Genomic DNA, 113,304 nt, shown 5'->3' with positions numbered 1-113,304 from the left:
GCGGCCTGGGCCCGGGCCAGCCGCTCCTCGGCCTCGGCCACCTGCGCGCGCATCTGGGCCAGCAGCGGGTTGTCCTCCTTGGTGGTCCGCCGCCACGCCGAGTCCATCACCTCACGGACCTTGTCGTCGACGACCCGCAGCCGCCGCTCCAGCCCGGCGGCGGCCTCCCGCGGCACCCGGCCGGCCTCGTGCCACTGCGCCTGGATCTCGCGCAGCTTGGCCTGGGCGCCCTTCGGGTCGGCGTCGACGTCGAGCGCCTCCGCCTCGGCGAGCAGCGCCTGCTTGCGCTCCAGGTTGGCCCGCTGCTCGTTGTCCCGCGCCGAGAACACCTCGCTGCGCCGGGTGAAGAACGCGTCCTGGGCCGCCCGGAACCGTTCCCAGAGCTTCTGCTCGGCCTCCTTGGCGGCGCGCGGGGCGGCCTTCCACTGGGTCATCAGGTCCTTGAGCTGGTTGGCCGTGGCCGCCCAGTCGGTGGAGTCCCGCAGCTTCTCGGCCTCGGCGACCAGGTCCTCCTTGACCTGCTGCGCCTGCTTGCGCTGCGAGTCGAGGGAGGCGAAGTGGGCGCCCCGGCGGCGGGTGAAGCCGTCCCGGGCGGCGGCGAACCGCTTCCACAGCTCGCCGTCGGCCTTCTTGTCGACGCCCCGGATGGTCTTCCACTCGTCGAGGATCTCCTTGAGCCGGTCCCCGGCGGTCTTCCAGCCGGTCGACTCGGCCGCCAGTTTCTCGGCCTCCTCCACGAGGGCGGTCTTGCGCGCCAGGGCCTCGCCCCGGGCGGCCTCCCGCGCGGCGCGCGCCTCGCCCGCCTTCTCCTCGGCGACCCCGGCGAGCTTGTCCAGCCGCGCCGTCAGGGCGTCGATGTCGCCGACGACGTGCGCCTCGGCCAGCCCGGCGCGGATCCGGCGGATCGTGGTCAACGAGTGTCCGGCGTCCGCCGCGCCCGAGTTGAGCCGTGCCTCGGTCAGGTCCACCTCGGTGACCAGGTCCGCGAAGCGGCGGGCGAAGTGGGCCAGTCCCTCCTCCGGAGCGCCCGCCTGCCAGGATCCGACCACCCGCTCGCCCTCGGCGGTCTTGACGTACACGGTGCCGTCCGCGTCCACCCGTCCGAAGGCCGTCCAGTCGCTCATGTGCCCATCCTCGTTCTCCCGGCGTCGACGGGCCAGGGCCCGCGAGCGCCGCCACGGCGCAGCAAAGTTACTCCCGGCATTGTCACAGGTCCGCCCCCGTCCGCGTCGAGCGCCTGTCGTCGACCGTGACCATACGGTGTCCTAGCCCTGCGATGACCGGATCGGCGCGGGGACGCACCGGTGGGTCCCGCTACGGTGAACGGGTGCCCCTGGTCGCCGCCGCCGTCTGCCCCCACCCGCCCCTGATCGTGCCCGAGCTGGCCGGCGCCGCCGCCGCTGAGCTGGCCGAACTCCGCCGCGCCGCCGACGCCGCCGTGGCCCGGCTGCTGGCCTGCGCCCCCGACGGGCTGGTGCTGGTGGGCACCGGGCCGGCGACCGGATGGATCGCGCCGTCGGCCGTCGGGTCCTTCCGGCCCTGGGGGGTGGACCTGTCCGTCCCGCTGCCGCCCGGGCCGGGCGAAGACCGGTTGCCGCCGGGGCCGGGCGACGACCGGTTGCCGGCCGGGCCGGGGGACGCCGCCCCGTTCCCGCCGCCCGCCGCCCCGGCCGCCGGCGGCTCCCCGGCGACGACGGATGCGCCCACCCTCCCGCTGAGCCTGGCCGTGGGCGCGTGGCTGCTCGCCCGGCACCGGGTCGGGGCGCCGGTCGACGCCGTCCAGGTGGCCGCCGGGGCGAGCCCCGCCGAGCTGGCCGAGCTGGCCGGGCAGGTGCACCGGCGTCGCCCCCGGGTGGCGCTGCTGGTGCTCGGCGACGGCTCCGCGTGCCACGGCACGAAGGCCCCCGGCTACGCCGACCCGCTCGCGGGAGCGTACGACGACGGGGTCGCCCGGGCCCTGGCCGACGCGGACGCCGAGGCGCTGCTCGGCCTCGACCCGGCCCTGTCGGCGCGGCTGAAGGTCGCCGGGCGCGGGCCCTGGCAGGTGCTGGCCGGCGCGGCCCGGGCGGCGGGCGGCGACTGGCGCGGCGACCTGACCTACCATGACGCGCCCTACGGCGTCGCCTACTTCGTGGCCACCTGGGAGCCGGCGTGACCGCGACCGGGCCCGGCGCCGACGGGCCCGCCGGGTGCGACGCCGGCGCCGGCAGCGCCGGGCCCGCCGGGCGCGGCGCCGTCGTCGCCGTCGTCGGGCCCACCGCCGCCGGCAAGTCCGCGCTGAGCATCGCCCTCGCCCACGCCCTCGGCGGCGAGGTGGTCAACGCCGACTCGATGCAGCTCTACCGGGGCATGGACGTCGGCACGGCGAAGCTCACCCCCGTCGAGCGGGACGGGGTGCCGCACCACCTGCTCGACATCTGGCCGGTGACCGAGCCGGCCAGCGTCGCGGAATACCAGCGGCTGGCCCGCGCGGCGATCGACGACATCCTGGCCCGGGGCCGGGTGCCGCTGCTGGTCGGCGGCTCCGGGCTGTACGTGCGGGCGGTGCTGGAACGGTTCGAGTTCCCCGGCACCGACCCGCAGCTGCGCGCCCGGCTGGAGGCGGAGCTGGCGGCCGTCGGCCCCGCCCCCCTGCACGCCCGGCTGCGCGCGGCCGACCCGGCGGCGGCCGAGGGCATCCTGCCCGGCAACGGCCGGCGGATCGTCCGCGCCCTGGAGGTCATCGAGCTGACCGGGGCCCCGTTCACGGCGGCGCTGCCCGAACCCACCCCGTACTACCCGTCGGTGCAGCTCGGCGTCGACCTGGACACCGCGGCGCTCGACGAGCGGATCGCGCTACGGGTGGACCGGATGTGGGCCGACGGCCTGGTCGACGAGGTCCGGGGCCTGCTCGACCGGGGCCTGCCGGAGGGCCGCACGGCCAGCCGGGCGCTCGGCTACCAGCAGGTGCTGCGCTTCCTCGCCGGCGAGCTGACCGAGGCCGAGGCGCACGACGAGACGATCCGGGCCACCCGGCGGTTCGTCCGCCGGCAGCGCTCCTGGTTCCGCCGCGACCCACGGATCCACTGGCTGGACTCCGCCGACCCGGGGCTGGCCGAGGCGGCGCTGGGTCTCGTCGGCGCGGCTGCGCGATGATGGGGGCGTGGAGTTCACCAAGGGACACGGCACCGGCAACGACTTCGTCATCCTCCCCGACCCGGACGGCGCGCTCGACCTGACCCCGGGCCTGGTCGCCGCGCTGTGCGACCGGCGGCGGGGCCTCGGCGCGGACGGCGTCCTGCGGGTGGTGCGGGCCGCCAAGCACCCTGAGGGGGCGGGCCGGGCCGGCGAGGCCGAGTGGTTCATGGACTACTGGAACGCCGACGGGTCCTTCGCCGAGATGTGCGGCAACGGCGCGCGGGTCTTCGTCCGCTACCTGCTGGCGCAGGAGCTGGCCGAGCCCGTCGACGGCGCCGTGCCGGTGGTCACCCGTGCCGGCCTGGTGCGGGCCCGCGTCGAGGGCGACGGCATCGCCGTGGAGATGCGCCGCCCCCGGCTGTACGACACGTCGACCGCCGCCCTGGGCGGGCTGACCCTCGCCGGCACCGCCGTGGACGTCGGCAACCCGCACCTCGTCTGCGCCCTGCCGGCTGGGCTGGACCTGGGCGCGCTCGACCTCACCCGGGCCCCCGCCGTCGACCCGGCGCTCTTCCCGGCCGGGGTGAACGTCGAGTTCACCGTCCCCGGCGACCCGGTCGACGGCGTCGACGGCCACGTGCTGATGCGGGTCCACGAGCGGGGCTCCGCCGAGACGCTGTCCTGCGGCACGGGCGCGTGCGCGGTCGCCGCGGTCGCCCTGCGCGACGCCGGCCGGGACGCCGGCACGGTGACGGTCGACGTCCCCGGCGGCCGCCTCACGGTCACGGTGACCGACGACGCCTGCTGGCTGGCGGGCCCGGCCCTCCTGATCGCCACCGGCGCCGTTGACCCCGCCGCGCTCCGCCGCTGATCAGGGGGTGGCGCTGGCGGTGGCGGCGATCTCCGGGAGGTCCGCCGGGCCCGGGTCGGCGGCCGGCGGGGGAACCGCGGCGGCGGGGGTCTGCGCGGCGGCGCGGACGGCCGCGGCGACCGCCGGCGCCACCCGGGCGTCGAACACGCTGGGCACGATGACCGTCGGGTTGATCTTGTCCTCGCCGACGACGTCCGCGATGGCCCGGGCGGCGGCGATCGCCATCTCCTCGGTGAACTCCTCGGCGTGCGCGTCGAGCATGCCCCGGAACACGCCCGGGAAGGCGAGCACGTTGTTGATCTGGTTGGGCTGGTCGGAACGGCCCGTGGCGACCACGGCGGCGTGCTTGCGCGCCTCCCGGGGGTCGACCTCCGGGTCCGGGTTGGCCAGCGCGAAGACGATCGCGTCCTTGGCCATGGTGGCGATGTCGTCGCCGGTGAGCAGGTTGGGCGCGCTCACCCCGATGAACACGTCCGCGCCGCGCACCGCCCCGGCCAGGTCGCCGGAGTAGTTCTCCTTGTTGGTGTTCTCGGCCAGCCACTGCCAGGCCGGGTTGAGCCCGGTCAGGCCGCGGTGCAGGGCGCCCTGCCGGTCGTACGCGATGATGTCGCCGACGCCCTGGCGCAGCAGCAGCTTCATGATCGCGGTGCCGGCCGCGCCCGCGCCCGAGACGACCACCCGCACGTCCGCGAGCTGCTTGCCCACGACGCGCAGGGCGTTGGTCAGCGCGGCCAGCACGCAGATCGCGGTGCCGTGCTGGTCGTCGTGGAACACCGGGATGTCCAGCGCGTCGCGCAGCCGGGCCTCGATCTCGAAGCAGCGCGGCGCGGCGATGTCCTCCAGGTTGATCCCGCCGTACGCGGGCGCGATCGCCTTGACGATCGCCACGATCTCGTCGGTGTCCTGGGTGTCGAGCACCACCGGCCAGGCGTCCACCCCGCCGAAGCGCTTGAACAGCGCCGCCTTGCCCTCCATCACCGGCAGCGACGCCGCCGGCCCGAGGTTGCCCAGGCCGAGCACCGCCGAGCCGTCGCTGACCACCGCGACCGTGTTGCGCTTGATGGTGAGCCGCCGGGCGTCGGCCGGGTTCTCCGCGATCGCCATGCAGACCCGGGCCACGCCCGGCGTGTACGCCCGGGACAGCTCGTCGCGGTTGCGCAGCGCGACCTTCGAACTCACCTCGATCTTGCCGCCGAGGTGCAGCAGGAACGTGCGGTCGGACACCTTGCGCACGTCCACCCCGTCCAGGGCGGTGAGCGCGTCGACGACCTGGTCGGCGTGGCCGGCGTCGGCGGTGTCGCAGGTCAGGTCGACCAGCACGTGGGTGGGGTCGGAGTCGACCACGTCCAGCGCGGTGACGATCGCCCCGGCCTCGCCGACGGAGGTGGTCAGCCGGCCGATCGAGGAGGCGTCCGCCGGCACGGAGATCCGGATCGTGATCGAGAATCCCGCGCTCGGAAGTCGGGTGATGGCCACAGGATTCCCTCCGTCAACGCTGATCGGGGTCGGTCTTTCCTCGCCCCGCATTTCTACTCGCCCGCCCGGATCGCGGAGCACTCACCCCCACGTTCGGTGGTCCACGCGACGGGCATATAGCGGGTGCATCCGGCGTTGACACGTGTCAGGATTGGTCGTACGCGACAGAATCCGTCGCTACGGCACATAACGGACAGGAGGCGCGGTTTGCGCAACCAGGAGACCTACGTACCCCTCATGGACGACGAGCTCGAGGCGACCACCGGGGAGTTCGAGCTGTCGGAGCGGCAGGCGCTGCGGCGGGTCCCTGGCCTCTCCACCGAGCTCACCGACGTCACCGAGGTCGAATACCGCCAGCTCCGGCTGGAGCGGGTCGTGCTCGTCGGGGTCTGGACCGAGGGCACGCAGACCGACGCCGAGAACTCCCTCACCGAGCTGGCGCAGCTCGCCGAGACGGCCGGCTCGCAGGTCCTCGAAGGGCTGATCCAGCGCCGCAGCCGCCCCGACCCCGCCACCTACATCGGCCGGGGCAAGGTCGACGACCTCGGCGCGGCGGTGCTCGCCAGCGGCGCCGACACCGTGATCTGCGACGGTGAGCTGTCCCCGTCCCAGCTGCGCAACCTGGAGCAGCGCACCAAGGTCAAGGTGGTCGACCGCACCGCCCTGATCCTCGACATCTTCGCCCAGCACGCCAAGAGCAAGGAGGGCCGGGCGCAGGTCGAGCTGGCCCAGCTCGAATACCTGCTGCCCCGGCTGCGCGGCTGGGGCGAGACGCTGTCCCGCCAGACCGGTGGCTCCGGCCGCGGCGGCGGCGCGGGCGGCGGCGTCGGCGTCCGCGGCCCCGGTGAGACCAAGCTGGAGACCGACCGGCGGCGCATCCGGCACCGCATCGCCCGGCTGCGCCGCGAGATCAAGGCCATGCGCACCGTACGCCAGACCAAGCGCGCCCGCCGGTCCCGCAACGCGGTGCCCGCCGTGGCGATCGCCGGCTACACCAACGCCGGCAAGTCCAGCCTGCTCAACCGCCTGACCGGTGCCGGCGTGCTGGTGGAGGACGCCCTGTTCGCCACGCTGGACCCGACCACCCGCAAGGCCACCGCGCCCGACGGGCGCATCTACACCCTGTCCGACACCGTCGGCTTCGTCCGGCACCTGCCGCACCAGATCGTCGAGGCGTTCCGCTCGACGCTGGAGGAGGTCGCCGACGCCGACCTGGTGGTGCACGTCGTCGATGGCGCCCACCCGGACCCGGAGGAGCAGGTCCGGGCGGTCCGCGAGGTGCTCGCCGAGGTGGGCGCGGACCGGCTGCCCGAGCTGCTGGTGGTCAACAAGACCGACGCGGCCGACGAGGAGACGCTGCTGCGCCTCAAGCGGCTCTGGCCCGACGCCGTGTTCGCCTCGGCCCGCTCCGGGCGGGGGATCGACGAGGTGCGGGCCGCCATCGAGACGCGGCTGCCCAGCCCCGCCGTGGAGGTCCGGGCCGTGCTGCCGTACGACCGGGGGGCCCTGGTCGCCCGGGTGCACCGGCAGGGCGAGGTGCTCAGCTCCGCCCACCTGCCGGAGGGCACGATGCTGCACGTGCGGGTCGACGAGGCGCTCGCCGCCGAGCTGGCGCCGTACGCCGCCGACGAGGAGCGGGTCGCCGCCGCCCGGTGAACCCGGGCCGGCCCGGCCCGGCACGCGACAGCGAGGGACACGCCGGACCACCCGCGACGGGCGGTCCGGCGTGCCCCTCGCGTTTACACGGGCATGCGACACTGACCCCATGCGCCGCGCTGTTTCCTCGGTCACGGTTGCCCTCGGCCTGCTCGGGGCGACCGTGGCGCTCACCGGAGTCGCCCTGGCCGCGCCCGCCCCCGGGGCCGCCGCCGCCCCCGAGCCGACCCCCGGCAAGAAGCGCTGCGCCGTCACCGACGAGCGGCTGCGCGAGCTCTCCGGCCTGGTGGCGACCAGGAGCGGCTACGTCGTGATCAACGACGGCACCACCATCGAGGCGCGCAAGCGCGTCTTCTTCCTCGACACCAGGTGCCAGGTGTCGAAGGAGGTCCGGTACTCCGGCAACGGCCCGCTCGACACGGAGGACCTGGCGCTCTCGCCGGACGGCGGGAAGCTCTGGATCGGCGACATCGGCGACAACATCACCAGCACCGAGCGGCGGGAACGGGTCGCCGTGTGGAGCATGCCGGCCGACGGGTCGGCCCGGCCGGTGCTGCACCGGCTGTCGTACCCGGAGAAGAAGCCGCACGACGCCGAGGCGCTGCTGATCGGCGACGACGGCAAGCCGCTGATCATCACGAAGGTGGCCAGCGGTAAGGCCGAGATCTTCACCCCGGAGGGCAAGCTCAACAGCGGCGACACCGACCCCGTGCCGATGACCAGGGTCGGCGAGGTCTCCCTGCCGAAGACGAACACCCCCAACGTGCTCAACACCATCGGCCGCGTCGCCATCACCGGTGCCGCCCGCTCGCCCGACGGCAAGAAGGTGGTGCTGCGCACGTACGCCGACGCCTTCGAGTACGACGTCTCCGGCGGCGACATCGTCGGCGCGCTGACCGGCGGCAAACCCCGCGTGACCCCGCTGACGGACCCGTTCGGCGAGGCGATCTCCTACACCCCCGACGGCAAGTCGTTCGTCACCGTCTCCGACGGCGGCGAACTGGGGGAGGAGGAGGCCATCGAGATCCTCGCCTACACCCCCGCCACCACCGGTGCCGAGGCGCTGAACGGCGGCGACGCCGGCCCGCCGAAGCCGGCGGCGGAGAAGTCCTGGATCGAGGGGCTGAGCCTCGACGAGATCACGTACCTCATCGCGGCCGTCGGCGTGATCGGCGCGCTGATGGTCGGTGCCGGCATCTTCGGCATCCTGCGGGCCCGGCGGCGTCCCGTGCCGCCCGACGACCCGTCCGGCGACGCCGACCTGCCGGAACGCGACGAGTTCCCGCTCAACGCTGGTCCGGCCGGACCGGCCCGGGGGCGGCCGGTCGACGGCCCGCCGCCGGGCGGCGGCCGGGGCGGCGTCTACGGCGGAGTGCCGGCCGGCGGTGGCGGATACGCCGCCGCCCCGGCCCCCGCCGCCGGCCCCCGCCCGCCCTCCGGCGGCGTGTACGGCGGCGCGGCCCGCCCGGCGGGGGCCGCCCGCCCCCCGCAGGGCGGCGGCGTGTACGGGGGCGGCGGTGGCCGGCCCTCCGGTGGCGGCGGGCACGGCGGCGCGCAGCCCGGGGGTGCTCCCCCCGGCCGGGGCGGCGGCGGAGCCCCGCCGGACCGGGCGGCCCAGCCGGGCCGTGGCGGGGTCTACGGCGGGCGGGCCGAGCCGCCCCGGCGGGGGCGCGACCCCAGGGACCCGCGCGGAGGCCGGCACGGCGACGGCGGGCCCGGCGACGAGCGCGGCGGCTACGGCCAGCCGCCCGGCGGGGGCCGCGAATACCGGGGCGACCGGTACTGACCGCGGTCACGCCCCGGCGCGGCGGGCGTCCTCGCCCACCGGCCCGGGTGCGCGGGCACCCGGGCCGTCGGCGGTGGGCGCCACCGGCCCCGGGTGGCCCGTCAGGGGGCGCGACCCGTCAGATGCGGCGCAGGACCGCGACGACCCGACCCATGATGGTGGCGTCGTCGCCCGGGATCGGGTCGAAGGCCGGGTTCTGCGGCATCAGCCAGACGTGGCCGTCACGGCGGCGGTAGGTCTTCACGGTCGCCTCGCCGTCGAGCATCGCGGCGACGATGTCGCCGGCCTCGGCGGTCGGCTGCTGCCGCACCACCACCCAGTCGCCGTCGCAGATCGCCGCGTCGAGCATCGAGTCGCCCTTGACCTGGAGCATGAAGACCTCGCCCTCGCCCACCAGCTCGCGGGGGAGGGGGAAGACGTCCTCCACCGCCTGCTCGGCGAGGATGGGGCCACCGGCGGCGATCCGGCCGAGCATCGGCACGTACGCCGGTGCGGGGCGCTGCGAGCGGCTCGCCTCGTCGTCGAGGGTGTCGGCGGGAGCCCGGACGTCCACCGCGCGCGGCCGGTTCGGGTCGCGCCGCAGGAAGCCCTTCTTCTCCAGCTCCTTGAGCTGGTAGGCGACGCTGGACGGGGAGACCAGGCCGACGGCCTCGCCGATCTCCCGCACGCTCGGCGGGTAGCCGTGCCGCTCGACCCAGGTGCGGATGAACTCCAGGATGCGGCGCTGCCGGGCGGTCAGGTCGACCGTGGCCGGGTCGGGGAAGCTGCTGACCATCGGGGTGACCGGGCGCACGGCCGGCTGGGCGGCCCGGCTGCGCGCGGCGCGGGGGCGTCGGGTGGCCGGCGGACCCGCCTCGGTGCTCTGCTGCGGGTTCTTCGGCCGGCTGGCCCGGTCCTCGGTCACGTCCGTCCTCCCTGGTCGGCGCTGGTTGCCCGGCGGCTCGGGGCTTGGGGGTGAGCCGCGCGTTGCCTCGGCCGGCCCGTGTGTTCTCCGGCCCGGTTGTTCTTGACCGTATAGGTGGGATCGGTCATTTTCAAACATCTGTACGACCTTCGTCGGCGTGTCGGACTCGAAAAGCGGGAAATCCGAACGCCTGTTCTGATAAATGGTACGCGCGCTCGAACGTCAGTTCGATGCGCGCCTGCCCGATCCCCGTTCGAGGCGCGGGTCGGCCGCAGGGCGTGACCGGGGGGACGCGTGCCGCGTTGGGGCTTTCGGCGGCCCTGCGGAGGGGGTGCCGACGTGATTCTGGCGACGCGCCGGACACGCCCCGGCGAACTTGACCACGGTCCGCCGGACGCATACGGTCAACCCCTAGATGTAGTAGTCACACGGGCGTAAGTCGCCTACAGGTTGGGTTCGACTACCGACCGCACTTCCCGCTACCGCACCCGGTGGCGGTCCCCGAGTGGGGCCGGCGCCGCGGTTTCGCGTGCCCGGGGATGCCTGTCGGCCCGCCGTCGATGAAGGAGGTCAGGCGATGCGGTGCCCATATTGCCGGCACGCCGACTCCCGGGTCGTCGACTCGCGGGAGGCCGACGACGGCCAGCTGATCCGCCGGCGGCGGTCGTGCCCCGAGTGCGGCAAGCGGTTCACCACCGTCGAGGAGGCGGTGCTCGCCGTGGTCAAGCGGAGCGGGGTGACCGAGCCGTTCAGCCGCATCAAGATCGTCGGTGGGGTGCGCAAGGCGTGCCAGGGGCGACCGGTCGACGAGGACTCGATCGCCCTGCTCGCGCAGAAGGTCGAGGAGACCATCCGGGCCAAGGGGGCCGCCGAGATCCCCAGCCACGACGTCGGCCTGGCGATCCTGGGCCCGCTGCGGGACCTGGACGAGGTGGCCTACCTGCGCTTCGCCAGCGTCTACCGCTCGTTCGACTCCCTGGCGGACTTCGAGCGCGAGATCGAGACGCTGCGGGCCGCCGCCCGCGCCCGGGAGGGCGCCGTGGCCGGCGACGGGACGGCGGCGGCGGGGGCCGCCGGCCGTACCGAGTGATTTTTCTGGTTTCTGACAGTTTGGACGCGCGGTGGGTGACCGCGCAGACGAGGGGGCGGATGAGATGGCGGGGGACGGCGTGACAGCCAGCCGGACGCGGACGAAGGCCAGCACCGGCCTGAAGATCGAGCGGGTGTGGACGACCGAGGGGGTCCACCCCTACGACGAGGTGACGTGGGAGCGTCGCGACGTCGTGATGACGAACTGGCGGGACGGCTCGATCAACTTCGAGCAGCGCGGGGTGGAGTTCCCCGAGTCCTGGAGCGTCAACGCGGCCAACATCGTCACCACCAAGTACTTCCGGGGCGCCGTGGGCACCCCCGAGCGGGAGTGGTCGCTGCGGCAGCTCATCGACCGGGTGGTCAGCACCTACCGGGCCGCCGGTGAGGAGCACGGCTACTTCGCGACCCCGGCGGACGCCGAGGTGTTCGGCCACGAGCTGACCTGGATGCTGCTGCACCAGGTGTTCAGCTTCAACTCGCCGGTCTGGTTCAACGTCGGCACGCCCTCGCCCCAGCAGGTCAGCGCGTGCCTGCCCTACGACTCGCTGGTCAGCACCCCCGGCGGCCTGGTGCCGATCGGCACGCTGGTCGAGGGGAACGCCGTCGGGGCCAAGGTGTACGACGGCAACGGCCTGACCAGGATCGTCGCCGTCAAGGCCAACGGGGTGCGCGAGGTCGTCCGCCTGCACACCAAGGCGGGTTACCAGCTCGACGTCACGCCGGACCACGTGGTGTGGAAGAGCACGGGCGACGGCACGGGCCAGTGGGTCGAGGCCGGCACGCTCGCGCCCGGCGACAAGCTGGAGTGGCACCGCACCTACGCCTATGGCGAGAGCGAGATCGACCTGCGGGAGATCCGCGAGGCCGCGCTCGCCGGCTGGCTGCAGTCCGACGGGTTCGTGGGGCAGTACGACGAGGGCACGAACCGGTCGTTGACGATCGAGGCGATGACCGTCAACGACGACGAGCTGGACTGGGTCACCGGCACCCTCGACGAGGTCTTCGGCGGCGCACACCGGCACGAGCGCACGGTGACGACGCAGAGCGACGAGTTGGACTGCCGGCGCACCCGCCTCTACGGCGAGCACCTGCGCCCGTTCGTGCAGAAGTGGAACCTGCTCACCCGCGGCGTCGAGATGGAGGTGCCGCGGCAACTCTTCACCGCGCCGCTGCCGGTCGTCGCGGCGTACCTGCGCAGCATCTTCCAGGCCGAGGGCTACGTCTCCGCGCGCGAGCACTCGACGCTCGTCGCGGTGGACATGGTCTCGGAGAAGCTGATCCGGGGCGTGCAGAGCCTGCTGCTGCGCTTCGGGATCTTCTCCCGCGTCGCGCACAAGCCCGACCCGCGCCCGAACCGCAAGGGCTGCTGGTCGGTCCGGATCCAGAACGACGGCGACCGTGACCTCTTCGCCACCCACATCGGCTTCGTCGGCGCGGAGAAGATGGCCAAGCTCGAGCAGAGCTTCGCCAAGGCGGGCCGGTCGGCCGGCGGCGTCAAGCGGCTGGAGATCGACCGCATCGAGCCGCTCGGCGCGATGGAGGTCTACGACATCCAGACGGAGAGCGGCGAGTTCCTCGCCGGCAACCTCCGGGTGCACAACTGCTTCATCCTCTCCGTCGACGACTCGATGGATTCGATCCTCGACTGGTACAAGGAGGAGGGGCTGATCTTCAAGGGCGGCTCCGGCTCCGGGGTCAACCTCTCCCGGATCCGCTCCTCCCGGGAGCTGCTCTCCTCCGGCGGCACCGCCTCCGGCCCGGTCAGCTTCATGCGCGGCGCGGACGCCTCCGCCGGCACGATCAAGTCGGGCGGCGCCACCCGGCGCGCGGCGAAGATGGTCATCCTCGACGTAGACCACCCGGACATCGAGGAGTTCGTGATCACCAAGGCGCGCGAGGAGGACAAGATCCGCGCGCTGCGGGACGCCGGCTTCGACATGGACCTCGGCGGCAACGACATCGTCAGCGTGCAGTACCAGAACGCCAACAACTCGGTGCGCGTCTCCGACGAGTTCATGTCGGCCGTGGAGAACGGCGGCGGCTTCGACCTGCGCGGCCGGCTCGACGGGCAGACCATCGAGACCATCGACGCCAAGAAGCTGTTCCGCACCATCGCCCAGGCCGCCTGGGAGTGCGCCGACCCCGGCCTCCAGTACGACGACACGATCAACGACTGGCACACCTGCCCGGAGACCGGGCGGATCACCGCCTCCAACCCGTGCAGCGAATACCTGCACCTGGACAACTCGTCCTGCAACCTCGCCTCGCTGAACCTGATGAAGTTCCTGCGGGCCGACGGCGGGTTCGAGGTGGAGAAGTTCGTCCGCTCGGTCGAGTTCGTCATCACCGCGATGGACATCTCGATCTGCTTCGCCGACTTCCCGACCGAGCGGATCGGCGAGACCACCCGCGCCTACCGGCAGCTCGGCATCGGGTACGCCAACCTCGGCGCGCTGCTGATGGCCTCGGGCCTGCCGTACGACTCGGAGCAGGGGCGCTCCGTCGCCGCCGCGATCACCTCGCTGATGACCGGCACGGCGTACCGCCGCTCGGCCGAGCTGGCCGGTATCGTCGGCGCGTACGACGGCTACGCCCGCAACGCCGAGCCGCACAAGCGGGTCATGCGCAAGCACGCCGCCGCCAACGACGAGATCAAGCCCACGGGCACGGTCGCCACCGCGATCGTCCGGGAGGCCACGAAGCAGTGGACCCAGGGCAACAAGATCGGCGACAAGCACGGCTGGCGCAACTCCCAGGCCGCGGTGCTCGCGCCGACCGGAACTATCGGCTTGATGATGGACTGCGACACCACCGGCGTTGAGCCCGATCTGGCGCTGGTCAAGTTCAAGAAGCTGGTCGGTGGCGGCTCCATGCAGATCGTCAACCAGACCGTCCCGCGCGCCCTGCGCAGCCTCGGCTACCCCGAGGAGCAGGTCGAGGCGATCGTCGAGCACATCGCCGACCACGGTCACGTGGTCGACGCCCCCGGCCTCAAGCCGGAGCACTACCCGGTCTTCGACTGCGCGATGGGCGAGCGGTCCATCGCGCCGATGGGGCACGTGCGGATGATGGCGGCCGTCCAGCCGTTCATCTCGGGCGCCATCTCCAAGACGGTCAACATGCCGGAGCAGGCGACCGTCGAGGACGTCGAGAAGATCTACTTCGAGGGCTGGAAGCTCGGCCTGAAGGCGCTGGCGATCTACCGGGACAACTGCAAGGTCGGCCAGCCGCTGTCGGTGGCCAAGCCCAACAAGGCGACCGCGCCGGCCGAGGCGGGGCAGGTCGTCGAGAAGGTCGTGGAGAAGGTCGTCGAGTACCGCCCGGTGCGCAAGCGGCTGCCGAAGAAGCGTCCCTCGGAGACGGTCAGCTTCTCCGTCGGCGGCGCGGAGGGATACCTCACCGCCTCGTCGTACCCGGACGACGGCCTCGGCGAGGTCTTCCTGAAGATGTCGAAGCAGGGCTCGACCCTGGCCGGCGTGATGGACGCCTTCTCGGTGGCCATCTCCATCGGCCTCCAGTACGGCGTCCCGCTGGAGACGTACGTCAGCAAGTTCACCAACATGCGCTTCGAGCCGGCCGGCATGACCGACGACCCGGACGTGCGGATGGCCGCCTCGGTGATGGACTACATCTTCCGTCGCCTGGCCCTGGACTTCCTGCCGTACGAGCGCCGCGCCGAGCTGGGCATCTTCACCGCCAAGGAGCGGGCCGCGCAGCTGCGGGCCGAGGCCGAGGCGGAGAGCGCGACGGTCAGCGGTGCTGACCTCACCGCGATGGCGGCCTCCGCGCCGGTCGAGTCGCCGGAGACCAAGGCCGCGCCGGGCCCGCAGGGCGCGGTCGCCCGGCCGGCCCAGGAGCTGGCCGACGTCGCCGCCGCCAAGCCGGCCCCGTCGGTGGGCTCCAGCACGGAGCTGCTGGAGGCCGTGATCGGCAAGGCCGCCGACGCGCCGCTGTGCTTCACCTGCGGCACGAAGATGCGCCCGGCCGGAAGCTGCTACGTCTGCGAGGGCTGCGGGTCTACCAGCGGCTGTAGCTGAGCGCGGCGACAGGTCGGGCCCGGGCGCGCCAGCGCCCGGGCCCGACCTGTAGGTGCAAGGAAGGGCCCCTTGTTAACGCCTACGGTAGAGAGGGGCACCCCTCTCACACCGCAGAGCGGCTAGCCTTCGTCGGTGACGACAGGTGTGGATGCGGCGGTCGCCGCCGGTTACGTCGAGTTCGCCGACCGCGAGGCGCGCGGCGTGTCGCCCGCGTACGAGCGGCTGGCCCACGCCGTCGCCCGCGACGGTCGACTGCTCGCGCTGCTCGGCACGGTGCCGGCGGCCAAACGGCAGCCCAACCTGCTGTTCGCCGTCGTCCGGCTGCTCGGCGGGCCGGTCGAGGACCCGGCCGCGTTCGGCGAGTTCGTGGCGGCCCACTGGCCGGCGGTCGCGGCGCAGCTGCGTACCCGCGCGACCCAGACCAACGAGGCCGGCCGGTGCGCGGCGCTCCTGCCGGTGCTGGCCACGCTGCCGCAGCCCCTCGCGCTGCTGGAGGTCGGCGCGTCGGCGGGGCTGTGCCTCTACCCCGACCGGTACTCCTATCGCTACGGCGACCACCGGATCGGCGACGGCGAGCCCGTCCTCGACTGCGTGCTCACCGGCGTCGCGCCGCCGGCCCGCCGGCCCGAGGTGGTGTGGCGGGCCGGGCTGGACCTGAACCCCCTCGACGTGACCGACCCCGCCGACGCCGCCTGGCTCGACGCCCTCGTCTGGCCCGAGCACACCCACCGCCGCGCCCGGCTGCGGGCCGCGTCGGCCGTCGCGGCGGCCGACCCGCCGCTGCTCGTCCGCGGCGATCTCGTCGACGACCTGCCGGCGCTGGCCGCGCGGGCGCCCGCCGACGCGACCCTGGTCGTGTTCCACACCAGCGTGCTCTACCTGGTGCCGGCTCCGCGCCGGGCGGCCTTCGCCGATCTGGTACGCACACTGCCCGGCCACTGGCTCGCCAACGAGACCCCGGAGGTGCTGGGGCACGGCGCGCTGCCTGAGCCACCGGACGGGACGCTGCACAACGTGCTCGCGCTGGACGGCACGCCGCTGGCCTGGACGAGGCCGCACGGTCAGGCGGTCACCTGGTTCGCGTGACGCCCCGCGCGGGGTCACGCAGAGCAATGCTCCCCACTACGCTGGGGCCTCCTGGCGTGCCTGACGGGGGAGGTCGTCGTGGTGAGGCCTGCCGTTCGTGTGCTCTTCGCGGTGCCACCTCCCGTGCTCTGGGGGCTGGTCGCGGGGTGGTGGACCCCGCGGGGCCCCGGAGCCGTGGGCCCGGCGCTGGCTTCGATCGGCGTCAGTCTCGCCGTGGGGCTGGCCGCGGGTTGGCTGAGCCGGTCTCGGTGGGCGACGGTCGCCGCGCCGGTTGCGTACGCGGTGGCGGTCGAGCTGGCCCGGATCCGGCTGCGCGGGCCGAGCGTCGACCGGCCGCACCTGAGCGGTTTCGGCGTCGTCGTGCTCCTCACCGGGCGCGGGGTCCACGGCACGCTCTCCCTGCTGCCGCTGCTCGTCGGTGCCGCGTACGGTGCCGGGATCGCCCGCCGGTCGGTCGGTGGCGACGGCCGGGGGAAGGTGCTGCGCTGGGCCGGTCGCGGCGCGGTGGGGGTGCTTGCCGCGGTGCTCGCGCTGGTCACGGTCGGCGTGGCGGTGCCGGCCCGCACCGACCGGATCCCCGGCGGGATCGCCGAGCTCGCCACCGTGACCACCGCCGGCCGCGACCTCGGTCTGTTGATCCGGGGCGTGGAGCCGGCCGCGCCGGTGCTGCTCGTGGTGCCCGGCCCGCCCGGTGGTTCGGAGATCGGCTCGGTGCGCCGTCACCTGGCCGACCTGGAACGGCACTTCGTGGTCGCCACCTGGGACCGGGCCGGCGCGCCGAAGTCCTGGTCGGCCTTCCCGCCCGCGCCGACCCTGGACGGCGAGGTGGCCGATCTCGTCGCCGTCGCCGAGCACCTGCGGCGGCGCTTCGGCCGCGACCGGGTGCACCTGCTCGCCCACTCGGGCGGCACCATCCCCGGGCTGCTCGCCGTGCAGCGTCGCCCGGAGCTGTTCGCCTCCTACGTGGGCGTCGGCCAGGTGGTCAGCCTGCGCGAGGCCGACATCAGCCAGCACGCCGACACCGTGGCCTGGGCCCGGCGCACGGGCCGGGCCGACCTCGCCGACCGGATGAGCGCGCAAGGTCCGCCGCCCTACCAGGACATCTGGGCGTACGAGCCGCTGCTGACCAACGAACCGGCGGCCTTCGACTTCGACCGCTCCGGCAACAGCGAGGGGGTCGGCGGGGTGGTGGAGAACCTCGGTGTGCCGGAATACACGCTTCTGGAGAAGGCGCACCTGCTCCCCGGCTTCATCGACGGTTGGGACACGCTCTACCCGCGCCTGCAGGGGCTGGACTTTCGCGCCGAGGTGCGGCGGCTCGACGTCCCGACGTACCTCGTGGACGGTGAGCACGAGGTGCCGGGGCGGCTGCGCCTGCTCGACCAGTGGTATGCCCAGCTCCAGGCCCCCCGCAAGGAACACGTCGTCATCCCCGGCGCCGGGCACCGGTCGCTGTTCCAGCGGCCCGGCCCGTTCGTCGAGCTGATGACCCGGGTACGCGCGGAGACGGAGGGCGTTCCCCGCTGAGGCGCCGCGCGCGACGCCGCCTCCTGACCCGCCCCGCCTCGGCGCGCGGCACTCGGGCAGCACGTCGTGTCCGGCGGCGGCTAGGGTCGCCCGTCATGGGGGAACCGAACTGGCTGCGGGAGACCCGCGCCGCGTACGACGAGGTGGCCGTCGACTACGCCCGGCTGGTCCACGGTGAGCTGAGGCACAAGCCGTTGGAGCGGGCCCTGCTGGCCACCTTCGCCGAGCTGGTCGGCGGTGGTGGGACCACCCGGGCGGCCACGTCCGGGCCGGTCGTGGAGGTCGGCTGTGGCACCGGCCGGATCACCGCCCACCTGCGTGGCCTCGGGCTGGCCGTCGCCGGCCTCGACCTCTCCCCGGGGATGGTCGCCGTGGCCCGCCAATCCTGGCCGGGGGTGCGCTTCGCCGTCGCCTCGATGACCGACCTGCCGCTGGCCGACGCCGGCCTCGCCGGGCTCGTCGCCTGGTACTCGATCATCCATCTGCCGCCGGAGGCGCTGCCGGCCGTCTTCGCGGAGTTCCACCGGGTGCTCGCCCCGGGCGGCGAGCTGCTGCTCGCGTTCAAGGCCGGCGACAAGCGGATCCGCCTGGAGCAGGCGTACGGCCACACCGTCTCCTACGACGTGCACTGGCTGCCGCCGGACCGGATCGCCGCGCAGCTCGCCGCCGCCGGGTTCGCCGTGCACGCCCGCCTGGTCCGGGAGCCCGAGGACTACGAGCGCGGCCCTCAGGCGTACCTGCTGGCCCGCCGGACCCGTCACGCCGACCCGACGTAGCCGGCGGCGGGCCGCACGGCGGGTGCGCCGGGTGGGCGCGCCGACGGGCGTTAGGAAGGGGCCCTTCCTATGCAGAATGCGTTAACAAGGTGCCCTTCCTTACACTGCGGCGGTGGGGGGAGAGCGGGTGCCGTTGGCGGATCGGCCGCTGACCGAGCCGCACCCGTCGCGGCTGCCGCCGCAGCACCCGCACCGGGAGCGGGTCCTCGCCGCGCATGCCGCCGCCCTCGCGGCGGGGCAGGCCGGCTATCCCGATCCGGAGACCGGCCTGTTCGTGCTCACCGCCGGTTTCCTGGCCCGCCGGGGCACCTGCTGCGGGCGGGGCTGCCGGCACTGCCCGTACGTGGCCGACTGATCCTGCGCCGGTGCCGCCGTCGACGGGCTTCCGCCCGCGCGGGTCGCCGCGGACCGTGGGCTTTCGCCCGAGGCGGACAACCCGTACGGTGTCGGGCGGACATCGGCGGGAACCGCCGGGAGGCGCGGAGGTTGGCGTGCGCGGTTGGATCTGCCTGGCGGGCGTGTCGACGCTGCTGGTGGCGGGGTGCGGGGCGGAGGCGGCGGAGCCGGTGGCGGTGCCCCGGGGTGCGCCGGTCGTGGTCGACGTGCCGGCGGCGTCCTCCGGCGGCGCGTGCCGGCTGCTCGACTTCGCCGTGGTCGAGGAGCACACCGGGGAGCGGTTCGACGTGGCGGCGGCCAGCGCGCGCGACGACACCCGCACCTGCGTGCTGCGCGCGAAGCGGGCGCTGCTGCCGGAGCTGACCCTCGCCGTCACCGACACGTCGATCGGCGTGGACGACTTCACGGCCGACGTGCGGCCCGCGGGGGCCCGGAAGGTCAGCCGGCTGGGTCAGGTCGCCTACCGGCGGACCGGGGCGGCGACGAAGGGGCAGGGGCCGGTCGCCGAGGTGGGCTGGCTGGCCACCGAGGACCGGCTGGCCGTGCTGCGCTGGACGCTGCCGAAGGGCGCCGGGCGCGACGCGGCCGAGGAGGTCGCCGGGAAGCTGGTCACGCTGGCGGGGACGGTCGACACCCGGGCCCTGTGAACTGGCGCGCCGGCGCCGGGGCACCGGACGGCGCCTTCCCGCCGGGCCCGGGGAAGCGGCGTCAGGTCAGCGGGCGGCGACGAAGACCCGGGAGGCGACCTCGCGGGGCAGCCGGACCCGGTCGCCGGAGCGGTCGATGGAGACGCCGTCGCGCTCCTGGGCCACGGTCACGGTCGCGCCCGGGTCGACCCCGGCGGCGTGCAGCTGCCGCAGCACGTCGGCGTCGGTCTGCACGCTCTCGCAGATCCGCCGCACGACCACCGTGCCGGTGAGCCCCGGGAACGCCAGGTTGCGCTCGCCGTCGCTGCGGTCGGTCGGCTGCTCGGGGGTGCCCAGCTCCTCCAGACCCGGGATCGGGTTGCCGTACGGGGAGCGGGTGGGGCGGTTGAGCAGGTCGTACACCCGCTGCTCGACCGCGTCGCTCATCACGTGCTCCCACCGGCAGGCCTCCTCGTGGGCCTCCTCGTAGGGCATCCCGATGACGTTGACCAGCAGCAGCTCGGCGAGCCGGTGCTTGCGCATCACGGACACGGCGGACGCGCGGCCCAGCGGGGTCAGCGCGAGGTGCCGGTCGCCCTCGACGGTGAGCAGCCCGTCGCGTTCCATCCGGGCGACGGTCTGGCTGACGGTGGGACCGCTCTGGCGCAGCCGCTCGGCGATCCGGGCGCGCAACGGCGGGACGCCCTCCTCCTCGAGTTCGAGGATGGTGCGCAGGTACATCTCGGTCGTGTCCACTAGATCGTGGCGCATCGATTCCCCCTCTCGGCGGAGGCAGTTCCGCGCCCACTCGTGTCGACCAGGTGCTTCACGTCGGCGACCTCCCGGAGGTCGATGGTACCCCGGCCGCTGGAGATCGCCCGCCGCCGAATCGCGAGGTGACCGCCCGAATGGTGTTCACTGGACGGCATGTCCGGTACCGAGGAGTCGCTGGTCGAGGCCGACCGGCTCGCGGCGGAGCTCGACTCCGCCGACCCGCCCGCCCTGCTCGACGTCCGGTGGCGGCTCGCCGGCCCGCCCGGCCGCGAGGACCACGCCGCCGGTCACCTGCCGGGCGCGGTCTTCGTGGACCTGGACGCCGCGCTGTGCGGGCCGCCCGGCGCGGCCGGCCGGCATCCGCTGCCCGACCCCGCCGCCCTCCAGGCCGCGTTGCGGGCCGCCGGGGTCCGCGCCGGTCACCCCGTCGTCGTGTACGACGGCGGCGACGGCCTCGGCGCGGCGCGGGCCTGGTGGACGCTGCGCTGGGCCGGGCACCGGCCGGTCCGGGTGCTGCACGGCGGCTTCCCGGCCTGGGTGGCCGCCGGCCTGCCCGTGTCGACGGACGTGCCCACCCCGGCCCCCGGGGACGTGACCGTCCGCCCGGGCGGGCTGCCGGTGCTCGACGCCGCCGCGGCCGCCGCGCTCGCCGCCGCTGGCGACGGGACGCTGCTCGACGTGCGGGCCGCGGCCCGCTTCCGGGGCGAGCACGAGCCGGTCGACCCGGTGGCCGGGCACGTGCCGGGCGCGGTGAACCTGCCCGCCGGGGAGTACGTCGGCCCGGACGGCCGCTTCCCGTCCGGCGCGGCGCTGCGGGAGCGGTTCGCCGCCGCCGGGGTGGCCGACGCCGCGGCCGTGGGGGCGTACTGCGGGTCCGGGGTGACCGCCGCGCAGGCCGTGCTCGCCCTGCACCTGGCGGGCCGCCCGGACGCCGCCCTCTACGTCGGATCGTGGAGCAACTGGGTGGCCGACCCGTCCCGCCCCGTCGCCACCGGCGGCTGACCGCCGGTGCCCGGCGGCCGGGAGGGCCGCCGACCAGGGAGACACCGGCCACGGCGGCAGCGCGGGTGGTGGGCGGCGGCGGTGGCCCGTGCGACGATGGCCCCATGTCCGAGGACACGGTGGTGGTGTGGGACGAGGCGCTGCTCGCCTACGACATGGGCGACCATCCGCTCGACCCGGTGCGGGTCGAGCTGACCGTCGCGCTCGCCGGGGAGCTGGGCGTCCTGGGCCGGCCCGGGGTGCGGCTGGTCCGGCCGGAGCCGGCCGGCGAGGCCCTGCTGACCCGGGTGCACGACCCGCGCTACCTCGACGCCGTCCGCGTCGCCCCCCGCGACCCGCTCTTCGCCGGGTTCGGGCTGGGCACATCGGACAATCCGGTCTTCGAGGGGATGCACGAGTCCAGCGCGCTGGTCGCCGGGGCCACCGTGGCCGCCGCCGAGGCGGTGTGGCGGGGCGAGGCGCGGCGGGCCGTCAACGTGGCCGGCGGGCTGCACCACGCCATGCCGGCCCGCGCCGCCGGGTTCTGCGTCTACAACGACCCGGCGGTGGCCATCGCCCGCCTGCTCGACCTCGGCGCGGAGCGGATCGCGTACGTCGACGTGGACGTGCACCACGGCGACGGCGTGCAGGCCATCTTCTGGGACGACCCCCGGGTGCTCACCGTCAGCCTGCACGAGACCCCGCTCGCCCTGTTCCCCGGCACCGGGTTCCCCGACGAGACGGGCGGCCCGGGCGCGCCGGGCAGCGCCGTGAACGTGCCGCTGCCGCCCGGGGTCGACGACGCCGGCTGGCTGCGCGCGTTCCACGCGGTGGTGCCGTCGGTGCTGCGGGCGTTCCGGCCGCAGCTTCTGGTGACCCAGTGCGGGGCGGACGGGCACCGCATCGACCCTCTCGCCGACCTGCACCTGAGCGTCGACGGGCAGCGCGCCACCTACCTGGCGTTGCGGGCGCTTGCCGACGAGCTGTGCGACGGCCGCTGGGTGGCCACCGGCGGCGGCGGGTACGCCCTCGTCGAGGTGGTGCCCCGCGCCTGGACCCACCTGCTCGCGGTGGCGACCGGCGACCCGATCGACCCGGCGACGCTCACCCCGCCCGGCTGGCGCGGCCTCGCCGCCGCCCGCCGCCCCGGCCGGGAGGTGCCGCTGCGGATGACCGACGACGCCGACCCCGCGTTCGCGCCGTGGCAGCCGACCGGCGAGCCGAACCCGGTGGACCGGGCCATCGCGGCGACCCGCAAGGCGGTGTTCCCGCTGCTCGGCCTCGACCCGCACGACCCGCGGGACTGACCGGGCTGCGCCCGGGGAGGGGCCGGAACCGGTGACCACAGTCGACCAGCCGGTGGACGTGCTGCTCAGCGACGGCAGCACCGTCGGGCTGCGCCCGATCCGCCCGGACGACGCGCCCGGGATCGTGGCGATGCACGCCCGCTTCTCGGAGCGCACCCGCTACCTGCGCTACTTCTCGCCGTACCCGCGCATCCCGGAGCGGGACCTGAACCGCTTCGTGCACGTCGACCACGTCGACCGGGAGGCGTTCGTGGTGCTCGCCGCCGGGCGGATCGTCGCCGTGGGCCGCTACGAACGGCTCGGCCCGCAGGCCCCCGAGGCCGAGGTGGCGTTCGTGGTGGAGGACGCCCACCAGGGGCGGGGGATCGGCTCGGTGCTGCTGGAGCACCTGGCCGACGCCGCCCGGCGGGTCGGGATCGTGCGTTTCGTCGCCGAGGTGCTCCCGGCCAACGGGGCGATGCTGCGGGTCTTCGCCGACTTCGGCTACCAGGTCCAACGCCAGTACGCCGACGGCGTGGTGCACCTGAGCTTCCCGATCGCGCCGACCGAGGCGACGCTGGCGGTGCAGCGGGGTCGGGAGCACCGCACCGAGGCCCGCTCCATCGCCCGGCTGCTGGCCCCCCGGGGCGTGGCCGTCTACGGCGCGAGCGCCACCGGGCAGGGCGTCGGCGCGGCGCTGCTCGGGCACCTGCGCGACGGCGGGTACCCGGGGCCGGTCGTGCCGGTGCACCCGGGCGCGGCGACGGTGGCGGGGCTGCCCGCGTACCCGTCGGCGGTCGACGCCGGCCACGCGATCGACCTGGCGGTGGTCGCGGTGGCCCCGGAGGCGGTGGGCGCGGTGGTGGCCGACGCGGCGGCGGCCGGCGCGCACGGCCTGGTGGTGATCTCGGCCGGCTTCGCCGAGGCCGGCGCGGACGGCGCGGCGGCCCAGCGGGCCCTGGTCCGCGCCGCGCACGCCGCCGGGATGCGGGTCGTCGGCCCGAACTGCCTGGGCGTGGCCAACACCGCCGACCAGGTACGCCTCAACGCGACCCTCGCGCCCGCGCTGCCGGCCCCCGGCCGGGTGGGCATCTTCAGCCAGTCCGGCGCGTTCGGGGTGGCGCTGCTGGCCGAGGCGGCCCGGCGGGGCCTCGGCCTGTCCAGCTTCGTCTCGGCCGGCAACCGGGCCGACGTCTCCGGCAACGACCTGCTTCAATACTGGCAGGACGCCCCCGGCACCGACGTGATCATGTTGTACCTGGAGACGTTCGGCAACCCGCGCAAGTTCGCCCGGCTGGCCCGGCGGATCGGCCGGGACAAGCCGGTGGTGGCGCTGGCGTCCCCGGCCCGCCCGCCCGGCCTGAACGGCGACGCGCCCGGCCCCGACGCGGTCGCGGTCGACGCCCTGTTCGCCCAGTCCGGGGTGATCCGGGTCGACACGGTCGCCGAGCTGCTCGACGTCGGCGTGCTGCTGGCCCACCAGCCCCGGCCCGCCGGGCGGCGGGTCGCCGTGGTCGGCAACTCCTCGGCGCTGACCGGGCTGGCCGCCACCGCCTGCGCCGCGCAGGGGCTGACGGTGGCGGCCGGCTACCCGTCCGACGTGGGCCCCCGGGCCGGGGCGGCCGAGTTCGCCGCCGCGTTCGGCGCGGCCGCCGCCGACGCGCACGTGGACGCCCTCGTCGCGGTCTTCGCCCCGCCACTGCCCGGCCAGCTCACCGACACCGGGGCCGACTTCGCCGCCGCCCTGCCCGGCGCGCTCGACGCCGGCAAGCCGGTGGTGGCGACCTTCCTCGCCGGGCGCGTGCCGGCGGGGGTGCCGGCGTATCCGAGCGTGGAGGAGGCGGTGCGGGCCCTGGCCCGGGTCGCCGCGTACGCCGACTGGCTGCGCCGGCCGCCCGGCGCGCTGCCCGAGCTGCCCCGCGTCGACCCCGCCGCCGCGGCCGCCGCGCTGCGCGCCGACGGGGCCGACCCGGCGGGGCTGCTGGGCGCGTACGGTATCGACGTGGTGCCGTCGGTGCGCGCCGGGTCGGCCGACGAGGCGGTCGCCGCCGCCGGGGCGCTGGGCTGCCCGGTGGCGCTGAAGGCGGCCGCCCCCGGGCTGCGGCACCGCCTCGACCTCGGCGCGGTCCGGCTCGACCTGGCCGACGCGGCGGCGGTGCGCCGGGCGTACGCGGAGATGTCGACGGTCTTCGGCGCGGACGTCCTGGTGCAGGCGATGGTCCCGCCCGGCGTGCCCTGCGTGGTGGAGCTGGTGGAGGACCCGGCGTTCGGGCCGGTGGTCGGCTTCGGCCTCGGCGGCGTCGCCACCGAGCTGCTCGGCGACCGGGCGTGGCGGGCGGTGCCGCTGACCGACGCCGACGCCGCCGAGCTGGTCGACGCGCCCCGGGCCGCGCCGCTGCTGCGCGGGCACCGGGGGGCCGCGCCGGTGGACCGGGCCGCCCTGGCGGAGCTGCTGCTGCGGGTGGGGCGGCTCGCCGACGAGCAGCCCCGGGTGCGTTCGCTCACCCTCAACCCGGTGCTGGCCCGCCCGGACGGCATCTCGGTGCTGCACGCCACGGTGGGCGTCGGCGCGGCGGGCGCCCGCCCCGACACGGGCCCCCGCCGCCTGTAAGGAAGGGCACCTTGTTAACGCCTTCTGTATAGGAAGGGCCCCCTCCTAACACCGCTGGGCCCGCGCCCGCCCAGCGCCGCACCGCATGCGCGAGGGCCCCGGCGAACCGCCGGGGCCCCTCCCTACGCGTGCCGCTTCAGCAGGCGTACGCCTCCAGCCGCTGCGCCCGCTCCGGGGCGCGCAGCTTGAGCAGCGTGACCTTCTCGATCTGCCGGATCCGCTCCCGGGACAGGCCGAACTCCTTGCCCACCTCGTCGAGGGTGCGCTGCCGGCCGTCGTCCAGGCCGAAGCGGAGCCGGATCACGGCCTGCTCCCGCTGGGACAGGGTGGCGAGCACGATCTGCACCTCGTTGCGCAGCTCGCCGTCGGCGGCGGCCGCACCGGGCTCGGCGGCCGGGTCGACGGCGGCGACGAAGTCGCCCAGGGCGCTCTCGCCGTCCTCGCCGACGGCCTGGTCGAGGCTGACCGGCTCCCGGTCGTACGAGATCAGCTCGATGACCTGGAACTCGGGGACGTCCATGGCGCGGGCGACCTCGGCGACGGTGGGCTCGCGGCCCAGCGTGACGGCCAGCTCGCGGCGGGCCCGGACCATCCGGTTGACCTGCTCGACCATGTGCACCGGGATGCGGATGGTGCGGGCCTGGTCGGCCATCGCCCGGGTGATCGCCTGCCGGATCCACCAGGTCGCGTACGTGGAGAACTTGAAGCCCTTGGTGTAGTCGAACTTCTCGACCGCCCGGATCAGGCCGAGGTTGCCCTCCTGGATGAGGTCGAGGAACGCCATGCCCCGGCCGGTGTACCGCTTGGCGATGCTGACGACGAGGCGCAGGTTGGCCTCCAGCAGGTGGTCCTTGGCCGTGCGCCCCTCGGCGACGACGATCTCCAGGTCGGCGCGCAGCTCCGTCGAGACGGGCGTGCAGGTGGCCAGCTTCTCCTCGGCGAACAGCCCGGCCTCGATCCGCTTGGCGAGCACCACCTCCTGCTCGGCGGTGAGCAGCTTGGTGCGCCCGATGCCGTTGAGGTATGCCCGGACCAGGTCCGTGGAGACGCCGCGCTCGTCGGTGGCGTCGAGGTCGGTCAGGGTGTCGGCGGCAGCCTCGGCGTCGGTGGTGACGGCCGGGCCGATCTGGTTCTCGATCATCTGAAGGACCATCTCTGTCTCTCCCCGTGTCCACGTCTGTGCCGCGTTGCCGGCCCAGCGGCGCCGGTGACACACACTCTGGCAACCGGGACGTGAAACGGGAGTGAGGCGATCGGGGAACCGACAGCGGATAGGGGTACCGGGGTATGACCTTGCCAGGCCCGGCTACCGTGCCGGCAGTCGGCCGTTCGGGCCGAATCAGCAGGTCGGACGTGCAACGGCCGATCTTCGAGAGGGTGGAGGGCGTCGTGGTCTTCAAGCGGCTCATGCAGGCGATGGGTGTGGGCGGTCCGTCGGTGGAGACGGTGCTGAGCAATCCGAACTGCCGTCCGGGCGGTCAGTTGGAGGGCGTCGTGCACGTGGCCGGCGGCGAGCACGCGGTCGACATCGACTACGTCGCGCTGGGCCTGGTCACCCGGGTCGAGGTGGAGAGCGGCGACAGCGAGTACGAGACCACCCAGGAGTTCCACCGTCGCCAGGTGACCGGGGCGTTCCGGCTGGAGCCGGGGCAGCGCTACGACGTCCCGTTCCGCTTCGACGTGCCGTGGGAGACCCCGCTCACCGAGCTGTACGGGCAGCACCTGCACGGGATGACGATGGGGCTGCGTACGGAGCTGGAGGTGGCGCGGGCGGTCGACAAGGGCGACCTGGACGCGGTGGCGGTGCACCCGCTGCCGGCCCAGGAGGCGCTGCTGGAGGCGCTGCTGCGGCTGGGCTTCCGGTTCGCCCGCGCCGACGTCGAGCGGGGCCACATCTACGGGGTACGCCAGCACCTGCCGTTCTACCAGGAGATCGAGTTCTACCCGGCCCCCCAGTACGCCCAGGCGATCAACCAGCTGGAGGTCACCTTCGTCACCGACCCGCAGCAAGTGCAGGTGGTGCTGGAGATCGACAAGCGGGGCGGCGTGTTCACCGAGGGGCGGGACGCCTTCGGCCGGTTCAGCGTCGACCACGCCACCGTGCACAACACCGACTGGGCCGCCCAGCTCGACGGCTGGCTCCGCCAGTCCATCCAGCGCCGCGGCCTCTTCTTCTGACCCGACCCGACCCCGCCCCGACCCCCGAGTCCCCACGTCGATCAAGAGGTCTGCGTCACCCGGAGCACGGATCATGACGCCAACCTCTTGATCGACGAGAGGGGTCGCGGGGGCGGGGGCGGGTGGCTGGGGTTGGTGCGGGCGTCAGAGGTCCAGGAGGAGGGTGCGGGGGCCCACGTTGACGCTCTCCACCAGCATGTGGGCGCGGAAGCGGCCCGTCTGCACCGGGGCGCCACGCTCGCGCAGGGCCGCCACGACCGCCTCGACCAGGGGCTCGGCGACCTCGGCGGGGGCGGCGGCGGTCCAGCTCGGGCGGCGGCCCTTGCGGGCGTCGCCGTAGAGGGTGAACTGGCTGACCACCAGGATGCCGGCGCCGGTGTCCGCCGCGCTGCGCTCGTCGTCCAGGACGCGCAGCTCGTGGATCTTGCGGGCCATGGTGCGGGCCGTCTCCCCGGTGTCGGTGTGGGTCACCCCGAGCAGCACCAGCAGCCCGTCGGTGACCGCGCCGACGACCTCCCCGTCGACCGTGACGCTGGCCCGGCCGACGGTCTGCACGACCGCCCGCATCAGCGCACCGCCCGCGCCGCCGCCGGCATCCGCGGCTGTCTCAGCGCGCGCATCAGTCGCTCACCGGCTCGACGATGCCGCGTTCCACCAGGTGCGCCACGATCGGGCCGGCCGCCTCGGCCAGCTCCTCGGGGGCCACGTCGTGCGCGGCGGCGAGCAGGGCGAGCTGGTCGCGCAGCGGCAGCCGGCCGTCCGCGCCGCCGACCAGGGCCAGCACCAGCGGGTCGATCTCCTCCGTCCAGCGCAGCCCGTGCGGCATCGCCAGGACCTGCCGGTCCACCGCCCAGCCCTCGTCGCCCATCGTCGCCTCCTGCCGCAGCTGGAGCCCCTCGGCGGCCCGGTAGCGCGCGTCGAGCAGCCCGTCGGCACCGCGTGCCCGGAGCCAGTCCTGGCGGTCGAACCAGGCGGCGATCCGCTCGCCCATCGGCGGCTCCACCCGCTGCCGCAGGTCCTCGATCCGCACCACCGGGTCGGCGTGGCCGCCGCGACGCAGCGAGACGATGCCGAAGCCGACCGCCTCCACCTTGTGCGCGTCGAACCAGTCGAGCCAGGCCGCCGCCCGGTGCGGGTCGGCGGCCTCGCCGACGTCGGTCAGCCACAGGTTGACGTACGCCATCGGGTCGGCGACCTCCCGCTGGATGACCCAGGCGTCCAGGCCGGTGCCGGCGAACCAGCCGGCCACCCGCTCGCCCCAGTCCTCCCCGGTGACGTGCACCCAGTTGGCCAGGTACTGCATGGTGCCGCCCTCGGTGAGCAGCCCTGGTGCGGCGGCGGCCAGCTCGGCGCCGATCGCGTCGCCGACCCGGCCCGAGTCCCGGTACACGTGGGTGGTGGTGCCGGGGCCGACCACGAACGGCGGGTTGCTGACCACCAGGTCGAACCTGCGTCCGGCGACCGGGGCGACCAGGTCCCCGCGCAGCAGCTCCCAGTCCTGGCCGTTGAGCGCGGCCGTGGTGGCGGCGAAGCGCAGCGCCCGCTCGGAGACGTCGGTGGCGGTGACCCGGCGGGCGTGGGTGGCCAGGTGCAGCGCCTGCACCCCGGAGCCGGTGCCCAGGTCGAGCGCGGTCTCCACCGGCCGGCGCACGGCCGCCCCGATCAGCGTCTGGGTCGCCCCGCCGATGCCGAGCACGTGCTCGGCGTGCAGCGGCCGGCCCGGCCGGGAGCTGACCGGCAGGTCGGCGAGGACCCACCAGTCGTCGGCGTACGGCTCCAGGTCGACGCCCGCGCGCAGCCCGTCGCCGTGCCGCTCGACCAGGCCCCCGGCCAGCGCCTCGGCCACGGTCAGCGGGGCGAGCGCGGCGGCCACCGCGGCCTCCGGCTCGGTCTGGTCGCAGATGAACACCCGGATGAGGGTGGCCAGCGGGTCGCGGTCGGCGGTGGCGCGCAGGGCCGCCCGGAAGTCGTTGCGGGCGATCCCGCCGGTCGCCTGCGGTCCGAGCCGGTCGGCGATGCCGTTCGAGGTGTACGCGGCGCGGGACAGCGCCGTGCGGAGCGCCTCGACGCCGGCGGGGGAGAGCAGCATGTCGTGTTCGTCCACGTCGCCATCCTGCCTGCCGCCGTGGCGGCAGGCGTCACCGCCGCCCCGGAATCCGACTTCCTGGGCGCGAGCCGGCGGGACCGTCCGGCGGCCCACGCCCGGGGAGTCGGCGTCGCGGCGTCGCGGCGGGGCGGCAGGATGGACGGCATGACGTTCTCGCTGCCCATCGACCCCGAGGCCAACCGGCTGCTGGAGCGCAGCCCGCTGGCCCTGCTGCTGGGGATGACGCTCGACCAGCAGATCCCGATGGAGAAGGCGTTCTCCTCGCCGTACGTGCTGGCGCAGCGCCTCGGGCACGAGCCGGACGCCCGCGAGCTGGCCGGGTACGACCCGGACGCGCTGGTGGCGGTCTTCGCCGAGCCGCCCGCCCTGCACCGGTTCCCGAAGGCGATGGCCGCCCGGACGCAGGAGGTGTGCCGGGTGCTGGTCGACCGGTACGACGGCGACGCCGCCCGGCTCTGGGCCGACGTCGCCGACGGGCGGGACCTGCTGCGCCGGATCACCGAGCTGCCCGGGTTCGGCCGGCAGAAGGCGCAGATCCTCGTCGCGCTGCTCGGCAAGCGGTACGGCGTCACCCCGGAAGGCTGGCGGGAGGCGGCCGGCGGCTACGGCGACGCCGACGCGTACCGGTCGGTGGCCGACGTGGCCGACGCGGACTCGCTGCGCCGCGTACGCGAGCACAAGCAGCGGATGAAGGCGGAGGCGAAGGCCGCGAAGGGCTGACGCAACCCCGCGCCGGTCGGGCTCGTTGAGCCCGTCGGGCGGCGGCGACGGGTGGGCGATGGCGGAGGACCAGCGGGGCGCGGCGCTGCTGCGGGGCGCAGCGAGTTCGCCCCGGGCCAGCTTCCTGGAGCTCTTCTTCGACCTGGTGTTCGTCTTCGCGTTGACCCGGGTGTCGCAGCGGACCATCGACGACGTGGCGTCGGCCCGCCGGGACCTGTGGGGCGGGGTCGCGCAGACCGTGCTGCTGTTCCTCGCGCTCTGGCTGGTCTGGACGCTGACGGCCTGGGTGACCAGCCGCTACGAGCCGGAGCGCGGGATCATCCAGTTCGTCGTGGTGGCCTCGATGTTCGGCAGCATGGTGATGGCCGTCGCGCTGCCCCGGGCCTTCACCGAGCGGGCGGCGACCTTCGTCTGCGCGTACCTGGCGATCCAGATCGGCCGGCCGCTCCTGATCACCGTGGCGCTGCGCCGGCACCCCCGCCGGAAGGTGACGACGCGCATCCTGGCCTGGTCGACGCTCGGCGCGGTGCCCTGGCTCGCCGGTGCCCTGGTGCCGCAGCCGACCCTACGGGCGGTGTTCTGGACCGCCGCGCTGGCCTGGGACTACACGGGGTTGGCGCTCGGCTGGCCGGTGCCGCGCCTCGGGCCGACGCGGGTCTCCGGCTGGGCCGTGATGGGCGAGCACCTGGCGGAGCGGTACCAGCAGATCTTCCTGATCGCCCTGGGCGAGACGATCCTCATCATCGGGCTGACCTTCAGCGGCAGCGACTTCTCCGCCGCCAGGTTCGGGGCGTTCGCCCTCTCGTTCCTGGTCACGGCGCTGTTCTGGCGGATCTACTTCCACCGGGCCGGGCACCTGCTGGCCGAGGCGATCCGGGTGGCCCGGTCGCCGGGGCTGCTGGGCGAGTCGGCGAGCTGGACCCACCTGGTGATCGTGGCCGGCGTGCTGGTCACGGCCGTCGGCTACGAGCTGGTCATCGATCACCCGTACGCCCGGATGGAGCCGGCGTGGCCCGCGTTCGTCATGGGCGGCCCCGCGTTGTTCCTGGCCGCCCGGGCCCGCTTCGAGTACGAGATTTTCGGCCGGGTCTCCCGCTCCCGGCTGGCCGGGGTGCTGGTGCTGGTCGCGCTGGCCCCGCTGGCGCTGCGGATGCCGCCGATGGGCGCGCTCGCGTCGGCCGCCGCCGTGCTGGCGGCGGTCGCCGTGCGCGACATGGCGCGGTCGTGGGGCCGCCCGGTCGAGCGGCCCGCGTCTCCGTTGGAACGCCCCGGCCCGGCCCGCCCCCAAGGGCCACAAGAGTGATGGGCCGGGGCTCAGGCGGCGGTGGGCCGGGAGAGGGCGGCGAGGGCCCGCCGCACGTCGGCGAGGGACACCGTCGCCGAGTCGTCCAGCTCGGCCAGGCCGGCCTCGATCCACTGCCGCATCAGCGTGGTCACCCCGATGCCCCGGGCGTCGGCGGCGGCCCGCACCCGCTCGTAGGTCTCCAGCGGCAGCCGCACCGAGCGGCTGACCATCGGCACGTCGGTGTCGGGGGCGGGCAGCTCCACCGGCGCGCCGGCGTCGATCAGCTCGGCCAGCGGGTCGCCACCGCCGTGGAACTGCTTGGTCGCGTCGTTACGGTTCATCGCCACGCCTCCTCATCGGCGGAATCTGCGGCCGGCGTCGTCGTCGGGAAACCGGCGGACGGCCTCGTCGTAGCGCTTGGCCTCGGCGTCGGTCAGCTCCCGGGCGGAGAGCACGTCCCAGTCGTTGTCGGCGCCGTCGGCCTCGGCGAGCAGCACGGCCAGCCGCCGGCCGTGGCGGGCGGCGGCGTAGACGACCATCACGTCGTCGCCCAGGTGCCGGATGACCCGCCGCGGGCTGTGCAGCGCCTCCCAGACCTCGCCGGGCGAGACGTCGTAGACCCGCAGGTTGGCCAACGCCTCGTCGGTGAAGCTGAACCGGCTGCCCACGAGCGGAGCGTACCACGGGCGTAACACGAGCCGGAGCGGGTCGATTTCGCTGATCAACGCCCCGCGACGAACCGATCAACGCCCCGGGGTGACAGGATGGGGGCGATCCCTCTTGGAGGTTCGTGGTGAAGCGTCAGGCGTACCAGCCGATCCTGATCACCGACGCGGCCCGCAGCCAGGACGACCAGCTCACCAGCCGGCAGCGCCGCTACGTCGTGATGATGGGCGTCCGGGTGGCCTGCGTGATCGTCGGCGCGATCCTGGTCGGCGCGCAGGCGCCCATGCTCTGGCTCTGGCTGCCGCTGTGCGGCCTCGGGATGGTGCTCATCCCGTGGCTGGCGGTGCTGCTGGCCAACGACCGGCCGCCGAAGGAGAAGCACCGGTTGGCCAACCGGTTCCAGCCCCGGCACACCGACCCGGCCGCGCCGATGAGCCTCGCCGCCGAGGAGCGCCCGCACAAGGTCATCGACGCCGAGCCCTGACCGGGCCCGACCGGCCTCCCGGCGGCCGGCGCGCGCGCCGGTAGCGCCACCGGGCCCCGCCGGCCGGGCCGTCGGTCAGGCCGTCGGGCGCGCGCCGATGCTCGACACGGCCAGCGCGCCCAGGTCGCCGGCCCGGTCCAGCGCCGTCCGGGGCCCCGCCCCGGCCAGCCACGCCGACAGCAGCCCGGCCGCGAAGGCGTCCCCGGCCCCGGTGACGTCGGCCACGGCCACCCGCCGGATCGGCGCCACGCTGACCGTCGCCGTCCGGTCCGCCCACACCGCCCCGGCCGCGCCGCGCTTCACCACCACCCGCCGGGCCGTCGCCGTCAGCGCCCGCGCCTGCGCCGCCGGGTCCAGCCCGCCGGCCAGCACGGCCGCCTCGTCGGCGTTGACCAGGAGCAGGTCGACGTCGCGTACCCAGGTCAGGAAGGCCGCCGCGCCGACCCGCCGCAGCGGCGCCGCGGACGCCGCGTCGACGCTGGTGGTGAGCCCGCGCTCGCGCGCCGCGGCCAGCGCGCGCAGCCCGGCGGCGCGGGAGGAGGCGTCCAGCAGGGGATACGCGGACAGGTGCAGGTGCCGCGCGTCGGGCGCTGCGGCGAGGGCGGCGTCGACGTGCCCGGCGCCCAGCCGCAGGTTCGCCCCCCGCTCGGTCACCATCGTGCGCTCGCCGTCGCCGGTGAGCACGATCACGGTGCCCGTGGTGCGCCCGGCGTGCCGCTCGACGGCGCAGTCCACGCCGGCCCGCTCCAGCTCGGCGACCCGGTCGCGGCCCGCGTCGTCGTCGCCGACGGCACCGACCATGGTCACCGGCACGCCCTGGGCGGCGAGCCAGGCGGCGGTGTTGGCGGCCTGCCCGCCGCCGGTGACCCGGATCGTGGCCGGGGTGTCGGAGCCGGTGGCCAACGGCCCGCCCAGCACCGCGACGACGTCGGTGATCAGGTCGCCCACGACGACGACCCGGCCCGGCCCGGCGGGGTGGCGCGCAGCGGTCATGCGGCGGCGCGGTCGGCGGCGGCCACCGCGATCCGGGCGGCGAGGTCGGCGTTGCGTAGGATGATCCGCACGTTCACGGCGAGGCTCGCGCCCTCGGTGGCGGAGTGGAAGTGCGCGAGCAGGTACGGCGTCACGGCCTTGCCGGTTACCCCGTCGCGCTCCAGCAGGGCCAGGCCCTCGGCGAGCGTCCGGTCGTGCAGGGCCGGGTCGAGCTGCTCGTCGGCCGGCAGCGGGTTGGCCACGATCAGCCCGCCGCCGTGCACCCCCTGGGCGTCCCGCGCCGCCAGCACGTCGGCGACCTGCGTGGGCGAGTCGACCGACCAGTCCAGGTCGAAGCCGGCGTCGGTGAGATAGAAGCCGGGGAACCGGCGGGTGCGGTAGCCGACCACGGCGACGCCGAGGGTCTCCAGCCGCTCCAGGGTCGCCCCGACGTCGAGGATCGACTTGACCCCGGCGCAGACCACGGCGATCGGCGTGCGGGCCAGGGTGCCCAGGTCGGCCGACTCGTCGAAGGTCGCCGCGGCCTCCCGGTGCACCCCGCCCAGCCCGCCGGTGGCGAAGACCCCGATCCCGGCGGCGGCGGCCACCGCGCTGGTGGCGGCGACCGTGGTGGCCCCGTCCGCGCCGGCCGCGGCGGCGATCGCGAGGTCGCGTACCGAGAGCTTGCTCACCCCGTCGACGGTCGCGAGCCGGGTCAGCTCCGCGTCGTCGAGGCCCACCACGAGCTGACCGGCGACCATGCCGATGGTCGCCGGGACCGCCCCGGCGGCGCGGACGGCCTGCTCGATCTCGCGGGCCACCCGCAGGTTGTCGGGCCGGGGCAGGCCGTGCGAGACGATGGTGCTCTCCAGGGCGACGACCGGACGCCGGTCGCGCAGGGCGGCGGCCACCTCGACGCCGAGGCGGGTGTGGAAGCTGTTCACGTCCGTTACGGTACGGGCCGGGAAGGGGCGGCCTGCGGTGGACCCGGCCAGGTCGACCTGCCAAACTGGAAAGTTGGAGGTGCAGAAGTGAACACACAGGTTCTCGAACGTCCGGACCTGAAGGATGCCGACACCGGTCCCGAGATGTTCCACTACGTCCGTAAGGACAAGATCGCCGAGAGTGCCGTCATGGGCACCTTCGTCGTCGCGCTGTGCGGGGAGAAGTTCCCGGTGACCAAGGCCGCCAAGCCGGGCTCCCCGGTCTGCCCGAAGTGCAAGGAGATCTACGAGTCCTGGGGCGAGTGACCGCGGGCGGCCCTCCCGGCCGCCCACGTAACCTTCGGCGGTGACCACCTCCACCGCCCTGCTCCTCGCCGACCTGGCCGGGGTGGCCGTCTTCGCCGCCTCCGGGGCCTCCGCGGCGGTGGCCAAGCGTCTCGACCTGTTCGGCGTCGTCTTCGTCGGCTTCGTCGCCGCGCTCGGCGGCGGGATCCTCCGCGACCTGGTGATCGACGAGGTGCCGCCGCTGGCCTTCGCCGACTGGCGGTACGCGGCCACAGCCGCGCTCACCGCCGCCGCCACCTTCTGGCTGCACCCCAGGCTCGCCCGGCTGCGCACCACCGTGCTGGTGCTCGACGCCGCCGGCCTCGGGCTGTTCACCGTCACCGGCACCCTCAAGGCGCTCGACGCCGGCGTGCCGGCCGTCGGCGCGTGCCTGCTCGGCATGCTCACCGCCATCGGCGGCGGGCTCGGCCGGGACCTGCTCACCGGCGAGATCCCCGTGGTGCTGCGCCGGGAGATCTACGCGGTGGCGGCCCTCGCCGGGGCGGTCGCCGTGGCGCTGCTCGACGCGTTCGGGCGGGCCGACGCCGCCGGGCTGACCGCCGCTGCGGTGTTCGTCTTCGCGCTGCGCCTGGTGTCGCTGCGGCGGCGCTGGTCCGCCCCGGTGGCCGCGCTGCGCCCGCCCCGCACCGGCACCCGGGGACCCGCCTCGTGACGACGCCCGGCGCTGACCCAGGGTGAGCGCCGGATCGCCGGCCGTGGTGGTGGCGGGCGGTGTCGATGTGACCAGCGTGGCGTCGCCTGGGCCCGCCGGCCCGCGCTGGTTATGCTGAGCCGGCCTTCGCGGCACCCGATGCGCGAGGGCCTTTTCATGGGCGGCGGCACCCGTGGCCCTCGACCGGGGCCCGCCGTCGCGCGGTCGGAGAGGAGCCTGACGCGTGGCAGCCCGGACGCCGGCGCTCGAGACGTTCCCGCCCCTGCGTGCCTGGCAGCGCAAGGCGCTGGTGGAGTACCTGCGGCGACGCACCGACGACTTCACCGCGGTCGCCACCCCGGGGGCCGGCAAGACCACCTTCGCCCTGCGGATCGCCGCCGAGCTGCTCGCCGACGGCACCGTCGAGGCGGTCACCGTGGTCGCACCCACCGAGCACCTGAAGACCCAGTGGGCGCAGGCGGCGGCCCGGGTCGGCATCCAGCTCGACGCGGCGTTCCGCAACGCCGACCTGCACTCCTCCGCCGACTTCCACGGCGCGGTGGTCACCTATGCCCAGGTGGGCATGGCGCCGCAGGTGCACCGGCGGCGCACCATGACCCGGCGCACCCTGGTCATCCTCGACGAGATCCACCACGCCGGCGACTCCCGCACCTGGGGCGACGGGGTGAAGGCGGCGTTCGAGCCCGCCGTGCGCCGGCTGATGCTCACCGGCACCCCGTTCCGCTCGGACGACAACCCGATCCCGTTCGTCACCTACGAGCGCGGCGGCGACGGCCTGCTGCGCTCCCGCGCCGACGCCGTCTACGGCTACGCCGACGCGCTGCGCGACAACGTGGTCCGGCCGGTGCTGTTCCTGGCGTACTCGGGGGAGACCCGGTGGCGGACGAACGCCGGGGACGAGCTGGCCGCCCGGCTGGGCGAGCCGATGACGCAGGACCTCGTCGCCCAGGCGTGGCGTACCGCCCTGGACCCGGCCGGCGACTGGATGCCGCAGGTCCTGCGGGCCGCCGACGCCCGGCTGACCGTGCTGCGCAACGCGGGGATGCCCGACGCCGGCGGGCTGATCATCGCCAGCGACCAGCAGACCGCCCGCTCGTACGCGAAGCTGATCGAGCGGCTCACGGGCGAGAAGGCCGCGGTGGTCCTCTCCGACGACCAGGGCGCGTCCGCCCGGATCGCGACGTTCGCGGCGTCCGAGCAGCGCTGGCTGGTGGCGGTCCGGATGGTCTCCGAGGGCGTCGACATCCCCCGCCTGGCGGTCGGCGTCTACGCGACCAGCGCCAGCACCCCGCTCTACTTCGCCCAGGCCATCGGCCGGTTCGTCCGGGCCCGCCGCCCGGGGGAGACCGCGTCGGTGTTCCTGCCCAGCGTCCCGCACCTGCTCGGGCTGGCCAGCGAGATGGAGGCCGAGCGGGACCACGTGCTCGGCAAGCCGAAGGACCGCGAGGGGTTCGACGACGACCTGCTGGAGCGCGCCCAGCGCGACGACCAGGCCAGCGGGGAGCTGGAGAAGCGGTTCGCGGCCCTGTCCGCCACGGCCGAGCTGGACCAGGTGATCTTCGACGGCGCGTCCTTCGGCACCGCCGCCCAGGCCGGCACGCCCGAGGAGGAGGAATACCTGGGGCTGCCCGGTCTGCTCACCGCCGACCAGGTCTCCCTGCTGCTCACCAAGCGGCAGGCCGAGCAGCTGGCGGCCCAGCGCCGCAGGGCCACCGAGCGGGCCGCTGAGCCGGCCCCTGCCGCCACGGCGGCCCCACCCCAGCCCATGAGCGCCGCCCAGCGTCGGGTGGCGCTACGGCGGCAACTGAACGCCCTCGTGGCCGCGCGGCACCACCGGACCGGTCTGCCGCACGGCAAGATCCATGCCGAGCTGCGCCGCCTCTGCGGCGGCCCGCCCAGCGCGCAGGCCACGATCGAACAACTGGAGGAGCGGATCGCCACCGTCCAGACCCTGTGACGGAGGGTCGAAACGGTCAAGCCGGCCGGAGGGGCCCGTGGGGCGCCTCCGGCCGGCTTGTGGTCGGTATGCGGACTTCTGCGGTCAGTTCGCCATTAGATCGGCGCCACGCCAGCTGAACTCGGGGTCCGTCGCGAACCGCACGGTGATCTTCACGAGATCCTCCGCGTACTTGTTCGCGTGGTGCCCACAGAACACCAGCTCGCTCCCGCCCGCCAGAGTGATACGGAGCTTGCCGGCAGCGTTGCAGCGGTCGCACCGTTCATCGGCGGCTGGGGGAGCCACCGTCTCGGGCGGCGGCGTGAGGGTCGGGGTCATCGCCTTCCTCCTCTGGTCGTCACCGATGAACAATCTCGTCGGTCGTTGCTCACCTATCGTGCAACACCCGACGAGGGTCTTGCCTTCCCTGTGTGCCCGCGGGGGACCGAGGTCACACCTGGCGGCAACAGTGTGCCGTGCACCAAGGGTGCCACGTCAACGATCACAATCGTGCAACCGGCCGATCACCATCGAGTGTTGTACGCCTGGTGATCAAAGCGACACGTGCGGTTGACGAACTCGGGTCAGTCCAGGTAGTCACGGAGAACCTGTGACCGCGACGGGTGACGCAGTTTCGACATCGTCTTCGACTCGATCTGCCGGATCCGCTCCCGGGTCACGCCGTAGACCTGACCGATCTCGTCCAGCGTGCGCGGCTGGCCGTCGGTCAGGCCGAAGCGGAGCCGGACCACGCCCGCCTCGCGCTCCGACAGCGTCTGGAGCACCTGCTGGAGCTGGTCCTGGAGCAGGGAGAACGAGACGGCGTCGACCGCGACGACGGCCTCCGAGTCCTCGATGAAGTCGCCGAGCTGGCTGTCGCCCTCGTCGCCGATGGTCTGGTCGAGCGAGATGGGCTCCCGAGCGTACTGCTGGATCTCCAGCACCTTCTCGGGTGTGATGTCCATCTCCTTGGCCAGCTCCTCCGGGGTGGGCTCGCGGCCCAGGTCCTGAAGCAGCTCGCGCTGGATCCGGCCGAGCTTGTTGATCACCTCGACCATGTGCACCGGGATGCGGATGGTGCGGGCCTGGTCGGCCATCGCCCGGGTGATCGCCTGCCGGATCCACCAGGTCGCGTACGTGGAGAACTTGTAGCCCTTGGTGTAGTCGAACTTCTCGACCGCCCGGATCAGGCCGAGGTTGCCCTCCTGGATGAGGTCGAGGAACGCCATGCCCCGGCCGGTGTAGCGCTTGGCCAGCGACACCACCAACCGCAGGTTGGCCTCCAGCAGGTGGTTCTTGGCCCGCTCGCCGTCGCGGGAGATCCAGCCGAGGTCGCGGACCATCTCCCGGACCAGCTTCTCCTCGCCCTCCTCGGCGGCGCGCAGCCGCTCGGCGGCGTAGAGGCCCGCCTCGATCCGCTTGGCGAGCTCCACCTCCTGCTCGGCGTTGAGCAGGGGCACCTTGCCGATCTGCTTGAGGTAGGCCCGCACGGAGTCGGCGGAGGCGGTCAGCTCGGCGTCGCGACGCGCCTGCTTGAGCGCCTCGGACTCCTCGTCGTCCCACTCGAAGTCGTTGTCGGTGGCGGAACTGGCGGCGTCGGCCGCGGCGGCCTGGGCCAGCTCCGCCGGCTCCTCGACCACCACGTCCTCGATCTCGGCGGCGAGCTCCTCCGGGTCGATGTCGCCCTCGGCGCCCTCGCCCTTCGGCTTGCCGGCGGTCTTGGCCGGCTTGCCCGCGGCGGCGGCCACCGTCGCCTTGGTGGCCCGCGTGGGCCGCGCGACCTTCGCCGGGACGGCGGCCTTCGCGACCGCCTCGGTCGTCGCCTTGCGCGCGGCGGCCTTCCGGGGCGCCGGCGCGGGGGCGTCGTCGGCGGCCGGCGCCTGCTTCGGGGCGGGCGCGGCCACCTTCTTCGTGGTCTTGGCGGTGGTGGCCCGGGACGCCGGGGTGGCGGACCGGGCGGCGGCGACCCGGCGGCGCGGGCTGGCCGAGCCGTCGACGACCACGGTCACCCCCGCTTCCGCGAGCGCACGCAGGATCTTCTTGGCCTGGGCCGGAGTCACCTCGGCGGACTCGACGGTGCGCGCGAGCTGGGCCGACGTGAGCTGGCCGCCGGCGCTCTGCGCGTGGGCGATCAGGGTGTCGGTGAGCGAGCGAACGTCGGCGCCGGTCTGGCGGGGTTCTGTCACGAAGACCTTCCGGAGGCGAAGAGCGAGCACGGCCGGGTTGCCCGACGCGGCATGGAACACGGTGCCGGGCGATGTCGTTGAGGGACCCCCGTGTCCCGGGCCGGCCGGTGGCTGGCGGTCCGTGGCGCGTGGGCAGGGTGAATTGTAACGCCGTCTGCCGCGATCATCCTGCGCCGCACGGCGGACCGACTGACGGGACCGCCGATTGGGCGCAGATGTGGACTTTGTAAGGATGATACTCGCGCGCGACCCGGACGGGTCCGGTCGTGCGGGAAGGGGACGAACCTATGGACCGCGCGGTGCCGCCACCCGGGGAACTGCTGGAGATCGCCGTCGATGTCGCCCGGGCCGCGGCGGCGACCGCACACCGGATGTGGGCCGAGGGCGTGTCGGTGGCCGCCACCAAGTCCACCGTCACCGACGTCGTCACCGCCGCCGACCGGGCCGTCGAGCGGCAGGTGCTCGACGCGCTGCGCCGGCTCCGCCCGCACGACGGCGTCCTCGGGGAGGAGTACGGCGCGGGCGACGCCACCCCGGCGGCCCGGGTGCGCTGGATCGTCGACCCGATCGACGGGACGGTCAACTACCTGTACGGGCTGCCGTACTGCGCGGTGTCGCTGGCCGCCGAGGTCGACGGCGAGGTGGTCGCGGGCGTGGTGCGCAACGTGTTCACCGGCGACGAGTGGACGGCCACCGCCGGGGGCGGCGCGTACCGGGCCGGGGAGCGGCTGCGCTGCTCGGCCGAGACCGACCTCGGGCAGGCGCTGGTCGCCACCGGCTTCGGCTACGACCCGGCCCGCCGGGCCCACCAGGCCCGGGTGCTCGCGGGGCTGATCGGCCACGTGCGGGACGTGCGCCGGCAGGGCGCCGCCTCGGTGGACCTCTGCCTGGCCGCCGAGGGGCGGCTGGAGGCGTACTACGAGAAGGGCCTGAACCTCTGGGACCACGCGGCCGGGGCGCTGGTCGGCGTCGAGGCCGGGCTGCTGGTCGGCGGCCTCGGCGGGCGGCCGGCGGGCCCGGACCTGGTGATCGCGGCCCCGCCGGCGCTGTTCGCGCCGCTGCACGACCGGCTGGCCGACCTGGACGCCTCGGGCGGCCCCTGACCGCCCGGAGGCGGCCGGGTCGGCCGGCCCCGTCACTTGTCGACGGGCATCGGGCAGGTGCCGGCCGGGGCGACCGGGGCGCCCAGGTCGCCGAGGGACTGGTTGACCTCGGTGGTCGTGGCGAGCTGGGCGAAATTGTTGCCCAGGACCACGTCGACCGTGTCGTCCTTGCGCTTGATGTCGAACTTCGGCTCGGCGTTGTTGAGGAAGTACGCGCGCAGCAGGTGGGCGGAGCCGACGCCCTTCGGGCCGTACTGCAGGACGGCGACGCCGTCGAGCTGCTGCTTGGCGTTGCCCTCCTTCTTCACCTGGAACTTGCGGTTGCGGAAGTCGTCCGCCACCTTCTTGGCGAGGCCCGGCTCGTCGGTGGCGTTGTAGACGTTGATCTTCACGTCCTTGTTCTCGTGCAGGGTCACGTCCGCCAGCGGCGCGCCCTCGGGGCAGCCGGCGGCCGCGCCGCCCTTGCCCTGGGTGTCGCGGACCACGGCCACGACCACGATGACCAGGGCGACGACCGCCAGCAGACCGACGACTACGAGTGCTCGCACTCGCGCAAAGCTCATCCTGGCGCTCCCCGGACGGTGATTGGGTGGCGGCGGCCGGGGGCGGGTGGGCCGCCCCGCCGGCCGCCGAGTACGCCGCTGAGGCTAACGGTTGTCCGGCGGTCGCGTGGAAACAGTCCGACATGCCGGCGCGCCAACCGGGAAGCGGGTAGTACTACCCCTATCTTCGTGTCGCCTGAGTCACATTGGGAACAACTTCGAGGTCTGGGGCGTACATCTGAGCCGCGAGGGCGGTATACATGCCTCGCCCGAGGGGGGTAAGGTACCGCGCTCGCTGGGGGAGTTTCTCTGGCGGACCCGGTTCGGCCGGTGGCCGGGTCGGGTGACCGACAAAAGTTGGTGGCCGGCAGTGGAACCGAAACAGCGCCTTCCGGCGTTACAACCGGGAGCGACCATATCGATATGGGAGAGTGAAACCGATGGCCACCGACTACGACGCCCCGCGTCGCGACGAGGTCGACCTCGGCGAGGACAGCCTGGAAGAGCTCAAGGCCCGGCGGGTCGACTCACAGTCGGGCGCCGTGGACGTCGACGAGGCCGAGGTGGCCGAGAGCTTCGAGCTCCCCGGCGCTGACCTGGCCGACGAGGAGCTCACGGTCAAGGTGCTACCGATGCAGCAGGACGAGTTCCGATGCGCCCGCTGCTTCCTGGTCCACCACCGCAGCCAGCTGGCGGTCGAGCGCAACGGCGAGCTGATCTGCCGCGAGTGCGTCTGACCGCGACACGGCACACCAGCGCCTCAACGGGGGATCTCCACGCCTCGACCCGGCGACATCAGCGGCGGCCTCATCGGTGAGGCCGCCGCTGTGGGAGTCGCCGGCGTCGGGCACGTCCACACCCGCCGGTGCGCCACCGGCCCACGGCACCGCCGTGCGCCGGTGGCGGGGAACTGCTTGACTCGTCAGGACGGTTCCCCCACCCGCCGACGCACCCGGGAGGTCGACGCATGGTCGAGCACAACGACGACGGCGGGCGGCCCGCCAGCGACGGCGTCGGCGGGCCGGAGGCCGCCCCGCCGGCCGGCGGCCGCAGCGGGTCCGCGCCCGCTCCGCCCGGCGGCGACCGCACCGGGCCGGAGGCCGCCCCGCCGGGCGGCGCCGGCGCGGAGGAGGAACTGGGCGAGACGGTCGCCGCGCTGACCGCCGACGACATCGCGCCGGCCCGCCGGCGGCAACTGCTGACCCGGCTGGTCGGCCAGGTCCGCGGCCGGGGCCTCGCCGACCTGTTCAAGCCGCGCGCCGCCGTCCGCTGGATGACCGACGCGGTCGCCGACGTCGCCCCGCACGTGCCGATCCGGGACCTGGCCACCCTGCGCCGGCACTTCCCCGGCCTGGACGACGAGGCCCTCGCCGACCGGCTGGTGCGCAACACCGCCCGGACGACCGCCGCGATCGGCGCCGCCGGCGGGGGAGTCGCGGCCGTCGAGTGGGCGGTCACGCCGACCCTGCTCTCCGCGCCGGCGCTGCTGGCCGCCGAGACGGTCGCCGTGGTGGCCGTCGAGCTGAAGCTGATCGGCGAGCTGCACGAGGTGTACGGCGCCCCGCTGCCCGCCGGAGGCACCCAGCGGACGGTGGCCGTCGTGCAGTCCTGGGCCAGCCAGCGGGGGGTCAACCCGATGCTGCCCGGGGTCGGCGTCAGCGCGGTGCTCGGCACGGCGGCCCGCAAGGAGCTGCGGGACACCCTGCTCAAGCGCTTCGGGCGCAACCTGACCACGCTCGGCCCGTTCCTCACCGGGGCGGCGGTCGCCAGCTATCTCAACCGGCGGGCCACCCGGGCCCTCGGCGAGCAGCTCCGCAAGGACCTCGGCCGGCAGCGGCGCGAGCTGCCCGGCCCGCCGCCCGCCCTGCCCTGACGCCCGCTCTGCCCTGACGCCCGTCCGGCCCGCCGCCCGCTCCGCCCCGACGCCGCCTCAGCGGGCGTCGCGGGCGGCGAGGAGAGTGGCGGCCAGGCGTACCGGGTCGCGGGTGCTGACCACCCAGAACGGGGTGGGGTCGGCCGGGTCGTCCAGCACCACCTGGACCGCCCCGCTGATCCAGGGGCGCTGCACCACGAAGGCGAGCGGGTCCGCCCCGACACCGAGCACCTCGCGGCGGCCGGCGGCGTCCAACGGGACGGCGTCGGCCACGAACCGCACGGGCAGGCGGGCGTCGTCCACCCGCAGCTCGCCGTCGGCCACGACGACGCGGATCCGGCCCAGCCACCACAGGGCGCCCACGGTCGCCGGCAGCAGCACCACGAACGGCAGCCAGGCGCGCACGCCGCCCGCGCCCAGCCACAGCTCCAGCGCGAGGAAGCCGCCGAGGGCCGGCCCGGCCAGCCAGAGCCACCACGGCAGGCTGAGCCGCTCCGCATAGTGGGTGGCGGTGGCGGCGGGCGTCGGGGCGGGCGATCGGCTCACTCCTGCCAGGGTACGGCGCACGGCGGCCGGCCGACCCGGCAGGATGACGGGGCACCCCGCGAAACGGACGGAAGAGGAAGACCGTGACCGACGACGTACCCGTGCCCGTGCGGCGGCTCGACCCGCAGCTGCCGCTGCCGGCGTACTCCCACCCCGGCGACGCCGGGGCGGACCTGGTGGCCGCCGCGGACGTGGAGCTGCCCCCCGGCGGCCGGGCCCTGGTGCCGACGGGCCTGGCGATCGCCCTCCCCGAGGGGTACGTGGGCCTGGTGCACCCGCGGTCGGGCCTGGCGGCGAGGCTCGGCGTGACGGTGCTCAACGCGCCCGGTACGGTCGACGCCGGCTACCGGGGTGAGATCCTCGTCAACCTGATCAATCATGATCGGGAGACACCGGCGAAGATCGCCCGTGGCGATCGGATCGCGCAACTCGTTGTGCAGCGGGTGGCACGGGCCGATTTCCGGCCGGTGGCCGAGCTGCCGCCGTCCCGGCGGGGCGTCGGCGGGCACGGCTCGACCGGCGGGCACGCCGGGCTCGTCCCGCCGCCGGCGGACCGGGCCGGCGGGCAGCCGGAAGAGGTGGCAGGGTGAGTGCGAACAGCGGAGGGTGGGTGCAGTGATCTTCTCCCGAAAGCGGGCCGGTGACGGTCGGCAGGCCCGTGACGAGCGGTCCGCCGAGGTCGTCGACGGCTCCGCCGCCGAGGCCCCGGCGCGCGGCCCGTACGACGTCTCCGACGCCCCCGACGGGGTGCAGCGGCTCGACCTGGGCAGCCTGCACATCCCGGCGGTGGCCGACGTGGAGGTGCGGGTGCAGGCCGACCCGGAGGGCGTGATCCAGCAGGTCGTGCTGGTGCACGGGCAGAGCGCGCTCCAGCTCGGCGTCTTCGCCGCGCCCCGCTCCGAGGGCATCTGGGACGAGGTGCGCGAGGAGATCCGGCAGTCGCTGTTCAACGACGGCGCGGCGGCCCAGGAGGCGCAGGGCGAGTACGGCCCGGAGCTGCACGCCCGGGTGCGCACCCCGGACGGCCTGACCGACCTGCGGTTCGTCGGGATCGACGGCCCTCGCTGGATGGTGCGCGGCGTCTACCAGGGCGCCGCCGCGACCGACCCGTCCGCCGCCGGCCCGCTGCGCGAGTGCCTGGACGGGCTCGTCGTCGACCGCGGCCAGGAGGCGAAGCCGGTGCGCGAGCCGCTGCCGCTGCGCCTGCCGCGCGAGGTCGCCGAGCAGGCCGGCCCACCCGTCGAGGCCTGAGCGGGCGTCGCCCGGCCCGCCCGGGCCCGCCGTCGGCGTGCCGCCGGCCCGGTCCGGGGCGGGCCGCCGGTCCCGGCCGCGCGCCGGCCGGCGTACGCTGGCGGGACGGCCTCGCCCGCGCAGGCCGGACCGGTGCCGGCGCGGCCTGCCGGCGGAGGAGGGGTTGAGGCGGTCATGACGACCGACGAGGGCGGCAGGGTCTCGTTCCGGCGGCTGCTGCACCGGCTCACCGCGAGCGAGGCCGAGATCGAGGCGCAGGAGCTGCTCCGGGAGAGCGCCGAGTCCGGCGGCGTGCCGGCCCGGCAGTGCGCGCGGGGTCAGGTCGTCTGCGTCAACGGCAGGCTGCGCACGGTCGTCTACACCCCCCGGACGAACCTCCCCACCCTCGAAGCCGATCTATATGATGGCAGCGACGTGGTGACCCTGGTCTGGCTCGGGCGGCGGCACATCGCCGGCATCGAGCCGGGCCGGCACCTCACCGCCCGGGGCCGGGTGGCGGTGCGCGACGACCGCAAGGTCATCTACAACCCGTACTACGAGTTGGAGCCGCCGAAGTGACGACGCGCACGACCCCGACGGGAGGGCCACGATGACCACCGGAGCCCAGCGGGCGACCGAGCCCGGCACCGGCCCGGAGGACGAGGCGCCGCTGCCGACCCTCGCCGAGCAGATGGCCGACCAGCTCGGCGGCTGGCGCGGGCTGGTCGAGTCGAGCATCCCGGTGGTCGTCTTCGTCGTCGCCAACATCGTCGGCGAGCTGCGCCCCGCCGTCATCGCCTCGGTGGCCGTGGCGCTGCTCATCGCCGCGCTGCGGCTGGTCCAGCGCCGGCCGGTGCGGCACGCGGTCAACGGCCTGGTCGGCGTCGGCATCGGCGCGGCCATCGCCTGGCGCACCGGCGACGAGCGCGACTTCTACCTCCCCGGCATCCTCTACGGCATCGGCTACGGGCTGGCCCTGCTGGTCTCGGCGGCGGTCAGGCAGCCCCTCGTGGGCTGGATCTGGTCGGTGCTGGTGGCCAAGGGGCGCTCCGAGTGGCGGGACGACCCCCGCCTCGTGCGGACCTTCACCCAGCTCACCGTCCTGTGGGGCGTGGTGTGGCTGGCCAAGGTCGGCGTGCAGGCCGGGCTCTACCTCGCCCACCAGGACACCGCGCTCGGCGTGGCCCGGCTGGCGCTGGGCTACCCGCCGTACGCGCTGCTGCTGCTGATCACCGTCTGGACGGTGCGCCGGGTGACGCGCGAGCGGGAGGCGGGGCAGGAGGCCACGGCGGCCCCGGAGCCCCTGCCCGGCGGCTGAGCCCCGCGGCGGCGGCCACCGGCCCGCCCGGCCCCCGCACCGGTGCGCCCGGGCCGCGCCCGCCAACGCGCCGGACCTCGCTCCGGTGCGGGGCCGCTCAGCTCGCGCCGCGGGTCCGCTCGATGCTGTCCGTGCCGAGGATCACCGCGCGGACGTCGTCCTCCACCTCCGCCGTGCACACGAAGATCAGCTCGTCGCCGGCCTCGATCGGGTCGTCCGGGCTGGGCACCAGCACCCGCTTGCCGCGCAGGATGGCCACCAGGGCGGCGTCGCGGGGGAGCGGCACGGCGTGGATCGGCTGCCCGACGTACGGCGCGGTCGGCGGCAGCGTGATCTCCACCAGGTTCGCCTCGCCCTGCCGGAACGTCATCAGCCGCACCAGGTCGCCGACGGTCACCGCCTCCTCGACCAGGGCCGCCATCACCCGCGGCTTGCTCACCGCGACGTCGACGCCCCACTGCTCGGTGAACAGCCACTCGTTCTCGGCCCGGTTGACCCGGGCCACCACCCGGGGCACCGCGAACTCGGTCTTGGCCAGCAGCGACACCACCAGGTTGACCTTGTCGTCCCCGGTCGCCGCGACCACCACGTCGCAGCCGGCGACGTTGGCCTCCTCCAGGCTGGCCAGCTCGCAGGCGTCGGCGAGCACCCACTCGGCCGCCGGCACCCGGTCGGGCCGCAGCATCCGGGGCTGGCGCTCGATCAGCATCACCTGGTGGCCGTTGTCGATCAGCTCCTGCGCGATCGAGCGGCCCACGTTGCCGGCGCCGGCGATGGCGATCCGCATGCTCAGTGCGCTCCTTCCGGCGGGCTGCCCGCCACCGAGGTCGCCGACGCCACGATGTCGTCGGTGACCAGCATGAAGACCTGGTCGCCCTCCTGCACGGCGGTGGAGCCGGTGGGCAGGGTGCCGATGCCGAAGCGGATCAGGTAGGCCACCCGCGCCCCGCTCGCCTCCTCCAGCGCCCCCAGCGGCCGGCCGATCCAGTCCTTGTGCACCGGCACCTCGACGATCGAGACGGTGCTGGTCGGATCCCGGAAGATCTCCACGTTGCCTTCGGGCACCAGGTGGCGCAGCATCCGGTCGGCCGTCCACCGCACGGTGGCCACGGTCGGGATGCCCAGCCGCTCGTAGACCTGGGCCCGGCGCTGGTCGTAGATGCGCGCGGCGACCCGGGAGACGCCGAACGTCTCGCGGGCCAACCGGGCCGAGATGATGTTGGAGTTGTCGCCGCTGGAGACCGCCGCGAAGGCGTCCGCCCGTTCGATGCCGGCCTGCCGGAGCACCTCGCCGTCGAAGCCCGCGCCGGTGACCGTGATGCCCGCGAAGTCCGGGCTGAGCCGGCGGAACGCGTCGGCGTCCTGGTCGATCACCGCCACCGAGTGCCCCCGGGCCTCCAGGCTCTGGGCCAGGGTCGACCCGACCCGGCCACAGCCCATGATCACGACATGCACGTGTCCCTCCCAAGGTGCGCGCATCCGCCCGCCGTCGACCCCTCGCCTGCGAGCCTGCCACGTCGGGGTTACCGGCGGGGGACGACGGTACTCCGCCCTGTCGAAGCCGCCGCCCCGCCACCCCCGGGTGACCACGGAACCGTCGTCGTACCCTTAGCGCTTGTGGCCAGTCCCACCTCGCTGCTGAAGCGGCTGCTCGTCGGTCGACCGTTCCGGTCCGACCGGCTCCAGCACACCCTCCTGCCGAAGCGCATCGCGCTGCCGGTCTTCGCCTCCGACGCCCTCTCCAGCGTGGCGTACGCCCCCGACGAGATCCTGCTGACGCTCTCCATCGCGGGCGCGTCGGCGTTCTTCTTCTCGCCGTGGATCGCCCTCGCCGTGGTGGTGGTGATGCTCACGGTGGTGGCCAGCTACCGGCAGAACGTGCACGCCTACCCCTCCGGCGGCGGCGACTACGAGGTGGCCACCGTCAACCTCGGCCCCCGGGCCGGCCTCGCGGTGGCCAGCGCGCTGCTCGTCGACTACGTGCTCACCGTGGCCGTGTCGGTCTCCTCCGGCGTGGCCAACCTGGGGTCGGTGGTGCCGTTCGTGGCCACCCACAAGGTGCTCATCGCCGTCAGCGCGGTGGTGCTGCTCACCGCGATGAACCTGCGCGGCCTGCGCGAGTCCGGCACCGCGTTCGCCATCCCGACGTACGGCTTCGTGATCGTCATCGGCGGCATGATCGTCACCGGCCTGGTCCGGTACTTCGTCCTCGGCCACGACCTGCGCGCGCCCAGCGCCGGCCTGGAGATCCAGGCCGAGCACAGCGTCACCGGGTTCGCCCTGGTCTTCCTGCTGCTGCGGACCTTCTCCTCCGGCTGCGCCGCGCTCACCGGCGTGGAGGCGATCTCCAACGGGGTGCCCGCGTTCAAGGCCCCGAAGAGCCGCAACGCCGCCACCACCCTGCTGCTGCTCGGCACCATCGCGGTGAGCATGCTCGTCGGCATCATCTGGCTGGCCCGGCTCACCGGCCTCCAGTTCGTCGAGGACCCGAACCTGCAGATCCTCTCCGGCCCCGACGGATACGTGCAGAAGACCGTCACCGCCCAGCTCGGCGAGACGGTCTTCGGCTCCGGGTCGGTGCTGCTGTACGTGGTCGCCGGGATGACCGCCCTGATCCTCTTCCTCGCCGCGAACACCGCGTTCAACGGCTTCCCGGTGCTCGGCAGCATCCTCGCCCAGGACCGCTACCTGCCCCGGCAGCTGCACACCCGGGGCGACCGGCTGGCGTTCTCCAACGGCATCGTCTTCCTCGCCGTCGCCGCGATCGTGCTGATCGTCGGGTTCCAGGCCGAGGTGACGCGGCTCATCCAGCTCTACATCGTCGGCGTCTTCGTCTCGTTCACCCTCTCCCAGGCCGGCATGATCCGGCACTGGAACCGGCACCTGCGCACCGAGCGGGACCCGCAGGCCCGCCGCCGGATGATCCGGTCCCGGGCGATCAACGCCTTCGGCATGGTGATGACCGCCGCGGTGCTGGTCATCGTGTTGATCACCAAGTTCCTGCTCGGCGCGTGGATCGCCATCGCCGCGATGGCGGTGCTCTACGTGCTGATGCTGGCCATCCGGCGGCACTACGACCGGGTCGCCGCCGAGCTGGAGCCGACCGAGGTCCGGGGCGTGCTGCCCGCCCGCAACCACGCCATCGTGCTGGTCAGCAAGCTGCACCAGCCGACGCTGCGGGCCATCGCGTACGCCCGCGCCACCCGCCCGGACACGCTGACCGCGGTGACGGTCAACGTCGACGAGAAGGACACCCGGGACCTCCAGGCCGACTGGGAGCGGCGGGAGCTGCCGGTGCCGCTGACCGTTGTCGACTCGCCGTACCGGGAGATCACCCGGCCGATCCTCGACTTCGTGGCCAACACCCGCCGGGAGTCGCCGCGCGACGTGGTCACGGTCTTCATTCCCGAGTACGTCGTCGGACGCTGGTGGGAGAACCTGTTGCACAACCAGAGCGCGCTGCGCCTCAAGGGGCGGCTGCTGTTCGAGCCGGGCGTCATGGTCACCAGCGTGCCGTGGCAGCTCGCCTCCACCGCAGGCAAGAACCTCGACCGGCTCGACGCGACGCTGACCCGGGGCCCGGCGCGCGGCCCCCGGGTCGCCCCGCGCAGCACCCTGCCCCCGCCGGTGCCGCCGGTGGCCTCCGCCCCGCCCGGCGAGCGCGGCCCGACCGAGGGGGACGGGCGATGACCCGGCCGGGCGTGGCCGCGTCCCGGGCCGGCGCGGGCGCCTCCCGGGCCGGCGCGGGCGGCGACGGTCGCCCGGCGGGCGCCGGGCGGGGCGAGGCCGAGCGGCGCGGGCTGGAGGAGGCCGAGCGGGTCGAGCTGACCGTCGACGCCGTCGCCCCCGGCGGGCACTGCGTGGCCCGCGTCGACGGGCAGGTGGTCTTCGTCCGGCACGCGCTGCCCGGCGAGCGGGTGGTGGCCGAGGTCACCGAGGTGCACCGCGGGTTCGTCCGCGCCGACGCGGTGACGGTGCTCGACGCCGCGCCGCAGCGGGTCGCGCCGCCCTGCCCGTACGCGAAACCGGGTCTCTGCGGCGGCTGCGACCTCCAGCACGTCGCGCCCGCGGCCCAGCTCGACTGGAAGGCCGCGGTGGTCCGCGAGCAGCTGCGCCGCCTCGCCGGCCTCACCGACGCGGAGATCGACCGGCTCGGGGTCCGGGTCGCCGCGCTGCCCGGCGGGCCGCTCGGCTGGCGCTCCCGGGTCCGGTACGCGGTCGACGCCGCCGGCCGCGCCGGGCTGCTCAAGCACCGCTCGCACGAGGTGGTGCCGGTCGACCGCTGCCTCATCGCCCACCCGGCGATCCAGGCGCTGCCGCTGCTCGGGCGGCCCTGGCCGGCGGCCGAGGCGGTGGAGGCGGTCGCCTCCACCGGCGGCGACGTCACCGTCACCGCCCTGCCCCCCGACGCCGCTGCGACCGCCCCGCCCGCCGGCCCGGCTGCCCTGCCGGCCGCCCCGCCCGACGGCCTGACCGCCCCGCCCGACGGCCTGACCGGCCCGGCCGTCGCCCCGCCCGCCGCCGGGCCGCAGACCGTCCGGGAGGTGGCCGCCGGCCGGGAGTGGACGCTGCCGGCGTCCGGCTTCTGGCAGGTGCACCCGGCGGCGGCCGACACCCTGGTCGACGCGGTGCTCGACCTGCTCGACCCGCAGCCGGGCGAGTCGGCCTGGGACCTCTACGGCGGGGCGGGGCTGTTCGCCGCCGCCGTGGCCGCCCGGGTCGGCCCGGCCGCCCGGGTCACCGTCGTCGAGTCCGCCGGCGCGGGCGTCGCCGCCGCCCGGGACAACCTGCGGGACCTGCCCGGCGTCGAGGTGGTGGCGGCCCGGGTGGAGACCGCCCTGGCCCGCCGCCGGATCACCGGCCCGGTGGACCTGGTGGTGCTGGACCCGCCGCGCAGCGGGGCCGGCGCGCGGGTGGTGCGGGACGTGGTCGCAGCCGGGCCGCGTGCCGTGGCGTACGTGGCCTGTGACCCGGCCGCCTTCGCCCGGGACGTGCGCACCTTCGCCGAGGCCGGCTGGGAGCTGGCGGGGCTGCGCGGCTTCGACCTGTTCCCGATGACCCGGCACGTCGAGCTGGTCGGCCTCCTGCGACCCGGTCGGTGACCGGCGCCCGGCGCGCGGTGCGCGGCGCGCGGGGTTGATTGCAGGGGGCCCTTCCTATACAGAAAGCGTTAACAGGGGGCCCTTCCTTACATGCGGATCGTGGGGTTGATGTCGGGGACGTCGTACGACGGGGTGGACGTCGTCGCCGCCGAGTTCACCGTCGACGGAGAGACGCTGCGGCTGCGGCCGCTCGGCCACGTCGGCCTCGATCACGACGCGGGGCTGCGGGCGCAGATCCAGGCGGTGCTGCCGCCGCACCCGACCACGATCGAGGCGGTCTGCCGGCTGGACAACCGGCTCGGCGAGGTGTTCGCCGAAGCGGCGGCGCGCGGCGTGGAACTGGCCGGCGGGGGGGTCGACGCGGTCGTCTCGCCGGGGCAGACCGTGTTCCACTGGGTCGACGGCGGCGCCGTGCGCGGCACCCTCCAGCTCGGCGCGCCGGCCCGGGTGGCCGCCCGGGTGGGCGTGCCGGTGCTGGCGGACCTGCGCGCGGCCGACGTCGCCGCCGGCGGGCAGGGCGCGCCGCTGGTGCCGGCGTTCGACGCGCTGCTGCTGGGCGGCGAGGACGGCCCGCCCCGGGCGGCGCTCAACCTGGGCGGCATCGCCAACCTCACCGTGGTCGCCCCCGGCGCGCCGACCCTCGGGTACGACGTGGGCCCGGCCAACGCGCTGCTGGACGCGGCGGCCCGGCGGTTCCTCGGCCGCCCCTGCGACCTCGACGGGGCCCGGGCGGCGGCGGGGCGGGTGCACCCCGGGCTGCTGGAGCTGCTGCTCGCCGAGCCGTACTACGCCGCGCCGCCGCCCAAGTCCACCGGCAAGGAGCTGTTCCACGCCGGGTACCTCGACGAGCGGCTCGCCGCGCTCGGCGCGCCCGTGGCCGCCGACGACGTGCTGGCCACGCTGACCGAGCTGACGGCCCGGACGGTGGCCGCCGCGTGCGACCGGCATCAGGTGGCCGAGGTCGTCGCCGCCGGGGGCGGGGTGCGCAACCGCACCCTGTGGGGCCGGCTGGCCGCCCTCGGCGCGGGCCGGTGGCGGCTGCGGACCAGCGACGAGCTGGGGGTGCCGGCCCAGGCCAAGGAGGCGTACGCGTTCGCCCTGCTCGGCTGGCTGTCCTGGCACGGCCTGCCGGGGGCGGTCCCGTCGGTGACCGGGGCCCGCGAGGCGGCCGTGCTGGGCTCCTGGACGCCGGCCGGCCCGGCCCGGCACGCCCCGCCGGTCGCCCCGCCCCGCCGCCTGGTGATCGTCTCCTGACTGCGCACCCGGTCAGCGGGGTCGTTCACCGGCCAGGCTGCGGACTACCGGGCGGCCGATAGACTCTTCGCTCATGAGTGCTGAAGAGGACACGGCCAACCACGGCCGGCTGCTGGCCACGGTGCGGGGTCCGCAGGACGTGAAGCGGATGACCGCCGAGCAGCTGGACATCCTCGCCGCCGAGATCCGTGACTTCCTGATCGCCAAGGTCTCCCGCACCGGCGGGCACGTCGGCCCCAACCTGGGTGTGGTGGAGCTGACACTGGCGATGCACCGGGTCTTCGACTCCCCCCGGGACCGGCTCCTGTTCGACACCGGCCACCAGGCGTACGTGCACAAGATCCTCACCGGCCGGCAGGACGGCTTCGACAGGCTGCGCCAGCGCGGCGGCCTCTCCGGCTACCCGAGCCAGGCCGAGAGCGAGCACGACCTGATCGAGAACTCGCACGCCTCCACCGCCCTGTCCTACGCCGACGGGCTGGCCAAGGCGTACGCGCTGCGCGGCGAGGCGCGCTCCGTGGTGGCCGTCGTCGGCGACGGGGCGCTGACCGGCGGCATGTGCTGGGAGGCGCTGAACAACATCGCCACCTCAGGCAACCCCCTGGTGATCGTCGTCAACGACAACGGCCGGTCGTACGCGCCGACCATCGGCGGCCTCGCCGACCACCTGTCGTCGCTGCGGCTCAACCCCGGCTACGAGAAGGTCCTCGACACCGTCAAGGACGCCCTCGGCTCGACGCCGCTGGTCGGCCGCCCCATGTACGAGGTGCTGCACGCCGTCAAGAAGGGCATCAAGGACGCGGTCGCCCCGCAGGCGATGTTCGAGGACCTGGGCATCAAGTACGTCGGCCCGGTCGACGGGCACGACGTGGCGGCGGTCGAGTCGGCGCTGCGGGCGGCGAAGCACTTCGGCGGCCCGGTGATCGTGCACGCGGTGACCCGCAAGGGCTACGGCTACCGGCCGGCGGAGGAGGACGAGGCCGACTGCTTCCACGGCCCCGGCGCGTTCGACGTGGCGACCGGCAAGCTGGTCGCCGCCCCGTCGGTGAAGTGGACCGGCGTCTTCGCCGACGAGCTGGTCGCGATCGCCGACGCCCGGCCCGACGTGGTGGGCATCACCGCCGCGATGGCCGAGCCGACCGGCATCGCCAAGCTGGCCCGCAAGCACCCCGACCGGGTCTACGACGTCGGCATCGCCGAGCAGCACGCCGCCACCTCGGCGGCCGGGCTGGCCCTCGGCGGGCTGCACCCCGTGGTGGCGGTCTACGCGACGTTCCTCAACCGGGCGTTCGACCAGGTCCTGCTGGACGTGGCGATGCACAAGCTGCCGGTGACGTTCGTGCTGGACCGGGCCGGGATCACCGGGCCGGACGGGCCGAGCCACTACGGCATCTGGGACATGTCCGTCTTCGGGGTGGTGCCGGGCCTGCGCATCGCCGCTCCCCGGGACGCGGCGACCCTGCGTGAGGAGCTGCGCGAGGCGATCGCCGTGGACGACGGCCCGACCGTCGTGCGGTTCCCGACCGGCACCGTCGCCGCCGACCTGCCGGCCGTGCGCCGGATCGGCCCGGTCGACGTGCTGGCCGAGGCGGACCGCGCCGACGTGCTGCTGGTCGCGGTCGGCTCGTTCGGCCACCTCGGCATGGAGGTCGCCGCCCGGGTCGCCGAGCAGGGCTACGGGGTGACCGTGGTCGACCCGCGCTGGGTGCGCCCGGTCCCCGCCGAGCTGGTCGAGCTGGCCGCCGGCCACCGCCTCGTCGTCACCGTCGAGGACGGCGTGCGCGTCGGCGGCGTCGGCGACGCCCTCGCCCAGGCGATGCGGGACGCCGACGTCCGGGTGCCGCTGCGGGACCTGGGGGTGCCGGCCGACTGGCACCCGCACGGCACCCGCGCGCAGATCCTCGCCGACCTGGGCCTCACCGCGCAGGACGTGGCCCGCGACGTCACCGGCTGGATCTCCCGCCTCGACGCGCAGCAGTCCGAGCCGGTCCGCCTGCCCAACTGAGTGCAAGGAAGGGCCCCTTCTTAACGCCTGGCGTCGAGAAGGGGCCCCTTCTCACCTGTCCGCCGTGCGGTGGCGCGGTGCGGCGGGGCGGCGGGGCCGCGCGCCGCCGAGGGCTGCGGGGGCGGGTTAGCGGCCGCCGACCGAGCGGTAGTAGGTCTTCTCCGCGCCGGCCAGGCTGAACGTCGCCTTGCTCGTCGGCTGCGGCACCACCACCAGCCCCGGCCGGTCGACCAGCCGGGGGGTGCCCGGGGGCACCGACAGCGAGGTGTACCGGTTGGCCCGCCAGCTCAGCACCACCAGCGGCTGCCCCGGCACCGGCAGCACGTACGCCTGCAACGTGTTGGCGCGGTCGGCCGGCGAGAACACCGGGTCGCCGGCCGCCGGGCGGTAGACGACGGCCGTCATCGTGCCCGTGCCGGTCTCCCAGCTCAGCTGCTCCAGGTCGGCCGGGTCGCCCCCGCCGAGGGCCACCTCGCCGAGCGCGCGCACGCTCACCTTGCCCCGCGGCCAGGACTCCGGCACCGCGCGGGGCGCGTCCCGGTCGCCGATGCGGCGCGGGATGCTGCCGAACGGGCCCCGCTCGTCGGCCAGCTCGCAGGTGTCCAGGTCGTCCAGCGCCCGCCGGCCCGAGCCCGTCTCGTCGCGCACCAGCGGGTAGCGGGGGTCCGTGGTGGCCGTACCCAGGTCGAGCAGGCGGTCGGCGGCCCGGCCGCGCGGCAGCGAGCTGGTGGCCCGCAGCGTCGCGGTCAGCGGCACCGCCTGGCAGGCCGGCACGTCCACCGGGTCGGTCAGCCCGTCGCGGGTGACCAGGGCCCGGCCCTTCGGGCCGAGCAGCCGCTCCACCCGCTCGGAGAGCAGGTAGCGACGCCCGGCGCTGGTCTGCACGGGCAGCACGTCGGAGTAGACGAGGTAGCCGGGGTCGGTGTATTCGCTGGCCCGGTCGACCACGTAGCGGTTGCCGTCACGGGTCAGTTGCAGCAGCCAGGAGGCGCTCTCGCCGGGGACGTCGGCGGCCACCAGGGCGAGCGGCGCGCCGTCGGCCTCGCCGGACCACAGGATCCCCGAGGACGGCAGGTGCGCCCGGTCGTCGACCGGCGTCCGCCAGGCGCGGACCGCGTCGGTCACCGCCGCCGTCGCCGCCGCGTCACCGGCCAGGCCGCCCCGCGCGGGCCACACCCGCAGCGTGCCGTCCAGGCTGTCGTAGCCCACCGGGAGGGCGTCGGGCTTGCGGTCGGCGACCGGGCCGCAGGCCGTCGCGGTCAGCAGGAGGGCGAGCAGCGTGGTGGCCGTCCCGCCGCGCCGGCGCGCTGAAGCCACGTGTACGCCCCCGATCGCGTCGCCGGTCGTTGCGCCCCACATGGTACGAGACGGCGGCGGACCGCGAACCGGCACCTCGATCCCCGGCCGCGAGCTGCGCGCCGACCGCCCACAAGGGACGCAACGGTGATTGTCGGGCGTGGCCCCGCCTCCGGTAGACTCCGCCGACTGTGACTCCTGCCGAGCCCCTGACCGTCGAGCCTCCGACCGTCGAGCCCCCGGCCGGCGCGGAGCCCGCAGCCGCCCCGCCGCCCGCCGCAGCCCCGTCACCCGCCGCCGCAGCCCCGCCGGCCGCGCCCGCCGCGGCCCCGGCCGCCGGCACCCGCAGCCGGCGGCGCTGGCGCTGGACGCCCCGGCGGCGGGACCTCGCCGTCTACGGCGTCTTCCTGCTCGCCGCGCTCTGGGTGACCAGCCAGATCTGGATCGACCCCGCCGGCCGGGTCGCCTCGCTCTACAGCAGCGACCCCGCCCAGGTGCAGTTCTTCCTCGCCCACTCGGTGCGGGTGGTGCTGCACGGCGAGTTCCCGTTCTACACCGACCAGTTCAACTACCCCGACGGGGTCAACCTGATGGCCAACACGGCCGTCCTGGCGCTCGGCATCCCGATGGTGCCGGTGACCCTGCTGTTCGGGCCCGCCGTCTCCTTTGTGGTGCTGGTCACCTGCGGTCTCGCCGGCACGGCCGCCGCCTGGTACCGGGTGCTGTCCCGGCACGTCGTCCGCAACCCCCTCGCCGCCGCCGTGGGCGGCTGGTTCTGCGGCTTCTCCCCGGCGATGCTCTCGCACGCCAACTGGCACCCGAACATCATCAGCCAGTTCCTGCTGCCGTTCATCGTCTGGCGGGTGCTGGTGATCACCCGGTCGAAGCGGCCCGTCCGCGACGGGGCGCTGCTGGCGCTGCTGGTCACGGTGCAGGCGTTCATCAACGAGGAGATCCTGCTCTTCACGGCGCTGGCCTGCGGGGTGTTCCTGATCGCCGTGCTGGCGCAGCGGCCGGGGCTGTGGTCGACCGCGTGGCGGCCCCTGGGCGTCGCCGTCGCGGTGTGCACCGTGCTGGCCGGCTCGCTGCTGGCGTACCCGCTCTACGTGCAGTTCGCCGGGCCGATGGCGTACCACGGGCTCAGCGACGCCGTCCGCGACTACGGCAACGACATCGCCGCCTTCTTCGCCCCCGGCTCGCCCACCCTCGGCGGCAACGAGCGCGCCAACGTCAACCTCGCCCCGAACTACTCCGAGGAGAACGCCTTCCTCGGCTGGAGCCTCGCCCTCATCGCCGTCGGCATCGTGCTCTGGCTGCGCCGCGAGCCGATCGTCCGCGCCCTCGCGGCGACCGGCGCGTTCTTCGCGCTGCTCTCCCTCGGTGAGCGGGTGTCCTGGTGGGACCGGGAGCTGTTCACCGGGCCGTGGGAGTTCCTGGTGCGGCTGCCGCTGCTCGACGCCGTCGTGCCCACCCGGTTCGGCATGATCACCAGCGTGGTGGTGGGGGTGCTGCTCGCCCTCGCCGTCGAGCGGGTCTGGGCGCTGCGCACGGCCGAGGCCCGCACCATGCGTACCCTCGGGGTGGCCGCCCTGGTCATGGCCCTGCTGCCGATCGCGCCGATGCCGCTCAAGGTCACCTCGCGCCCGCCGGTGCCGAAGTTCATCACCGCCGACCGGTGGCGCGACTACGTCGGCCCCGACCAGACCCTCGTGCCGATCCCGGTGCCCAGCATGGGCAACACGCACGGGATGCGGTGGGCGGCCAGCACCAACCTCGACTTCAAGATCCCGGGCGGCTACTTCCTCGCCCCGCGCAACGGCAACACCGGCGACCCGGGCCGCTTCGGCGGGCGGCCCAGCGGCGTCGGCGAACTGCTGGAGGACGTGGCCAGCACCGGCCGCACCCCGAAGCTCGACGACCGCCAGCGCCGCCGCTCGCTGGACGAGCTGCGGCACTGGCGGGCCGCCATCCTGGTGCTCCCCGTCGGTCAGCACAACGCCGAGCCGCTGCGGCGTACCGTCGAGGACCTGGTCGGCCCGGCGCGCCGCGAGCTGGACGTCTGGGTCTGGGACGTGCGGACCCTGACCGACCCGTCGGCCTGATGGCCGCGCCCGCCGCCGTCGGCGCGCCGGGCGGGCGGCGGCAGCCGGTCGCGCCGCCGGTCGCCGCCCGGCCCCGGCGGGTACGCAGCGTCGACGTCGCCGTCGTCGCCGGCTACCTCGGCCTGGCGGTGCTGCTCACCAGCCGCCAGTGGGGCCGGCCCGACCGGCTGTTCCACCAGGACAACGACCAGATGCTGTTCGAGTGGATGCTCGCCCGGGCGGCCCGCGCGGTCACCGCTGGAGAGAATCCGCTGCACAGCGCGGCCCTGAACGCCCCGGACGGGGTGAACCTGATGGCCAACACGTCGGTGCTCGGCCTGGGCGTGCCGCTGACCCCGGTGACGCTGCTGTTCGGCACGCAGGCGGCCTTCCTCGTGGCGGTCGTGGTCAGCCTGGCCGGCACCGCCACCGCCTGGTACGTCCTGCTGGCCCGCCGGCTGGTCGGCTCCCGCGTCGCCGCCGCCGTCGGCGGCCTCGTCTGCGGCTTCGCCCCCGGCATGGTGGCCCAGGCGGGGGCGCACCTGCACATGGCCGCCCAGTTCCTCGCGCCGCCGATCCTGGCGCTGGTGTTCCGGCCCGGCACCGACCGGGTCCGCCGGCACGGGGTGGCGCTCGGGCTGCTCGTGGCGTACCAGGTCTTCGTCGGCGAGGAGCTGCTCGTCTTCCTGGCGCTCACCGCCGGGGCGTTCGCCGTGGCGTACGCCCTCGCGGACCGGGCGGCGGCCCGCCGGCTGACGCCCGCCCTCCTCGGCCGGCTCGGCGTGGGCGCGCTGGTGGCGGGGGCGCTGCTGGCGTACCCGCTGTGGTTCCAGTTCCTCGGCCCGGGGCACTACCAGGGGATGCCCTTCCACGCGCGGGGCTTCCAGCTCGACGCGGCCTCGTTCACCGCGTCGGCCCGGCAGACGGTCCTCGGCGACGGGTACGTCCCCGGGCTGCTCTCGCCGAACCCGACCGAGGAGAACTCGTTCTTCGGGCCGGGCCTGCTGGTGCTCGCCGTGGTGGTCGTGGTCTGGCTGTGGCGTCGGCCGTTGGTGCGGGCCCTCGCCGCCGTCGGGCTGCTCGCCGCGCTGCTCTCCCTCGGCGACACCGTCCGGGTCGACGGCGCGTCGACCGGGCTGCCCGGGCCGTACCGGCTGCTGGCCGGGGTGCCGCTGCTCGACCTCGTGGTGCCGGCCCGGTTCGCCCTGATCTGCGTTCCGGTGCTGGGGGTGCTGGTCGCCCTCTCCCTGGACCGGGCGCTCGCCCTGGCCCCGGTCGGGGGCGGCGCGGTGCCGGCCGTGCCGGGCGCCGAGGGCGGGGCGGTGGCCTTGTCCGGGACCGGCTCCGGGGGCGGGGCGGTGGCCTTGTCCGGGACCGGCTCCGGGGGCGGGGCGGTGGCCTTGTCCGGGACCGGCTCCGGGGGCGGGGCGGTGGCCGACCGGCCGGGGGTGCCGGTGCGGCTGCTCTGGGGCGGGGCCGTGGCCGCCGCGCTGCTCCCGCTCGCCCCCACGCCGATCCGCACCGTGCCGACGTGGCCGGTGCCGGCGTTCGTGGCCGACGGCGGCTGGCGGGCGTACGTGCCGGCCGGGCGGACCCTCGTGCCGGTGCCGCCGGTGACCGGCGCGGGGGTCAGCCCGGCGACGTTCTGGTCGGCCCGCACCGGGCTGGCCTTCACCGCGCCGGGCGGCTACTTCATCGGCCCGAGCGCCGCCGCCGACCCGACCGCCCGCTGGGGCGCGCCCGACCGGCCGACGGCGGCGCTGCTGCGCCGGGCGGCCGAGACCGGCGAGGCGCCGGTGGTGACCGACGCGGACCGCCGGCAGGCGGTGGCGGACCTGCGGCACTGGCGGGCGGCGGTGCTGGTGCAGGGCGGGCTGCACCGGGGCGAGGCGGTCCGCCGCACCGTCGACGCGCTCGTCGGTCCGGGGCGCGAGGTCGACGGCGCGTGGGTGTGGGACGTGCGCCCCCTGGTGGGCTGACGCCGCCCGCCTCGCGGGCTACGCGTGCGGCGGCGGCGTGCGGCGGCGTGCGTGTTAGGAAGGGCCCCCTGTACAACAGAATGCGTTAACAGGGGGCCCTTCCTTGCACCTCACACCGGCCAGAGCCAGACGTCGTCGACGCGCTGCGGGGGGCCGAGCAGGGCGGTCATCAGCTCGCGCAGGACCGCCTCGCGGGGATGCGCGCCGAGGACCACCACGGACGCCTTCCAGTAGCGCAGGTCCTCGGCGGCCTGCCGGCGGTTCTCCTCGGTCAGCGGCGGCAGGGTGCCCGAGTCCATCGTGGCGTAGATGAGGGTGCTGGTCGGGCGGTTCGGGGCCCCGAAGACGCCCTCGCCGTCGGGGTTGGGCCCGATGAAGTAGCCGCCGGGGATCGGGAACTCGTGCCCGGTCAGGGCGCTCCAGCGCAGCGTGGGCAGGCCGTGCACGTTGCTGGGGATCGGCACCGGCACCAGGGTCCGGCCCGCCGGGACGTACGGCCGCCAGCCGCCGGAGGTGATGAAGTGCGGCGGCGGGTCGATCCGCTCGGCCGGCAGCGGCCGGGGGACCAGCGGCAGCACGGCGAGCGCCAGCGCCGCGTACCCGACGGGGCGCAGCCAGCGGCCCGCCCGGCCGGCGGCCCCGGTCCCGGTCGGGGCGGTGCGCGCCAGCGCGTCCCAGGCCAGGGCGAGCAGCACGCCGACGGCGGCGGCCACCACCAGGGCCAGCCGGGTGGGCATCATCATCTCCACCAGCGGCAGGTCGTCCGGGATGTACGCCCACGGCCCGTCGATCGTGGTCTCCGCCCCGTCGAAGCGCACCACCGGGCCGATCGAGGCGACGGTGAACACGACCACCAGCACGGCGACGATCCGGGCGGCCAGCGACCGGCGCACCAGCAGCGCCAGCGCGACCAGCGCCACCAGCACCAGCGGCCAGCCGAACCAGGTGTTCTGCTCGGTGAGGCCGATGGTCTTCTCCACCGCCTCGTCGCCGGCCACGGTGTCCCGGGCGAACGTGACGAACGCCACCAGGTCCTCGCCCCAGTTGTGGAACACCCCGCCCTGCAACCCCCGGTAGGACTGCGGGCCGTTGAACTGGAACCAGATCGGGTACGCGGTGAGCAGCAGCGCCAGCGCGCCGCCGAGGCCGAGCGCGGACAGGAAACCGCGGGTGCGGGCCCACGCCGCCCGGGGCCGCTGCGCCGCGTACGCGAGCACGACCACGAGGCAGGCCAGCGCCGTGAGCAGCAGCATCTCCTCGTTGATGAAGATCTGGTACGCCACCAGCAGCCCCAGCACCACCCCGTCGCGCCGCCAGCTCCGCCCCGCCGCGCCCAGCAGCAGCACCCGCGCCACGATCAGCGGCAGCAGGTAGTTGGAGACGAAGTTGGGCTGCCCGTTGGCGTGGTGCACGATGCCGGGCGCGAAGCCGAGGAACGCGCCGCCGAGGAACGCCGCCGCGCGCGAGCGCACCAGGTGCCGCGACAACATCCAGTACGCGGTGGCCGCCGTCGCCGCGAGCGCCCCGCCCAGATAGAGGGCGTACGTCACCTGCGGGCCGAGCAGCAGCGTCACCGGCGCCAGCGGCAGGGTCGCGCCGAGCAGCGACGTGTTCGCCATCATGTTCACCCCGTCCGGGGCGTTCTGGCGGGTGGAGAAGAGCGGGTTCTCCAGGTGCTGCACCGAGTACGCGCCGTGGGCGAAGAGCCACTCGAACCAGCTGTGGTCGGTCGGCAGGTGCGACGACACGCGGTGCTCGACGTCACCCCAGTAGTTGAGGCACACGAGGACGCCGAGGAGCACGTACGCTCCGATGGCCAGCAGGTCGGCGCGGGCCGGCCGCCAGCGGGGCCGGCGCGGTGTGCCTGTGCCCGCCGCGCCGGGCCCGGTCGACGCGGCCCGCGTCGCCACGGGTGCGGAGTCGGAGTTCAGCGAGGGATCTACCACCGGCACGGCCACGACGCGCCATCGTACAGGCGCGTGCGCGCGGTCCCGGTCGGCCGGTGCGCCCCACGGCGGCCCGGCGGGACGCGCCGCCGCAGCGCCGGCCACGGGCCGGGAAGGAGCGAGGGTGACGCTGATCGACCTCGGCGAGGTGCGCGGCGACGGGGAACCGGCGTCGGCGTCCCGGCCGCCCCGGGCGGTGGGCCGGCCGCTGCGGGTGACGTTGGCCCTCCTGCTCGCGCTGTCTCTGCTGGCCTCGTCGACGTCCGTGGCGCGCCCCGCGTCGGCGGTGCTCGGCGGCCGGCTCGGCATCGAGGTCGTCGTCCTCGACGGCCGGGTCTACCTGCTGGACCCGGGGGCGCCGGGCGCCGACGGGGCCCGGGAGGTGACGGCCCACGGGACGCCCACCGGCGCGGGGGCCGGCGTGCGGACGCTGTGGCGCACGGTCGTGCCGGGCCTCGGCCGGCTGGGCGGCGTGCAGGAGCAGGGCGGCGTCGCCCTGCTCGTCGACTACCGGACGGACGGGGTGCAGACCCTCGCCGTGGACGCGGGGACCGGCGAGCGGCGCTGGCAGCAGGCCGGCTACCCGGTGCTCGCGGCCGGCGGAGGGCTGCTGCTCCTCGGCGACGACATCGAGCGGGGCGAGCTGCGGTCGGTGGACCCGACGTCGGGCCGCCTCCGGTGGTCGGTGCCGGGTCGCCTGGGGTGGGCGGCCTTCGCCGACCGCGACGAGGACGGGGCGGCCGAGCAGGTGGCGCTGGTCACGGCCGCCGGCGGGATCGAGCTGCGCGACACGGCCTCCGGGGCGGTGCGGGCGAGCCTCGTCGCGCCGCCGGGCGGCTGGCGGGGGGACCTCCAGGTCGAGGTCGCCGGTGACCTGCTGCTGGCCTTCGAGCAGGACAAGGGCGAGGTCCGGCGGGTGACCGCGTACGGGCTCGCCGCGCTGGACCGGCGCTGGGCGCTGGAGCAGCCGACCTTCGGCTACGCGGGGGCCTGCGGGCCGGTGCTCTGCGCCTACGCGTACCGGGGCTTCGACCTGTCCGGGCTCGACCCGGCGACCGGCGGGATCCGGTGGACGAATCCCCGCTGGCAGACGGTCATCGCGGTGCGCGGCGACCGGCTCCTGGCGATCGCCGACGAGCAGGCGGGCGGCACGGCCAGCCACCTCGGCGTGCTGGATGCCGCCACCGGGCGGGAGGTCGCCGACCTGGGGAGCTGGGACCTGGCGTTCAGCCGCACCCCGGGCGGGCCGCACTACGGCACCCGGGCCGACCGCGACGGCCGGAGCCTGGTGGTCGCCGAGCTGGACCTGGCGGGGGCGGCGGCCCGGGTGCGCGACGTGCTGCCCGGCGCGGCGGGCGACTGCGCCGCCGACGGCCGGGACATCGTCTGCCGCCGGCACTCCGGCACGTACGGCTGGTGGCGGCTGCCCGCCTGACGGCCCCGCCGCGCCCGGAACCGGCCCGTCCGGCCGGCGGTGCGAGGCTGGTTTGGTGGCCGGCACTAGGTTGTCGGGAGGTCGGCCGGCGAGGAGGCGGGTATGCGGGTGTTGGTGGTCGAGGACGAGCGCAACCTCGCCGACGCGATCGCGCGGGGGTTGCGCAAGCGCGGCATGGCCGTCGACGTGGCCTACGACGGCGACAGCGGTCACGAGATGGCCTTCGTCACCCGGTACGACGTGGTGGTGCTGGACCGGGACCTGCCCGGCGTCCACGGCGACCAGATCTGCGCCGAGCTGGCCGCCTCCGGCACGCTGACCCGGGTGCTCATGCTCACCGCCAGCGGCACCGTCGCCGACCGGGTCGAGGGGTTGCAGCTCGGCGCGGACGACTACCTGCCCAAGCCGTTCGCCTTCGACGAGCTGGTCGCCCGGGTGCAGGCGCTGGGCCGGCGGGCCACCCCGGCCGCCCCGCCCGTGCTGGCCGTCGCCGACCTGGTGCTCGACCCGGCCCGCCGGGTGGTGACGCGCGGCGGGGCGCCGGTCGACCTGACCAACAAGGAGTTCGGGGTGTTGGCCGAGCTGCTCAAGGCGCGCGGCGCGGTGGTCTCCAGCGAGGAGCTGCTGGAGCGGGTCTGGGACGCCAACACCGACCCGTTCACCACCATCGTCCGGGTGACCGTGATGACGCTGCGCCGCAAGCTCGGCGACCCGCCGCTGATCGAGACGGTGGTCGGCGCCGGCTACCGCACCGCCGAGGGGCTGGCGTGAGCGTCCGTTTGCGGCCGACCCTGCGGCTGCGGCTCACCCTGCTCAACGGGGTGCTGCTGGTGGGGGCCGGGACGATCCTGGTGCTGCTGGCCTGGCTGCTGGTGCGCGACGCGCTGCGTCCCACCGACGAGCTGCTGCCCGGCACCACCGTGCTGCTGGCCGACGGCCGGTCCCTGGACGCGGGGGAGTGGCAGCGGCAGCTCGTCGACGCCGCGTCCCGGGAGCTGCTGGTCAAGGGCCTGCTGGCGTTGCTGGCGATCAGCGTGGTCGGGGTGGCCGGCGCGTACGCGGTGGCGGGCCGGGCGCTGCGCCCGCTGCACCAGGTCACCGCCACCGCCCAGCGCCTCGGCGAGGCCACCCTCGACCAGCGGATCGGCTGGTCCGGGGCGGACGACGAGGTGGCCGAGCTGGCCAAGACGTTCGACGCGATGCTGGACCGGATCGCCGCCGCGTTCGAGGCGCAGAAGCGGTTCGTCGCCAACGCCTCGCACGAGCTGCGTACCCCGCTGGCGGTGATGCGGACCGAGATCGACGTGACGCTCAGTGACGACGAGGCCGACGCCGCCGAGTACCGCCGGATGGCCACCGTGGTCCGCGACGCCTCGGAACGGGCCAACGGCCTGGTCGACGCGCTGCTGGTGCTGGCCCGCAGCGAGGCCCAGGCGGGCCGGCGGCTGGGTCGGCGCACCGAGTGCGACCTGGCCGCCGGCACCGCCAACGCGCTGTCGGCCGTGCGCCGGGAGGTGGACCGGATCGGGCTGCGGGTGCAGACGGCGCTGGAGACCGCGCCGGTGGTGGGCGACCCCGGGCTGCTGGACCGGCTGGCCGGCAACCTGATCGAGAACGCGGTGCGCTACAACCACCTGCACGGCCGGATCACGGTGCGCACCGGCACGGACGGCTGCACGTCCTGGCTGGTGGTCGCCAACACCGGCTTCGAGGTCAGCCCGGGCGACGTGCCGGGCCTGTTCGAGCCGTTCCGCCGGGGCGGGCAGGAACGCACCGGGGCGCGGGGCTCCGGGCTGGGCCTGTCCATCGTCCGGGCGGTCTGCGACGCGCACGGCGGCACGGTGCGGGTGTTCGCGCAGCCCGGCGGCGGCCTGGAGGTGACGGTGACCCTGCCTGCGGCCGACGCCGTGCCCGTTGCCGTCGGCCCGTCCCACGCCGGGCGGCCCTGACCGGCTCCGCGCCGACCGGCCCGGACGGGCGCCGGGCCGGGCCACCCTGGCCGTCCCGCGCCGGCCGGGCCTGCCGGTCGGCGCGGACCGACGGCCCGCAGGGCGGCCCTGACCTGGCCCTGGGGTCGGTCAAGGTCGGCTTTTCGTGTGCGCCGCCCGGCTGACCCGGCGAGCCACGCCTCCGGCGGGCAGCCCGGCGTCGGGTGCTCGGTTGGAGCCGTCGCGCGGTTGGGGCAGAATCGGACCCCGCCGCTGGACTCGGCGGCTCCGGTGCGTGAAGGTGTGATGGCGCCATGCCTCACGTGGTGCGCGCCGCCGAGCCGGCCGTCCCCGGCGGCCCGGCTGTGAGCCGTACCCCACCCCGCACGTGCTCCGGGAGCTGCCCGTGATTCGTTCCTCGTCCCTGACCCGCCGGGTCCCGGCGGTCCTCACCGCGGTCGCCCTGACCGCCGCCGGTCTCGTCGCCGGCAGCCCGGCCAGCGCCGCGCCCGGCCACGACAAGGTGGTCTCCGCGGTCCCGTCCACGGCGTCGCCGGACATCGTGGACGGCACCGTGTTCGCCATCCACGACGCCGGCACGAAGATCATCGCGGCGGGTTCGTTCACCACGGTGCAGAACCGCAACTCGGACGTGGACATCACCCGCAACTACGTGCTCGCCTTCGACAAGGCCACCGGCGCGGTCGACACCGCCTTCGTGCCGGTCGTCGACAACGAGGTCAGCGCGGTGGCCGCCGGTCCGACCGCCGGCACCGTCTACCTGGCCGGCAAGTTCAACACGGTCAACGGGGTGACCCGGCGCAAGGTGGCCCTGGTCAACGTCGCCACCGGGGCCACCGTCACCAGCTTCGCCGGGCCGGCGTTCAACGGGCTCGTCGACGACGTCGCCCTGGTCGGCAACCGGCTGCTCGTCGGCGGCATCTTCACCACCGCCGGCAACGCCAACCCGCGCGGCGGCCTCGCCTCGCTCAACGCCACGACCGGCGCGCTGGACAGCTACCTGACCACCACGCTCACCGAGAACCACAACTACGACGGGGTGAGCGGGGCCAAGGCCGGCGTCGGCGCGGAGAAGCTCGCGCTCTCCCCGGACGGCACCCAGCTCGTCGTGATCGGCAACTTCCGGAAGGCCGACGGGGTGCTGCACGACCAGATCGTGCGGCTGGACCTCGGCGCGACCGCCGCGACCGTGGCCGACTGGAACACCAGCAGGTACACCCCGCGCTGCTCGTGGAAGTCCTTCGACTCGTACATGCGGGACGTGTCCTTCGCCCCGGACGGCAGCTACTTCGTGGTGGTCACCACCGGCGGCCAGTACAGCGGTTCGCTCTGCGACACCGCCGCCCGCTGGGAGGCCGGCGCGACCGGCGACGCCCAGCAGCCCACCTGGGTGAACTACTCCGGCGGCGACACCTTCCTCTCGGTCGGCGTCAGCGAGCAGGCCGTCTACGTCGGCGGGCACCTGCGCTGGCTCAACAACACCTTCGGCGGCGACTCGGCGCAGGCCGGGGCCATCGGCCGGGCCAGCATCGCCGCCCTCGACCCGCGCAACGGCCTGCCGCTGTCGTGGAACCCGGGCCGGCACCCGCGCGGCTACGGCGTGACCGAGATGCTCGTCACCCCGCAGGGCCTCTGGCTGGGCTCCGACCAGTCCTGGATCGGCAACTTCCAGTACCGGCGGGAGCGGATCGCGTTCTTCCCGCTGGCCGGCGGCAAGGCCCCGCACTCGACCGCCACCGCCGACCTGCCCGGCGCGGTGTACCAGGCCGGGGTGCCGGTGCCGACGAACGTGCTGTACCGGATCAACGCCGCCGGTCCCGCCGTCGCGTCGACCGACGACGGGCCGGACTGGAGCGCCGACACCGCCGACGCGCCCAGCCCGTACCACAACACCGGCAGCAGCGCCGCCAGCTACGGCGTCGCGCCCAACCTCGACGGGACCGTCCCGGCCGGCACCCCGGCCGCGATCTACAACAGCGAGCGGTGGGACGGCACCGGCGCGCCGGAGATGCAGTGGGACTTCCCGGTGCCGGCCGGCACCGAGGTCACCGTGCGGATCTACCTGGCCAACCGGTACGCCGGCACCGGCACCCCCGGCAAGCGGGTCTTCGACGTGACCCTGGACGGCACGCTCGTCCTGAACGACCTCGACCTCGCGGTCACCCCCGGGCACGACATCGGCACCATGCGGGCGTTCACGATCGTCAGCGACGGCAACGTCGACATCGACTTCGGGCACGTGGTGGAGAACCCGCTCGTCAACGCCATCGAGATCGTCAAGACCGGCCCGCCGCCCGCCGGCACCGGCGACGAGGTGCAGAGGCTCTCCTACGACGGGGCGAGCGCCGTCGGCACGCCCGTCCCGGTGGCCAACCCCGACGACACGGACTGGTCGTCGGCGAAGGGCGCGTTCTGGGTCGGCGGCACCCTGTTCTACGGCATGAACGGGGCGCTCCAGCGGCGCACCTTCAACGGGACGACCTTCGGCACGCCGAGCCTCGTCGACCCGTACCACGACGCCTACTGGGACAACGTGGAGACCGACTCCGGCCCGGCCGGGCAGACGTACACCGGGGTCACCAGCAACTTCTACGCGGAGATCGCCAACGTCACCGGCATGCTCTACACCGGCGGCCGGCTCTACTACACCCTCTCCGGCCAGAACGGGCTGTTCTGGCGCTGGTTCACCCCGGACAGCGGGGCGGTCGGCGCCGACAAGTTCACCGTCGCGGGGGTGACCGGGTTCGCCGACACCGGGTCGATCTTCCTCGCCGGCGGCACCCTCTACCGGGTCAGCCGCTCGACCGGCGCGCTGGCCTCGACCGCGTGGGCCGGCGGCGTGCCCACCGGCGCGTTCACCACCGTCAGCGGCCCCGCCGTCGACGGGGTGGACTGGCGCGCCAAGGCCGTCTTCGTCGGCCCGTAGACCCCCGCCGCACCACGGGGGCACCCCGGCCCGGCTCCGCGTCCGCGCGGCGCCGGGCCGGTGCCCGTTCCGGGGTACGGCAACCGGTGCCCCGCCGGGGCGGGCGCCGGCCGGGGCCCGCCCGCCCGGCACCCGGCAACCCCGTTGCCGGGGCGGCCGGCGGCGTGCCATGATCGTTGCCGTCAGCCCGACGACCGGAGGGAGGTGCGGTTGATGTCCACCACGACCAGCCCCGCGCCCCGCTCCACCCGCTGCTGACCTCTGTCGATCCCGCGGGGCGCCCACTCCACCACGGAGGCGACCGTGAGCGCACGGATCAGGAACATCAGCATCGACTGTCACGACACGTACGTCCTGGCCGGCTTCTGGGCCCAGGTGTTCGGCACCGGGCGGCAGCCCGACGACCTCCCCGGCGACCCGGAGGCGATGGTCCGCACCGCCGACGGGGAGACCGTGCTGTTCCTCCAGGTGCCGGAGGGCAAGACGGTGAAGAACCGGGTTCACCTGTGCCTGGAGCCGGCCGACCGGTCCCGCGACGCCGAGGTCGAGCGGCTGCTCGCCCTCGGCGCGACCCAGGTCGACGACCAGCGGCGGCCGGACGGCGCCGGCTGGGTGGTCCTCGCCGACCCGGAGGGCAACGAGTTCTGCGTGCTGCGCAGCGCCGCCGAGCGGGAGGCGTCGGCGTAGCCCGCACGAGCGTCGTCGGCCGCCCGTCCGGGCGGCCGACGACGCCTGCCGGCGGATCCGGTGGGCCGGGGCGACCCGGCCCCACCAGGTCCCGGCGGTGCCGTCAGGCGCAGGCGAAGAAGGTCCAGCTCACCCACTGGCCCGACGGATACCGGTAGACCTGCGCGCCGGCGCACGCGGCACCGCGACCGTCGACCATGCGCGAGTACACCGGGTTGAGCCACAGGTTGGGCGAGTACTGGTCGGTGCCGGACACGCCGTCCTCCCACGCCGACGGGCGTGCGCTGTAGTCGTTGTACGCCGAGGCGTCCTCGTAGCGGAACTCGCTCCAGTTCGCCACGCAGCCCCCGGAGTACCGGAGGTATCCGGTGCCGACCTTGCGCGATCCGTCGTAGACCGGGGTGCCGGTCGAACTCCACTGCCAGCCGTTGTCGTAGCAGCCGGTGGAGTACGGGTCCTGGCCGGTGATGCCGGAGACCGCAGCCGCCGGCGTGGCGCCGGCGACGAGGATCGCTGCGGTGCTCAGCGTCGCGGTTGCCACCCGGCCCAGGCGTGCCCTCGTTCGGTCGACCATGTGTCCTCCTCGTTGCTCCTGCCAGGCGTTCGCTTCTGTTCGGCCCGTGGAACTCACGGTAGGAGCGCCGACCGGTGGGCCCGGATGGCTTTGCGCGGAAGCGCCGGGACGCAAATCGACTTGTGTCACCGCCTTGCTTGTGATAGCTGCCAGTGCGCGGTCGACCGGCAGTCGGGAGGCAGCGCGGGATCGGCGCGGATCGCCGCCAGCAGCTCGGTGTGGCCGTCGGTGCCGATGCCGTAGACGATGGCCCGCAGGACGTCGGCCTCGATCCTGCCGGTGACGCCCTGCGACCGAGCGAGCTGACGGGCGAGGATCGTGCGCCAGACCGGCTCCGGGAACCGGCCCGGGCAGTGCGGCAGGGCCCGCGCCGCGGCGTGCCGCAGGGTCGGGCTGAAGCCCGGACCCGAGAGGATGCGTCCGATCAGCGGCCGGTGTGTGCTGACGTTGAGCACGGTCATCGCCGGCAGGGCGGTGACCGCGAAGGTCTCGTCGCGCCGGCCCAGGCCGGCGGTCGCCTCGGTCAGGAACGCGTTCCCCAGCGCTTCACGCAGCGGTGTGGCGGCGAGGAGTTGACCGTGCAGCAGGCGCCGGTCGGGGCTCGAACTGTAGAGCGCCTCCTCGATCACGCCCGCGAGGACCTCGTCGGGTTCGGCTGCCTCGCTGCGGTGCTGGGCCTGGGTCAGGCGGGCCAGGCTGAGGCTGACCGCGCGTGCCGTGGCGGGCTCGGCGAGGCGGGTCGACGTCCACATCCACCGGGCGGCCGGCTGATCGGGCGGGACCATCCCGCGCAGGGCCGCCCGTGCAGGGGCGCGGCCCGAGAGCAGGCGGGCGACGTCGAGGGCGAGCGCGAGGCGGTCGGGATCGGGTGGCGGGTCGTGCAGCGCCTCTCGTACGACGGGAGCGAGCCGCCGCAACTGGGACTCGGTGAAGTGCCCGTGCCGGATCTTCCGCGACGCGGTGCGCAGGGCGCCCTGGAAGGCGCGTTCCCCCTTCGGGTGGGTGAGCTGCTGGAAGACGTACCGGTTGGCGGTGTCGTCCGAGACGACGTCGAGCAGGCCCAGCGGCTCGACGACCACCGGCGACGTGTCGTCCTCGACGAGCGCGATGCAGGCCGCGACGGCGTGGGCGCGAGCGACCGGATGCTCCAACAGCCGGCTCATGGCCTCACTGCGGTGCAGCCATTCCCCCTTCTCGGCGACGATCAGCTCGGTCAACAGTCGTTCCGCGATCGTGCGCCACAGCCTGCGGGGATGCAGCACCAGCCCGGGAGAGGACTCGATCTGCTCGGTGAGTTGGACCCATTCGGCGCCGTGCAGCGGGGCATCGCCGCCGATCTTTTCGAGCAGGGTGTCGAGGGCGACGTCGTCGAGTCGCCCGACGCCGGTCCGCAGCCGAGTCGATGTCTCGAGACGCACCATCGCGTCCGAGACCGTGGTGAGCTGTCCCGTGGGCAGGCCGAGCAGTTGCTCGTATCGCCGGATGGTGCGCCGTCCGGCGGCCACCTGGCCCCTCTCCCAGCGGGTCACCGACGACGGTGACGTCGAGCCTCCGACCGCGCGGGCGAACCCGTTCCCGCAGCGCAGGGCCGGATCGGGGCCGAGCCTGCGATTCGTCGCGAGCAACCAGCCGAGCTTGCGCCGCACCGATATCTGGGCCACGGGTCATGGTCCCAGCCGTCCCGAGCCGACGCAGTCGCGATGCTGACGTCCGAGCGGAAGCTGCGTGCGGCCTTTCGGGACGGCGTCGGTCCCCTGCGCCGCCGGCGCAGGGGACCGACGCCGCGTGGCTCAGGAGCGCTGCTCGATCTGGCCGCGCATGGTGACGAACTCGGCCTCCGCCTGCTTGGCGGACTTGAAGAACACCACGATCATGCCGAGGCTGCCCCGGTCGGCCCAGACGCAGACGCCCAGCGGCATGCCCGCGGTCTTGCCGTCGCCGCAGCGCGCCTCGCCGCCGAGCGGGCCCGGCTCGGTGGCGGTCATCTCCTGGACGGTCAGCTGGGTCTTGAGGCCGGCGATCGCGTCGTCCAGTTCCTTCTTCGGGTCCGCCAGCACGCCCGAGGCCGCGGCGATCATCACGAGGTCCTGCTTCGCGGCGTCGCCGTAGAACGCCCCGGCGGTGCTGGTCTCGTTCTGCACGGTCGACTTCATGTCGGCGACCAGTTCGTCCGACAGCTTCGTCAGCTCCGGGTCGGTGACCTGCTTGCGGCCGGCGAGGGTGGCCGGTGCGGTGACCCGGGTCTTGGTGGCGTCGACCACGTCGCCGACCTCGTCCTTCACGGCGAACCAGGTGATCGCCGCGCCGCCGAGGCAGAGCACCAGCACCACGGCCAGGACGATGAGCACGATCTTGCCGGCCTTGGACTTCTTCGGCGGCAGCGGCGCGGGGGACGGCGCGCCGTAGGGCTGGCCGGCCGGCGGCGGGTAGCCGCCCGGCTGCTGCGGGGCGGGCTGCTCCCCGTAGGGCTGCTGCGGATAGGGGTTGCCCGACGGCTGGGACATGTCGATTCAGCTCCAGTCAGTTGATCAGGAGCGGTGATCGTAGCCAGCCCCACCGACAGCCACCGACCCCGCCGGGGCGAAGGTGAGGTGAACGACGATCGCGGCGGCCGAGACGCCCACGAAAGGGACGTCCGGCCGCCGCGATCGCGGGGGAGCGGGGAGGATCAGGCGGGCAGGCTGGCCACGCCGGGCGGCAGGAACCGGCGGCCGGTCACCCGCTCGCTGGTGCCCGTCCGGTCCAGGTACGGCGTGACGCCGCCCAGGTGGAACGGCCACCCCGCGCCGAGGATCAGGCACAGGTCGATGTCCTGCGCCTCGGCGACGACGCCCTCGTCGAGCATCAGCCGCACCTCCTGCGCCAGCGCGTCGAGCGCGTTGCGCCGCACCTGCTCGGCGGTCAGCGGCTCGTCGCCGACGACCAGCAGCCTGGCGACGTCGGCGTTGATCTCGTCGTCGACCACGATCGGCTGCCCCGACTCGGCGATCCGGCGTAGGTTCTCGCTCACGGCGAACCGGTCCGGGAACGCGCCGTGCAGGGTGCCGCCCACGTGGTACGCCACGGCCGGGCCGACGAGCTGGAGCAGGGCGAGCGGGCGCATCGGCAGGCCCAACGGGTCCAGCGCGGCGTTCGCCACGTCCAGCGGGGTGCCGGCGTCGACGGCGGCGAAGACGGTGCCGAGGAAGCGGGTGAGCAGCCGGTTCACCACGAACGCCGGGGCGTCGGAGACCAGCACCGACGACTTCTTGAGCTGCTTGCCGACCGCGAACGCGGTGGCGAGGGTGGCGTCGTCGGTGCGCTCGCCCCGCACGATCTCCAGCAGCGGCAGCACCGCGACCGGGTTGAAGAAGTGGAAGCCGACCACCCGCTCCGGGTGCTCCAGCTCGGCGGCCATCGCGGTGACCGAGAGGCTGGAGGTGTTCGTGGCGAGCACCGCCTCCGGGGAGACGATCTTCTCCAGCTCGGCCCAGACCTGCTTCTTGACGTCCAGGTCCTCGAACACGGCCTCGATGACGAAGTCGGCGTCGGCGAAGGCGGCCTTGTCGACCGAGCCGCTGACCAGCCCGTACAGCCTGGCGGCCGTGCCCTTGTCCATCCGGCCCTTGCTGACGGCCTTCTCGATCTGGGTGTGCACGTAGCCCACCCCCTTGTCGACGCGGCCCTGGTCGAGGTCGGTCAGGACGACCGGCACCTGGAGGCGGCGGGCGAACAGCAGCGCGAGCTGGCTGGCCATCAGGCCGGCGCCGACGATGCCGACCTTGTTCACCGGCCGGGCCAGGCCCCTGTCGGGCGCGCCGGCCGGCCGCTTGGCCCGCCGCTGCACCAGGTCGAACGCGTAGAGCCCGCTGCGCAGCTCCTCGGAGAAGATCAGGTCGGCCAGGGCCTCGTCCTCGGCGGCGGTGCCGGCCGCGAAGTCGGCGTCCTTCGCCGTCTCCAGCAGGTCCAGCGCCTTGTACGCGGCGGGGACCGCGCCGTGCAGCCGCTGGTCGAGGGTCTGCCGGGCGAAGTAGAGCACGCCCGCCCACATGTCCCGGTCGACCTCGGGCCGGGTCACGGTGATCTCGCCGCGCACCACGCCGGCCGCCCACTGGAGGGACCGCTCCAGGAAGTCGGCCGGCTCCAGCAGCACGTCGGCGATGCCCAGCTCGGCGGCCTGCTTCGGCTTGAGCATCTTGTTCTGCATCAGCGGGTTCTGCAGGATCACCTGGGTGGCGGCCGGGATGCCGATCAGGTTCGGCAGGAGCTGGGTGCCGCCCCAGCCGGGGATCAGGCCGAGGGAGACCTCCGGCAGCGCCAGGGCCGACGCCCCGCCGGACAGCGTCCGGTAGTGGCAGTGCAGCGCCAGCTCCAGGCCGCCGCCCATCGCCGCGCCGTTGACGAACGCGAACGTCGGGACGGTGCTGTCCTTCAGCCGGGCGAAGACCCGGTGGCCGAGCCGCCCGATCTCCAGGGCCTGCTCCCGGTCGGCGAGCTGCGGCAGGCTGGTGATGTCGGCGCCGACGCAGAAGACGTACGGCTTGCCGGTGACCGCGACGAACGCCGGGTCCGCCGCGAGGGCGGCGGTGATCGCCTCGTCGAGGCTGGTCAGGCCGCCCGGACCGAAGCTGTTCGGCTTGGTGTGGTCGAAGCCGTTGTCGAGGGTGATCAGGGCGGCCGGGCGGGCCAGCCCCGGCACGTGCACCTGGCGCAGCAGCGCCCGGGTGACCACCTCGTTCGGTGCGGCGAGCGCGCTCACTTGTCTCCACCCTCCCGCTGGGCCTGCTTGCTGGACTCCGTCCAGTGTGGGTTCTCCCAGATGACCGTGCCGCCCATGCCGATGCCGATGCACATGGCGGTGAGGCCGTAGCGGACCTCGGGGTGCTCGGCGAACTGCCGGGCGAGCTGCGTCATCAGCCGCACCCCGGAGGACGCGAGCGGGTGACCGATGGCGATCGCGCCGCCCCACGGGTTGACCCGGGGGTCGTCGTCGGCGATGCCGAAGTGGTCGAGGAAGGCGAGCACCTGCACGGCGAACGCCTCGTTCAGCTCGAACAGGCCGATGTCGTCGATGCCCAGGCCCGCGATGCGCAGCGCCTTCTCCGTCGACGGGATCGGCCCGACGCCCATCACCTCCGGCTCGACGCCGACGAAGCCGTACGACACCAGCCGCATGGCGACCGGGAGACCCAGCTCGCGGGCGGTGTCCTCGGCGGCGAGCAGGCTCGCGGTGGCGCCGTCGTTGAGGCCGGCCGCGTTGCCCGCGGTGACCTTGCCGTGCGGGCGGAACGGGGTCTTGAGGGTGGCGAGCTTCTCCAGCGAGGTGTCGCGGGGCGCCTCGTCGACCGTGGCCAGGCCCCAGCCGCCCTCGTCGTCGCGGATCGCCATCGGCACCAGGTCGCCCTGGAGCTTGCCGTTGGCGTACGCCTTCGCGGTCCTCTGCTGGGAGGCGAGCGCGAACGCGTCCGTGCGCTCCTTGGTGATGTGCGGCACCCGGTCGTGCAGGTTCTCCGCCGTGGCCCCCATGACCAGGGCGGACGGGTCGACCAGCTTCTCCGCGACGATCCGCGGGTTGGGGTCGATGCCCTCGCCCATCGGGTGCCGGCCCATGTGCTCGACGCCCCCGGCGATCGCCACGTCGTACGCGCCCATGGCGATGCCGCCGGCCACGGTGGTGACGGCGGTCATCGCCCCGGCGCACATCCGGTCGATGGCGAAGCCCGGGACGGTCTTCGGCAGGCCGGCCAGCAGGGCGGCGGTGCGGCCGATGGTGAGGCCCTGGTCGCCGATCTGGGTGGTGGCGGCGATGGCGACCTCCTCGACCCGCTCCGGCGGCAGCTGCGGGTTGCGGCGCAGCAGCTCGCGGATGCAGCGGATCACCAGGTCGTCGGCGCGGGTGTTGGCGTACATGCCACCCGCCTTGCCGAACGGGGTGCGGACGCCGTCGACGAAGACGACATCGCGGACTTCACGGGGCACTTGAGCCTCCTTTTCGACCCTGACTCGGCCACGTCGCCGACCAGCGGCACCACGGACCGAACGAGGATCGCGGCACGGGCGTGGTCCCTCGGATGCTACTCGCCAGTAACCATCCTCGACACCACGCCCCGTGTGGCCCACCCCACATCGCCGGAACGTCCGGCGGCGGCGCCGCCGGCCCGCGACCTTTGCCGGCCCCGGGGCGCCGCGTCAGGCCGCCACCGGTGCCGGCTGCCGGGTCAGGCCGCCGCCGATGCGGGCTGCCGGGTCAGACCGCCGGCGCCGGACCCGCCAGCGCGGCGGCCAGGTCGGCCACCAGCAGCGTGAGCTGCCACTCCCGCGCCCCGAAGCCCCGGAGCGTCTCGGCGACCGTCGCCTCGGACACCTCGTCCGGCGGGGTCCAGGCGAGCCGGCGGATCGAGTCCGGGGCGATCAGGTTCTCCGGCGGCAGGGTGTGCTCGCCCGCGATCCGGACCACCACCTCCCGGCACCGGGCCAGCCGGCCCGCCGCCACCGGGTCCCGCTCCGCCCAGCGGTGCGGCGGGGGCGGCCCCTCGACCACCGGCGTCACCGGCAGCGCGTCGTCGGGCAACTGCCGGGCGTCGTCCAGCGCCGCCAGCCAGGTGCGGGCCAGGCGGCGCACCGACCGGCCGCCGAAGCCCGGCAGGGTCAGCAGCGTCTTCTCGTCCCTCGGGTCCAGCTCGGCGGCGGCCACGATCGCCGAGTCCGGCAGGACCCGGCCCGGCGCGGCGTCCCGGCGGGAGGCGATCTGGTCCCGGGCATACCAGAGGGCCCGGATCCGCGCCTGGGCGCGCGCCCCCCGCACCCGGTGGATGCCAGAGGTGCGCCGCCACGGCTCCGCCCGGACCCGGGGCGGCCGGTCGACGCTGCGCACCAGCGCGGCGAACTCCTCCGCCGCCCACGCCGACTTGCCCTGACGGGCCAGCTCCGCGTCGAGCACGTCACGCAGGTCGGTCAGCATCTCCACGTCCAGCGCGGCGTAGGTGAGCCACGACTCCGGCAGCGGCCGGCTCGACCAGTCCGCCGCCGAGTGGTGCTTCTCCAGGCTGAAGCCGAGTAGCTGCTCGGTCAGCGCGGCCAGCCCGACCCGCTCGAATCCCGCCAGCCGGGCGGCCAGTTCCGTGTCGAACAGCCGGCGCGGGCGCAGCCCCACCTCGGCCAGGCAGGTCAGGTCCTGGCTGGCGGCGTGCAGCACCCACTCGGCGTCGGCGATGGCCGCGTCGAGGCTGCTCAGGTCGGGCAGCGGCAGCGGGTCGACCAGCGCGGTGCCGGCCCCCGCCCGGCGCAGCTGCACCAGGTACGCCCGCTGGCTGTAGCGGTAGCCCGAGGCGCGCTCCGCGTCCAGGGCGACCGGGCCGGTGCCGGCGGCGAAGCGGGCCACGACCTCGGCCAGCCCGGCCTCGGTCGTCACCGGCTCGGGTGTCCCCTCGCGGGGGGCGGTCAGGGGCACGGGCCCGTCGACGGTCGGTTCGGGCCCCGCGTCCACCGGCTCCGGCGCGGCCGACGGCGGTTGGTGCGGCTCGTTTCCCGTTCGGCTTTCGGCGGCCCGACGGCGCAGGGGTGGTTCGTCGGTCACCTGACAACCCTAGTGCGCGCGGCGATCCGGCGCGCGCAGCCGGGTGCGGTGTGTGTCGGCGTCGTGCGATCCGCGTCGGCTACTTGACCGGGCATGCCAGGGTCGGACATCGGGGAAGACAAAGCGCGGCGGCGCGGGTACGTTCCTTCGGGCCGCCGCCCGGGACGGAACCGGCGTCGGCGGGCACCAGGGCGGCGACGGGGAGGACGTGACGATGACGACGGCTGGGTACGGTGCGACGGGCCCGGGGCAGGGGCCCGGCGACGGCTCGGGCGGAGGCTGGGCCGCCCCGGCGCGACCCGCCGACCCGCCGGTGGGTGAGCCGGCCGCCCCCGCGACCCCGGCCGGCGACGCCCGCCCCGGCCCGTTGCCGCCCCGCATGGATCCGCCCCGGACCGACCCGCACCGCGGCAGCGCCGCCGTGTATCCGCAGGCCGGGGGCTCCTACCCGCCGGCCGGCGGCACCCCGCCGCCCGCCGGCCAGGCCACCCCGCCCGGGCACTGGCCCGGCGCGTCGTCCCCGCCCGCCCAGTCCGCCGTGCCCGGCCAGTGGTCCGGCCCCACGCCCGCCGGCTGGCCCGCCCCGCAGCCGCCGGCCGCCGCCCCGCAGCAGTCACCCGCCGCCGGCCAACAGCCACCGGCCGGATACGCCGCGCCGCCGTCGCCCGCGCTCCCCGGCCCGGCGTACCCGCACGGCGGGGCGTCCCCGGCCCCCGGGTCGGCGTGGCCCGCGCCCGCCCCGGCCGGCGGGGCCACCCCGCGGCCCCGGGGCAGGGCGCTGACGTTCGTCGCGTTCGGGCTCGCCCTGGTCCTGGCCGTGGTGAGCGGCGTGCAGGCGTACCAGATCAACCGGCTCTCCGACCGGCTGGCCGACACCGATCAGCGGCTGGCCACCGCGCAGACCGACGACGCCACCCGGCTCGACGGCCTGGAGCAGCGGGCGCAGGCCCTGGAGAAGCAGGCCGGGGCGCAGTTCAACCCGGAGGCGGTGGCCAGCGCCGCGCTGCCCAGCGTGTTCCGGGTCCGGGCCGGGCAGTTCACCGGCACCGCCTTCGCGGTCGGCAAGCCCGACACCGGCGGCGGCACCAACCTGTTCACCAACTTCCACGTGGTCGAGTCGGTCTGGGTCGGCGGCGGCCGGGAGGTCTTCCTGGAGCGCACCGACCAGCGCTACCCGGCCACCATCGTCAAGGTCGACGAGGCCAACGACATCGCCCAGCTACGCACCACCAGCAAGTTCACCGGGCTGGTGACGGCGTCCACCGCGGTCAAGCCTGGTCAGCAGATCGTCGTCGTCGGCGCCCCGCTCGGCCTCCAGGACAGCGTCACCACCGGCGTGGTCAGCGCCTTCCGCGAGGCGGGGCAGGGCTCGGGCCCGGTCATCCAGTTCGACGCGCCGATCAACCCCGGCAACTCCGGTGGCCCCGTCATCAACGGCCAGAAGCAGGTGGTGGGCATCGCCACCGCCAAGGCCCGCGACGCCGAGGGCATCGGTCTCGCCGTACCCATCAAGGTCGCCTGCGACGGCTTCCGGATCTGCTGACCTCGGCCGTTCCGCGCCGTCCGTTCCGTACCAGCCGGTTCGTCGCGGCCCCGGCCACGGGCCGCCCCACCTGGAGGAAGAGAAGAATGTCGCAGCCACCGACCGGGCCGGGGAGCCAGCCGCCGTATCCGCCGCCGGGCGGCCCCGGCCAGCCCGTGCCCCCGCAGTACGACCCGACCGGCCAGCCGGCGGAGCCCACCCGGCAGTTCGCCCCGGGCCAGTACGGGACGCCGCAGCCGGCGGCGGAGCCGACGCAGCAGTTCGGCCCGGTCCAGCAGGGCGCGCCGCAGCCGACGCAGCCGTTCACCCCGGGCCAGTACGGATCGCCGCAGCCGGCGGCGGAGCCGACCCAGCAGTTCGGCCCGGTCCAGCAGGGCGCGCCGCAGCCGACCCAGTCGTTCAACCCGGGCCAGTACGGGACGCCGCCGCAGCAGCCGACGCAGCCGTTCACCGCGCCGGTGTCGACGCCGCCGGTCTCCGGCGCCGGGCACCCGCCGGTGTCGACGCCGCCGGTCTCCGGCGCCGGGCACCCGCCGGTCTCCGGTCCGGGGCAGCCGTCGCCGGGGTTCGGCCAGCCGATGTCGGTGCCGCCTGCCTCGGGCCCGGCCTTCGGCCAGCCGATGTCCGGCCCGCCGGGAACGGTGCCGCCCCACGGCCAGCCGGGCGCACCGGCGTCCTACGGTCCGCCCGGCGCGCCGCCGCCCTACGGCGCCCCGACGCCGGGCGCGGGCCGAGGCAGGCGCAAGGTGCTGGTCCTGGCCGTGGTGGCCGGGCTGCTCTTCGTCCTCGGCGGCGTGATGACCGGCCTCTACGTGACCAAGAGCAGCGAGCTGGACCGCACCGAGAAGCGGCTGACCGGCCAGGTCAGCGAGCGGGACGGCACGATCGCGGCGAACAAGACCGAGATCGAGAAGCTCAAGACGGACCTGCAGGCCGTGCGGGAGAAGCTCTCCAACACCGAGCAGGACCTCACCGGCACCCGCAACGACCGGGACGAGCAGGCCCGGCAGAAGAAGGTCATCGCCACCTGCCTGGACAAGCTGACCAGCGCGTTGACCGCCGCGGCGGCGAACAACAAGGCCGCGTACGACAAGGCCACCGAGGGCATGAACAAGGTCTGCGACGAGGCCGAGAACTACCTCTGACAGCGCGCAGTCAGGAAGTCACCCGCCCAGCCCAGCCCCGCCCGCGCCACGACGGGCGGGGCCGGGCTGCACCGGGCCCGGCACCCGCAGATCTTGGAGCGAAACGGCCCCTCCAGGGGCCGAGATTTGCCAAGATCTGCGGCTTGCGGCTTGCGGCTTGCGGCGGTCGGTCAGGCCGCGCCCGCCGGGCGGCGCTCCGTCAGGGAGGTCACCCCGGGCGGGGGCAGGCCCGCCGTCGAGGCGAGCAGGGCGCACCAGGCCATCAGGTGCGGGGTGAGGTCCTCGCCGAGCGGGGTCCACGAGGCCCGGATCTCGATGTCGCCGGCGGCCGGCGGCCCGGCGAGGTCGCCGAACCGGGTCGACATGGTCTGGGTGACCGTGCCCCCGATCGCCCGGTGCGGGGCGTCCTGCGCGTCCAGCGCGTCGGTCAGCCAGGTCCAGCCCACCCCGGGCAGCAGCGGGTCGGCGGCCAGGTCGATCTCCAGCTCCGCCGTGACGTAGGTGACCAGCCGCAGGGTGCCCTGCCACGCCTCGTGCCCGGCGGGGTCGTGCAGCAGGATCAGCCGCCCGGTGGCCACCTCGTCGCCGTCGCGCAGCACCGTCGCGGAGAGCGCGAAAGCGTACGGCGCGAGGCGCTGCGGCGCGCCGACCTCCTCCAGGACGATCTCCGATCGGGGCGCGGCCGACCGCAGCCCGGCGACCGCGCGGGCGAAGGTCTCCGGGAGCGCGATCGGGGGGGCCATGCCGGCAGCCTATGCCGCCTGCCGCCCAGCCGCCGGAACGGCACGCCGACGGCCTGCGGCGGCGGCCCCACCAACGGTGGACGGTGAGCGGGGCACCCTGCTCTACCGGATGCGTTAACAGGGGGCCCTTCCTTGCACGTCACAAAAGGCGGCCGGGGTGGGGGAGGGGGTCCGGGGGCGTGGCACGATAGCCGCGATGAGCACCGAGACGACGGGCACCGCCGCCCGAGACGGAGAATCCCGCCGCACCGGGACGGGCGGGTCGCCGTTCGTCCGGGCCTGCCGGCGCGAGCCCGGCCCGCACACCCCCGTCTGGTTCATGCGCCAGGCCGGCCGTTCGCTGCCGGAATACCGCGAGATCCGCAAGAACGTCGGGATGCTGGAGTCCTGCCGCCGCCCCGAGCTGGTCGCCGAGATCACCCTCCAGCCGGTCCGCCGGCACGGGGTCGACGCGGCGATCCTGTTCAGCGACATCGTGGTGCCGGTGGCCGCCGCCGGGGTCGAGCTGGACATCGTCGCGGGTACCGGGCCGGTGGTCGCCGAGCCGGTGCGCACCGCCGCCGACGTCGAGCGGATCCGGCGGATCGGCCGCGACGACGTCTCCTACGTCGACGAGGCGGTGCGGCTGCTCGTCGCCGAGCTGGGCGACACCCCGCTGATCGGCTTCGCGGGGGCCCCGTTCACCCTGGCCAGCTACCTGGTCGAGGGCGGGCCGTCGCGGACCCACGCGAAGACCAAGGCCCTGATGCACGGCGAGCCGGAGCTGTGGCACGCACTGTGCGCCCGGCTGGCCGAGGTGACGCTGGCGTTCCTGCGGGTGCAGGTCGAGGCCGGCGTGTCGGCGGTGCAGCTGTTCGACTCGTGGGCCGGGGCGCTGTCCGAGGCCGACTACCGGCGCCACGTGCTGCCGCACTCGACGAAGGTGCTGGCCGGGCTGGCCGACGCCGGGGTGCCCCGGATCCACTTCGGGGTGGGCACCGCCGAGCTGCTGCCCGCCATGGGCGAGGCCGGCGCGGACGTGGTCGGCGTCGACTGGCGTACGCCGCTGGACGTCGCGTCCCGCCGGGTCGGCGCGGACAAGGCCGTGCAGGGCAACCTCGACCCGTGCGTGCTGTTCGCCCCGTGGCCGGTGGTCGAGGCGGAGGTGCGGCGGATCCTCGCCGAGGGGCGGTCGGCCCCCGGCCACGTGTTCAACCTCGGTCACGGCGTCCTTCCGGAGACCGATCCGGACGTGCTGACCCGGGTGGTCGCGCTGGTGCACGAGGTGTCCGCGCGACCGGGCGAATAGCAGAGGGGGCGACCGTGCGGCAGCCGTGGCGGGTGGCGATCGTCGGGGGCGGGATCACCGGGCTGGCCGCCGCCGTCCGGCTGGCCGACCGGGCCCCGGCCGGCACCGAGGTCACCGTCTACGAGCAGTCCGGCGTGCTCGGCGGGAAGCTGCGCACCGGCGAGCTGGCCGGCGGGCCGGTGGAGTTCGGCGCGGAGTCGTTCCTGATGCGGGACCCGGCCGGCGGCGAGTCCGCCGCGGTGGCCCTGGTGCGCCGGCTCGGCCTGGCCGGCGACATCGTGCACCCCAGCGTCGGGCAGGCCGCCCTGGTCGTCGACGGGGGGCTGCGCCCGGTCCCGGGCGGGACGCTGGTGGGCGTACCCGGGGATCTGGCGAAGGTGACGGCGGTGGCCGAGCCCGCCGCGGACGCCGACCGCGACGCCGGCCGGCCGCTGCTGGCCCCCGACGCGGACGTCTCCGTCGGGGCGCTGGTCCGCGCCCGGTTCGGCGACGCCGTGGTCGACCGGCTGGTCGACCCGATGCTCGGCGGCGTCTACGCCGGCCGGGCCGACGGCCTGTCCCTGGCCACCACGATGCCGGCGCTGGCCCGCGCGGCCCGGGTGGAGCACACCCTGCTCGGCGCGGTCCGGGCGGCGCAGGCCGCCGCGCCCCGCGCCCCCGGCGAGCCGGTCTTCGGCACCCTGGCCGGCGGGCTGAGCCGGCTCGTCGAGGCCGCCGCCACGGCCGGCGGGGCGACGATCCGCCGCACCGCGGCCGTGCGGGAGCTGACCCCGACGGCGACCGGCTGGCGGCTGACCGTCGGCCCCACCCGCGACCCGGAGCTGGTCGACGCGGACGCGGTGCTCCTCGCCGTCCCGGCCCGGCCGGCGGCCCGCCTGCTGGCCGGCGTCGCCGACCTCGCCGGGGCCGCGGCGACCGTCGGCGAGCTGGACTACGCGAGCGTCGCGCTGGTCACCCTCGCGCTGCCCCGCCCGGAGCTGCCGGCGCTGTCCGGGTTCCTGGTGCCGGCCACCGAGGGGCTGCTGATCAAGGCGTCGACGTTCTTCACCACCAAGTGGGGGCACCTGGCCCGGCCGGACGGGCTGGCCCTGGTCCGGGCCTCCGTGGGCCGCTACGGCGAGGAGGCGTCCCTCCAGGTCACCGACGACGACCTGGCGGAGGCGGTGCACCGGGAGCTGTCGAAGGTGCTCGGCGTCCCGCTGCCCGCGCCGGTGGCCCGCCACGTGCAGCGCTGGGGCGGTTCGCTGCCGCAGTACACCCCGGGGCACCTCGACCGGGTGGCCGCCGTGCGGGCGGCGCTGCGCGGCGCGCACCCCACGCTGGCCCTGGCCGGCGCCGGCTACGACGGCGTCGGCATCCCGGTCTGCGTCCGCTCCGGCGCGACGGCGGCCGAGGAGATCATCACGGCACTGGGAGGATCGGCATGACCGAGCAGACCAACGCGGCGCGGCTGCGGGAGCTCAACGAGAGCATCCGCTACACGATGTGGTCGGTGTACCGGGCGACCAGCCCGCTGCCGTCGCTGCGGGAGAACGTCACCGGCGAGGTCGAGGCGCTCTTCGCCGAGCTGGCCGGCAAGGACGTGACGGTGCGCGGCACGTACGACGTCGCCGGGCTGCGCGCCGACGCCGACCTGATGATCTGGTGGCACGCACCGACCAGCGACGCGCTCCAGGACGCGTACCTGCGGTTGCGCCGCACCACCCTGGGCCGGGCGCTGACCCCGGTGTGGTCGCAGCTCGCCCTGCACCGGCCGGCGGAGTTCAACAAGAGCCACATCCCGGCGTTCCTGGCCGGCGAACAGGCGCGGGCGTACCTGTGCGTCTACCCGTTCGTCCGCTCCTACGAGTGGTACCTGCTGCCCGACGCCGAGCGGCGCGAGCTGCTCGCCGAGCACGGGAAGATGGCCCGGGGGTACCCGGACGTGCGGGCCAACACGGTCGCCTCGTTCGCCCTCGGCGACTACGAGTGGATGCTCGCCTTCGAGGCCGACGAGCTGCACCGCATCGTGGACCTGATGCGTGACCTGCGGGCGTCGGGGGCCCGCCGGCACGTCCGGGAGGAGGTCCCGTTCTACACGGGCCGGCGCCGCGCGATCGCCGACATCGTCACCTGTCTGCCCTGAGGGGCTAGGCGCAAGGAAGGGCCCCCTGTTAACGCAGAACGTTGTACAGGGGGCCCTTCTTAACGCGCGCCGCCGCGCGGGGCGGGCGTCGTGCCGTCGGCCTGCCGCGCGGGCGTCGTGCCGCCGGCCGTCAGACGGTCGGCGTGCAGGTGGGGGTCGGCGCGGTGTTGGTGCCGGTCGACGAGGCGACGAACCCGAACGAGGTCTTCCCCCCGGCGGCCAGCGACCCGTTGTACGCCGCGTTGCGCGCGGTCACCGTGGACCCGCTGGTGGTCACCGTCGAGCTCCAGTAGGAGCTGACCTGCTGGCCGTTGGCCCAGGTCCAGGTCACCGTCCAGCCCTTGATCGCCGACGAGCCGGCGGTCACGTCGATCTCGGCCTGGAACCCGCCGTTCCAGGAGGAGACGGGCCGGTAGGTCGCCGTGCAGCCCCCGGTCGCCGGCGGGGTCGTCGGCGGCGGCGTGGTGGGGGGAGGGGTGGTCGGCGGCGGCGTGGTGGGCGGGGTCGTGGTGGGCGGGGTGGTCGGGCCGCCACCGCCGAAGTCCACGTCGCTGCACAGGTAGTACGACTGGTCGAGGTGGCTGGCCTGCCAGATCGTGTAGACGATGTGCCGCCCGGTGCGTCCCGGCGCGTTGGCCGGCACCTGGATCGACACGCCCGACGCCTCCTTCTTCCACTGGGACGCCGGCGTGTTGCCGATCTGGCCGACCAGTTCCAGGTCGTTCCAGCCCAGCGGCTTGGTCAGCGCGTCGAAGCCCTGCTTGGTCACGTACACCCGGATGTAGTCCGCGCCGTGACTGGCCTGGTCGTCGAGCTTGATGCGGAAGCTGTTGGAGATCGAGGTGGTCTTCCACGCGCCGATCGTGTCCAGCGAGTTGTACTGGCCGCTCTGGGTGTGGCCGGCGCTGCACAGCTGGCCGTCGGGGATGGCGGCCTGGTGGTTGCCGGCGACGCCCTCCCGGAACAGGCCCATCCAGTTCCACATGGCCTGCGGGTCGGCCTGGAACGCCTGCCAGCACATCGGGTCCTGGGTGGCCATGGCGGGGTTCATGTGGTCGGCGCCCCAGCGCTGCCAGCAGCCGTAGTTGCGGGACGCGGGGTCGACGACAGACCCGTGGGCGGACGCGGGGTTCGCCAGGGCGGTGGTGAGCAGCATGGCGGCGGCCGTGCCGACGGCGAGCAGCCAGGCTGCCAGGCGCGGCGTGGAACGCCTGCGCACGAGGGTGGACAATGGAGCCTCCGGGATGAGGGGTCGACTGTGACGACGCCCGGATCGCGGGAGTTGCCCCTCCCGTGCCGGTGCGAGTTGCTCCCGTGGCGGCTCTGCTGCGAGATTCCCACACCCATCGGGGTGTGTCAATTTTCGGTGCCCTCCGGGGCGTCGGTGGGGGCGGGCTGCCGGCGCATCGGGGTGTGCGGGATGCCGTCCTCGACGTACTCCGGCCCGCTGACGGCGAAGCCGTGCCGGGCGTAGAAGCCGACCAGGTGGGACTGCGCCTCCAGCACGCACGGCCGGTCGCCCACCGCGGCCAGCGCCTCGGCCATCAGCCGCCCGGCGTGGCCGCCGCCCCGGGCCCCCGGCGCGACCACGACCCGGCCGATCCGCGCCAGGCCGTCGGGGTCGGCCAGGATCCGCAGGTACGCCACGACGCCGCCGTAGCTCTCGGCCCCGCCCCCGGCGTCGACGTGGCCGGCGTCGCCCTCGCTCCCAGCGTCGCCCTCGCCGCCCTCGACCGCCTCGTCGGCGTCATCCCCGGGCCGCCGGCCGGCGGGAGCCGGGCGGGTCAGCCACACGTGCCGGGTGCCCGGCTCGACGTCCCGGCCGTCGAGTTCCGGGTACGGGCACCGCTGCTCCACCACGAACACGTCGACCCGCAGCCGTAGCAGGTCGTGGAGGGTGCGGGCGTCCAACTGGGCGAAGGAGGCGATCCGGGCCTCGACCGTCTGCGGCGACACCCGCCGATGCTAGGCCGCCCGCCCTCGGCGCAAGGAAGGGCCCCTTGTTAACGCATTCTGTAGAGGAAGGGCCCCCTGTTAACACCCGTGTTAAGAAGGGGCCCTTCCTTCGTCTCAGCGGGGGCGGGCGCCCACGGCGTCGCGGATCTCCGCGCCCCGGTCGCCCTCCTCCTGCCGGGCGCAGTGCGCGCAGCAGAAGAAGCGCCCCGACACCTCGACCCCGTGGCCCACGATCTTGACCTGGCAGTGTTCGCAGATCGGGGCCAGCCGGTGCGTCGCGCACTCGAAGCAGTCGAAGGTGTGCACGTCGCCGCTGACCGTGCGCACCTCGAACGCCATCCAGTAGTCGTTGCCGCAGACCTCGCACGTCGCCATCGCCGAACCCCCGTAGCCGAAAGGACAGATGTCCCCCAGCGTGCGCCAGCGGCCCGAACCGGGCGGCCAAAACAGCAGAAAACGGTCTTACCGGGCGGCGTGTCGCGACCGGCGTGTCGGGCGTTGTGCCTGGTGAAAGCCTCGACCCCCGGAGGACGACGTGATCAAGCGCAGCAGGCTCTTCGGCAACCAGACCCGGGTCACCTTCTGCCTGCCCCGCGAGGCGCCGGCCGGCCCGGTGAGCGTGGTCGGCTCCTTCAACGGCTGGGAGCCGGGCCGCCACGAGCTGGTCACCCGACGCGACGGCACCCGTACGGTGACCGTCCGGCTCCGGCCCGGGGCGTACCGGTTCCGCTATCTCGCCACCGGCGGCGTCTGGCTCGACGACGAGTCCGCCGACCGGGTCGACGAGCAGGGCAGCGTGCTGATCGTCTGACGGCGGCCCGCGCCCCGGGCGGAACCGGGCCGCCGCCCGTCAGCCCTGCGCCGGCTCCAGCCGGATCGAGATCGAGTTGACGCAGTGCCGGGTGTCCTTCGGGGTGAAGCCCTCGCCCCGGAAGACGTGCCCGAGGTGGCTGTCGCAGCGGGCGCAGCGGATCTCCGTGCGCCGCATGCCGTGACTGTCGTCCTCGATCTCCTTCACCGCGCCCGGGATCGCGTCGTCGAAGCTCGGCCAGCCGCAGTGCGAGTCGAACTTGGTGTCGCTGGGATAGAGCTGCGCCCCGCAGGCGCGGCAGCGGTAGACCCCGGGGGTCTTCGTGTCCACGTACTCGCCGGTCCACGGGCGCTCGGTGCCCGCCTCGCGTAGCACCTGGAACTCCTCCGGGCTGAGCCGGACCCGCCACTCGTCCTCGGTGCGGGGCAGTTCGTTGTCGTCAAGACTCACCCCGCAACGGTACGTCGGCTGTCGGTGCCGTGGCATATGGTCGCCAGATGGCAGGCACCGCGAAGGCCCCGGCCGCCGAGGTCGAGGTGGCCGGACACACCGTACGGCTGAGCAGCCCCGACCGGGTGATCTTCCCGGAGCGCGGCTTCACCAAGGCCGACGTCTTCGGCTACTACCTGGCGGTCGGCGACGGCATCGTGCGCGCCCTGCGGGACCGCCCGACCACGCTGCAACGCTTCCCCGACGGCATCGGCGGCGAGGCGTTCTTCCAGAAGCGGGTGCCGGCCCGGGGCGTGCCCCCGTGGCTGACCACCGCCCGGATCACCTTCCCCAGCGGCCGGACGGCCGACGAGCTGTGCCCGGTCGACCTCGCCCACGTCGCGTGGGCGGCCCAGATGGGCACCGTCGTGTTCCACCCCTGGCCGGTGCGCGCCGGCCACGTCGACCACCCCGACGAGCTGCGCGTCGACCTCGACCCGCAGCCCGGCACCGACTTCGCCGACGCGGTCGCCGCCGCCGTCGAGCTGCGGGCCCTGCTCGCCGAGCTGGGCGCGACCGGCTGGCCGAAGACGTCCGGCGGCCGGGGCGTGCACGTCTACCTGCGCATCGCGCCCCGGTGGACGTTCACCGAGGTGCGCCGGGCCACCATCGCGCTGGCCCGGGAGCTGGAGCGCCGCCGCCCCGACCTGGTCACCACCGCCTGGTGGAAGGAGGAGCGGGGCGAGCGGGTCTTCGTCGACTACAACCAGACGGCCCGGGACCGCACGATCGCCTGCGCCTACTCGCTGCGGGCCAACGCCCGGGCCACCGTGTCCACCCCGGTCACCTGGGCCGAGCTGCCCGACGTCGACCCCGACGACCTGCACCTGGGCAGCGTCCCGGCCCGGTTGGCGCAGCGGGGCGACCCGCACGCCGGCATCGACGACGCGGCGTGGGACATCACCCCGCTGCTGGAGTGGGCCGACCGGGACGCGGCGGCGGGGCAGGGCGACCTGCCGTACCCGCCGGACCACCCGAAGATGCCCGGCGAGCCCAAGCGGGTCCAGCCGTCGAAGGACCGCGACCGGCCCCGCTGACCGCGGGCAGGGCCGACGGACGCGTCGCTCAGCTGATCGGGCCCATCATCGCGTCGACGGCTTCCTTGGCCGTGCGCAGGTCCGCGCCCGTCGCCTCCCGGTACGCCTTGATCGCCTGGATCTTCTGGCCCCGGGCCAGATACTCGCGGACCCCGGGCGGCTCCGGCCGCCGGTCGACCACCCCGAGGTGGTCCAGCACGAGTTGGAGGCGGCGATCGATCTCGGCCAGCCGGGCCTCCGTGACCCGGTCCCGCCGCGGGCCGGCGAGCTGGCCGGCCAGCAGCAGCACGACGCCGATGGTCAGCACGATGAGGGCGATCTCCATGCCCGCCATCCAAGCAGGCCGCCGCCAGGCCCCCGAGGGCAGGACCGGCGGCTGGTGCGCGCCGGGCCATAACGGTCGGATAACGGGCGCGAACCTTTCCGTACCCGCAGTGGGTCTCTGTGTCCGTCGGCTCCGCGGGGGCCCGGGGAGGCAGCGGAGATGATGCTGGTGTGGAGGCGGGCGTGGGCCGCCCGGGGGCTGTTGTCCGCCGCGTTGGTGGCGGCCCTGGTGGCGGTCGCCCTCGTGACCGGGCTGGCCGACTACAGCCGGCGGGCCGTCGACGCGGGGCAGCGGGCGGTGCTCGCCGCGTCGCCCGCCCAGGAGCGCAGCCTGCTGGTCGGCGGCTCGGGCGGCCCCGACCGGGCCGCCTTCGCCACCCGGGACCGAGCGGTCCGCGACCGCTTCGCCGCCGGGCTCGGCGGGGCGGCGGTGACGGTGCGCGGGGCCCGCTACGGCACCGGGCGGGAGCTGACCGGCGACCTCGGCGCCGCCCGGGCGGGCGACGATCCGGTCTTCGCCGAGCTGACCACCCTGGAGGACCTGGCCGGGCACGCCGAGCTGGTGGCGGGACGGCAGCCCACGGGCGGGGCCGTGCCGATGCAGGTGCTCCTGCCGGAGCGGGTCGCCGGGGTGCTCGGCCTGACCGTCGGCGAGCGGGTGCCGCTGCGGGACCGGGCCACCGAGCGCACCGGCGAGGTGGAGGTGGTCGGCCTCTTCCGGCCCCGGGACCCCGCCGGGTCGTACTGGCGGCTCGCGCCGGGGGCCGTCGCCGCCGGCTCCGAGACGTCGTACGGGCCGTTCCTGCTCGACCCGGCCGACTTCGACCGGACGTTTCCCGGCACCACCTCGGCGGCCTGGCTGGTCGAACCCGACCTGGCGGCGGTCGGGCCGGGCCGGCTGGACGCCGTGCGACGCGCCGTCGCCACGGAGGTCGCCGACCTGCCCGGGGCGACGGGCCTCGGCTCCTCCGCGCAGACCGTCACCACCATGGACCGGCTGATCGACCGGCTGACCCGCGCCGACCTGGTGGGCCGGTCGTCGCTGCTCACCCCGCTGCTGCTCGTCCTCGTCCTCGGCGGGTACGCGCTGATCCTGGTGGCGGCCCTGCTCAACGAGGACCGTCGGGGGCAGACGGCACTGCTGCGCGCCCGGGGCGCGGCCCGGGCGCAGATCGCCGGGCTGGCCCTGCGCGAGGCCGCCCTGGTGGTCCTGCCGGCCGCCCTGCTCGGGCCGCCGATCGCCGCCGAGGCCCTGCGCCGGATCGGCCGCGAGCAGGGCTGGTCGGAGCTGACCGCCCCCGGCGGCGCGACCCTCACCTGGGCGGTCGCCTCCGCCACGGCGGCCGGCTGCGTGGTGGCGATGGCGCTGCCGGCGCTGCGCCGCGCCGGCACGTACGTCGCCGACCTGGCGGCCCGGTCCCGGCCGAGCCGGGGCGCGGCGGCCCAGCGGATCGGCGTCGACCTGGCCCTGGTCGGCCTGGCCCTGCTGGCCTGGACGCAACTGCGGCGGTACTCGTCCCCGCTGGCCGGCGCCGACGGCCGGCTCGGCGTCGACCCGTTGCTGGTGGCGGCACCCACGCTGGGCGTGCTCGCCGGCGCCGTCGTCGCGCTGCGCCTGCTGCCGCCGGCGGCCCGGCTCGCCGAGCGGTTCGTCGACCGCCGGCCGTGGCTGGCCGCGACGCTGGGCATGTGGCAGGCGGGCCGCCGGCCGCACGCCGGCCCGGTGCTGCTGCTCGCGCTCGCCGTGGGCGGCAGCACCCTGGCCTGGTCGCTGGTGACCACGGGGGAACGGTCGCACGTCGACCAGGCGGACTTCACCGTCGGGGCCGACCTGCGGCTGGTCGAGCGGTCCGGGGCCGCGCCGGCCGAGCGGGCCGGCCGGCTCGCCGCCCTGCCCGGCGTGGACCGGGCGGTGCCGGCCTGGCGCGACGACATCCGGGTGGGCCGCGAGGACCTGCCGGTGAGCGTGCTGAGCCTCGACGCGGCGGCGGCGTCCGACGTGGTCCAGTTCGACGAGCGGCTCGCCGGTGAGCCGCCCCGGACGCTCTTCGACCGGCAGGTACGCGGCCGGGCCGCCCCCCTCGGCGTCGAGCTGCCCGCCGCCGCCCGCCGGCTCGCCGGCACGGTCGCCACCCCGGTGACAGATGCCGCCAGGCCGCATCCGGTCCGGGTGTCCGCCCTGCTCACCACCGCCGACGGCGGCGCGTGGAAGCTGCCCCTGGCCAGCGCGGGCAGCGACGGCCGGCCCGTGCCGGTGGCCGTGGACCTGCCGGACAACGGCGGCCGGGCCTACCGGCTGGCCGGGTTCGACGTCGACGCCGGGCCGGCGATCGGCTCCGGCTACCGGCTGGAGGTGACCGGTCTGCGCACGGTGGACGCGGGCGGCGCGACCAGCCCGGTGCCGCTGGCCGGCGACTGGGTGCCCCGGCTGGACGACCCGGAGAGCGCGGAGCCGGCCCGGTTCGCCGACGGCGTGCTGCGCGCCGGCCGGAAGGTGGCGCGCGTCGCGGGCGGCCGGTTCGCGACGCAGCCGACCAGCCGCTTCGCGGTGGTGCCGGCCGGCGCGGGCGCACCGGTCCCGGCGCTGATCACGCCCCAGGTGGCCCGCGCGCTGAGCGTCGGGCGGGGCGACACGATGGACGTCGGCCTCTCCGGGGTGACGCTCACCGTCGAGGTGGTCGGTGAGGTCGACGCGGTGCCGGCCAGCGGCGGGGCCGGCGGCATGCTGCTGGACCTGCCGGCGGCGCGGGACTGGCTGCTGCGGGCCACGGGCACCGTCCGGCCGGTCTCGGAGTGGTGGGTCCGCACCGGGGCCGGCGGGTCCGCCGAGGCGACGCGGGCGGCGGCGGGCCTGCCGGGGGTGACCGTGCTGGACCGGCGGCAGACGGCGGTGGAGGCCGGCCGCGACCCGTACTGGCTGGGCACGCGCACGGGCCTGCTCGCGGCGGCGGCGGGTTCCGTCCTGCTCGCCCTGGTCGGGCTGGGCGTGGACGTCTGGGCCACCGCGCGCCGACGGATCGGCGAGCTCGCGGTCCTGCACACCCTGGGCGCACCGGCGCGGCTGCTCGCCCGCGCACTGCTCACCGAGCAGACGTTCCTGGCCGGCATCGGCGTCGGGGTCGGGCTGCTGGTCGGCGCGGGGGTGGGCGCCACCATGGCCCCGCTGGTGGTGCTCACCCGGTCGGCGGACCGGCCGGTGCCGGAGGCGGCCTTCGCGCTGCCCTGGCTGCCCGTCGCCGGCACCGCCCTCGGCCTGCTGCTGGCGGCGCTCGCGTTCAGCACGGTGATCGCCTCCGGCGTCCGCCAACGCGTCGCGGCGGCCCAACTACGGATCGGCGGAGAGCGATGACCAGGGGTGGGACCAGGGGAACCCGGGCGGCGGGGTTCGGCGGCGGTGGGGTCGCGCTGGCCGGGGCCGTCCGCCGGGTGCGGGCGTTCGCGGGGCAGTTCCTCCTGCTGGGGATGCTGGCGCTGGTGGCCGCGCTGCTGGTGACCGCCGTGCCGCGGACGGCCGACCGGCTCGCCGAGCAGGGGCTGCGGGAACACGTCGCCGGCCGGCCGGCCGCGGAGCGGGACCTCACCCTCACCGCCCCCGAGCTGCCGGCCGGGGGCGGCGGGGTCGTCACGCCGGTCACCGCGGGCCGGGGCCAGGAACTCGACACGCTCCAGGCGGACCTGCCCGAGGCCGTCGGGGCGGCGGTGCAGAGCCGCTGGTTCCTCGCGGAGACCGCCCTGAGCCGGCTGACCGGCCCCGACCTCGCGGCGAAGAACTACTTCGTCGTCGCCCGGCTCCGTTCGGCGCCGGGCGTCACCGGGGCGGCCACCCTCACCGAGGGACGCTGGCCGGCGCAGGCGGTGGGCGCGGGGCAGCCCGTCGAGGTCGCGCTGGCCGCCGACACGGCCCGCAAGCTGAACCTCCGCGCGGGCAGCCGCCTGCGGTTCAGCGGCGTCGGCGGGCAGTCGCTCCCGCTGCTCGTGGCGGGCGTCTTCGAGCCCGCGCGTACCGCCGACGGCGTCTGGGACACCCTGCCGTCGGCGCTGCGGGTGACCGAGCCGGCCGGCGACGAGGAGCCTTACGAGATGGTGGCGCTGACCAGCGACGCGGGCCTGGACGCGGCGATCGCGACCGGCGTGCCGGTCCGGTTCTCCTGGCGCTACCGCCTCGCCGGCCTGGACGTGGCGGGCCTGGGCGCCGTCATCGACGGCGTACGCCGGCTGGAGCGCACGCCCCCGGCCGGGCTCACCGTCACGCAGGCCGTGGACGTCCCGCTGCGGCAGTTCCTCGACGCGGTCTCCGCCGCCCGGACGCTGCTCGCGGTGATCGCCGCCGGGATGATCGCGACCGTGGCGGGGCTGATCGTGCTCGCGGCGCGGCTGGCGGCCCGCCGCCGCGAGGCCGAGTTCGCCCTGCTGGTGGCCCGGGGCGGCGCGCCGACCAGCGGCGCGCGGCGCAGCCTCGCCGAGTCGGCGCTGGTGGTGCCGCCGGCTGCGGCGCTCGGCTGGCTGCTCGGCCGGCTGCTGCCCGGCTCCCCGGCGGGGACGGCGGGCACCGACTGGCTGGTCCTCGTCGCGGCGGCGCTGGCCACCCTGGCCCTGCCCCTGGCGACGCTGGGCTCCCCGGCCCCGCCGGGCGGCCGCCGCGACCTGTCCGGCCGCCGCGCCGGCGGTCGCCGGCTGACCCTCGAACTCCTCGTCGTCGCCCTCGCCGTGCTGGCCACGTTCCTGATCCGTCGCCGGGGCCTGAGCCCCGGCTCGGTCGACCCGCTGCTGGTCTCGGTGCCGGTGCTGCTGGCCGTCGCCGCCGCGGTGCTGGTGTTGCGGCTCTACCCCTGGCCGTTGCGGCTGCTCGGCCGCGTCGCGGCCCGCACGCGTGGCAGCGTGACCTTCCTCGGGGTGGCCGGGGCGAGCCGGTCGGCGGCCACCGGGCCGGTGGTCGTCGTCGTGGTCGCGGTCGCCACGGCCGCGTTCTGCGGGGTCGTGGCGGGCGGCATCGAGGCCGGCCGGGACCGGACGGCCACCGTCGCCGTGCCGGCGTCCGCGCTGGTCGACGGGGAGCGGCTCGCCCCGGACACCGGCGCGGCCCTGCACCGGCTGCCCGGCGTGCGGCGCAGCACCCCGGTGCTGCGGGAGAGCGCGCTGCGCGTGGCCGACGCGCGGGGCGTCGACGCGGGCCTCGCCGCCGTCACCGTGCTGCTGGTCGACGGGCCGGGCCTGGCCGACACGGCGCGCGACGCCGGGGTGGACGTGTCGGTGCCGCCGGTGCTGCGGGCGGGCCGGTCGCCGGGGCCGACGCCCGCGCTCGTCTCCCCGGCGCTCGCCGCCGAGCTGGCCCGCGCGGGCCTCGACGGGTCGGCCCTGGTGACCGTGCAGGGGTACGCCCAACCGTTCCGGGTGGCCGACACGGCCGACGATTTCCCGCTGGTCCCGCCCGACGTCGACCGGTTCGTGGTGCTGCCCTGGCAGGCGCTGGCCGGGGCGGGCACTCCCGGCCCGCCACCGCCCGGCTCCGGGACGCCCGGCCCGCCACCGCCCGGCTCCGGGACGCCCGGCCCGCCCGGCTCCGGGACGCCCGGCCCGCCCGGTCGGGGCGGGACCGGCCCGGTGCCGACGGCGTTCCTGGTCTCCGGCGACGGGTTCGACGTGGAGGCGCTGCGGCGGGCGGGCGACGAGGGTCAGCGCCGCTACCAGACCGGCGGCAGCTTCGCCGCGGGGGAGCGCCCGCGTGGCGCCGAGGTGACCACCTGGCAGGGCGCCCGCCAGCAGCTCGGCGGGGGCGGCGCGAACGGCCTGCTCGTCTTCGGCTTCGCCGCCGGCGCGGCCGGGGGCACCGCGTTCGGCCTGCTGGCGGTCGCCTTCGCGGTGCTCGCCGGTGCGCGGACCCGGGCGCAGGTGCTGTCCCGGCTGCGCACCCTCGGCCTGTCCCGCCGGCAGTGGCGGGGCCTGCTGCTGGTGGAGCTGACGCCCCTGGTCGCCGCCGCGCTGCTCACCGGCGCGCTCACGGGGGCGCTGCTGCCCCTGCTGCTCACCCCGGCGCTCGGGCTGGCCGCGTTCACCGGCGGCGAGCCGGTCCGGGTCGCGTTCTCGCCCGGGCTGGTCGGGGCCGTCCTGGCGGCCGGCGCGGTGGCGTTGGCCCTCGCGGTGACCGTGGAGACGGTGCACAACCGCCGCATGCGCCTCGGCGAGGTGCTCCGGCTCGGAGAGGGGAGCTGACCGTGTGTGCAGACGTGGCGGGGAATGCTGACGATGCGTGGAGAGGGATGCTGAGATGACAGTCACCGTGACGGCGTCCGCCGCGCCGGACCTGGCCACCCTGCAACGGCGGGCCGCGCAACGGGCGGCCGAGCGGGCCGGCGGGAACGACCGGCTGCGCGGGCACATCGTCTGCGACGGCCTGGTGCGGATCTTCAAGACCGACGGGGTCGAGGTGGTCGCGTTGCAGGGCCTCGACCTGGTCATCGACCGGGGGGAGCTGGTCGCCATCGTCGGCGCGTCCGGCTCGGGCAAGTCCACTCTGCTGAACATCCTCTCCGGGCTGGACACCCCGACCGCCGGCATCGCCCGGGTCGCCGAGTACGACCTGCTCGCGATGTCCGCCCGCCGCCGGTTGAGCTACCGCCGGCGGATGGCCGGGTTCGTCTGGCAGCAGACCGGCCGCAACCTGCTGCCGTACCTGACCGCCCTGGAGAACGTCGAGCTGCCGATGCGGCTGGCCGGTGGGCGCTCCCGGCGGGCCCGCCGGGAGCGGGCCCGCGAGCTGCTCGACCTGGTCGGCGTGGGCCACTGCGCCGACCGGCGGCCGGGGCAGCTCAGCGGCGGGGAGCAGCAGCGCTGCGCGGTCGCGGTGGCCGTGGCCAACGACCCGGAGGTGCTCTTCGCCGACGAGCCGACCGGCGAGCTGGACGAGGCCACCGGCGCGGAGGTCTTCGCCGCGCTGCGGCAGATCAACGCGGAGCTGGGGGTGACGGTCGTGGTGGTCACCCACGATCACGCCGTGGCCACCCAGGTCCGCCGGACCGTCGCCATCCGCGACGGCCGGACCGCCTCCGAGGTACGCCGGACCGCGCGCATCGGCGCGGACGGCAGCACCGAGCTGGTCAGCGAGGAGTACGCCGTGCTGGACCGCGCCGGCCGGATGCAACTGCCGGAGTCCTTCGTCGACGCCCTGGCCCTGCGCGACCGGGTCCGGCTCACCCTGGAACCCGACCACGTCGAGGTGCGGCCGGGCGACCGGGCCGACGCCGAAGGGAGCGACGCATGAGCGAGCAGCAGCAGCCCGGTCCCTCCGCCGCCACGGCCGCCGGGCTGGCCGCCGCCCCCGGTGCCGCCCCCGGGTCGACCTCGACGGTGGACGAGGTGGTGCGGGTGGACCGGGTGAGCCGCACCTTCGGCCGGGGCGAACGCGCGGTGCACGCCGTCCGGGACGTCTCCTTCACCGCCGGGCGGGGGGAGCTGGTCGCCGTCCGGGGCCGGTCGGGCGCGGGCAAGACGACCCTGCTGAACCTGGTCGGCGGCCTGGACCGGCCCGACTCCGGCCGGGTGCGGGTGGCCGGGCACGACCTCGGGGCGGCCGGCGAGCGGGAGTTGCTGCGGCTGCGCCGGGGGACCGTCGGGTTCGTCTTCCAGACCTTCGGGCTGATCCCGATCCTCTCCGCCGCCGAGAACGTCGGGGTGCCGCTGCGGCTGGCGAAGGTGCCCGCCGCCGAGCGGGAGGAACGGGTGGCGGTGCTGCTGGAGCTGGTGGGGCTGGGCGGGCACGCCGCGCAGCGGCCGTACGAGCTGTCCGGCGGGCAGCAGCAGCGGGTGGCACTGGCCCGGGCGCTGGCCAACGAGCCGGACCTGCTGATCGCCGACGAGCCGACCGGGCAGCTCGACTCGGAGACGGGCCGGTCCATCATGGACCTGCTCCGCGCCGTGGTGCACGCGCGCGGCATGACCGCCCTGGTCGCCACCCACGACCCGGCCCTGATCGACCTGGCCGACCGCACCCTCACCCTCCGCGACGGCCACCTGGTCCCCGCCCCCTGACCCGACTCCCGCGATCTTGCACTTGCGGCCCCTCGGGTGGGGCCTTCGCCTCATTTGTCGGGGCCCGAAGTGCAAGATCGCGGGGGAGAGGGGGTGGGGGGAGGGGTGGGGGGGTGGGGGAGAGGGGGAGGGGGTCAGAGGGGGAGTTTCATGCCCTCGTGGGAGGCCACGAAGCCCAGGGCCAGGTAGAAGCGGTGGGCGTCGGTGCGGGACTTGTCCGTGGTGAGCTGCACCAGCCCGCAGCCGCGCTGCCTCGCCTGGTCGATCGCCCAGCGGATCATCTCCCCGCCCAGCCCCTGCCCCCGGCGGTCGGAGCGCACCCGCACCGCCTCGACGAGGGACCGCTCGGCGCCGTGCCGGCCGAGGCCGGGGATGTAGGTGATCTGGAGGCAGCCCACGACCACCCCGTCGTCGTCGGCCACCACGAGATGGTTGCGCGGGTCGGCGGAGATGTCCGCGAAGGCCCGCTCGTACGCGTCGTCGACCTCGCCGACGTCGCGGGTCCGTCCCAGCACGTCGTCGGCGAGCAGGGCGAGGATGGCCGGCAGGTCGGCCCGGACCGCCTCCCGGAGGATCACCGTGGGCATGGCGTCAGCCTGACACAACGGCAGCCGACGATGTCCCGGCCGCGGCTTGCCGGGACCGGGCAGCATGATGCGGCATGGACGTCCTGCTGCTGCCGTTCCGTTGGGTCTACCGGGGGCTCGTGTGGTTCGCCAACTCGCCCCGGACGCTGATCACGTCGTACCTGCTGATGATCGTGGTGGCCGGGGTGATCTACAGCCACGTGGAGCACAAGAGCGCCGCCGACTCGGTCTGGTGGGCGGTGGTCACGGCCTCCACCGTCGGCTACGGCGACATCTCCCCGACCACGGGGGCGGGCCGGGCCCTGGCGGCGCTGCTCATCTCGACCATGGTGCTGCTGGTCATCCCGCTGATCACCGCGCACTTCGCCAGCCAGTTGATCGTGGACGACGACGCCTTCGAGCACGACGAGCAGGAGGAACTGAAGGCAGACGTGCGGCGGATGCGGGCCCTGCTGGAGGAACTGGCGGCGCGGCAGGGGATCACCCTGCCGCCGGAGCCGCCGCCGCCCCCGCCGCCGGGGGTCCGCCGCGCCCGCAGAACCCGCCGGTGACCCGCCACCACCTCCCGGCCGGCGCGGGCCGGGCGGCGCGCCGTCACCGGGCCGGGCAGCGCAGCCCCTCCCGGGGCACCGTCAACGAGATCAGGTACGCGTCCACCGCGTCGGTCACGCAGCTCGTCTGCGGGTACGCCGTGTGCCCCTCGCCCTCCCAGGTCAGCACCCGACCCACGCCCAGCATCGAGGCCAGCGTCGCCGTCTGCTCGTAGGGCGTCGCCGGGTCGCCGGTGGTGCCCACCACCACGATCGGCGGCGCGCCGACCGCCTTCCCCGTCGGGTACGGGTCCCGCCCGCCGGGCCACTCGGCGCAGCCGAGCATGCCGACGGCGAGCGCCGGGCCGAACAGCGGATAGGTCTGCCGCCACTGCGCCTGGAGCTCGCGGATGCGCTGCACGCTCGGCTTCTCGGCCGCGTCGGTGCAGTTGACGGCGAGGTTGGCGTCGAAGAGGTTGGAGTATTTCCCGTCGGCGTCGCGGCCGGCGTACGCGTCGGCCAGCCGGAACACCTCGCCCGGGTCGCCGTCGTCCAGCCGCTCGATGGCGTGGGCCAGCTCCTGCCAGCCCGACTCGGTGTAGAGCGAGGAGATGACCGCGTAGAAGACCCAGCCGGAGGTGGCCTCCCGGCCGTCGGCCGTCCGCACGGGGGAGACCTTCGCCTTGTCGATCGCCGAGGTCACCGCCGCCCGTGCGTCCGGGGCGAGCGGGCAGCGCCCGGCGTTGGCCGCGCACCACCGGGTGAAGTTGTCGAACGCCCGCTCGAAGCCCTTCGCCTGGCCCTCCGAGCCGGCCACCAGGTTCTGCGTGGGGTCGACCGCGCCGTCGAGCACCAGGGCCCGCACCCGCTGCGGGTAGAGCTGCGCGTACGTCGCGCCGAGCAGGGTGCCGTAGGAGTAGCCGAGGTAGGTCAGCTTCTCGTCGCCGACGGCCGCGCGCACGGCGTCCATGTCGCGGGCGGCCTGCTCGGTGCCGTAGAGCGGGAGCTGGTCGCCGTACTTGTCGCCGCAGCCGCGCCCGATCCGCTCGTTGAGCGCCACGAAGCCGTCGAACGACGCCGTGGACTCCGGGTCGGGGTCGTAGCCGAAGCTGGCGTCGAGGTCGGCGTCGGAGATGCACTTCACGGGGCTGGACCGGGCCACCCCCCGCGGGTCGAAGCCGACGATGTCGAAGCGTTCGGTGACCGACGGGGGCAGGCCGCCGAACGCCGGGCCGAAGGAGAGGTAGACGGCGGTGTCCACGCCGGAGCCGCCCGGACCGCCCGGGTTGATCACCAGCGAGCCGATCCGGTCGCGCTGCTTCGTCGAGCGGGCCCGCAGCAGGGCGATCTCGAAGGTCTCCCCGGCGCCCGGCCCGGCCGTCGCGCCGCCGCCGGTGCCCCAGTTGCGCGGCACGGCGATGCGGGCGCAGTCGTAGCGCATGTCGGGCGCGCGCCGGCCCACCAGCTCGTCGGCGACCTCCGGGCACGCCCGCCAGGTCGGGGCCGTGCCCGGCGGGGCTGCCTCGCCCGCGCCCTCGGTGCGCGGGGCGAACGCGGGCAGCGTGCAGCCGGCGGCGACCAGGGCCGCGGCGACGAGCCCGGCGAGGGTCAGCCGGGCCCGGCGGATCCGGTCGGGTGTACGGGTCACCGGCGCGCCTCTCGTGCTCGTGTCGACCGGTCGTGTCGACGCCTCAGGCTACGCCCGGCCCGGCGTGGGCTCGGCCGTCGCCGCCGGATCGCCGCGCAGAACCTGGTCCACGTCGTAGCGGATCGGGCGGTCGAGCTGGTCGTAGCCGCAGGACCGGGGGTCCCGGTCGGGCCGCCAGCGGACGAACCGGGCGGTGTGCCGCAGCCGGTCGCCCTCCATCGCGTCGTAGCCCACCTCGGCCACCAGCTCGGGGCGCAGCGGCTCCCACTCCAGGTTCTTCGTGCCCGTCCACCGGCTCACCCCGCCGGGGATGCGCTGGCCGCGCTCGTGGTCGCCGTGCACCCACGGGTGGTCGGGGCCGACCTCCCGGTAGGGGGCCAACTCGTCCAGCAGCTCCCTGCGGCGGGCGGCGGTGAACGAGGAGCTGACCCCGATGTGGTGCAGCACGCCGCCGTCGTCGTAGAGGCCGAGCAGCAGCGAGCCGACCACCGGGCCGGTCTTGTGCCAGCGGAACCCGGCGACCACCACGTCGGCGGTGCGGGCGTGCTTGACCTTGGCCATCAGCCGCTTGCCCGGCTCGTAGGGCAGGTCGGCCGGCTTGGCGATCAGCCCGTCGAGCCCGGCGCCCTCGAACACGTCGAACCAGCGGCGGGCCGTCTCGGGATCGGTGGTGACCTGGGTGACGTGCACCGGCGGGCGCACCCCGGAAAGCGCCTGCTCCAGTCGGGCCCGGCGCTGCGGGTAGGGCCGGTCGGTCAGCAGCTCGTCGTCGATGGCGAGCAGGTCGAAGGCGACGAAGTCGGCCGGGGTCGTCTCGGCCAGCAGCTTCACCCGGGACGCGGCGGGGTGGATGCGTTGGGCGAGCAGCTCGAAGTCGAGCCGGGGCTGTCCGTCCGGGCCGTCCCGGCGGATCACGATCAGCTCGCCGTCGACGGCGCAGCGCGCGGGGAGCTGCCGCAGCGCCTGCTCGACCACCTCGGGGAAGTAGCGCGTCATCGTCTTGCCGCCCCGGCTGGCCAGCTCCACCTCGTCGCCGTCGCGGAAGACGATGCAGCGGAAGCCGTCCCACTTCGGCTCGTAGGTCGTGCCGGGGTCGGTGGGCAGCCGCGAGACGGCCTTGGCCAGCATCGGTTCGACCGGTGGGTTGATCGGCAGGTCCACGGCGACAGTCAACCAGACGCCACCGACAGTCGTGAGGCGGATCACCCGCGGTGAGGGGAGGGCGTGTCCCCGCGCGTCCCGTCCCCGCCCGCGCGACCGGATGGCGGACGGCCGGCTCGGAGCTACCTTCGCCGGGTGCGGGAGTGGGTCTGCGGGTGCTGCGGGCGCTGGCGGGTCAGCGTCGAGCTGATCCACGGGCGCTACCGGTACCGCCTGGTGCGCCGCTACCCGGCCCGCTTCGGCGGCGGCAAGGACGTGCTCGGCGAGGTGGGCACGGTCGCCGAGCTGGCGGAGCTGCTGCGCCGCCGCACCCCGCTCACCCTGGCCGACCTCCACGAGGCCGCCTGACCGGCGACCCCGGCTCAGGCGTCGCCGCCGGCCGCGCCGGTCGACCGCTTCTCCAACACCGCCAGGGGGATGCCGTTGGCGTCCGGGCGGTGCCCGACGATCTCGTACCCGTGCCGCCGGTACAGCCGCAGGTTCCGCTCGCTGGCCGCCCCGGTGAACAGGGCGAACCGGGACGCCCGCCCGGCGCACGCCGCCTCCACCCCGGCCAGCAGCCGGGCCCCGACGCCCCGGCCCTGCTGGTCGGGGGCCACCGCGAGCCGCCCCACGTGGGCGGTGCCGGCGTCGTCGACCAGGGCCCGGACCGACCCGACCAGGCGGTGCCCCGCGCGGGCGACCAGGACCGTGGCGGGACCGGCCAGCACGGCCAGGACCTCGTCGAGCGTCTCCGCCAGCGGCGGCAGGAACGGGTCGCCGTAGTGCTGGGCCTCGGTGACGTAGGCGGCCCGCTGCACGGTCAGGATCTCCCCGGCGTCCGCGAAGCCGGCCGGGGCGATGGTCAGGTGATCGGTCACCGGGCCAGCTCACCACAGCCGGACCGGACGGCCGTACCCTGGCGGGTGTCCCACGCGAGGAGGCCGCCGTGCCCGAGCTGACCTACCCGCACCCCGGCGCGACCCGTGCCGGTGAGCTGCCGGCCGGGTGGCGGCACGTCCGGCACCGGGTGCCGCTGCCCGCCGGGTCCTTCGAGGCGGCCCGCGCGGCGGTGCTGGGCTGGCGGCTGCACCGGGCCGCCGGCGTCCGGATCGACGCGACCGCGCCCCGCGCCGCACCCGGGGTCACCGTCGTCTCCCGGCTGGGCGTCGGCCCGCTGCGGCTGGCCGCGCCGTGCGCGGTGGTCTGGGCGGCCGACGACGACCGCCGGGCCGGCTTCGGGTACGGCACCCTGCCCGGCCACCCGGCGCGGGGCGAGGAGGCGTTCGTGGTGGAGCGCGACGACTCCGGCGTCGTCTGGTTCGAGGTGCGCGCGTTCAGCCGGCCGGACCGCTGGTTCATGCGCGCCGCCGGGCCCGCCGGCCGGGCCTTCCAACGGGGGTACGCCTGGTGGCTGGGCCGCACCCTGCGCCGCCTCTGCGCTCGCCCGACCCCGCCCGCCTGACCGCCCCGAGCCGCCGCGACCGCCTGACCGGCCCGCCGCCGCCCGATGGCCGGCTCAGTAGCGGGCGAACGAGCGGATCGGCATTCTCGGGCCATACCTCGGGGCCTGCACGCCCCCGGCGGCGAGCAGCAGGCAGACCCGCCCCCGGTGCCCCCGGAACGGCTCCAGCAGCGCCAGCATCCGGGCGTCGTCGCCGCGCGGCTCGCCGGCCAGGGCCCAGGCCACCGTGTTCGGCACGTGGTAGTCGCCGACGCTGACCGCGTCCGGGTCGCCGTACGCGATCCGCACCACCTCGGCGGCCGTCCAGGCCCCGATGCCGGGCACGGCGGTCAGCCGGCGGGTCGCCTCGGCGGCGTCGGCGCAGCGCTCCAGCCGCCCGGCCTCGGCGGCGGCTCGACGCAGCGTGTCGGCGCGCTTCTGCTCCACCCCGAACGGGTGGAACACCCAGTACGGCGCGGCGGCCACCGCCGCCGGGTCGGGCGGCAGCAGCAGCGGCTGCATCGGCCCCGGGGCCGGCTCGCCGAAGTGGCGCACGGTCGCCGCGTACGCCCGGTAGGCCTCCGTGCCGGTGACCTTCTGCTCCAGGACCGCCCGCAGCACCCGGGCGAAGACCTGGCCGGTGGCCGGCATCCGCAGCCCGGCGTGGCGCGCGGCGAGCCGGGCCACCACCGGGTGCGCGGCGGCCCGCTCGGCGAACCCGGCGAGGTCGTCGCGGAGCCCGGCGACGGCGTCGGCCCGCTCGACGACCCAGTCGGCCCCCGGGCCGTACCCCTCGGCGAGCAGCTCCCCGACGGCGGCCGGGCGCAGCGCGAGGGTGGCGGGGCCGGCGGGGGTGCGGGCCGCCCACCAGAAGGTGCCGGCGGCGATGCGGGCGCACGGGTCGTACGTGCTGAAGGTGAGCGGCCGGACCGACGCGGCCAGCCGGTAGCCGGCGGGCGGGCGCAGCGCCCGGCGGGCGGAGGGTTCGCGCACGCCGTCACTCTGCCACGGCCCTGCTCCGGCGGGGCGCGGGGGAGCGCGGCGGACAAAGAGCGGCACCGCCGACGTGGGGAACGTCGGCGGTGCCTCCTTGCCGGAGCGGAGCGGCCGGAGTCGGCCGCGGGGTGCGGGTGGGGGACCTCGGCGGGCGCGGTTGCTGGCGTCAGCGCGCCCGCCGCCCTCCTCCGCTCCGGGAGGTCCGGCGATCGCGGCGCCGGCCGTCCCTCTCGGGGGCCGGCGCCGCGGCCGGGACGCGGCGTTGCCGGTACGCCGGTCCGGTTCACGGCGGTGGTCGGTCGTGCCCTCCCCGGCCGCGACCGACCACCGGGTCCGTCAGTACGAGTAGCTGGAGTCCGCCGCGCCCGCGTCGCTGGACGACGGCGGGGCGACCGCCTTCGGGGTGCCGGTCGGCAGGCATTCGAGGTTCTTCTTGCCGTCGGGCTGGGCGACGAACCAGGTGCCGCCGACGCCCTGGCCCTTCCACTGGCCCGGCTTCTTGTCGCCGATGTAGCGGTACAGCGGCCAGCCGCCCAGCGTGATCTGCCGGGTGCCGTCCTGCCGGGTGATGGTGCCGACCTTGTCGTCGGAGACGCCGCTGAGCTGCGGGCTGCCGTCGGTCAGCGCGGGCGGCCACACCTCGGCGCACTTGTCCACGCAGTTCGACGCGGGCGGGTCGTCGGAGTCCTTGTCGAACCGGTAGAGGACCCAGCCCTCCTCGTCGGTGACCACCTTGCCCATCCGGGCCACCTTCTTGCCGACGAGCTGGTCGGTCAGCTCGACGTCGGCCGGCGGCGCGGCGTCCGGGGCGGCGGTGGTGGCCGCCGCGTCGGGGGAGGCCGAGGCCTCCGGTTCCACTGCCGCGGTGGGCTCGGCCGCGGCCACTGCGACCGGCTCGGCCGCGCCCGAGTTCGCCCCGTTGTAGCCTGCGGGAGCGCAGGCCGTAAGTGCGACCATGGCGCTTGCGACGATGACGGTCCGCTTCAGCTGTGCCACGTGCCCTCCTCATTCTTAGCAGTTCGCCGGTTAGTACGGAGCGGCCGGCTGTCAAGGATGAACGAATAACAGTGGTCAATTTCACTTATCTCGGTTGAACCATTTCCGGCCGCCGCGCGTACCGCCGGACAACCCCTCGACGGCCTGCGGAAACGCCGAAAAGGCGCCGGCCGCGACAGCGACCGACGCCGATTTCGGAAACGCGTGTTACATCGGCACCTGCACGAGCGGGCTGGCCACCCCGTTGGTGTCCACCGACTGCACCAGCACCTTGGCGATGTCGTCCTTCGGGACGGACGTGGCCCCGCTCAGCTCCAGCGGCAGCGGATTGGTGGTGGTGCCGTAGCCGCCGCCGGGCACCGACCAGGTCGACAGGACCTCTGTCGTGTCGTTCTTGCGCACCACCATCAGCCGGCAGGTGCGCGGCCCCGGCAGCCGCTTGAGCTGGAAGTCGATCCGGGTGCCGAAGTCCTTCGAGATCAGCCACATGTTGAGCTGCACGCCGGTGGACGCGTCGACGGCCGTGAACGGCTCGCCCTCCTGCTCGTTGCCGCCGGTGCCCGGGTCGTTCGGGTCGGTGCTCTTCCCCGGGCTCGGCGTGCCGTCGAGCGTCGTGGGCGCCGTCGGCTGCGCGCCGATGCGCGGCGGGGCGTCGCCGCCGGCGACGCTGGCGATGCCGACCCCGGTGAGCCCGCCGAACACCGCCACGGCGGCGGCGCTGGCCAGCAACTGCCGGAACCGGGTCCGCCGCCGGTGCGTCCGCATCGCGACAAGCGTCCGGTCGAGCAGGGCCGGGTCGGTGGCGGTCTGCTCCAGGGCCGTCATCGTCTCGCCGTCGATGTCGGAGAGCAGCCCCACCACGGGAACCATCGTCTCCAGCTCCGCGGCGCACGCCCAGCACGTGGCGAGGTGCTCCTCGAACCGCTCGGTGTCGTGCTCGTCCAGCACGCCCAGCGCGTACGCGGCGACGTCCATGTGATCTGCCCGGCTCATTCCGTCACCCCCCTCTCCTGCAGGGCCGTGCGCAGCGCGCGCAGGGCGTAGTAGACCCGTGACTTGGCGGTGCCGAGCGGCAGGCCCAGCTCCTCGGCCGCCTCCGGCACCGTCCGGCCCCGGAAGTAGGTCGCCACCAGGATCTCCCGGTGCGACTGACTCAGCGTACGCAGCGCGTCGGCCACCGTCATGGTGCGCAGCACCCGGTCGGTGCTGTCCGACTCGGCGAAGGCCGTCAGGTCCCGGTCGTACGTCTCCGCCGGGCGGGCCTGTTCGCTGCGGTGCTCGTCGATGGCGATCCGCCGGGCCACCGTCACCAGCCAGGGCCGCAGCGAGCCCTGCCCCTGCGCGCCGAGGCGGTGGGCGTTGCGCCAGGCCCGCAGCAGCGTCTCCTGCACGATGTCCTCGGCGCGCTGCCGGTCCCCGCCGGTGAGCCGCATCACGAACGCCAGCAGCGGCCCGGCGTGCTCCGCGTAGAGCAGCCGGATCAACTGGTCCGAGTGGCTGGTCTCAGTGGACACCGCCTGGTGCCGCCCGGGTGCCGATCGCGGAGACACCGGGCCATTCTGGCCATCGGCCGGGCGTACGTCGACCCCTCGGGTCGACCTCGACGCGCGGGACTGCGGCTGGGCGCGGGCGGACATCCAGTCCACCCTCACCGCGTCGCCGTGCCAGCCGGCCGCCACCGCATGCATGCAGACCTCCGGGTGTCCGATGACATCAGCCCGACCCCCACCGGGCATGGCCGCCCGGTGATACGCACCGGACGGGCCAGCGGATCAACGGCGCACCGAAAAAATTCCCGGCGGCGGCGGAGTGGAGTCGGTGGCGTCGGCGTCGCGCACCACGGCGGCCCCGCCGGCGAACCGGTCCAACTCGTCGCCGGCCAGCACCCGGCCCGGGAACCAGTCCCCGGCCGCCCGCCGGGTCAGCTCCGGCACCGGCGGCTCCACCCGGCCGGCGACCAGCACCAGGTTGCCGTAGCGCCGGCCGCGCAGCACCGCCGCGTCGCCGACCAGGCAGGCCCGGGGCAGCACCGCGCGGACCGTGGCGACCTGCGCGCGGGCGTGCCGCAGCGGCGGCCCGTCGGCGACGTTCGCCAGGTACCAGCCGCCGGGGGCCAGCACCCGGGCCACCTCGGCCAGGTATTCCACGCTGGTCAGGTGCGCCGGGGTGCGGGCGCCCGCGAAGACGTCGGCGACCACCACGTCGTAGCCGGCGTCGCGGGTGGACTCCAGGGCGGCCCGCGCGTCGGCGACCCGCACCCGCAGCCGGGGGTCGGCCGGCCAGGGCAGCTCCCGGCGGACCAGGTCGACCAGGGCGGCGTCCACCTCGCACACCCGCTGGGTGGAGCCGGGGCGGGTGGCCCGCACGTAGCGGGGCAGGGTCAGGGCCCCGCCGCCGAGGTGCAGCACCCGCAGCGGCGCGCCCGCCGGTGCGATCAGGTCGAGGGCGGCGGCGAGCCGCCGGACGTACTCGAACTCCAGGTGGGTGGGGTCGGCGAGGTCCACGTGCGACTGCGGCGCGCCGTCGAGCAGCAGGGTGAACGAGCGCGGCCGGTCGGGGTCCGGGACCAGCTCGGCCTCGCCGGTGTCGACCCGCGCGGTCACCCGGTCGGCGCCCCGGCGGCGGCCCATCAGACGCGGGGGCCGCGGCCCCGGGCCGCGGCGGTCAGCGCCCGGTGCAGCAGGCGGGCGTCGCCGAGCAGCGCCCGCAGGCGGCGCTCCAGGCCGGCAATCGGGACGAGGTTCTGCGGGGCGCGCGGGTCCTTGTACGGGGTGGACGCGAACCGGGGCAGCGTGACCAGCGACAGGTCGGCCAGCGCGAACGCCTCGGCCTCGGCCAGCTCGGCCGAGCACTCCACCCGCACGATGCCGGCCCAGGGCGCGCCGCCGGAGACGGGCAGCCGCAGATACCAGGAGTAGCCGCCCCAGGCGGTGACGAGCCGGAACACCGGGGACCGCTGGCCGGGACGCAGCCCGGTCACCACGGCCGTCAGCCGGGCATCGAGGTATTGGCTGTGCTGGGTCTTGACGTAACCCAGGGTGCGGGGCAGCTGCCGGCGGCTGCGCAGCGGGCCGTCGACGACCAGCAGGTCCCCGTCGACCCGGGCCGCACCGGAGACCTCCACCTCCAGCGCGGTCAGCGGCCCCTGCACGGCCGCCTGGAGCTTGTTGAGCTCGCCGGTGCCGCCGACCCGGTGCACCGGGTAGCGCACCGTGCCGGCGCGCACCTCCCGGGCCGACGGGCTGGCCGTGAACAGCCCCCGCCGCACCTGGGCGCCGGCGAGCCGCGCCGCGCCCCGCTCCAGGTCGCAGCGGACCACCCCGGCGGCGTACGAGGCGGCCACGCCCGGGAACGACGCCCCGTCGGCCTCGGCCGTCCACACGCTCGCGTCGATCCGGCGCACGCCGTCGACCAGCAGCACCACGTCCGGGGCCCGGACGCCGGCCCGGACGTCGATGGCCCGCCAGTCCACCGCCGGCAGCTCCACCTCGGCGTCGACCTGCTGGCGGCTCGGCGTGGCCGGCCCGCCCGGCACCGCCTCGAAGGACGCGCCGTAGCCCGGGTCCCAGGCGTCGACGAACAGCTCCGGAGCCTCGCCCACCGGGCCGCCCCCGCCCGGCCCCCAGCCGGCCGGGCCGCCCCCGCCCGGGCCCGTCACAGGCCGGTCCGTTCCACCCGGGCGGTGCGGGCGTCCTTGCGGACCTCGAACCGGACCGGGATGCGCTCGGCCAGCGCCGGCACGTGGGTGACCACGCCGACCATCCGGTCGCCCCGGGCGGCCAGGCTCTCCAGGGTGGCCGCCACCGTGTCCAGGGTCGCCGCGTCGAGGGTGCCGAACCCCTCGTCCAGCACGATCGACTCCAGGCTCGCCGCCGTGGTGGACAACCCGGCGAGCTGCTCCGACAGCGCCAACGCCAACGCCAGCGACGCCTGGAACGTCTCCCCGCCGCTGAGCGTGCGCACCCCGCGCCGCAGCCCGGCGTCGTGGTGGTCGACGACGAAGAACTCGCCCTTGTCGTGGACCAGGTCGTACTGCCCGCCCGACAGCTCGCGCAGGATCCCCGACGCGCCGTCGACCAGCAGGTCCAGCGCCTCGGCCAGCAGCCAGCGCTCGAAGTTGTTGGCCCGCAGGTGCCCGGCCAGCGCCCGCGCCACCCGGGCCTGCCGCTCGTGCCCGGCCCGCTGCTCCGCCAGCTCGGCGGCCTGCTCCCGGCGCTCCACCAGCCGCCGGTGGGCGGCCTCGGCGCGCTCCACGGCGACGGTCGCCGCCCGGACCGGGTCGTCGTCGACGGCGAGCCCGGCGGCGGCGAAGATCTCCGCGATGCGCTCCTGCACGGCCGTCACGGCGGCCTCCGCGTCGGCGACCGCCCCGGCCAGCCCCGCCCGGTCCGCGCGCCGCCGCGCCGCCTCCCCGCCCGCCCACGCGGTCAGCGCCGCCCAGGCCGCGGCGACGTCGTCCCGGTCGGCGGCCGGCGGGCCGAACCGGGCCAGCCCGTCGCGGGTCGCGTCGAAGTCCCGCCACGCGCCGCGCAGCCGCTCCTCGGCCGCGTCGAGGGCCCCCCGGGCCCGCCGGGCGGCGTCGCGCCCCGCCCGCACCGCGCCCGCCGCGTCGTCGAGGGCCCTGCGCAGCCGGGCGTGCTCGGCCAGGTCGTGCCGCAGCGCCGCCGGGGTGGCGGCACCGGCGAGCTGGTCGTCCAGCTCGGCCAGCCGGCCCCGCAACTGGTCGTGCTCGGCGCGGGCCCGCAGCAGCACCCGCTCCACGTCGCGGGCCGCCGCGTCGCGCTCCTGCACCACCCGCTGGGCCGCCTGCACGGCCGCCCGCGCCGCCTTCCCGGCGGCGGTGGCCCGCGCCACCGCCGAACCCGCCGGCACCGCCGGCACCCGGGCCACCACCTGCTCGCAGACGGGGCAGGCCGCCCCGTCGACCAGGTGCGCCCGCAGCGCCACCGCCTGATCGGTGGCCTTGGCCTCCTCGTGCGCGCGGAACGCCGCCTCCAGCTCCGCCTCGGCCCGCTGCGCCGCCGCCCGCCCCGCCTCCAGCGCGGCGACCGCCGCGTCGTGCTCGGCCTGCGCGGCCGTCACCGCCGTGGCCACCGACCCGGCCTGCCCGGCGAGCCGGTCCCGGTCGGCGTGCGCCTTCAGCAGCAGCCGCAGCGCGCTCTCGTCGCCCGCGCCGGCCAGCTCGCCGCGCAGTTTCTCCTCGCGCTCCTCGGCCAGCGCCACCGCGCCCGCGGCCTCGCCGACGCCGGCCCGCGCGTCGGCCACCGCCCGCGCCACCTCGGCCACCCCGCCGGGCGCGCGCACCCCGTCGAGCACGGCCAGCTCGGCGTCGAGGGCCGCCAGGGCCGCGTGCGCGTCCCGCGCCGCCGCCCGGGCCAGGTCCCGCTCCGGTACGGCCGCCGCGACCGCCCCGGCCAGCCCGTGTGCCCGCCCGACCTGCTCCTGCGCCCCGGCCAGCGCCGCGTCGTCGACGTCGGCGAGCCCGCCGAGGATCCGGTCGACCGCCTCCAGCTTGGCTTCGGCCTGCCCGGCCCGTTCGGTGGCCCGCCGCTGCACCTCCTCGTAGACGCCGAGGCCGAGCAGGTTCACCAGGATCTGCTGCCGGGTCGCCGGCCTGGCGTGCAGGAAGTCGGCGAACTGCCCCTGCGGCAGCACCACGCAGCTGGTGAACTGCTCGTACGGCAGCCCCACCGCCTCCAGCACCGCCCGGTCCATCTCGGCCGGGGTGCCGGCGACCACCTCGCCCAGATCCTCCGGGCTGAGCCCGGTGTCCAGTTTGGTCACGTCGAACCCGGCCGGCATGAGCTGCAGCCCGGCGTTGGCGGTCTTCACGTTGCCCCGGCCGTCGCGGCGCACCACCCGGGTCGCCACGTAGCGGTCCCCGGCGGACTCGAAGACCAGCCGCACCCGCGCCTCGGTGGCGGACGGGGCGAGCGCGTTGCCCAGCCCCCGCGTCCCGCCCCAGCGGGGCACCGTGCCGTAGAGGGCGAAGCAGATGGCGTCCAGCACCGTGGACTTGCCGGAGCCGGTCGGGCCGACGAGGGCGAAGAAGTCGGCGTCGGTGAAGTCGACGGTGGTCTCGTCGCGGAAGACGGTGAAGCCCGCCATGTCCAGCCGCATCGGGCGCATCAGCGGTCCACCTCCTCGAACAGCTCGTCGAACAGCTCCCGGACGTCGGCGTCGTCGTGCCCCCGGCTGTCGAGGTAGTCGGCGAACAGCTCGCGGGGCGAACGGCCGGCCCGCTGGGCGGTGCGGGCGCCGCTGCCGGGGGCCGGCACCAGCTCCGGGTCGATCCGGATCTCCAGGGCCCGGGGCAGCAGCTCCTGCACCTCCTCGCGCAGCCCGGCCCGGGGCTGCTCGCGGACGAACACCCGCAGCCAGCCCTCCGGCGGGGCGATCTCGGCGAGCTGGGCCAGGGTGCCCCGCACCGTGCGCAGCGGCACCGCCGCCGGCACCGGCACCTCCCGGATGCGCGCCGCGCTGGTCGCGGTCACCTCGACGACCGTCACCGACGGGACGTTCTCCTGTTCGCCGAAGTCGACGGCGAGCGGGCTGCCGCTGTAGCGGATCGGGCAGGGCCCCGGCACCCGCTGCGACCGGTGCAGGTGCCCCAGCGCCACGTAGTGCGCGGTGCCCGGGAACACCGTCGCCGGCACCGCGTAGCCCAGGACGGTGTGCGCGTCGCGCTCGCCGCCGCCGGTGGCCGCCCCGACCACGGTGAGGTGGGCGGTGACCAGGTGGACCCGGTCGGGCTCGGCGAAGCCCTCGGTGAGCCGGCCGAGCACCCGGCCCAGGTGGTCGGCGTACGTCTGGGTGGCCTCGGCGGCGGTCAGCTCGTACATCTCCACGGCCCGCACCGCGTAGCGCTGGGACAGGAACGGCAGCGCGGCCACCCGCCAGCGTTCGCCGCCGGCCGTCGTGCCGTCGATCACGTGCTCGTCGGGGCTGTCCCGCACCCCGCCGCGCAGGGTGATGCCGGCGGCCTCGGCCCACGGCCGCAGCGCGTCGAGGGCCTGGCCGTTGTCGTGGTTGCCGCCGATGGCCACCACGTCCGCGCCGGTGCGGCGCAGCGCGGTCAGCGCCCGGGTGACCAGCCGGGTCGCCTCCGGGGTGGGCGCGGCCGTGTCGTAGAGGTCACCGGCGACGATCACCAGGTCGGGGCGCTCGGCGCGGGCGACCTCGATCACCCCGGCGAGGACCTGCTTGTGCTCCTCGGCCCGGGACTGCCCCTTGAGCACCTTGCCGACGTGCCAGTCCGAGGTGTGCAGGATCTTCATGACCGGTGCCCCCTAGAACGGGATGTCGTCGTCGCTCGTGCCGCCGCCGGAGCCGACCACCGCGAACGGGTCGGCGGCCCCGGTGATCGACCGTAGTGTCTCCGAGGGTGCCCGGCCGGCCTCGGAGACCCGGGTGGCCCACGCCGGGAAGGGGAACTCCAGGCAGAGCGGGACCGGGATGTCGGGCTGGTTGACGAACATCGTGCCCGGCTTGGCCAGCAGCGCCCGCTGCCGCTGGGCCGGCGGGAGGAAGCCGTACTCCGGGCGGGACGCCTCGGCCGGGTCGAGCCGGCCGACCACCCGGATCGCCGAGTTGGTGACGATGCGGCGCTCCACCTCGCTCGCGGTCTGCTGCGCGCCGACCAGGATCACGCCGAGCGAGCGGCCCCGCTCGGCGATGTCGAGCAGCACCTCCTTGATGGGGGAGGAGCCTTCGCGGGGGGCGTACTTGTTGAGCTCGTCGAGGACGACGAAGAGCAGCGGCTTGGCCGTGCCCGCCTTCTCCTTGCGCTCGAACTCGCTCTTGAGGGTCACGCCGACCACGAACCGCTGCGCCCGGTCGGGCAGGTTGTGCAGGTCGACCACGGTCACCTGGGCCGACTCGCTGGTGTTGATGCTGTGCGGGCGGCGGGTGGCCAGGTCGCCCCGGATCAGCCGCCCCAGGTCCTTCTTGCTGCCGATGAGCCGCCGGGCGAACGCGTTGACCGTGCCCAGCCCGACGGCGCTGCCGGCCCAGTCGCCCCGGGTCTCGTCGTCGTTGAGCTGCTCGACGATGTGGTCGACCAGGTCGGTGTAGGAACCCAGGCGCACCCCGTCGACGCTCACCCCGCCGTCGGCGGGCTGCGCGTAGCGGGCCAGGTGGGCGGCGACCGAGTGGACGACCATCGTGTACTGCTGGCGCTCGTCGTCGGCGTCGGCGAAGACGTAGGGCAGGAGGCGGTCGGCGCAGAACTCGCTCAGCGTCCAGTAGAAGCTGTCCACCCCGGTCAGCCGGCTGCTCACGTCGGGCGTGCCGGAGGAGTCGCCGACCCGGGGCGGGGCGTAGACCCGCACGTCGGGGAACGCCCCGGCGCTGAGCCCGAGCCTGGCGTAGCCGGCGCGGGTGGCGTCGTCGAGGCGGGTGTTGGGGTGGTCGAGGAACAGCAGGTCCTCGCCCTTGACGTTGAAGATCAGCGCCTTGGCGTTGACCGCGTCGCCGCCGAGCACCCCGGAGCGGAAGACCGAGTAGAGCAGGAACGTGGCGAAGCTGGTCTTGGTGGCGACCCCGGAGATGCCGGAGATGGAGACGTGCGCGCCCCGGGTGCCGTCGAGGAAGTCGGCGTTGAGGTAGACCGGCACCCCGTCGCGGCCCATGCCCATCGGGATGCGCCGCTCCATCCGGTCGAAGTGCAGCGCGCGGGCCCGCGCGTCGCCCTCGGCGCGGTGCACCACCGCGCCGGGCGTCGGCGGGACGTAGACCTCCGGGTCGACCCGGGTGGTGGTGATCTCGGCGGCCTCCTGCACCATCGCCGGCAGGGTGCCGTCGGCGATGGCGAACACGTCCGAGTCGAACTGGGCGCCCTCGTGCCGCGCCCGCACCTGGGTCACCACCCCGGCGATGGTGACCGGCTCGCGGTCGGGCATCTCGCGGCGGGTCACCACCACGTCGTCGAGCTGGAGGTAGCTGCCCGGGGCCACGGCCGTCCAGAACGTCAGCGGGGTGGCGTCGGCGGTGCCGAGCACCCGGCCGACCCCCTCGCCGGGGCCGGCGGACCCGTCGTCGGTGATCGGCAGGCTGTCGGTCATCGGCCCGCTCCCGTCAGCTGGTCGTCTCGGTCACGGCACACGAGGAGCATCCTGCCGCAGGGATGTGACAGCTTGCCACGCGACGCGGCGGACGCCACCTCTCGTCCGGTACGCGATCACTCGTCGCATTCCTCCGAACGCGCACGGTGTCGCAAAATTTCTTGCCGTAGAGGTGACGCGAACCGGTTGCTCGGCGCAACAATGACACCGGCACCCATCGAGGATCTTCGTTACGTCGATGTTTCGGGGTGCCCCTGCGGCCCGCCACCTGCGGGCCGTGGGCCGGCCCGGCGGCCACCACCGCCGGGTCACCGCCGGTCGGCACCCCCTTCCGACCGGCTGTCGAGTGAAGGCAGGAGCCTCATGCGTCGTACCACTGTCCTGGCGGGCCTGGCCTCGGCCGCGCTGCTGGCCACCGCCGTGCCCGGCGCGGCCGTCGCCGCCCCGGCCGCCGCCCCCTCCGCCGACGCGTTCACCCGCGCCGTCACCCAGCTGAAGTCCCACGCCGCCGACGCCCTCGCCGGCGACGGGCAGAGC

Annotated in this window: 99 protein-coding genes and 4 pseudogenes (2 of these 103 cut by a window edge); 57 read left to right on the top strand and 46 right to left on the bottom strand. The window is 75.4% G+C overall.

The annotated features are described in order from the left end of the window. A protein-coding gene (locus HDA31_RS20780) for a DUF349 domain-containing protein (RefSeq protein WP_074473951.1) crosses the window boundary here: on the bottom strand, positions 1-1,124 show its 5' portion. The gene continues 85 nt to the left of window position 1, outside the view; 1,124 of the gene's 1,209 nt are visible here — the first part of the coding sequence; its start codon is at positions 1,122-1,124; its stop codon lies beyond the left edge, outside the window. A gap of 152 nt (positions 1,125-1,276) precedes the next feature. On the opposite strand from HDA31_RS20780, the gene HDA31_RS20775 reads away from it, so the two are divergent. From HDA31_RS20775 to dapF, 3 genes are read left to right on the top strand one after another with little or no spacing between them, the layout of a single operon-like run. Then, positions 1,277-2,155 (top strand): class III extradiol ring-cleavage dioxygenase family protein, encoded by an 879-nt coding sequence (locus HDA31_RS20775; protein ID WP_178063910.1) that lies wholly within the window; start codon positions 1,277-1,279, stop codon positions 2,153-2,155. Continuing rightward, complete coding sequence (gene miaA, locus HDA31_RS20770; protein WP_311774369.1) at positions 2,152-3,135, top strand: tRNA (adenosine(37)-N6)-dimethylallyltransferase MiaA; 984 nt, start codon at positions 2,152-2,154, stop codon at positions 3,133-3,135. Before HDA31_RS20775 ends, miaA begins: the two co-directional genes overlap by 4 nt. A 7-nt stretch (positions 3,136-3,142) precedes the next feature. Next, entirely contained in the window at positions 3,143-3,988 is an 846-nt protein-coding gene (gene dapF, locus HDA31_RS20765) for a diaminopimelate epimerase (RefSeq protein ID WP_178063911.1), read from the top strand. Here dapF and HDA31_RS20760 read toward each other — a convergent pair whose 3' ends face one another. Continuing rightward, entirely contained in the window at positions 3,989-5,515 is a 1,527-nt protein-coding gene (locus tag HDA31_RS20760) for an NAD-dependent malic enzyme (RefSeq protein ID WP_176734812.1), read from the bottom strand. A gap of 156 nt (positions 5,516-5,671) precedes the next feature. Between HDA31_RS20760 and hflX the strand changes: the two genes are divergently transcribed. Beyond that, the gene (hflX, locus tag HDA31_RS20755; RefSeq protein WP_178063912.1) at positions 5,672-7,120 is read left to right on the top strand and encodes a GTPase HflX; all 1,449 of its coding nucleotides are present in this window, start codon (positions 5,672-5,674) and stop codon (positions 7,118-7,120) included. A 109-nt stretch (positions 7,121-7,229) separates the two neighbouring features. Further along, positions 7,230-8,906, top strand: coding sequence for a WD40 repeat domain-containing protein (locus HDA31_RS20750; RefSeq protein WP_178063913.1), 1,677 nt, complete (start codon positions 7,230-7,232; stop codon positions 8,904-8,906). A 118-nt stretch (positions 8,907-9,024) separates the two neighbouring features. On the opposite strand, the gene lexA is transcribed toward HDA31_RS20750, so the two are convergent. Beyond that, positions 9,025-9,810, bottom strand: a complete 786-nt coding sequence (gene lexA, locus HDA31_RS20745; protein ID WP_074473958.1) for a transcriptional repressor LexA — start codon at positions 9,808-9,810, stop codon at positions 9,025-9,027. Between the two features lie 577 nt (positions 9,811-10,387). Here lexA and nrdR point away from each other — a divergent pair. The 9 genes and pseudogenes from nrdR (at position 10,388) to HDA31_RS20710 (ending at position 19,371) form a co-directional block, all read left to right on the top strand. Next, positions 10,388-10,900: a transcriptional regulator NrdR gene (gene nrdR / locus HDA31_RS20740; RefSeq protein ID WP_074473959.1), complete on the top strand. Its 513-nt coding sequence runs from the start codon at positions 10,388-10,390 to the stop codon at positions 10,898-10,900. A 64-nt stretch (positions 10,901-10,964) separates the two neighbouring features. Further along, positions 10,965-11,432 (top strand): annotated as a pseudogene (locus HDA31_RS33115) (vitamin B12-dependent ribonucleotide reductase); the annotation flags it as partial. Continuing rightward, positions 11,433-12,314, top strand: a pseudogene (locus HDA31_RS33110) (LAGLIDADG family homing endonuclease); the annotation flags it as partial. It lies immediately after the preceding pseudogene. A gap of 177 nt (positions 12,315-12,491) precedes the next feature. Then, positions 12,492-14,939, top strand: a pseudogene (locus HDA31_RS33105) (vitamin B12-dependent ribonucleotide reductase); the annotation flags it as partial. A 144-nt stretch (positions 14,940-15,083) separates the two neighbouring features. Further along, entirely contained in the window at positions 15,084-16,025 is a 942-nt protein-coding gene (locus HDA31_RS20730) for a DUF2332 domain-containing protein (protein ID WP_178067183.1), read from the top strand. A 78-nt stretch (positions 16,026-16,103) separates the two neighbouring features. After that, a complete protein-coding gene (locus tag HDA31_RS20725) occupies positions 16,104-17,552 on the top strand; it encodes an alpha/beta fold hydrolase (RefSeq protein WP_311774368.1) in 1,449 nt (482 codons plus the stop codon). A 95-nt stretch (positions 17,553-17,647) separates the two neighbouring features. Next, positions 17,648-18,328, top strand: coding sequence for a class I SAM-dependent DNA methyltransferase (locus HDA31_RS20720; protein WP_178063914.1), 681 nt, complete (start codon positions 17,648-17,650; stop codon positions 18,326-18,328). 112 nt (positions 18,329-18,440) lie between these two features. Further along, positions 18,441-18,683, top strand: coding sequence for a DUF5522 domain-containing protein (locus HDA31_RS20715; protein ID WP_074473963.1), 243 nt, complete (start codon positions 18,441-18,443; stop codon positions 18,681-18,683). 136 nt (positions 18,684-18,819) lie between these two features. Next, positions 18,820-19,371 carry a hypothetical protein gene (locus tag HDA31_RS20710; protein WP_178063915.1) on the top strand — a complete coding sequence of 184 codons (552 nt, stop codon included), beginning with the start codon at positions 18,820-18,822 and terminating at the stop codon, positions 19,369-19,371. Between the two features lie 66 nt (positions 19,372-19,437). Here the strand turns inward: HDA31_RS20710 and HDA31_RS20705 are convergent, their stop codons facing one another. Then, positions 19,438-20,121 carry an iron-dependent transcriptional repressor DtxR gene (locus tag HDA31_RS20705; protein ID WP_178063916.1) on the bottom strand — a complete coding sequence of 228 codons (684 nt, stop codon included), beginning with the start codon at positions 20,119-20,121 and terminating at the stop codon, positions 19,438-19,440. 156 nt (positions 20,122-20,277) lie between these two features. Here HDA31_RS20705 and HDA31_RS20700 point away from each other — a divergent pair, with 156 nt between their 5' ends. The 3 genes from HDA31_RS20700 (at position 20,278) to HDA31_RS20690 (ending at position 25,002) form a co-directional block, all read left to right on the top strand. After that, positions 20,278-21,126, top strand: coding sequence for a sulfurtransferase (locus tag HDA31_RS20700; RefSeq protein WP_178063917.1), 849 nt, complete (start codon positions 20,278-20,280; stop codon positions 21,124-21,126). A gap of 104 nt (positions 21,127-21,230) precedes the next feature. Continuing rightward, positions 21,231-22,412: an acetoin utilization protein AcuC gene (locus HDA31_RS20695; RefSeq protein WP_178063918.1), complete on the top strand. Its 1,182-nt coding sequence runs from the start codon at positions 21,231-21,233 to the stop codon at positions 22,410-22,412. 31 nt (positions 22,413-22,443) lie between these two features. Then, a complete protein-coding gene (locus HDA31_RS20690; RefSeq protein ID WP_178063919.1) occupies positions 22,444-25,002 on the top strand; it encodes a bifunctional acetate--CoA ligase family protein/GNAT family N-acetyltransferase in 2,559 nt (852 codons plus the stop codon). Positions 25,003-25,138: 136 nt separating this feature from the next. On the opposite strand, the gene sigB is transcribed toward HDA31_RS20690, so the two are convergent. Continuing rightward, positions 25,139-26,155: an RNA polymerase sigma factor SigB gene (gene sigB, locus HDA31_RS20685; protein WP_043962501.1), complete on the bottom strand. Its 1,017-nt coding sequence runs from the start codon at positions 26,153-26,155 to the stop codon at positions 25,139-25,141. Positions 26,156-26,391: 236 nt separating this feature from the next. Between sigB and HDA31_RS20680 the strand changes: the two genes are divergently transcribed. Further along, positions 26,392-27,180, top strand: coding sequence for a sporulation protein (locus tag HDA31_RS20680; RefSeq protein ID WP_178067186.1), 789 nt, complete (start codon positions 26,392-26,394; stop codon positions 27,178-27,180). Positions 27,181-27,324: 144 nt separating this feature from the next. On the opposite strand, the gene dtd is transcribed toward HDA31_RS20680, so the two are convergent. Continuing rightward, a complete protein-coding gene (gene dtd, locus HDA31_RS20675) occupies positions 27,325-27,747 on the bottom strand; it encodes a D-aminoacyl-tRNA deacylase (RefSeq protein ID WP_178063920.1) in 423 nt (140 codons plus the stop codon). Between the two features lie 52 nt (positions 27,748-27,799). Further along, positions 27,800-29,284, bottom strand: coding sequence for a DUF7782 domain-containing protein (locus tag HDA31_RS20670; protein ID WP_178063921.1), 1,485 nt, complete (start codon positions 29,282-29,284; stop codon positions 27,800-27,802). Between the two features lie 138 nt (positions 29,285-29,422). Between HDA31_RS20670 and HDA31_RS20665 the strand changes: the two genes are divergently transcribed. Both HDA31_RS20665 and HDA31_RS20660 read left to right on the top strand, forming a co-directional pair. After that, positions 29,423-30,007 carry an HhH-GPD-type base excision DNA repair protein gene (locus tag HDA31_RS20665; RefSeq protein ID WP_178067188.1) on the top strand — a complete coding sequence of 195 codons (585 nt, stop codon included), beginning with the start codon at positions 29,423-29,425 and terminating at the stop codon, positions 30,005-30,007. A gap of 58 nt (positions 30,008-30,065) precedes the next feature. Then, on the top strand, positions 30,066-31,310 hold the full coding sequence (locus HDA31_RS20660) for a low temperature requirement protein A (RefSeq protein ID WP_178063922.1): 1,245 nt from the start codon (positions 30,066-30,068) through the stop codon (positions 31,308-31,310). A gap of 11 nt (positions 31,311-31,321) precedes the next feature. Here the strand turns inward: HDA31_RS20660 and HDA31_RS20655 are convergent, their stop codons facing one another. Both HDA31_RS20655 and HDA31_RS20650 read right to left on the bottom strand, forming a co-directional pair. Continuing rightward, positions 31,322-31,633, bottom strand: coding sequence for a YlcI/YnfO family protein (locus HDA31_RS20655; RefSeq protein WP_178063923.1), 312 nt, complete (start codon positions 31,631-31,633; stop codon positions 31,322-31,324). 12 nt (positions 31,634-31,645) lie between these two features. Continuing rightward, a complete protein-coding gene (locus HDA31_RS20650) occupies positions 31,646-31,960 on the bottom strand; it encodes a hypothetical protein (protein WP_246384501.1) in 315 nt (104 codons plus the stop codon). A 125-nt stretch (positions 31,961-32,085) separates the two neighbouring features. Here HDA31_RS20650 and HDA31_RS20645 point away from each other — a divergent pair, with 125 nt between their 5' ends. Further along, a complete protein-coding gene (locus HDA31_RS20645; protein WP_074473973.1) occupies positions 32,086-32,442 on the top strand; it encodes a DUF3099 domain-containing protein in 357 nt (118 codons plus the stop codon). Positions 32,443-32,517: 75 nt separating this feature from the next. Here the strand turns inward: HDA31_RS20645 and HDA31_RS20640 are convergent, their stop codons facing one another. Together HDA31_RS20640 and HDA31_RS20635 are read right to left on the bottom strand one after the other, a co-directional pair. Beyond that, positions 32,518-33,435 (bottom strand): carbohydrate kinase family protein, encoded by a 918-nt coding sequence (locus HDA31_RS20640; RefSeq protein WP_178063925.1) that lies wholly within the window; start codon positions 33,433-33,435, stop codon positions 32,518-32,520. Beyond that, positions 33,432-34,358, bottom strand: coding sequence for a pseudouridine-5'-phosphate glycosidase (locus HDA31_RS20635; RefSeq protein WP_178063926.1), 927 nt, complete (start codon positions 34,356-34,358; stop codon positions 33,432-33,434). Before HDA31_RS20635 ends, HDA31_RS20640 begins: the two co-directional genes overlap by 4 nt. A gap of 87 nt (positions 34,359-34,445) precedes the next feature. Here HDA31_RS20635 and HDA31_RS20630 point away from each other — a divergent pair, with 87 nt between their 5' ends. The 3 genes from HDA31_RS20630 (at position 34,446) to HDA31_RS20620 (ending at position 37,312) form a co-directional block, all read left to right on the top strand. Continuing rightward, the gene (locus tag HDA31_RS20630; protein ID WP_043962508.1) at positions 34,446-34,664 is read left to right on the top strand and encodes a DUF3039 domain-containing protein; all 219 of its coding nucleotides are present in this window, start codon (positions 34,446-34,448) and stop codon (positions 34,662-34,664) included. Positions 34,665-34,704: 40 nt separating this feature from the next. Continuing rightward, positions 34,705-35,355 carry a trimeric intracellular cation channel family protein gene (locus tag HDA31_RS20625; RefSeq protein WP_178063927.1) on the top strand — a complete coding sequence of 217 codons (651 nt, stop codon included), beginning with the start codon at positions 34,705-34,707 and terminating at the stop codon, positions 35,353-35,355. Positions 35,356-35,578: 223 nt separating this feature from the next. After that, the gene (locus tag HDA31_RS20620) at positions 35,579-37,312 is read left to right on the top strand and encodes a DEAD/DEAH box helicase (RefSeq protein WP_178063928.1); all 1,734 of its coding nucleotides are present in this window, start codon (positions 35,579-35,581) and stop codon (positions 37,310-37,312) included. 84 nt (positions 37,313-37,396) lie between these two features. Here the strand turns inward: HDA31_RS20620 and HDA31_RS20615 are convergent, their stop codons facing one another. Then, complete coding sequence (locus HDA31_RS20615) at positions 37,397-37,630, bottom strand: DUF7455 domain-containing protein (RefSeq protein ID WP_074474066.1); 234 nt, start codon at positions 37,628-37,630, stop codon at positions 37,397-37,399. Positions 37,631-37,875: 245 nt separating this feature from the next. Beyond that, entirely contained in the window at positions 37,876-39,477 is a 1,602-nt protein-coding gene (locus tag HDA31_RS20610; RefSeq protein ID WP_178063929.1) for an RNA polymerase sigma factor, read from the bottom strand. A gap of 287 nt (positions 39,478-39,764) precedes the next feature. Between HDA31_RS20610 and HDA31_RS20605 the strand changes: the two genes are divergently transcribed. Further along, positions 39,765-40,580 (top strand): inositol monophosphatase family protein, encoded by an 816-nt coding sequence (locus HDA31_RS20605; RefSeq protein WP_178063930.1) that lies wholly within the window; start codon positions 39,765-39,767, stop codon positions 40,578-40,580. A 32-nt stretch (positions 40,581-40,612) separates the two neighbouring features. On the opposite strand, the gene HDA31_RS20600 is transcribed toward HDA31_RS20605, so the two are convergent. Continuing rightward, the gene (locus HDA31_RS20600; protein WP_178063931.1) at positions 40,613-41,128 is read right to left on the bottom strand and encodes a LytR C-terminal domain-containing protein; all 516 of its coding nucleotides are present in this window, start codon (positions 41,126-41,128) and stop codon (positions 40,613-40,615) included. A gap of 434 nt (positions 41,129-41,562) precedes the next feature. Between HDA31_RS20600 and HDA31_RS20595 the strand changes: the two genes are divergently transcribed. Both HDA31_RS20595 and HDA31_RS20590 read left to right on the top strand, forming a co-directional pair. Next, positions 41,563-41,859, top strand: coding sequence for a DUF4193 domain-containing protein (locus HDA31_RS20595; RefSeq protein WP_007075406.1), 297 nt, complete (start codon positions 41,563-41,565; stop codon positions 41,857-41,859). A 230-nt stretch (positions 41,860-42,089) separates the two neighbouring features. Then, positions 42,090-42,995 (top strand): hypothetical protein, encoded by a 906-nt coding sequence (locus tag HDA31_RS20590; RefSeq protein ID WP_246384502.1) that lies wholly within the window; start codon positions 42,090-42,092, stop codon positions 42,993-42,995. Positions 42,996-43,052: 57 nt separating this feature from the next. Here HDA31_RS20590 and HDA31_RS20585 read toward each other — a convergent pair whose 3' ends face one another. Continuing rightward, on the bottom strand, positions 43,053-43,541 hold the full coding sequence (locus tag HDA31_RS20585; RefSeq protein ID WP_074473980.1) for a DUF3093 domain-containing protein: 489 nt from the start codon (positions 43,539-43,541) through the stop codon (positions 43,053-43,055). An 83-nt stretch (positions 43,542-43,624) separates the two neighbouring features. On the opposite strand from HDA31_RS20585, the gene dut reads away from it, so the two are divergent. From dut to HDA31_RS20565, 4 genes are all read left to right on the top strand, one after another. After that, positions 43,625-44,131, top strand: coding sequence for a dUTP diphosphatase (gene dut / locus HDA31_RS20580; RefSeq protein ID WP_043962514.1), 507 nt, complete (start codon positions 43,625-43,627; stop codon positions 44,129-44,131). A gap of 25 nt (positions 44,132-44,156) precedes the next feature. After that, entirely contained in the window at positions 44,157-44,792 is a 636-nt protein-coding gene (locus tag HDA31_RS20575; protein WP_178063932.1) for a DUF3710 domain-containing protein, read from the top strand. A 174-nt stretch (positions 44,793-44,966) separates the two neighbouring features. Continuing rightward, positions 44,967-45,350, top strand: coding sequence for an OB-fold nucleic acid binding domain-containing protein (locus HDA31_RS20570; RefSeq protein WP_074473982.1), 384 nt, complete (start codon positions 44,967-44,969; stop codon positions 45,348-45,350). 31 nt (positions 45,351-45,381) lie between these two features. Then, positions 45,382-46,089: a DUF3159 domain-containing protein gene (locus HDA31_RS20565; RefSeq protein ID WP_074473983.1), complete on the top strand. Its 708-nt coding sequence runs from the start codon at positions 45,382-45,384 to the stop codon at positions 46,087-46,089. 97 nt (positions 46,090-46,186) lie between these two features. Here the strand turns inward: HDA31_RS20565 and HDA31_RS20560 are convergent, their stop codons facing one another. Beyond that, entirely contained in the window at positions 46,187-46,876 is a 690-nt protein-coding gene (locus HDA31_RS20560; protein ID WP_074473984.1) for a potassium channel family protein, read from the bottom strand. A gap of 2 nt (positions 46,877-46,878) precedes the next feature. Beyond that, entirely contained in the window at positions 46,879-47,544 is a 666-nt protein-coding gene (locus tag HDA31_RS20555) for a potassium channel family protein (RefSeq protein ID WP_074473985.1), read from the bottom strand. Between the two features lie 162 nt (positions 47,545-47,706). On the opposite strand from HDA31_RS20555, the gene HDA31_RS20550 reads away from it, so the two are divergent. The 4 genes from HDA31_RS20550 (at position 47,707) to dxs (ending at position 54,450) form a co-directional block, all read left to right on the top strand. Then, a complete protein-coding gene (locus tag HDA31_RS20550; RefSeq protein ID WP_178063933.1) occupies positions 47,707-49,779 on the top strand; it encodes an APC family permease in 2,073 nt (690 codons plus the stop codon). After that, positions 49,776-51,191 (top strand): class I SAM-dependent RNA methyltransferase, encoded by a 1,416-nt coding sequence (locus HDA31_RS20545; protein ID WP_178063934.1) that lies wholly within the window; start codon positions 49,776-49,778, stop codon positions 51,189-51,191. The genes HDA31_RS20550 and HDA31_RS20545 overlap by 4 nt, the downstream gene beginning before the upstream one ends. A 108-nt stretch (positions 51,192-51,299) precedes the next feature. Continuing rightward, on the top strand, positions 51,300-52,445 hold the full coding sequence (locus tag HDA31_RS20540; protein WP_246384504.1) for an anhydro-N-acetylmuramic acid kinase: 1,146 nt from the start codon (positions 51,300-51,302) through the stop codon (positions 52,443-52,445). Positions 52,446-52,518: 73 nt separating this feature from the next. Then, entirely contained in the window at positions 52,519-54,450 is a 1,932-nt protein-coding gene (gene dxs / locus HDA31_RS20535; RefSeq protein WP_178063936.1) for a 1-deoxy-D-xylulose-5-phosphate synthase, read from the top strand. A gap of 126 nt (positions 54,451-54,576) precedes the next feature. Here dxs and HDA31_RS20530 read toward each other — a convergent pair whose 3' ends face one another. After that, positions 54,577-55,767, bottom strand: a complete 1,191-nt coding sequence (locus HDA31_RS20530) for a hypothetical protein (RefSeq protein ID WP_074474070.1) — start codon at positions 55,765-55,767, stop codon at positions 54,577-54,579. 170 nt (positions 55,768-55,937) lie between these two features. Here HDA31_RS20530 and HDA31_RS20525 point away from each other — a divergent pair, with 170 nt between their 5' ends. After that, positions 55,938-57,848: a DUF6311 domain-containing protein gene (locus tag HDA31_RS20525; RefSeq protein ID WP_074473989.1), complete on the top strand. Its 1,911-nt coding sequence runs from the start codon at positions 55,938-55,940 to the stop codon at positions 57,846-57,848. Beyond that, a complete protein-coding gene (locus HDA31_RS20520) occupies positions 57,848-59,806 on the top strand; it encodes a DUF6311 domain-containing protein (RefSeq protein ID WP_246384505.1) in 1,959 nt (652 codons plus the stop codon). Before HDA31_RS20525 ends, HDA31_RS20520 begins: the two co-directional genes overlap by 1 nt. A gap of 110 nt (positions 59,807-59,916) precedes the next feature. Here the strand turns inward: HDA31_RS20520 and HDA31_RS20515 are convergent, their stop codons facing one another. After that, complete coding sequence (locus HDA31_RS20515; protein ID WP_178067194.1) at positions 59,917-61,716, bottom strand: hypothetical protein; 1,800 nt, start codon at positions 61,714-61,716, stop codon at positions 59,917-59,919. Positions 61,717-61,876: 160 nt separating this feature from the next. On the opposite strand from HDA31_RS20515, the gene HDA31_RS20510 reads away from it, so the two are divergent. The 4 genes from HDA31_RS20510 (at position 61,877) to HDA31_RS20495 (ending at position 68,062) form a co-directional block, all read left to right on the top strand. Continuing rightward, complete coding sequence (locus HDA31_RS20510; RefSeq protein WP_178063937.1) at positions 61,877-63,187, top strand: PQQ-binding-like beta-propeller repeat protein; 1,311 nt, start codon at positions 61,877-61,879, stop codon at positions 63,185-63,187. Between the two features lie 102 nt (positions 63,188-63,289). Then, positions 63,290-63,958, top strand: a complete 669-nt coding sequence (locus HDA31_RS20505; protein WP_074473992.1) for a response regulator transcription factor — start codon at positions 63,290-63,292, stop codon at positions 63,956-63,958. Further along, positions 63,955-65,136, top strand: coding sequence for a sensor histidine kinase (locus HDA31_RS20500; protein WP_246384506.1), 1,182 nt, complete (start codon positions 63,955-63,957; stop codon positions 65,134-65,136). The genes HDA31_RS20505 and HDA31_RS20500 overlap by 4 nt, the downstream gene beginning before the upstream one ends. Positions 65,137-65,521: 385 nt before the next feature. Continuing rightward, a complete protein-coding gene (locus HDA31_RS20495; protein WP_178063938.1) occupies positions 65,522-68,062 on the top strand; it encodes a malectin domain-containing carbohydrate-binding protein in 2,541 nt (846 codons plus the stop codon). Positions 68,063-68,244: 182 nt separating this feature from the next. On the opposite strand, the gene HDA31_RS20490 is transcribed toward HDA31_RS20495, so the two are convergent. Next, positions 68,245-68,388, bottom strand: a complete 144-nt coding sequence (locus HDA31_RS20490; RefSeq protein ID WP_178063939.1) for a hypothetical protein — start codon at positions 68,386-68,388, stop codon at positions 68,245-68,247. Between HDA31_RS20490 and HDA31_RS20485 the strand changes: the two genes are divergently transcribed. Then, positions 68,366-68,749: a VOC family protein gene (locus tag HDA31_RS20485; protein ID WP_178063940.1), complete on the top strand. Its 384-nt coding sequence runs from the start codon at positions 68,366-68,368 to the stop codon at positions 68,747-68,749. The genes HDA31_RS20490 and HDA31_RS20485 overlap by 23 nt on opposite strands. Before the next feature lie 103 nt (positions 68,750-68,852). Here HDA31_RS20485 and HDA31_RS20480 read toward each other — a convergent pair whose 3' ends face one another. The 6 genes from HDA31_RS20480 to HDA31_RS20455 form a co-directional block, all read right to left on the bottom strand. Further along, positions 68,853-69,323 (bottom strand): DUF2690 domain-containing protein, encoded by a 471-nt coding sequence (locus HDA31_RS20480; RefSeq protein ID WP_178063941.1) that lies wholly within the window; start codon positions 69,321-69,323, stop codon positions 68,853-68,855. A 125-nt stretch (positions 69,324-69,448) separates the two neighbouring features. Continuing rightward, positions 69,449-70,984 carry a hypothetical protein gene (locus HDA31_RS20475; RefSeq protein ID WP_178063942.1) on the bottom strand — a complete coding sequence of 512 codons (1,536 nt, stop codon included), beginning with the start codon at positions 70,982-70,984 and terminating at the stop codon, positions 69,449-69,451. A 129-nt stretch (positions 70,985-71,113) separates the two neighbouring features. Further along, positions 71,114-71,827 carry a hypothetical protein gene (locus HDA31_RS20470; protein WP_178063943.1) on the bottom strand — a complete coding sequence of 238 codons (714 nt, stop codon included), beginning with the start codon at positions 71,825-71,827 and terminating at the stop codon, positions 71,114-71,116. A 164-nt stretch (positions 71,828-71,991) separates the two neighbouring features. Further along, positions 71,992-74,061: a 3-hydroxyacyl-CoA dehydrogenase NAD-binding domain-containing protein gene (locus tag HDA31_RS20465; protein ID WP_178063944.1), complete on the bottom strand. Its 2,070-nt coding sequence runs from the start codon at positions 74,059-74,061 to the stop codon at positions 71,992-71,994. Next, entirely contained in the window at positions 74,058-75,281 is a 1,224-nt protein-coding gene (locus HDA31_RS20460) for a thiolase family protein (protein WP_178063945.1), read from the bottom strand. Before HDA31_RS20460 ends, HDA31_RS20465 begins: the two co-directional genes overlap by 4 nt. 268 nt (positions 75,282-75,549) lie before the next feature. Further along, complete coding sequence (locus tag HDA31_RS20455) at positions 75,550-76,878, bottom strand: ribonuclease D (RefSeq protein WP_178063946.1); 1,329 nt, start codon at positions 76,876-76,878, stop codon at positions 75,550-75,552. A gap of 379 nt (positions 76,879-77,257) precedes the next feature. On the opposite strand from HDA31_RS20455, the gene HDA31_RS20450 reads away from it, so the two are divergent. Together HDA31_RS20450 and HDA31_RS32400 are read left to right on the top strand one after the other, a co-directional pair. Then, a complete protein-coding gene (locus tag HDA31_RS20450; protein WP_184871996.1) occupies positions 77,258-78,421 on the top strand; it encodes a trypsin-like peptidase domain-containing protein in 1,164 nt (387 codons plus the stop codon). Positions 78,422-78,507: 86 nt separating this feature from the next. Further along, positions 78,508-79,566 carry a hypothetical protein gene (locus tag HDA31_RS32400; RefSeq protein ID WP_246384507.1) on the top strand — a complete coding sequence of 353 codons (1,059 nt, stop codon included), beginning with the start codon at positions 78,508-78,510 and terminating at the stop codon, positions 79,564-79,566. Between the two features lie 170 nt (positions 79,567-79,736). Here HDA31_RS32400 and HDA31_RS20440 read toward each other — a convergent pair whose 3' ends face one another. Then, on the bottom strand, positions 79,737-80,309 hold the full coding sequence (locus HDA31_RS20440; RefSeq protein ID WP_074473999.1) for a DUF3000 domain-containing protein: 573 nt from the start codon (positions 80,307-80,309) through the stop codon (positions 79,737-79,739). 196 nt (positions 80,310-80,505) lie between these two features. Between HDA31_RS20440 and hemE the strand changes: the two genes are divergently transcribed. From hemE to hemQ, 3 genes are read left to right on the top strand one after another with little or no spacing between them, the layout of a single operon-like run. After that, entirely contained in the window at positions 80,506-81,597 is a 1,092-nt protein-coding gene (hemE, locus tag HDA31_RS20435) for a uroporphyrinogen decarboxylase (RefSeq protein WP_178063947.1), read from the top strand. Between the two features lie 14 nt (positions 81,598-81,611). Beyond that, positions 81,612-83,024 carry a protoporphyrinogen oxidase gene (hemG, locus tag HDA31_RS20430; RefSeq protein WP_178063948.1) on the top strand — a complete coding sequence of 471 codons (1,413 nt, stop codon included), beginning with the start codon at positions 81,612-81,614 and terminating at the stop codon, positions 83,022-83,024. Then, positions 83,021-83,722, top strand: a complete 702-nt coding sequence (gene hemQ / locus HDA31_RS20425) for a hydrogen peroxide-dependent heme synthase (RefSeq protein ID WP_074474002.1) — start codon at positions 83,021-83,023, stop codon at positions 83,720-83,722. Before hemG ends, hemQ begins: the two co-directional genes overlap by 4 nt. 130 nt (positions 83,723-83,852) lie before the next feature. Here the strand turns inward: hemQ and HDA31_RS20420 are convergent, their stop codons facing one another. The 4 genes and pseudogenes from HDA31_RS20420 to HDA31_RS20405 all read right to left on the bottom strand — a co-directional run bounded on the left by HDA31_RS20420 (position 83,853) and on the right by HDA31_RS20405 (position 86,053). Further along, entirely contained in the window at positions 83,853-84,878 is a 1,026-nt protein-coding gene (locus HDA31_RS20420; protein WP_376701457.1) for a lytic polysaccharide monooxygenase auxiliary activity family 9 protein, read from the bottom strand. A gap of 200 nt (positions 84,879-85,078) precedes the next feature. After that, on the bottom strand, positions 85,079-85,516 hold the full coding sequence (locus HDA31_RS33100; RefSeq protein WP_425488127.1) for a GNAT family N-acetyltransferase: 438 nt from the start codon (positions 85,514-85,516) through the stop codon (positions 85,079-85,081). Beyond that, positions 85,508-85,678 (bottom strand): annotated as a pseudogene (locus HDA31_RS33425) (GNAT family N-acetyltransferase); the annotation flags it as partial. The pseudogene HDA31_RS33425 and the gene HDA31_RS33100, both read right to left, overlap by 9 nt. 114 nt (positions 85,679-85,792) lie before the next feature. Beyond that, positions 85,793-86,053 carry a metallothionein gene (locus HDA31_RS20405; protein WP_178063950.1) on the bottom strand — a complete coding sequence of 87 codons (261 nt, stop codon included), beginning with the start codon at positions 86,051-86,053 and terminating at the stop codon, positions 85,793-85,795. 160 nt (positions 86,054-86,213) lie between these two features. Between HDA31_RS20405 and HDA31_RS20400 the strand changes: the two genes are divergently transcribed. After that, the gene (locus HDA31_RS20400; protein WP_178063951.1) at positions 86,214-86,489 is read left to right on the top strand and encodes an isoamylase early set domain-containing protein; all 276 of its coding nucleotides are present in this window, start codon (positions 86,214-86,216) and stop codon (positions 86,487-86,489) included. A gap of 39 nt (positions 86,490-86,528) precedes the next feature. Here HDA31_RS20400 and msrB read toward each other — a convergent pair whose 3' ends face one another. Continuing rightward, a complete protein-coding gene (gene msrB / locus HDA31_RS20395) occupies positions 86,529-86,939 on the bottom strand; it encodes a peptide-methionine (R)-S-oxide reductase MsrB (protein ID WP_178063952.1) in 411 nt (136 codons plus the stop codon). A gap of 47 nt (positions 86,940-86,986) precedes the next feature. Between msrB and ligD the strand changes: the two genes are divergently transcribed. Beyond that, positions 86,987-88,015 carry a non-homologous end-joining DNA ligase gene (gene ligD, locus HDA31_RS20390; protein ID WP_178063953.1) on the top strand — a complete coding sequence of 343 codons (1,029 nt, stop codon included), beginning with the start codon at positions 86,987-86,989 and terminating at the stop codon, positions 88,013-88,015. Between the two features lie 28 nt (positions 88,016-88,043). On the opposite strand, the gene HDA31_RS20385 is transcribed toward ligD, so the two are convergent. Beyond that, positions 88,044-88,340, bottom strand: a complete 297-nt coding sequence (locus HDA31_RS20385; protein WP_219825016.1) for a hypothetical protein — start codon at positions 88,338-88,340, stop codon at positions 88,044-88,046. A gap of 159 nt (positions 88,341-88,499) precedes the next feature. On the opposite strand from HDA31_RS20385, the gene HDA31_RS20380 reads away from it, so the two are divergent. From HDA31_RS20380 to HDA31_RS20365, 4 genes are read left to right on the top strand one after another with little or no spacing between them, the layout of a single operon-like run. Then, complete coding sequence (locus tag HDA31_RS20380; RefSeq protein WP_178063954.1) at positions 88,500-91,688, top strand: FtsX-like permease family protein; 3,189 nt, start codon at positions 88,500-88,502, stop codon at positions 91,686-91,688. Beyond that, on the top strand, positions 91,685-94,549 hold the full coding sequence (locus HDA31_RS20375) for an FtsX-like permease family protein (RefSeq protein WP_178063955.1): 2,865 nt from the start codon (positions 91,685-91,687) through the stop codon (positions 94,547-94,549). The genes HDA31_RS20380 and HDA31_RS20375 overlap by 4 nt, the downstream gene beginning before the upstream one ends. A 55-nt stretch (positions 94,550-94,604) precedes the next feature. Beyond that, entirely contained in the window at positions 94,605-95,597 is a 993-nt protein-coding gene (locus HDA31_RS20370) for an ABC transporter ATP-binding protein (RefSeq protein ID WP_178063956.1), read from the top strand. Next, positions 95,594-96,364, top strand: coding sequence for an ABC transporter ATP-binding protein (locus tag HDA31_RS20365; RefSeq protein ID WP_246384508.1), 771 nt, complete (start codon positions 95,594-95,596; stop codon positions 96,362-96,364). The genes HDA31_RS20370 and HDA31_RS20365 overlap by 4 nt, the downstream gene beginning before the upstream one ends. A 134-nt stretch (positions 96,365-96,498) precedes the next feature. Here the strand turns inward: HDA31_RS20365 and HDA31_RS20360 are convergent, their stop codons facing one another. After that, positions 96,499-96,951 carry a GNAT family N-acetyltransferase gene (locus tag HDA31_RS20360; RefSeq protein ID WP_178063957.1) on the bottom strand — a complete coding sequence of 151 codons (453 nt, stop codon included), beginning with the start codon at positions 96,949-96,951 and terminating at the stop codon, positions 96,499-96,501. A 74-nt stretch (positions 96,952-97,025) separates the two neighbouring features. Between HDA31_RS20360 and HDA31_RS20355 the strand changes: the two genes are divergently transcribed. Continuing rightward, positions 97,026-97,502 (top strand): potassium channel family protein, encoded by a 477-nt coding sequence (locus HDA31_RS20355; protein ID WP_074479419.1) that lies wholly within the window; start codon positions 97,026-97,028, stop codon positions 97,500-97,502. 43 nt (positions 97,503-97,545) lie between these two features. Here HDA31_RS20355 and HDA31_RS20350 read toward each other — a convergent pair whose 3' ends face one another. Both HDA31_RS20350 and HDA31_RS20345 read right to left on the bottom strand, forming a co-directional pair. Further along, entirely contained in the window at positions 97,546-99,129 is a 1,584-nt protein-coding gene (locus HDA31_RS20350) for an alpha/beta hydrolase (RefSeq protein ID WP_178063958.1), read from the bottom strand. Between the two features lie 48 nt (positions 99,130-99,177). Continuing rightward, positions 99,178-100,290 (bottom strand): ATP-dependent DNA ligase, encoded by a 1,113-nt coding sequence (locus tag HDA31_RS20345; protein ID WP_178063959.1) that lies wholly within the window; start codon positions 100,288-100,290, stop codon positions 99,178-99,180. Between the two features lie 135 nt (positions 100,291-100,425). On the opposite strand from HDA31_RS20345, the gene HDA31_RS20340 reads away from it, so the two are divergent. After that, on the top strand, positions 100,426-100,638 hold the full coding sequence (locus HDA31_RS20340; RefSeq protein ID WP_074479416.1) for a hypothetical protein: 213 nt from the start codon (positions 100,426-100,428) through the stop codon (positions 100,636-100,638). A 14-nt stretch (positions 100,639-100,652) separates the two neighbouring features. On the opposite strand, the gene HDA31_RS20335 is transcribed toward HDA31_RS20340, so the two are convergent. Then, entirely contained in the window at positions 100,653-101,150 is a 498-nt protein-coding gene (locus HDA31_RS20335; protein ID WP_178063960.1) for a GNAT family N-acetyltransferase, read from the bottom strand. A 68-nt stretch (positions 101,151-101,218) separates the two neighbouring features. Between HDA31_RS20335 and HDA31_RS20330 the strand changes: the two genes are divergently transcribed. Beyond that, positions 101,219-101,734, top strand: a complete 516-nt coding sequence (locus tag HDA31_RS20330; RefSeq protein ID WP_178063961.1) for a DUF1990 domain-containing protein — start codon at positions 101,219-101,221, stop codon at positions 101,732-101,734. Between the two features lie 54 nt (positions 101,735-101,788). On the opposite strand, the gene HDA31_RS20325 is transcribed toward HDA31_RS20330, so the two are convergent. The 9 genes from HDA31_RS20325 to HDA31_RS20285 form a co-directional block, all read right to left on the bottom strand. Beyond that, positions 101,789-102,706 (bottom strand): DNA-3-methyladenine glycosylase family protein, encoded by a 918-nt coding sequence (locus HDA31_RS20325; protein WP_178063962.1) that lies wholly within the window; start codon positions 102,704-102,706, stop codon positions 101,789-101,791. A 339-nt stretch (positions 102,707-103,045) separates the two neighbouring features. Then, on the bottom strand, positions 103,046-103,705 hold the full coding sequence (locus HDA31_RS20320) for a COG4315 family predicted lipoprotein (protein WP_074479412.1): 660 nt from the start codon (positions 103,703-103,705) through the stop codon (positions 103,046-103,048). 207 nt (positions 103,706-103,912) lie between these two features. Next, entirely contained in the window at positions 103,913-104,698 is a 786-nt protein-coding gene (locus HDA31_RS20315; protein WP_178063963.1) for an anti-sigma factor family protein, read from the bottom strand. Next, positions 104,695-105,393, bottom strand: a complete 699-nt coding sequence (locus HDA31_RS20310; RefSeq protein WP_043962562.1) for a sigma-70 family RNA polymerase sigma factor — start codon at positions 105,391-105,393, stop codon at positions 104,695-104,697. The genes HDA31_RS20315 and HDA31_RS20310 overlap by 4 nt, the downstream gene beginning before the upstream one ends. Before the next feature lie 84 nt (positions 105,394-105,477). Then, positions 105,478-106,335, bottom strand: coding sequence for a spermidine synthase (locus HDA31_RS20305; RefSeq protein WP_074479410.1), 858 nt, complete (start codon positions 106,333-106,335; stop codon positions 105,478-105,480). After that, positions 106,335-107,306, bottom strand: a complete 972-nt coding sequence (locus HDA31_RS20300) for a hypothetical protein (RefSeq protein ID WP_246384509.1) — start codon at positions 107,304-107,306, stop codon at positions 106,335-106,337. The genes HDA31_RS20305 and HDA31_RS20300 overlap by 1 nt, the downstream gene beginning before the upstream one ends. Before the next feature lie 53 nt (positions 107,307-107,359). Beyond that, entirely contained in the window at positions 107,360-109,834 is a 2,475-nt protein-coding gene (locus tag HDA31_RS20295; protein ID WP_178063964.1) for an AAA family ATPase, read from the bottom strand. Then, the gene (locus HDA31_RS20290; RefSeq protein WP_178063965.1) at positions 109,834-110,982 is read right to left on the bottom strand and encodes an exonuclease SbcCD subunit D; all 1,149 of its coding nucleotides are present in this window, start codon (positions 110,980-110,982) and stop codon (positions 109,834-109,836) included. The genes HDA31_RS20295 and HDA31_RS20290 overlap by 1 nt, the downstream gene beginning before the upstream one ends. Before the next feature lie 12 nt (positions 110,983-110,994). Beyond that, positions 110,995-112,749: an ATP-binding protein gene (locus HDA31_RS20285; RefSeq protein WP_074479420.1), complete on the bottom strand. Its 1,755-nt coding sequence runs from the start codon at positions 112,747-112,749 to the stop codon at positions 110,995-110,997. Positions 112,750-113,130: 381 nt separating this feature from the next. On the opposite strand from HDA31_RS20285, the gene HDA31_RS33095 reads away from it, so the two are divergent. Further along, positions 113,131-113,304 carry the start of a M4 family metallopeptidase gene (locus HDA31_RS33095; protein ID WP_074479407.1) on the top strand. 1,371 nt of this gene lie beyond the right edge of the window, so only the first 174 of its 1,545 coding nucleotides appear in the window; the start codon lies at positions 113,131-113,133; the stop codon falls past the right edge of the window.

The sequence above is a fragment of the Micromonospora carbonacea genome, from assembly GCF_014205165.1.
GTDB lineage: Bacteria > Actinomycetota > Actinomycetes > Mycobacteriales > Micromonosporaceae > Micromonospora > Micromonospora carbonacea.
Note: the sequence above shows the minus strand (reverse complement) of the source record. Positions and strands in the feature narration are given on the sequence as shown.

What these genes read in the sequence shown, in the direction of transcription:
- HDA31_RS20775 (WP_178063910.1), top strand. Translation starts at nt 1,277, where the DNA reads ATGACCGGATCGGCGCGGGGACGCACCGGTGGGTCCCGCTACGGTGAA.
- HDA31_RS20760 (WP_176734812.1), bottom strand. Translation starts at nt 5,515, where the DNA reads ATGCGGGGCGAGGAAAGACCGACCCCGATCAGCGTTGACGGAGGGAAT.
- HDA31_RS20750 (WP_178063913.1), top strand. Translation starts at nt 7,230, where the DNA reads ATGCGCCGCGCTGTTTCCTCGGTCACGGTTGCCCTCGGCCTGCTCGGG.
- nrdR (WP_074473959.1), top strand. Translation starts at nt 10,388, where the DNA reads ATGCGGTGCCCATATTGCCGGCACGCCGACTCCCGGGTCGTCGACTCG.
- HDA31_RS20720 (WP_178063914.1), top strand. Translation starts at nt 17,648, where the DNA reads ATGGGGGAACCGAACTGGCTGCGGGAGACCCGCGCCGCGTACGACGAG.
- HDA31_RS20705 (WP_178063916.1), bottom strand. Translation starts at nt 20,121, where the DNA reads ATGCGCCACGATCTAGTGGACACGACCGAGATGTACCTGCGCACCATC.
- HDA31_RS20700 (WP_178063917.1), top strand. Translation starts at nt 20,278, where the DNA reads ATGTCCGGTACCGAGGAGTCGCTGGTCGAGGCCGACCGGCTCGCGGCG.
- HDA31_RS20695 (WP_178063918.1), top strand. Translation starts at nt 21,231, where the DNA reads ATGTCCGAGGACACGGTGGTGGTGTGGGACGAGGCGCTGCTCGCCTAC.
- sigB (WP_043962501.1), bottom strand. Translation starts at nt 26,155, where the DNA reads ATGGTCCTTCAGATGATCGAGAACCAGATCGGCCCGGCCGTCACCACC.
- dtd (WP_178063920.1), bottom strand. Translation starts at nt 27,747, where the DNA reads ATGCGGGCGGTCGTGCAGACCGTCGGCCGGGCCAGCGTCACGGTCGAC.
- HDA31_RS20665 (WP_178067188.1), top strand. Translation starts at nt 29,423, where the DNA reads ATGGACGGCATGACGTTCTCGCTGCCCATCGACCCCGAGGCCAACCGG.
- HDA31_RS20660 (WP_178063922.1), top strand. Translation starts at nt 30,066, where the DNA reads ATGGCGGAGGACCAGCGGGGCGCGGCGCTGCTGCGGGGCGCAGCGAGT.
- HDA31_RS20655 (WP_178063923.1), bottom strand. Translation starts at nt 31,633, where the DNA reads ATGAACCGTAACGACGCGACCAAGCAGTTCCACGGCGGTGGCGACCCG.
- HDA31_RS20640 (WP_178063925.1), bottom strand. Translation starts at nt 33,435, where the DNA reads ATGACCGCTGCGCGCCACCCCGCCGGGCCGGGCCGGGTCGTCGTCGTG.
- HDA31_RS20615 (WP_074474066.1), bottom strand. Translation starts at nt 37,630, where the DNA reads ATGACCCCGACCCTCACGCCGCCGCCCGAGACGGTGGCTCCCCCAGCC.
- HDA31_RS20605 (WP_178063930.1), top strand. Translation starts at nt 39,765, where the DNA reads ATGGACCGCGCGGTGCCGCCACCCGGGGAACTGCTGGAGATCGCCGTC.
- HDA31_RS20595 (WP_007075406.1), top strand. Translation starts at nt 41,563, where the DNA reads ATGGCCACCGACTACGACGCCCCGCGTCGCGACGAGGTCGACCTCGGC.
- HDA31_RS20590 (WP_246384502.1), top strand. Translation starts at nt 42,090, where the DNA reads ATGGTCGAGCACAACGACGACGGCGGGCGGCCCGCCAGCGACGGCGTC.
- HDA31_RS20570 (WP_074473982.1), top strand. Translation starts at nt 44,967, where the DNA reads ATGACGACCGACGAGGGCGGCAGGGTCTCGTTCCGGCGGCTGCTGCAC.
- HDA31_RS20565 (WP_074473983.1), top strand. Translation starts at nt 45,382, where the DNA reads ATGACCACCGGAGCCCAGCGGGCGACCGAGCCCGGCACCGGCCCGGAG.
- HDA31_RS20560 (WP_074473984.1), bottom strand. Translation starts at nt 46,876, where the DNA reads ATGCGGATCGCCATCGCCGGCGCCGGCAACGTGGGCCGCTCGATCGCG.
- HDA31_RS20545 (WP_178063934.1), top strand. Translation starts at nt 49,776, where the DNA reads ATGACCCGGCCGGGCGTGGCCGCGTCCCGGGCCGGCGCGGGCGCCTCC.
- HDA31_RS20540 (WP_246384504.1), top strand. Translation starts at nt 51,300, where the DNA reads ATGTCGGGGACGTCGTACGACGGGGTGGACGTCGTCGCCGCCGAGTTC.
- dxs (WP_178063936.1), top strand. Translation starts at nt 52,519, where the DNA reads ATGAGTGCTGAAGAGGACACGGCCAACCACGGCCGGCTGCTGGCCACG.
- HDA31_RS20520 (WP_246384505.1), top strand. Translation starts at nt 57,848, where the DNA reads ATGGCCGCGCCCGCCGCCGTCGGCGCGCCGGGCGGGCGGCGGCAGCCG.
- HDA31_RS20505 (WP_074473992.1), top strand. Translation starts at nt 63,290, where the DNA reads ATGCGGGTGTTGGTGGTCGAGGACGAGCGCAACCTCGCCGACGCGATC.
- HDA31_RS20490 (WP_178063939.1), bottom strand. Translation starts at nt 68,388, where the DNA reads ATGTTCCTGATCCGTGCGCTCACGGTCGCCTCCGTGGTGGAGTGGGCG.
- HDA31_RS20480 (WP_178063941.1), bottom strand. Translation starts at nt 69,323, where the DNA reads ATGGTCGACCGAACGAGGGCACGCCTGGGCCGGGTGGCAACCGCGACG.
- HDA31_RS20470 (WP_178063943.1), bottom strand. Translation starts at nt 71,827, where the DNA reads ATGTCCCAGCCGTCGGGCAACCCCTATCCGCAGCAGCCCTACGGGGAG.
- HDA31_RS20450 (WP_184871996.1), top strand. Translation starts at nt 77,258, where the DNA reads ATGGATCCGCCCCGGACCGACCCGCACCGCGGCAGCGCCGCCGTGTAT.
- HDA31_RS32400 (WP_246384507.1), top strand. Translation starts at nt 78,508, where the DNA reads ATGTCGCAGCCACCGACCGGGCCGGGGAGCCAGCCGCCGTATCCGCCG.
- HDA31_RS20440 (WP_074473999.1), bottom strand. Translation starts at nt 80,309, where the DNA reads ATGGCCCCCCCGATCGCGCTCCCGGAGACCTTCGCCCGCGCGGTCGCC.
- hemE (WP_178063947.1), top strand. Translation starts at nt 80,506, where the DNA reads ATGAGCACCGAGACGACGGGCACCGCCGCCCGAGACGGAGAATCCCGC.
- hemQ (WP_074474002.1), top strand. Translation starts at nt 83,021, where the DNA reads ATGACCGAGCAGACCAACGCGGCGCGGCTGCGGGAGCTCAACGAGAGC.
- HDA31_RS20420 (WP_376701457.1), bottom strand. Translation starts at nt 84,878, where the DNA reads ATGCTGCTCACCACCGCCCTGGCGAACCCCGCGTCCGCCCACGGGTCT.
- HDA31_RS20405 (WP_178063950.1), bottom strand. Translation starts at nt 86,053, where the DNA reads ATGGCGACGTGCGAGGTCTGCGGCAACGACTACTGGATGGCGTTCGAG.
- ligD (WP_178063953.1), top strand. Translation starts at nt 86,987, where the DNA reads ATGGCAGGCACCGCGAAGGCCCCGGCCGCCGAGGTCGAGGTGGCCGGA.
- HDA31_RS20385 (WP_219825016.1), bottom strand. Translation starts at nt 88,340, where the DNA reads ATGGAGATCGCCCTCATCGTGCTGACCATCGGCGTCGTGCTGCTGCTG.
- HDA31_RS20380 (WP_178063954.1), top strand. Translation starts at nt 88,500, where the DNA reads ATGATGCTGGTGTGGAGGCGGGCGTGGGCCGCCCGGGGGCTGTTGTCC.
- HDA31_RS20375 (WP_178063955.1), top strand. Translation starts at nt 91,685, where the DNA reads ATGACCAGGGGTGGGACCAGGGGAACCCGGGCGGCGGGGTTCGGCGGC.
- HDA31_RS20370 (WP_178063956.1), top strand. Translation starts at nt 94,605, where the DNA reads ATGACAGTCACCGTGACGGCGTCCGCCGCGCCGGACCTGGCCACCCTG.
- HDA31_RS20365 (WP_246384508.1), top strand. Translation starts at nt 95,594, where the DNA reads ATGAGCGAGCAGCAGCAGCCCGGTCCCTCCGCCGCCACGGCCGCCGGG.
- HDA31_RS20360 (WP_178063957.1), bottom strand. Translation starts at nt 96,951, where the DNA reads ATGCCCACGGTGATCCTCCGGGAGGCGGTCCGGGCCGACCTGCCGGCC.
- HDA31_RS20355 (WP_074479419.1), top strand. Translation starts at nt 97,026, where the DNA reads ATGGACGTCCTGCTGCTGCCGTTCCGTTGGGTCTACCGGGGGCTCGTG.
- HDA31_RS20315 (WP_178063963.1), bottom strand. Translation starts at nt 104,698, where the DNA reads ATGAGCCGGGCAGATCACATGGACGTCGCCGCGTACGCGCTGGGCGTG.
- HDA31_RS20310 (WP_043962562.1), bottom strand. Translation starts at nt 105,393, where the DNA reads ATGCATGCGGTGGCGGCCGGCTGGCACGGCGACGCGGTGAGGGTGGAC.
- HDA31_RS20305 (WP_074479410.1), bottom strand. Translation starts at nt 106,335, where the DNA reads ATGGGCCGCCGCCGGGGCGCCGACCGGGTGACCGCGCGGGTCGACACC.
- HDA31_RS20295 (WP_178063964.1), bottom strand. Translation starts at nt 109,834, where the DNA reads ATGCGCCCGATGCGGCTGGACATGGCGGGCTTCACCGTCTTCCGCGAC.
- HDA31_RS20290 (WP_178063965.1), bottom strand. Translation starts at nt 110,982, where the DNA reads ATGAAGATCCTGCACACCTCGGACTGGCACGTCGGCAAGGTGCTCAAG.